At 58.0% G+C, this 114,725-nt stretch carries 103 protein-coding genes, 4 tRNA genes, 2 other RNA genes, 1 pseudogene and 1 riboswitch (2 of these 111 running past the window's edge); of the genes and pseudogenes, 79 read left to right on the forward strand and 31 right to left on the reverse strand.

Translation table 11 applies throughout. The features are described from left to right. The 3 genes from atpG to atpC all read left to right on the forward strand — a co-directional run. Nucleotides 1-494, forward strand: the 3' portion of a protein-coding gene (gene atpG, locus WMO44_RS00835) for an ATP synthase F1 subunit gamma (RefSeq protein WP_015538222.1). It extends 385 nt beyond the left edge of the window; only the last 494 of its 879 coding nucleotides appear in the window; its start codon lies beyond the left edge, outside the window; it ends in the stop codon at nt 492-494. 130 nt (nt 495-624) lie between these two features. Continuing rightward, nucleotides 625-2,037 (forward strand): F0F1 ATP synthase subunit beta, encoded by a 1,413-nt coding sequence (gene atpD, locus WMO44_RS00840; RefSeq protein ID WP_005922238.1) that lies wholly within the window; start codon nt 625-627, stop codon nt 2,035-2,037. Continuing rightward, nucleotides 2,037-2,444: an ATP synthase F1 subunit epsilon gene (gene atpC, locus WMO44_RS00845; RefSeq protein WP_005922235.1), complete on the forward strand. Its 408-nt coding sequence runs from the start codon at nt 2,037-2,039 to the stop codon at nt 2,442-2,444. The genes atpD and atpC overlap by 1 nt, the downstream gene beginning before the upstream one ends. 137 nt (nt 2,445-2,581) lie before the next feature. Here atpC and WMO44_RS00850 read toward each other — a convergent pair whose 3' ends face one another. Genes WMO44_RS00850 through WMO44_RS00860 form a run of 3 tightly spaced genes read right to left on the reverse strand, consistent with a single transcriptional unit; the run spans nt 2,582 to nt 4,986 of the window. Next, nucleotides 2,582-3,304 (reverse strand): ABC transporter permease, encoded by a 723-nt coding sequence (locus WMO44_RS00850; protein ID WP_349151442.1) that lies wholly within the window; start codon nt 3,302-3,304, stop codon nt 2,582-2,584. A 4-nt stretch (nt 3,305-3,308) separates the two neighbouring features. Next, nucleotides 3,309-4,058 carry an ABC transporter permease gene (locus WMO44_RS00855; RefSeq protein ID WP_349151443.1) on the reverse strand — a complete coding sequence of 250 codons (750 nt, stop codon included), beginning with the start codon at nt 4,056-4,058 and terminating at the stop codon, nt 3,309-3,311. 1 nt (nt 4,059) lies between these two features. Further along, a complete protein-coding gene (locus WMO44_RS00860) occupies nt 4,060-4,986 on the reverse strand; it encodes an ABC transporter ATP-binding protein (RefSeq protein ID WP_349151444.1) in 927 nt (308 codons plus the stop codon). Nucleotides 4,987-5,151: 165 nt separating this feature from the next. Here WMO44_RS00860 and WMO44_RS00865 point away from each other — a divergent pair, with 165 nt between their 5' ends. Together WMO44_RS00865 and WMO44_RS00870 are read left to right on the forward strand one after the other, a co-directional pair. Then, nucleotides 5,152-5,871 (forward strand): response regulator transcription factor, encoded by a 720-nt coding sequence (locus WMO44_RS00865; protein ID WP_349151445.1) that lies wholly within the window; start codon nt 5,152-5,154, stop codon nt 5,869-5,871. Beyond that, nucleotides 5,868-7,235 (forward strand): sensor histidine kinase, encoded by a 1,368-nt coding sequence (locus WMO44_RS00870; RefSeq protein ID WP_349151446.1) that lies wholly within the window; start codon nt 5,868-5,870, stop codon nt 7,233-7,235. Before WMO44_RS00865 ends, WMO44_RS00870 begins: the two co-directional genes overlap by 4 nt. A 71-nt stretch (nt 7,236-7,306) precedes the next feature. Here WMO44_RS00870 and WMO44_RS00875 read toward each other — a convergent pair whose 3' ends face one another. Next, nucleotides 7,307-8,296, reverse strand: coding sequence for an RluA family pseudouridine synthase (locus tag WMO44_RS00875; protein WP_349151447.1), 990 nt, complete (start codon nt 8,294-8,296; stop codon nt 7,307-7,309). 171 nt (nt 8,297-8,467) lie between these two features. Between WMO44_RS00875 and WMO44_RS00880 the strand changes: the two genes are divergently transcribed. From WMO44_RS00880 to WMO44_RS00920, 9 genes are all read left to right on the forward strand, one after another. After that, a complete protein-coding gene (locus WMO44_RS00880) occupies nt 8,468-9,187 on the forward strand; it encodes a JAB domain-containing protein (protein WP_055186335.1) in 720 nt (239 codons plus the stop codon). 94 nt (nt 9,188-9,281) lie between these two features. Continuing rightward, a complete protein-coding gene (uvrB, locus tag WMO44_RS00885) occupies nt 9,282-11,339 on the forward strand; it encodes an excinuclease ABC subunit UvrB (RefSeq protein ID WP_349151448.1) in 2,058 nt (685 codons plus the stop codon). Then, nucleotides 11,326-14,193 (forward strand): excinuclease ABC subunit UvrA, encoded by a 2,868-nt coding sequence (uvrA, locus tag WMO44_RS00890; protein WP_349151449.1) that lies wholly within the window; start codon nt 11,326-11,328, stop codon nt 14,191-14,193. The genes uvrB and uvrA overlap by 14 nt, the downstream gene beginning before the upstream one ends. Nucleotides 14,194-14,347: 154 nt before the next feature. Next, nucleotides 14,348-14,425, forward strand: a tRNA-Pro gene (locus tag WMO44_RS00895). Nucleotides 14,426-14,668: 243 nt separating this feature from the next. Continuing rightward, nucleotides 14,669-14,920 (forward strand): DUF6061 family protein, encoded by a 252-nt coding sequence (locus tag WMO44_RS00900; RefSeq protein WP_097779994.1) that lies wholly within the window; start codon nt 14,669-14,671, stop codon nt 14,918-14,920. 164 nt (nt 14,921-15,084) lie between these two features. Further along, nucleotides 15,085-16,422, forward strand: a complete 1,338-nt coding sequence (locus WMO44_RS00905) for a TrkH family potassium uptake protein (protein ID WP_097779995.1) — start codon at nt 15,085-15,087, stop codon at nt 16,420-16,422. Between the two features lie 11 nt (nt 16,423-16,433). After that, the gene (locus WMO44_RS00910) at nt 16,434-17,081 is read left to right on the forward strand and encodes a potassium channel family protein (RefSeq protein ID WP_005926948.1); all 648 of its coding nucleotides are present in this window, start codon (nt 16,434-16,436) and stop codon (nt 17,079-17,081) included. A gap of 384 nt (nt 17,082-17,465) precedes the next feature. Continuing rightward, nucleotides 17,466-19,244: an ATP-binding protein gene (locus tag WMO44_RS00915; RefSeq protein ID WP_349151450.1), complete on the forward strand. Its 1,779-nt coding sequence runs from the start codon at nt 17,466-17,468 to the stop codon at nt 19,242-19,244. Then, nucleotides 19,237-19,947 carry a response regulator gene (locus WMO44_RS00920; RefSeq protein ID WP_005926942.1) on the forward strand — a complete coding sequence of 237 codons (711 nt, stop codon included), beginning with the start codon at nt 19,237-19,239 and terminating at the stop codon, nt 19,945-19,947. The genes WMO44_RS00915 and WMO44_RS00920 overlap by 8 nt, the downstream gene beginning before the upstream one ends. Before the next feature lie 142 nt (nt 19,948-20,089). On the opposite strand, the gene WMO44_RS00925 is transcribed toward WMO44_RS00920, so the two are convergent. Next, nucleotides 20,090-21,199: a phosphotransferase enzyme family protein gene (locus tag WMO44_RS00925; RefSeq protein ID WP_349151600.1), complete on the reverse strand. Its 1,110-nt coding sequence runs from the start codon at nt 21,197-21,199 to the stop codon at nt 20,090-20,092. Nucleotides 21,200-21,218: 19 nt separating this feature from the next. Further along, nucleotides 21,219-22,085: a helix-turn-helix domain-containing protein gene (locus tag WMO44_RS00930; RefSeq protein ID WP_349151451.1), complete on the reverse strand. Its 867-nt coding sequence runs from the start codon at nt 22,083-22,085 to the stop codon at nt 21,219-21,221. Between the two features lie 415 nt (nt 22,086-22,500). Here WMO44_RS00930 and WMO44_RS00935 point away from each other — a divergent pair, with 415 nt between their 5' ends. The 5 genes from WMO44_RS00935 (at nt 22,501) to gnpA (ending at nt 28,154) form a co-directional block, all read left to right on the forward strand. Then, nucleotides 22,501-23,874 (forward strand): carbohydrate ABC transporter substrate-binding protein, encoded by a 1,374-nt coding sequence (locus WMO44_RS00935; protein ID WP_349151452.1) that lies wholly within the window; start codon nt 22,501-22,503, stop codon nt 23,872-23,874. Between the two features lie 87 nt (nt 23,875-23,961). Continuing rightward, complete coding sequence (locus WMO44_RS00940) at nt 23,962-24,846, forward strand: carbohydrate ABC transporter permease (RefSeq protein ID WP_349151453.1); 885 nt, start codon at nt 23,962-23,964, stop codon at nt 24,844-24,846. 12 nt (nt 24,847-24,858) lie between these two features. Next, entirely contained in the window at nt 24,859-25,755 is an 897-nt protein-coding gene (locus WMO44_RS00945) for a carbohydrate ABC transporter permease (protein ID WP_005926924.1), read from the forward strand. A gap of 11 nt (nt 25,756-25,766) precedes the next feature. Then, entirely contained in the window at nt 25,767-25,955 is a 189-nt protein-coding gene (locus tag WMO44_RS00950) for a DUF6903 family protein (protein ID WP_005926920.1), read from the forward strand. 39 nt (nt 25,956-25,994) lie between these two features. Next, on the forward strand, nt 25,995-28,154 hold the full coding sequence (gene gnpA, locus WMO44_RS00955; RefSeq protein WP_349151454.1) for a 1,3-beta-galactosyl-N-acetylhexosamine phosphorylase: 2,160 nt from the start codon (nt 25,995-25,997) through the stop codon (nt 28,152-28,154). A 556-nt stretch (nt 28,155-28,710) separates the two neighbouring features. Here gnpA and lacZ read toward each other — a convergent pair. Further along, nucleotides 28,711-31,794 carry a beta-galactosidase, LacZ type gene (lacZ, locus tag WMO44_RS00960; RefSeq protein ID WP_349151455.1) on the reverse strand — a complete coding sequence of 1,028 codons (3,084 nt, stop codon included), beginning with the start codon at nt 31,792-31,794 and terminating at the stop codon, nt 28,711-28,713. A gap of 114 nt (nt 31,795-31,908) precedes the next feature. Continuing rightward, nucleotides 31,909-33,279, reverse strand: a complete 1,371-nt coding sequence (locus tag WMO44_RS00965) for an MFS transporter (RefSeq protein WP_349151456.1) — start codon at nt 33,277-33,279, stop codon at nt 31,909-31,911. Nucleotides 33,280-33,529: 250 nt separating this feature from the next. Between WMO44_RS00965 and WMO44_RS00970 the strand changes: the two genes are divergently transcribed. Genes WMO44_RS00970 through WMO44_RS00980 form a run of 4 tightly spaced genes read left to right on the forward strand, consistent with a single transcriptional unit; the run spans nt 33,530 to nt 35,142 of the window. Next, entirely contained in the window at nt 33,530-34,393 is an 864-nt protein-coding gene (locus WMO44_RS00970; RefSeq protein WP_349151457.1) for a helix-turn-helix domain-containing protein, read from the forward strand. Between the two features lie 33 nt (nt 34,394-34,426). Continuing rightward, complete coding sequence (locus WMO44_RS15100) at nt 34,427-34,615, forward strand: maltose acetyltransferase domain-containing protein (protein ID WP_353963851.1); 189 nt, start codon at nt 34,427-34,429, stop codon at nt 34,613-34,615. Next, nucleotides 34,615-34,812 (forward strand): hypothetical protein, encoded by a 198-nt coding sequence (locus WMO44_RS00975; RefSeq protein ID WP_128117200.1) that lies wholly within the window; start codon nt 34,615-34,617, stop codon nt 34,810-34,812. Before WMO44_RS15100 ends, WMO44_RS00975 begins: the two co-directional genes overlap by 1 nt. A 21-nt stretch (nt 34,813-34,833) precedes the next feature. Next, on the forward strand, nt 34,834-35,142 hold the full coding sequence (locus tag WMO44_RS00980) for a hypothetical protein (protein WP_097783784.1): 309 nt from the start codon (nt 34,834-34,836) through the stop codon (nt 35,140-35,142). Between the two features lie 44 nt (nt 35,143-35,186). Here WMO44_RS00980 and WMO44_RS00985 read toward each other — a convergent pair. Next, nucleotides 35,187-35,294, reverse strand: a pseudogene (locus WMO44_RS00985) (DUF6061 family protein); the annotation flags it as partial. Nucleotides 35,295-35,340: 46 nt separating this feature from the next. Between WMO44_RS00985 and WMO44_RS00990 the strand changes: the two are divergent. Beyond that, complete coding sequence (locus WMO44_RS00990) at nt 35,341-35,589, forward strand: putative signal transducing protein (protein ID WP_055192190.1); 249 nt, start codon at nt 35,341-35,343, stop codon at nt 35,587-35,589. Nucleotides 35,590-35,723: 134 nt separating this feature from the next. On the opposite strand, the gene WMO44_RS00995 is transcribed toward WMO44_RS00990, so the two are convergent. Beyond that, entirely contained in the window at nt 35,724-36,632 is a 909-nt protein-coding gene (locus WMO44_RS00995; RefSeq protein ID WP_349151458.1) for a DUF4300 family protein, read from the reverse strand. Nucleotides 36,633-37,202: 570 nt separating this feature from the next. Between WMO44_RS00995 and WMO44_RS01000 the strand changes: the two genes are divergently transcribed. Continuing rightward, entirely contained in the window at nt 37,203-37,454 is a 252-nt protein-coding gene (locus tag WMO44_RS01000) for a DUF6061 family protein (RefSeq protein WP_349151459.1), read from the forward strand. A gap of 38 nt (nt 37,455-37,492) precedes the next feature. On the opposite strand, the gene WMO44_RS01005 is transcribed toward WMO44_RS01000, so the two are convergent. Next, on the reverse strand, nt 37,493-37,960 hold the full coding sequence (locus WMO44_RS01005) for a MerR family transcriptional regulator (RefSeq protein ID WP_349151460.1): 468 nt from the start codon (nt 37,958-37,960) through the stop codon (nt 37,493-37,495). A 119-nt stretch (nt 37,961-38,079) separates the two neighbouring features. Between WMO44_RS01005 and WMO44_RS01010 the strand changes: the two genes are divergently transcribed. The 3 genes from WMO44_RS01010 to WMO44_RS01020 are packed head-to-tail and all read left to right on the forward strand — an operon-like array spanning nt 38,080 to nt 40,294. Further along, nucleotides 38,080-38,619 carry a flavodoxin family protein gene (locus tag WMO44_RS01010; RefSeq protein WP_349151461.1) on the forward strand — a complete coding sequence of 180 codons (540 nt, stop codon included), beginning with the start codon at nt 38,080-38,082 and terminating at the stop codon, nt 38,617-38,619. Then, nucleotides 38,619-39,371 carry a carboxymuconolactone decarboxylase family protein gene (locus WMO44_RS01015; protein ID WP_349151462.1) on the forward strand — a complete coding sequence of 251 codons (753 nt, stop codon included), beginning with the start codon at nt 38,619-38,621 and terminating at the stop codon, nt 39,369-39,371. Before WMO44_RS01010 ends, WMO44_RS01015 begins: the two co-directional genes overlap by 1 nt. 35 nt (nt 39,372-39,406) lie before the next feature. After that, entirely contained in the window at nt 39,407-40,294 is an 888-nt protein-coding gene (locus tag WMO44_RS01020) for an aldo/keto reductase (protein ID WP_298637858.1), read from the forward strand. Nucleotides 40,295-40,709: 415 nt separating this feature from the next. Here the strand turns inward: WMO44_RS01020 and WMO44_RS01025 are convergent, their stop codons facing one another. The 3 genes from WMO44_RS01025 to WMO44_RS01035 all read right to left on the reverse strand — a co-directional run bounded on the left by WMO44_RS01025 (nt 40,710) and on the right by WMO44_RS01035 (nt 44,200). Further along, complete coding sequence (locus WMO44_RS01025) at nt 40,710-41,180, reverse strand: GNAT family N-acetyltransferase (RefSeq protein ID WP_349151463.1); 471 nt, start codon at nt 41,178-41,180, stop codon at nt 40,710-40,712. 153 nt (nt 41,181-41,333) lie between these two features. Beyond that, nucleotides 41,334-42,617, reverse strand: coding sequence for an amidohydrolase family protein (locus WMO44_RS01030; protein ID WP_349151464.1), 1,284 nt, complete (start codon nt 42,615-42,617; stop codon nt 41,334-41,336). Nucleotides 42,618-42,661: 44 nt separating this feature from the next. Continuing rightward, nucleotides 42,662-44,200: a YifB family Mg chelatase-like AAA ATPase gene (locus WMO44_RS01035; RefSeq protein WP_055184843.1), complete on the reverse strand. Its 1,539-nt coding sequence runs from the start codon at nt 44,198-44,200 to the stop codon at nt 42,662-42,664. Between the two features lie 128 nt (nt 44,201-44,328). Between WMO44_RS01035 and WMO44_RS01040 the strand changes: the two genes are divergently transcribed. From WMO44_RS01040 to glmS, 25 genes are all read left to right on the forward strand, one after another. Beyond that, nucleotides 44,329-44,703 carry a hypothetical protein gene (locus tag WMO44_RS01040; protein ID WP_097780013.1) on the forward strand — a complete coding sequence of 125 codons (375 nt, stop codon included), beginning with the start codon at nt 44,329-44,331 and terminating at the stop codon, nt 44,701-44,703. Between the two features lie 125 nt (nt 44,704-44,828). After that, the gene (locus tag WMO44_RS01045) at nt 44,829-46,511 is read left to right on the forward strand and encodes a phospho-sugar mutase (protein ID WP_349151465.1); all 1,683 of its coding nucleotides are present in this window, start codon (nt 44,829-44,831) and stop codon (nt 46,509-46,511) included. A 378-nt stretch (nt 46,512-46,889) separates the two neighbouring features. Beyond that, on the forward strand, nt 46,890-48,056 hold the full coding sequence (ispF, locus tag WMO44_RS01050) for a 2-C-methyl-D-erythritol 2,4-cyclodiphosphate synthase (RefSeq protein ID WP_349151466.1): 1,167 nt from the start codon (nt 46,890-46,892) through the stop codon (nt 48,054-48,056). A gap of 15 nt (nt 48,057-48,071) precedes the next feature. After that, entirely contained in the window at nt 48,072-48,974 is a 903-nt protein-coding gene (gene cdaA, locus WMO44_RS01055) for a diadenylate cyclase CdaA (protein WP_005926885.1), read from the forward strand. Next, entirely contained in the window at nt 48,971-50,275 is a 1,305-nt protein-coding gene (locus tag WMO44_RS01060; RefSeq protein WP_349151467.1) for a CdaR family protein, read from the forward strand. Before cdaA ends, WMO44_RS01060 begins: the two co-directional genes overlap by 4 nt. A 21-nt stretch (nt 50,276-50,296) precedes the next feature. Continuing rightward, on the forward strand, nt 50,297-51,892 hold the full coding sequence (locus WMO44_RS01065; RefSeq protein ID WP_349151468.1) for an NAD(P)/FAD-dependent oxidoreductase: 1,596 nt from the start codon (nt 50,297-50,299) through the stop codon (nt 51,890-51,892). Next, the gene (locus tag WMO44_RS01070) at nt 51,873-53,249 is read left to right on the forward strand and encodes a 5-bromo-4-chloroindolyl phosphate hydrolysis family protein (protein WP_435387723.1); all 1,377 of its coding nucleotides are present in this window, start codon (nt 51,873-51,875) and stop codon (nt 53,247-53,249) included. Before WMO44_RS01065 ends, WMO44_RS01070 begins: the two co-directional genes overlap by 20 nt. Then, entirely contained in the window at nt 53,246-55,378 is a 2,133-nt protein-coding gene (gene recJ, locus WMO44_RS01075; protein ID WP_349151470.1) for a single-stranded-DNA-specific exonuclease RecJ, read from the forward strand. The genes WMO44_RS01070 and recJ overlap by 4 nt, the downstream gene beginning before the upstream one ends. Further along, nucleotides 55,379-57,721 carry a RelA/SpoT family protein gene (locus tag WMO44_RS01080; RefSeq protein WP_349151471.1) on the forward strand — a complete coding sequence of 781 codons (2,343 nt, stop codon included), beginning with the start codon at nt 55,379-55,381 and terminating at the stop codon, nt 57,719-57,721. A gap of 4 nt (nt 57,722-57,725) precedes the next feature. Beyond that, nucleotides 57,726-58,187: a D-aminoacyl-tRNA deacylase gene (dtd, locus tag WMO44_RS01085; RefSeq protein ID WP_055184830.1), complete on the forward strand. Its 462-nt coding sequence runs from the start codon at nt 57,726-57,728 to the stop codon at nt 58,185-58,187. Nucleotides 58,188-58,189: 2 nt separating this feature from the next. Next, the gene (locus WMO44_RS01090; protein WP_349151472.1) at nt 58,190-58,807 is read left to right on the forward strand and encodes an MBL fold metallo-hydrolase; all 618 of its coding nucleotides are present in this window, start codon (nt 58,190-58,192) and stop codon (nt 58,805-58,807) included. Nucleotides 58,808-58,819: 12 nt separating this feature from the next. Beyond that, nucleotides 58,820-60,289 (forward strand): coproporphyrinogen dehydrogenase HemZ, encoded by a 1,470-nt coding sequence (gene hemZ / locus WMO44_RS01095; protein ID WP_349151473.1) that lies wholly within the window; start codon nt 58,820-58,822, stop codon nt 60,287-60,289. Continuing rightward, nucleotides 60,255-61,190, forward strand: a complete 936-nt coding sequence (locus WMO44_RS01100; protein ID WP_249248961.1) for a uridine kinase family protein — start codon at nt 60,255-60,257, stop codon at nt 61,188-61,190. Before hemZ ends, WMO44_RS01100 begins: the two co-directional genes overlap by 35 nt. Nucleotides 61,191-61,362: 172 nt before the next feature. Next, nucleotides 61,363-61,788: a zinc ribbon domain-containing protein gene (locus WMO44_RS01105; RefSeq protein WP_349151474.1), complete on the forward strand. Its 426-nt coding sequence runs from the start codon at nt 61,363-61,365 to the stop codon at nt 61,786-61,788. 165 nt (nt 61,789-61,953) lie between these two features. Further along, complete coding sequence (gene mazG / locus WMO44_RS01110) at nt 61,954-62,679, forward strand: nucleoside triphosphate pyrophosphohydrolase (RefSeq protein ID WP_349151475.1); 726 nt, start codon at nt 61,954-61,956, stop codon at nt 62,677-62,679. A gap of 55 nt (nt 62,680-62,734) precedes the next feature. Continuing rightward, the gene (locus WMO44_RS01115; RefSeq protein WP_055184818.1) at nt 62,735-63,004 is read left to right on the forward strand and encodes an HU family DNA-binding protein; all 270 of its coding nucleotides are present in this window, start codon (nt 62,735-62,737) and stop codon (nt 63,002-63,004) included. A 237-nt stretch (nt 63,005-63,241) separates the two neighbouring features. Next, complete coding sequence (locus WMO44_RS01120) at nt 63,242-63,487, forward strand: RNA-binding S4 domain-containing protein (protein WP_005926856.1); 246 nt, start codon at nt 63,242-63,244, stop codon at nt 63,485-63,487. A gap of 45 nt (nt 63,488-63,532) precedes the next feature. Continuing rightward, nucleotides 63,533-63,811, forward strand: a complete 279-nt coding sequence (locus WMO44_RS01125; RefSeq protein ID WP_349151476.1) for a YabP/YqfC family sporulation protein — start codon at nt 63,533-63,535, stop codon at nt 63,809-63,811. Then, a complete protein-coding gene (locus WMO44_RS01130) occupies nt 63,811-64,284 on the forward strand; it encodes a hypothetical protein (protein WP_349151477.1) in 474 nt (157 codons plus the stop codon). Before WMO44_RS01125 ends, WMO44_RS01130 begins: the two co-directional genes overlap by 1 nt. A 46-nt stretch (nt 64,285-64,330) precedes the next feature. After that, entirely contained in the window at nt 64,331-64,636 is a 306-nt protein-coding gene (locus WMO44_RS01135) for a septum formation initiator family protein (RefSeq protein ID WP_005926847.1), read from the forward strand. 45 nt (nt 64,637-64,681) lie between these two features. Continuing rightward, nucleotides 64,682-65,230: a S1 RNA-binding domain-containing protein gene (locus WMO44_RS01140; protein ID WP_349151478.1), complete on the forward strand. Its 549-nt coding sequence runs from the start codon at nt 64,682-64,684 to the stop codon at nt 65,228-65,230. Nucleotides 65,231-65,324: 94 nt separating this feature from the next. Continuing rightward, complete coding sequence (locus tag WMO44_RS01145) at nt 65,325-66,521, forward strand: THUMP domain-containing class I SAM-dependent RNA methyltransferase (RefSeq protein WP_055184811.1); 1,197 nt, start codon at nt 65,325-65,327, stop codon at nt 66,519-66,521. A 270-nt stretch (nt 66,522-66,791) separates the two neighbouring features. Further along, nucleotides 66,792-67,661, forward strand: coding sequence for a DUF5685 family protein (locus tag WMO44_RS01150; RefSeq protein ID WP_349151479.1), 870 nt, complete (start codon nt 66,792-66,794; stop codon nt 67,659-67,661). Further along, nucleotides 67,658-68,215, forward strand: coding sequence for a hypothetical protein (locus WMO44_RS01155; protein ID WP_349151480.1), 558 nt, complete (start codon nt 67,658-67,660; stop codon nt 68,213-68,215). The genes WMO44_RS01150 and WMO44_RS01155 overlap by 4 nt, the downstream gene beginning before the upstream one ends. 299 nt (nt 68,216-68,514) lie before the next feature. Next, nucleotides 68,515-70,335, forward strand: a complete 1,821-nt coding sequence (glmS, locus tag WMO44_RS01160; protein WP_349151481.1) for a glutamine--fructose-6-phosphate transaminase (isomerizing) — start codon at nt 68,515-68,517, stop codon at nt 70,333-70,335. A 146-nt stretch (nt 70,336-70,481) separates the two neighbouring features. On the opposite strand, the gene WMO44_RS01165 is transcribed toward glmS, so the two are convergent. The 6 genes from WMO44_RS01165 to typA all read right to left on the reverse strand — a co-directional run bounded on the left by WMO44_RS01165 (nt 70,482) and on the right by typA (nt 78,513). Continuing rightward, nucleotides 70,482-72,005, reverse strand: a complete 1,524-nt coding sequence (locus WMO44_RS01165) for an Ig-like domain-containing protein (RefSeq protein ID WP_349151482.1) — start codon at nt 72,003-72,005, stop codon at nt 70,482-70,484. 64 nt (nt 72,006-72,069) lie between these two features. Then, the gene (locus WMO44_RS01170; RefSeq protein ID WP_055184802.1) at nt 72,070-73,182 is read right to left on the reverse strand and encodes an HlyD family secretion protein; all 1,113 of its coding nucleotides are present in this window, start codon (nt 73,180-73,182) and stop codon (nt 72,070-72,072) included. Nucleotides 73,183-73,184: 2 nt separating this feature from the next. Continuing rightward, complete coding sequence (locus WMO44_RS01175; RefSeq protein WP_055184800.1) at nt 73,185-73,640, reverse strand: hypothetical protein; 456 nt, start codon at nt 73,638-73,640, stop codon at nt 73,185-73,187. Nucleotides 73,641-73,799: 159 nt separating this feature from the next. Continuing rightward, entirely contained in the window at nt 73,800-76,136 is a 2,337-nt protein-coding gene (locus tag WMO44_RS01180; protein ID WP_055184797.1) for a peptidase domain-containing ABC transporter, read from the reverse strand. 319 nt (nt 76,137-76,455) lie between these two features. Further along, a tRNA-Asn gene (locus WMO44_RS01185) sits at nt 76,456-76,532 on the reverse strand. A gap of 157 nt (nt 76,533-76,689) precedes the next feature. Beyond that, complete coding sequence (gene typA / locus WMO44_RS01190; RefSeq protein ID WP_055184795.1) at nt 76,690-78,513, reverse strand: translational GTPase TypA; 1,824 nt, start codon at nt 78,511-78,513, stop codon at nt 76,690-76,692. A 214-nt stretch (nt 78,514-78,727) separates the two neighbouring features. Here typA and WMO44_RS01195 point away from each other — a divergent pair, with 214 nt between their 5' ends. The 4 genes from WMO44_RS01195 (at nt 78,728) to WMO44_RS01210 (ending at nt 81,721) form a co-directional block, all read left to right on the forward strand. Beyond that, nucleotides 78,728-80,335 carry an MBL fold metallo-hydrolase RNA specificity domain-containing protein gene (locus tag WMO44_RS01195; protein ID WP_349151483.1) on the forward strand — a complete coding sequence of 536 codons (1,608 nt, stop codon included), beginning with the start codon at nt 78,728-78,730 and terminating at the stop codon, nt 80,333-80,335. Between the two features lie 171 nt (nt 80,336-80,506). Next, nucleotides 80,507-80,582, forward strand: a tRNA-Ala gene (locus WMO44_RS01200). Between the two features lie 569 nt (nt 80,583-81,151). Then, nucleotides 81,152-81,226 (forward strand) — tRNA-Gly (locus WMO44_RS01205). A gap of 117 nt (nt 81,227-81,343) precedes the next feature. Next, entirely contained in the window at nt 81,344-81,721 is a 378-nt protein-coding gene (locus tag WMO44_RS01210) for a PH domain-containing protein (RefSeq protein WP_097780052.1), read from the forward strand. A 101-nt stretch (nt 81,722-81,822) separates the two neighbouring features. On the opposite strand, the gene WMO44_RS01215 is transcribed toward WMO44_RS01210, so the two are convergent. Both WMO44_RS01215 and WMO44_RS01220 read right to left on the reverse strand, forming a co-directional pair. Beyond that, a complete protein-coding gene (locus WMO44_RS01215; RefSeq protein ID WP_349151484.1) occupies nt 81,823-82,983 on the reverse strand; it encodes an MFS transporter in 1,161 nt (386 codons plus the stop codon). A gap of 23 nt (nt 82,984-83,006) precedes the next feature. After that, the gene (locus WMO44_RS01220; protein WP_349151485.1) at nt 83,007-84,092 is read right to left on the reverse strand and encodes a mechanosensitive ion channel family protein; all 1,086 of its coding nucleotides are present in this window, start codon (nt 84,090-84,092) and stop codon (nt 83,007-83,009) included. Nucleotides 84,093-84,254: 162 nt separating this feature from the next. After that, nucleotides 84,255-84,374, forward strand: a riboswitch (FMN riboswitch). Nucleotides 84,375-84,514: 140 nt separating this feature from the next. Here WMO44_RS01220 and WMO44_RS01225 point away from each other — a divergent pair. Then, on the forward strand, nt 84,515-85,114 hold the full coding sequence (locus tag WMO44_RS01225; protein ID WP_055184785.1) for an ECF transporter S component: 600 nt from the start codon (nt 84,515-84,517) through the stop codon (nt 85,112-85,114). Between the two features lie 204 nt (nt 85,115-85,318). Here the strand turns inward: WMO44_RS01225 and WMO44_RS01230 are convergent, their stop codons facing one another. Further along, complete coding sequence (locus WMO44_RS01230) at nt 85,319-86,737, reverse strand: MATE family efflux transporter (RefSeq protein ID WP_349151486.1); 1,419 nt, start codon at nt 86,735-86,737, stop codon at nt 85,319-85,321. A 165-nt stretch (nt 86,738-86,902) separates the two neighbouring features. Here WMO44_RS01230 and WMO44_RS01235 point away from each other — a divergent pair, with 165 nt between their 5' ends. Further along, nucleotides 86,903-87,856 (forward strand): phospho-N-acetylmuramoyl-pentapeptide-transferase, encoded by a 954-nt coding sequence (locus WMO44_RS01235; RefSeq protein ID WP_236131857.1) that lies wholly within the window; start codon nt 86,903-86,905, stop codon nt 87,854-87,856. 63 nt (nt 87,857-87,919) lie between these two features. On the opposite strand, the gene WMO44_RS01240 is transcribed toward WMO44_RS01235, so the two are convergent. From WMO44_RS01240 to WMO44_RS01255, 4 genes are all read right to left on the reverse strand, one after another. After that, the gene (locus tag WMO44_RS01240) at nt 87,920-88,297 is read right to left on the reverse strand and encodes an endonuclease domain-containing protein (protein ID WP_349151487.1); all 378 of its coding nucleotides are present in this window, start codon (nt 88,295-88,297) and stop codon (nt 87,920-87,922) included. A gap of 118 nt (nt 88,298-88,415) precedes the next feature. Further along, nucleotides 88,416-89,288, reverse strand: a complete 873-nt coding sequence (locus tag WMO44_RS01245) for a bifunctional 5,10-methylenetetrahydrofolate dehydrogenase/5,10-methenyltetrahydrofolate cyclohydrolase (RefSeq protein ID WP_349151488.1) — start codon at nt 89,286-89,288, stop codon at nt 88,416-88,418. A 10-nt stretch (nt 89,289-89,298) separates the two neighbouring features. After that, on the reverse strand, nt 89,299-89,946 hold the full coding sequence (locus WMO44_RS01250) for a cyclodeaminase/cyclohydrolase family protein (protein ID WP_349151489.1): 648 nt from the start codon (nt 89,944-89,946) through the stop codon (nt 89,299-89,301). Then, the gene (locus WMO44_RS01255) at nt 89,937-90,509 is read right to left on the reverse strand and encodes a 5-formyltetrahydrofolate cyclo-ligase (RefSeq protein ID WP_349151490.1); all 573 of its coding nucleotides are present in this window, start codon (nt 90,507-90,509) and stop codon (nt 89,937-89,939) included. Before WMO44_RS01255 ends, WMO44_RS01250 begins: the two co-directional genes overlap by 10 nt. Before the next feature lie 230 nt (nt 90,510-90,739). Here WMO44_RS01255 and glyA point away from each other — a divergent pair, with 230 nt between their 5' ends. Next, a complete protein-coding gene (glyA, locus tag WMO44_RS01260; protein ID WP_349151491.1) occupies nt 90,740-91,993 on the forward strand; it encodes a serine hydroxymethyltransferase in 1,254 nt (417 codons plus the stop codon). A 91-nt stretch (nt 91,994-92,084) separates the two neighbouring features. Next, on the forward strand, nt 92,085-92,600 hold the full coding sequence (locus WMO44_RS01265) for a cob(I)yrinic acid a,c-diamide adenosyltransferase (protein ID WP_349151492.1): 516 nt from the start codon (nt 92,085-92,087) through the stop codon (nt 92,598-92,600). Between the two features lie 52 nt (nt 92,601-92,652). Here WMO44_RS01265 and WMO44_RS01270 read toward each other — a convergent pair whose 3' ends face one another. The 3 genes from WMO44_RS01270 to WMO44_RS01280 are packed head-to-tail and all read right to left on the reverse strand — an operon-like array spanning nt 92,653 to nt 96,883. Further along, entirely contained in the window at nt 92,653-95,142 is a 2,490-nt protein-coding gene (locus WMO44_RS01270; RefSeq protein ID WP_349151493.1) for an ATP-dependent DNA helicase, read from the reverse strand. A 23-nt stretch (nt 95,143-95,165) separates the two neighbouring features. Next, complete coding sequence (locus WMO44_RS01275; protein WP_349151494.1) at nt 95,166-96,251, reverse strand: hypothetical protein; 1,086 nt, start codon at nt 96,249-96,251, stop codon at nt 95,166-95,168. A gap of 59 nt (nt 96,252-96,310) precedes the next feature. Next, nucleotides 96,311-96,883, reverse strand: a complete 573-nt coding sequence (locus WMO44_RS01280; protein WP_118657751.1) for a uracil-DNA glycosylase — start codon at nt 96,881-96,883, stop codon at nt 96,311-96,313. A 168-nt stretch (nt 96,884-97,051) separates the two neighbouring features. On the opposite strand from WMO44_RS01280, the gene WMO44_RS01285 reads away from it, so the two are divergent. The 9 genes from WMO44_RS01285 to ssrA all read left to right on the forward strand — a co-directional run bounded on the left by WMO44_RS01285 (nt 97,052) and on the right by ssrA (nt 103,075). Then, nucleotides 97,052-97,318 carry a DUF4160 domain-containing protein gene (locus WMO44_RS01285; RefSeq protein ID WP_349151495.1) on the forward strand — a complete coding sequence of 89 codons (267 nt, stop codon included), beginning with the start codon at nt 97,052-97,054 and terminating at the stop codon, nt 97,316-97,318. An 11-nt stretch (nt 97,319-97,329) separates the two neighbouring features. Then, nucleotides 97,330-97,587, forward strand: coding sequence for a DUF2442 domain-containing protein (locus WMO44_RS01290; RefSeq protein ID WP_349151496.1), 258 nt, complete (start codon nt 97,330-97,332; stop codon nt 97,585-97,587). 251 nt (nt 97,588-97,838) lie between these two features. Continuing rightward, nucleotides 97,839-98,864 carry a phosphate acetyltransferase gene (gene pta / locus WMO44_RS01295; RefSeq protein ID WP_349151497.1) on the forward strand — a complete coding sequence of 342 codons (1,026 nt, stop codon included), beginning with the start codon at nt 97,839-97,841 and terminating at the stop codon, nt 98,862-98,864. A gap of 144 nt (nt 98,865-99,008) precedes the next feature. Further along, nucleotides 99,009-99,107: signal recognition particle sRNA small type (gene ffs, locus WMO44_RS01300), an RNA gene on the forward strand. A gap of 90 nt (nt 99,108-99,197) precedes the next feature. Beyond that, nucleotides 99,198-101,081, forward strand: coding sequence for a DNA polymerase III subunit gamma/tau (gene dnaX, locus WMO44_RS01305; protein WP_349151498.1), 1,884 nt, complete (start codon nt 99,198-99,200; stop codon nt 101,079-101,081). A gap of 30 nt (nt 101,082-101,111) precedes the next feature. Continuing rightward, nucleotides 101,112-101,450, forward strand: a complete 339-nt coding sequence (locus WMO44_RS01310) for a YbaB/EbfC family nucleoid-associated protein (protein WP_117553569.1) — start codon at nt 101,112-101,114, stop codon at nt 101,448-101,450. A gap of 19 nt (nt 101,451-101,469) precedes the next feature. Continuing rightward, the gene (gene recR / locus WMO44_RS01315) at nt 101,470-102,069 is read left to right on the forward strand and encodes a recombination mediator RecR (protein ID WP_349151499.1); all 600 of its coding nucleotides are present in this window, start codon (nt 101,470-101,472) and stop codon (nt 102,067-102,069) included. Nucleotides 102,070-102,170: 101 nt separating this feature from the next. Beyond that, nucleotides 102,171-102,653, forward strand: coding sequence for an SsrA-binding protein SmpB (gene smpB, locus WMO44_RS01320; protein ID WP_005926732.1), 483 nt, complete (start codon nt 102,171-102,173; stop codon nt 102,651-102,653). 72 nt (nt 102,654-102,725) lie between these two features. Further along, nucleotides 102,726-103,075, forward strand: a transfer-messenger RNA (tmRNA) gene (ssrA, locus tag WMO44_RS01325). Between the two features lie 69 nt (nt 103,076-103,144). Here ssrA and WMO44_RS01330 read toward each other — a convergent pair. Continuing rightward, complete coding sequence (locus WMO44_RS01330; protein ID WP_097780078.1) at nt 103,145-103,687, reverse strand: DUF1836 domain-containing protein; 543 nt, start codon at nt 103,685-103,687, stop codon at nt 103,145-103,147. Between the two features lie 258 nt (nt 103,688-103,945). Here WMO44_RS01330 and WMO44_RS01335 point away from each other — a divergent pair, with 258 nt between their 5' ends. From WMO44_RS01335 to WMO44_RS01375, 9 genes are all read left to right on the forward strand, one after another. Then, a complete protein-coding gene (locus tag WMO44_RS01335) occupies nt 103,946-104,794 on the forward strand; it encodes a DegV family protein (RefSeq protein WP_349151500.1) in 849 nt (282 codons plus the stop codon). A gap of 175 nt (nt 104,795-104,969) precedes the next feature. After that, nucleotides 104,970-106,511: a cardiolipin synthase gene (gene cls, locus WMO44_RS01340; protein WP_349151501.1), complete on the forward strand. Its 1,542-nt coding sequence runs from the start codon at nt 104,970-104,972 to the stop codon at nt 106,509-106,511. 92 nt (nt 106,512-106,603) lie between these two features. Continuing rightward, entirely contained in the window at nt 106,604-107,632 is a 1,029-nt protein-coding gene (locus tag WMO44_RS01345) for a hypothetical protein (RefSeq protein WP_349151502.1), read from the forward strand. Between the two features lie 384 nt (nt 107,633-108,016). After that, on the forward strand, nt 108,017-108,859 hold the full coding sequence (locus WMO44_RS01350) for a transporter substrate-binding domain-containing protein (protein WP_349151503.1): 843 nt from the start codon (nt 108,017-108,019) through the stop codon (nt 108,857-108,859). A 44-nt stretch (nt 108,860-108,903) separates the two neighbouring features. Next, complete coding sequence (locus tag WMO44_RS01355) at nt 108,904-109,551, forward strand: amino acid ABC transporter permease (RefSeq protein ID WP_349151601.1); 648 nt, start codon at nt 108,904-108,906, stop codon at nt 109,549-109,551. A gap of 15 nt (nt 109,552-109,566) precedes the next feature. After that, on the forward strand, nt 109,567-110,349 hold the full coding sequence (locus tag WMO44_RS01360; RefSeq protein WP_349151504.1) for an amino acid ABC transporter ATP-binding protein: 783 nt from the start codon (nt 109,567-109,569) through the stop codon (nt 110,347-110,349). 190 nt (nt 110,350-110,539) lie between these two features. Beyond that, a complete protein-coding gene (locus tag WMO44_RS01365) occupies nt 110,540-111,901 on the forward strand; it encodes an MATE family efflux transporter (RefSeq protein WP_349151505.1) in 1,362 nt (453 codons plus the stop codon). 170 nt (nt 111,902-112,071) lie between these two features. Next, nucleotides 112,072-114,339, forward strand: coding sequence for a hydratase (locus tag WMO44_RS01370; protein ID WP_435387724.1), 2,268 nt, complete (start codon nt 112,072-112,074; stop codon nt 114,337-114,339). A 14-nt stretch (nt 114,340-114,353) separates the two neighbouring features. Beyond that, nucleotides 114,354-114,725, forward strand: the 5' portion of a protein-coding gene (locus WMO44_RS01375; protein WP_005926700.1) for a PHP domain-containing protein. 489 nt of this gene lie beyond the right edge of the window; only the first 372 of its 861 coding nucleotides appear in the window; it begins with the start codon at nt 114,354-114,356; its stop codon lies beyond the right edge, outside the window.

The following is a 114,725-nucleotide window of genomic DNA, read 5'->3' on the forward strand; positions in this document are numbered from 1 at the left end:
GCCTTGTGGAGGAGTTCCGTTACAGCGCAACCGCACCCACTTTGCAGCGTGCCCGCGACATCACGGTAGACGCCATTGACGACTTCAAGTCCGGCAAGCTGGACGAGATCTACATCGTCTACACTAAGATCCAGAACGCCCTTACCAGCGAGCCTGTCATGGAGCGTCTGCTGCCGCTGGACCGGCGGTTTTTGCAGCCTGCTCCCAAGGGTCTGGGTGACCCTAAGGGCGAGGTGGAACTGGTGCCGGACGCATGGACGGTGTTCGAGCAGATCGCACCCATCTATATGCACGGCATGATCTTTGGTGCCATGACCGAGAGCTTCTGCGCCGAGCAGAGCGCCCGCATGACCGCCATGGATTCTGCTACTAAGAGCGCCAATGACATGATCCGGGACTTGCAGCTGGAATACAACCGCACCCGTCAGGGCTCCATCACGCAGGAGATCACCGAGATCATCGGCGGCGCAGCTGCCGTGCAGGATCGGACATAATAAAGGAAAACCCTCTCCGTCACGCCTGACGGCGTGCCACCTCCCCCGAAGGGGGGAGGTTTCAGGACAGTTGACGGCGATGACTGAGAGAGTTCGTTGGACAAACAAGATTTGACAAGAGGCAATCCAAATGATACAGGGAACTATTATTCGCGTAGCAGGCCCCGTGGTGGATGTGCAGTTCACCGCCGGCAGGCTGCCTGCCCTGCAGGAGGCGCTTACCGTGACCGCAGAGGGCACCGAGCGCACCATGGAGGTGACGCAGCACGTCAACGAGACCACGGTGCGCTGCATCATGCTTTCTGCCAGCGAGGGTCTGGGCAAGGGGATGCCGGTGGAAGCTACCGGCCACGGCCTGACCGCCCCTGTGGGCGAGGGCACACTGGGCCGTATGTTCGACCCGCTGGGCCGCCCCATTGACGGCAAGGGCGCTGTGGACGAGCTGCCGCACTGGCCCATCCACCGCAAGGCACCCGGCTTTGCAGAGCAGAAGCCCGCAACTGAAATTCTGGAGACCGGCATCAAGGTCATCGACCTGCTGGCTCCTTACGCAAAGGGCGGCAAGATCGGCCTGTTCGGCGGTGCCGGCGTGGGCAAGACCGTGCTGATCCAGGAGCTGATCCATAACGTGGCCACCGAGCACGGCGGCTACTCCATCTTTACCGGCGTGGGCGAGCGCTCCCGCGAGGGCTGCGATCTGTGGGGCGAGATGAACGCCTCCGGCGTGCTGGACAAGACCGCACTGGTCTTTGGCCAGATGAACGAGCCCCCGGGAGCCCGTATGCGCGTGGCCGAGACCGGCCTGACCATGGCAGAGTACTTCCGTGAGGAGACCCACAAGGACGTGCTGCTGTTCATTGATAACATCTTCCGTTTCGTGCAGGCCGGCAGTGAGGTCTCTGCCCTGATGGGCCGTATGCCCTCTGCCGTGGGCTACCAGCCCACGCTGGCCAACGAGCTGGGCGCTCTGCAGGAGCGCATCACCTCCACCAAGGACGGCTCCATCACCTCGGTGCAGGCCGTCTATGTGCCTGCCGATGACCTGACCGACCCCGCCCCTGCCACCACCTTTGCCCATCTGGACGCCACCACCGTGCTGTCCCGTAAGATCGTGGAGCAGGGCATCTACCCGGCTGTGGACCCGCTGGCCTCCACCTCCCGTATTCTGGAAGCGGACATCGTGGGCGAGGAGCACTACCGCGTAGCCCGCAAGGTGCAGTCCATTTTGCAGCGCTATCAGGAGCTGCAGGACATCATTGCCATTCTGGGCATGGACGAGCTGGACGAGAACGATAAGCTGACCGTCATGCGCGCCCGCAAGCTGCAGAAATTCCTGTCCCAGCCCTTTGCCGTGGCCGAGAACTTTACCGGCCTCAAGGGCAAGTATGTGCCCCTGAAGGACACCGTGCGCAGCTTTGCCGCCATCGTGGACGGCAAGGCCGACGATCTGCCGGAGTGGGCATTCTTCAACGTAGGTACGCTGGAAGAAGCGCGCGAAAAAGCAGAAAAGAAGCTGGCTGAGGAAAAGGGCGGTGCCGTCTGATGAACAAGTTCATGCTGAGCATCACAGCGTCCAGCGGCGAGTTCTATCAGGGTGACTGCGAGGATCTGACCCTGCCCATCAGCGATGGCATCTACGGCGTACAGGCCGGGCATAACCCGGTGCTGGTGGCGCTGCACATGGGCATCCTCCACTTTGTAGTGGACGGCAAGGCCCGGGATGTGCTGGTGGGCGATGGCATTGCCGAGGTGACCCCCGCCTATGTGATGGTGCTGGTGGACAGCGCCGAGAACCCGGAGGACATCGACAAGAACCGTGCCGAGGCCGCCCGCATCCGCGCCGAGGAACGCTTGCAGCATAAGCAGAGCATGCACGAATATTACCAGAGCAAGATCGCGCTGGACCGTGCCATGCAGCGTTTGCAGACCGCCGCAAAGTATAAGCGCTAAGGCAGCATCCCTATTCCCATATAACAAAACCTCCCCATGCAGGGCAACTGCATGGGGAGGTTTTTTCTGTCTGTCAGCGATGCGAAAATTATGTCACAGGAACGTTTTTGAGAAACCGTCCTACGTGTTGCCGCGCCTTACGCCCGCACATCCTCCCGGCGCAAAAGCAGCCATGCCAGAAGGAACATCGTCCCCAGCCAGAAGATGCAGCTGAAGGCAAACAGCCCGTAGCTGCCAGCCAGAGCATCCGCACTTCTGTTGGAGTTCATTCCGAGCTGCATCAGGGAATAGGGCCACAACAGCCCATGACCCTTGGAGCTGATAAAGATGCCGGTAATGCCGCCCAGCAGCCCCAGAAAAATGGGCACGGCAAAGCTGCGGAGCACCAGCTGTGCGGCAATGACAGCCAACGCACCCAGCAGTCCCCGCAGTAAAAACAGCGGTAAGGTGACCGGCGGCAGCCCGGGCAGGTGGGCAAATACCTTGCCGCAGAACACGAACAGCGCGAACACAAAACCGTGGGTCAGCAGCGCTAGCTTTGTCACCACCGCAAACTTTGCGGCAAACAGGTCCAGCGGCGGTACGGGGCTTGCCATGATAAGGTTCCAGTTGTGCCCCAGATGTTCCAGCCGCCACAAGTAGGCAGCATAGGTGGCTACCATGGCAGGGAAGAAGAGCATGGAATAAAACAGGGTGTGCTGGGTCCACAGGCTATACCAGCCGTCGGTGAGGATCTCAAGATTTTGCAGATAATTGAAAGTGCCATAGGTGGCCGAAAGAATGGGCAGCACAAAGAACATTGCCCAGATGGGGGATGCGTGGAGTTTGCGGTTCTCCGCAAGAATACAGCGTTTCATCATGGTTTTATACCTCCTCGTTCTGTACCTTGCGCCACGCAAGGGCGAACAGCACAGCGCTCAGCGCAAGGGTGAAGGCCAGCAGCCCCCAGTTGAAGGGGCGGGTGCCGTAGGTGACGGTGTGGGTGGCCTTGTCCCAGTTCGCCACTTCGTAGGCGCTCAGAGGGATGTAGTACCCAAAGGGCACAAAATAACTGGCAAGCGGCGGCATAAAAGCAGAGAACAGCCCCACCAGTGCTCCTACGATGCCCACGCAGAGCGCCGGCAGGGGATTGCCCATCCACAGCATCAGCAGAAATTCTCCAAAGAAGAGCATTGCGTCCACAGCCAGCGTGCAGACGAACAGATAGCATAGCTGCCCAGTGGGAAAGGCTTCGGTATAACCATGGACACGCCCCAGCACCGGAACACAGGCCAGCTCCAGCACCGTGACCAGCAGCACTTCCAGCACCCCAAAGACAGCTTTGCCAGCAAACAGGCTTCGGCGGCTTTGCAGGGTGTAGAGCAGCTTGGCGGTGTTGCCTTTGATCTCCATATCCCACAGCCGGGAGGCCAGAACTGCCATCATCACCGGCATCAGAATGGCTTCAATGACGGGCAGGCTGTAAAGCAGGGCGCTGTAACCGTTGGCAAGCTCCTCCGGGTCTGCCGGAGCAAGGCCGCCCACCCATAGCACGACAATGCCGGGGATGAGCAGGCAGAGAGCAAGGTCGTGCCGACGGTGGGCTTTTTGCAGTTCTGCACGGAAAGCTGCCATCTTACGCCACCTCCCCGCTGGTCTGGGTCAGGCTGAGGAAGATGTCCTCAAGGCTCTTTGTCTGGGCCGTCAGGCCAACCACGCCCACGCCGCTTTCGGCAAGGGTACAGACCAGCGCCGCCAACGCTTCGTCCGGCAGCGGGGGAAGCTGCAGGGTGTCCGGCTGATCTGCCGGTGCGGTGGCTTTTACTCCCTGCTGCTGCAGGACGGCTGCGGCTTTGGGTGCGTCCAGCACCCGCAGCAGAATGCCGCCCCGGCTGTGCTTTTGCAGTTGCTGCAAAGAGCCCTCGAACAGCAGTTTGCCGTGGTTCAGGATGCCCACCTGATCCACCATCTGCTCGATCTCGCCCAGCAGGTGGCTGGAGATCAGCACGGTGGCTCCGGTGGTCTGGGGCATGGAAGCAATCAGACTGCGCATTTCCTGAATACCCGCCGGGTCCAGACCGTTGGTGGGTTCGTCTAAAATCAGCAGTTTGGGGCTGCCCAGCAGCGCCATGGCAATGCCCAGCCGCTGCTTCATGCCAAGGGAATACTGCCCCACCTTCCGGTCAGCGTCTTTGGTCAGGTGCACGATCTCCAGCACCCGGCTGATGTCCTTCCGGTCCACGTCCTTCAGGTCAGCCACGATGGATAGGTTTTCCCGGGCAGTCAGGTGCAGGTAACCGGAGGGGGATTCGATCAGACTGCCGGTCTGCCGCAGCAGGGCAATGCGGTTTGCTTCGCTCAGGGTGTGCCCCAGCAGTTTCACACTGCCGCCGGTGGGGTGTACAAGCCCCAGCAGCATCTTCATAGTGGTGGATTTGCCCGCACCGTTGGGGCCTAAAAAGCCGTAAACACAGCCCTCCGGGACAGTCAGGTTCAAATGATCCACCACCGGACGGCCATGGTAGCTTTTGCAAAGGGCATGGGTCTCGATCACAGGTTTCATAAATGGTCTCCTTTCGCATTCATGGATTTCGGAACGATGCCAGAATACACCCGCTGCCTTAAACTGACCGGAAGCGCAGCTTAATTTACCCTTAAATTTGCAGGTGTTTTCCGCTGCGGCGCGAAAAGTGTGGTATAGTAAAGGCAGGAAAGGAGAACTGCCCTTATGGATACCGTTTATGATGCAAAGTTTCTCATCGTGGATGACAACGCCGAGCTGCTGGCACTGCTGTGTGAGCAGCTGCGGGGCGCAGGATATGGCCATATCAGAACCGCCCAAAGCTGCGCCGCTGCCCGCGCCTGCTTTGCGGCAGAACAGCCGGAGCTGATGATCCTGGATATCAACCTGCCGGATGGGGATGGATTTTCGCTGTTCCGGGCGCTGCGGGCAAAAGCGGATGTCCCGGCATTGTTCCTCTCTGCACGGGACGCGGATGCCGACCGTCTGTTTGGGCTGGGTCTTGGCGCAGACGACTACCTGACCAAGCCTTTTCTGATGCAGGAGCTGCTGCTGCGGGTGCAGCATATTTTGCAGCGGGCGTACCGGGCAGAGCTGTCCCGTACAAAACCGGCACCTTTGCAGCTGGGGGAGCGGTGCGTAGACCTGAATGATGCCATTGTTACCCTGCCAGAGGGCAAAACACTGGCGCTGACTGCTACCGAGCTGGCGCTGCTGCGGAAATTGGCAGAGAACCGGGGACACATCGTTACCTACGATGCCCTTTGTGCGGCGGTCTGGGGCGCAGATTACTATGGCTACGAGCACAGTCTGGGTGTACATATCCGGCATCTGCGGGAGAAGCTGGAAGCCGAACCCGGTGCGCCGCAGTTTCTGCGGACGGTGCGGGGCATTGGCTATAAACTGACAAAGGGGGAAGAAGCATGAAAACCTTTGTGCGCCTGATCCGGCGGTATGTGTTGGCGGCGGTGGGCATTGTTCTGCTGCTGCTGTTTTCCGGTGTTGCAGTGCTGGGCTGGCTGGGTTGGCAGGAGAGCTGCCGCCTGCCGCAGCGGGAGTACTCTTCCAGCGAGATTGCGGATTCTATGGTGGAGACCGTCGAAGGGCTTGCCTTTGGGGCAGAACGTACCCCGCAGGAGTGGATGAACGGCTACGAGTGGGCGATGGTGCTGGACGATGTGGGAAACATCCGCTGGAGCTACGGCCTGCCGCAGGAACTGGACCACGCCTACACGCCCGGCGATATCGCCAAATTTGCCCGCTGGTATCTGGCAGATTACCCGGTGTTCTGCTGGACAGAACCCTACGGACTGTTCGTCATCGGGCTGCCAAAGGGGAGCCTGTGGAAGTACAGTATTTACAGCTCACCGGACTTTGTCCTGAGCATGGTGCGGGTACTCCCGGCAGCAGCGCTGGGAATGCTGCTGCTGGGTCTGGTGCTCTGCTTCTGGCTGAGTTGGCGGGGGGCAAAGCGGCTGGAGACCGTGGCAAACGGTCTGGATGCACTGGCGCAGGGGCAGACCGTCCGGCTGCCTACCGACGGTTTTGCCGGGGAACTGGCAGAAAAGCTGAACCAGACCGGGGCGCAGCTGCAAGCCAAAAATGAGATGCTTTCCCGGCGGGACAACGCCCGCACCCAGTGGATCGCAGGGGTCAGCCATGACGTGCGCACCCCGCTGGCGCTGATCTTAGGCTGGGCGGAGCAGCTGGAACAGGATGCACTTTTGCCGGACAGCTCCCGGCAGAAAGCGGCCGGCATCCGCACCCAGTGCGAAAAGCTGCGCACCCTCATTGATGACCTGAACCTGACCAGTAAGCTGGAATACGGTGCCCAACCCCTGCGCCGGAAAGACCTCCGGGCAGGGCCGCTGTTCCGGCAGCTGGTGGCGCAGTTTTGCGAAAGCCCACTGGCAGAGCACTGCGAGATTACGCTGGAACAGGAAGAACCAGCAGAGCAGACCGTGCTTTCGGTGGATGAGGCGCTGCTGGCACGGCTGCTGGAAAATCTGCTGAACAACAGCGTCCGGCATAACCCAAAGCCGGTGAACATTACCGTGCACACCCGGCAGGTAGGGGAGCGCTTCTGCCTGACCGTGGCAGATGACGGTATCGGCTATCCGGCTGCCGTTCTGGCGGCGCTGAACGCTGCGGAGCCTGCCGAAAATGCGCCTCATATCCTTGGCTTATATGTAGTGCAGCAGATCGCCGCCGCCCATGGCGGCATGGCAGTGTTTGGGCAGAACACCCCCTGCGGGGCAAAAACAACGGTCTGGCTGCCCGGCCGGGCGTGAACGGGGAAAAAAAGAAAATAGCGCAAAAAACAGGCCGCTGCTTGCAGTTGTTGCAAACAGCGGTCTTATTGTTATGCGTTTTTGCTTTTATCCAGTGCATCAAACTGCTGTAAGATCTGCGGGTCTTTCAGCTTGATGACCTTACCGGAAAGGTAGTGCAGGGTGTTTTCTTCCGGTACGTCCAGAAAGCTGATGCGCACCGCGCACAGCGCCTGCGTCTTGGTGCCGGTACGCTCGTTCATCTTGCGGTTGCCGTATTTGATATCGCCCAGCACCGGCTTGCCCAGATAGGCCAGATGGGCGCGGATCTGATGGGTGCGCCCGGTGACAAGGCCAATTTTGCACAGGGCAAAGGGGCCTGCGGTGCGCAGCACGTCCACATCCGTGATGATCTGCTTGCGGCGCTCGTCCTGCGATTGATGGGCGTGGATGCTGACCTTGTTGTTCTTCTCGTCGTGCTCCCACCATGCGGTGAACCGCCCGGACTGGGGAATACCCACCGTGATAGTGTAGTACTCCTTCTTCAGCAGGTCGGTGCGGATGATCTCGTTCATGTCCCGCAGGGCGGCGTAGTTCTTGGCGGCGATCACCAGCCCCTCGGTGCCGCGGTCCAGCCGGTTGCAGATGCCGGGCTTGAAGCGGTTCTCACCGTGGGGGTCGTATTCACCCTTCTGGGTCAGGTACTGGGTAAACGCGTCCACCAGATTGGCGTCGCCGGTGCGGTCGCTGTGGCACAGCAGATGGGTGGGCTTGTACAGCACCGCAAGGTTCTCGTCCTCGTAGATGACGGTCACCTTGGGCTGATTGGGCTGCTTTTTGGGGGCAGCCTTCTGCACCGGCTTTGCACCCTCGGGCGGGAAAAACTCGTCGTTGATGTACAGCTCGATCAGATCCCCCGTCTGCAAACGGTACTCCGGTGCGGCCTTTTTGCCGTTCACCTTCACCCGCTTGTTGCGGAAACTCTTGTACAGCAGGCTGGTGGGAAAATCGCGGGTCACGCTCTGCACAAAGCGCGAAAGACGCACGCCGTCATCGTTGGCGGTGGCAGTAAATTGTTTCATAAAGCTATCCTCATCGTTTTTGTCAGAATCATGCTTTTATAATAATATAGGCGGGACGGGAAGTCAACGCGCATTCCGGTGCAAAATCCGGGTTATTTTTGCAGAACGCTTGTGTTTGCGTCGCAAAATGGGTACTATAAGGAGAGAACATAGAAAAAAAGGAGTACCGCCATGGCAGAGAATAAACGGCACAAGGGACATCGCCAGCGGATGCGGGAGCGGGTGCAGAGCTACGGGCTGGACAGTCTGGCCGAGCACGAGGCGCTGGAATATGTGCTTTACCTGACCAACGCCCAAAAGGATACCAACGGCATCGCCCACGACTTGATCGACCGGTTCGGGGATTTTGCGGCGGTGCTGGAAGCCAGCGAGGAAGAGCTGTGCACTGTAGAGGGCGTAGGCCCCTCTACCGCCCGGATGTTGCATCTGTTGCCCCAGATCAGCCGGTACTATGGGCGCAGCCGCACCAGCACCACCCGCTGCATCAAGACCACCGAGCAGATGGGCAGCTACCTGATGGCAAAGTTTGCGTGGTCGGACTACGAGCGTGCCATGCTGGTCAGTCTTGACAGCCGCAAGCGGGTGCGTGCCGCCGTCTGGCTGCGGGAGGGTACCTCCGACCGGGTCAGTCTGGATATCAAGAACGTGGTGGCTGCCGCCATCAAGGGCGGTACGGATGCCGTGGTGCTCTGCCACAACCACCCCAACGGGGTGGCGCTGCCCTCGCTGGAGGACATGGACGCTACCGGTAGCATTGCCCGGGCACTGGGACTGGTAAATGTGCATCTGCTGGATCACTTCATTCTGACCGACACCGAGTATTTTTCCATGCGGGACGCCAACCGCCTGCCCATCTACGATTTCAAGACCGGTACGCTTTTCTGGCCGTAAAACAAAAAACTGTTTACATTATAAAATATGCGTGCTATAATACAACTCGGAACAACAACTGATTGTGGTTATACGCGCGGAAGGGAGAAAAACGATGGCAGAGGAAAAATTTGAACTGGTGTCGAACTATGCCCCCACCGGCGACCAGCCTCAGGCGATCGCGCAGCTGGTGGAGGGGGTGCAGCGGGGCGACCGCTGCCAGACCCTGCTGGGCGTGACCGGCAGCGGCAAGACCTTTACCATGGCCAACGTCATTGCCCAGTGCAACCGTCCCACGCTGGTGCTGGCGCACAACAAAACGCTGGCGGCGCAGCTGTGTACCGAGTTCCGCTCGTTTTTCCCCAACAACGCGGTGGAGTACTTCGTCAGCTACTACGACTACTACCAGCCGGAGGCCTACATCCCCAGCACCGATACCTATATTGAAAAGGATAGCGCCATCAACGATGAGATCGACCGCCTGCGCCATTCGGCTACGGCGGCGCTTTCCGAGCGGCGGGACGTTATTATTGTGGCATCGGTGTCCTGCATCTACTCGCTGGGCGACCCCATCGACTACCGCAGCATGGTTATCAGCCTGCGCCCCGGGATGCAGATGGAGCGGGACGAGCTGTGCAAAAAGCTGGTCACCCTGCAATATGAGCGCAACGATGTGAATTTTGTGCGCAATAAGTTCCGGGTGCACGGTGACACGGTGGACATTTATCTGGCTTATATGAGCGAGCTTGCCATCCGGGTGGAGTTTTTCGGGGACGAGATCGACCGCATTACCGAGTTCAACCCCCTGACCGGCTCCAAGCAGAACGTGGTCAAGCACGTTGCCATCTTCCCGGCCAGCCACTATATCGTCAGCGCCGAAAAAAAGGCCGCTGCGCTGGAAAAGATCCGCGCCGAGTGCGACGCACAGGTCAAGCAGTTCACCGCCGAGGGCAAGCTCATCGAAGCACAGCGCATTGCCCAGCGCACCAACTACGATATCGAGATGCTGAACGAGGTGGGCATCTGCAAGGGCATCGAAAACTATTCGGCGGTGCTGTCCGGCCGTGCACCGGGCAGTATGCCCACCACGCTGCTGGATTATTTCCCGGAGGATTTTCTGCTCTTTGTGGACGAGAGCCACGTCACCCTGCCACAGGTGCGTGCCATGTACGGCGGCGACTACGCCCGCAAAAAAACGCTGGTGGAGTACGGTTTCCGCCTGCCGTCCGCCTTCGATAACCGCCCCCTGAAATTTGAGGAGGTGGAGTCCAAGCTCAACCAGATGATCTTTGTCTCCGCCACTCCCGGCGAGTACGAGCGCCGGAACAGCTCACAGGTGGCGCAGCAGGTCATCCGCCCCACGGGTCTGTTGGACCCGGTCATCTCGGTGCGCCCGGTGGAAGGACAGGTGGTGGATCTTTTGGGCGAGATCAACGCCCGCATCCAGCGGCAGGAGCGGGTGCTGGTGACCACCCTGACCAAAAAAATGGCCGAGGATCTCACCGATTACCTCACCGAGCAGGGGATCAAGGTCAAGTATATGCACCACGAGGTGGATACCTTCGAACGCATGGAGATCATCAAGGATCTGCGCTTGGGCAGCATCGACGTGGTGGTGGGCATCAACCTGCTGCGCGAGGGTCTGGATCTGCCGGAGGTGAGCCTTGTGGCCATTCTGGATGCCGACAAGGAAGGCTTTCTGCGCAGTGAGACCAGCCTGATCCAGACCATCGGCCGCGCCGCCCGCAACGCGGAGGGCATGGTCATCATGTATGCCGATGTGGTGACCGACAGCATGGAGCGCGCCATCACCGAGACCGAGCGCCGCCGCGCCATCCAGATGGCCTATAATGAGGAACACGGCATCGTGCCCAAGACCATCGTAAAAGCCATTGCGGACAGCATCGAGATCAGCGATAAGGCCGAAAACGCCAAGCGCAACACCCGCCGCATGGGCAAGCTGGAGCGGGAAGCTGCCATTGAGCGCCTGACCCGGGAGATGAAGGAAGCCGCGAAGCTGCTGGAATTTGAGCACGCAGCCTTCCTGCGGGATCAGATCGATCGTCTGCGCCGGGGCGAAAACCCCACCGTGGACTCCGCCGCCGAGACCGAGCGCAAGCAGAACCATGCACAGACACAACGAAAAGGGAGAAAATACCTTGGCAAACGATAAAATTATTATCAAAGGTGCCCGCGAGCACAACCTGAAAAATATCAACCTGACCCTCCCGCGGGAAAAGCTGATCGTCATGACCGGCCTTTCCGGTTCGGGCAAGTCCAGTCTGGCCTTCGATACCATCTACGCCGACGGTCAGCGCCGCTATGTGGAAAGCCTTTCCAGCTATGCCCGGATGTTTCTGGGCCGGATGGATAAGCCGGACGTGGACGAGATCACCGGTCTTTCACCGGCTATCTCCATCGACCAAAAGACCACCAGCCATAACCCTCGCTCTACCGTGGGCACTGTGACTGAAATTTACGATTATCTGCGCCTGCTGTACGCCCGCATCGGCGTGCCGCACTGCCCGGTGTGCGGACGGGTCATCAGCCAGCAGACCGTGGACGAGATGGTGGATGCCGTCCTCAAGCTGGAAGAGGGCACCAAGTTCCAGATCTTAGCCCCGGTGGTACGACAGCGCAAGGGCACTCAGCAAAAGGAGCTGGACGCCGCCCGCCGCGCCGGTTATGCCCGCGTGAAAATCGACGGCAACCTGTATGATCTGGACGAGGAGATCAGTCTGGAAAAGAACATCAAGCATACGGTGGAGATCGTGGTGGATCGTCTTGCCTTGCGCAAGGGCATCCGCAGCCGTCTGGCGGATTCGCTGGAAACGGCGCTGGCGCTCACCGGCGGCGTAGCCGAGGTGGACGTCATCGGCGGCGAGTGCATGACCTTCAGTCAGAACTTTGCCTGCCCGGAGCACGGCATTTCCATCAGCGACCTGTCGCCCAGGCTCTTCTCCTTCAATAACCCGCTGGGTGCCTGCGAAAAATGCACCGGCCTTGGCACCTTTATGCGGGTGGATGAAGACCGCATCCTGCCCAACCGCAGCCTTTCCATCCGCGAGGGCGCCATCAAGGCCAGCGGCTGGTACTACGCCGAAGGCTCGGTGAGCGAGATGTACTACCTTGGTCTTGGCAAAAAATACGGCTTTACGCTGGATACGCCCATCAAGGAGATGAGCACCGAGGCGGTAAACGCCCTGCTCTACGGCACCAACGGTGAAAAGATCGAGATGCACCGCACCAACGAGTTCGGCAGCGGAGTGTACTACAACACCTTCGAGGGCATCGTGGAAAATCTGGAGCGCCGCTTCCGCGAGACGAGCAGCGAGTGGATGAAGGAGGAAATCGGCAGCTTTATGTCCGGCGTGGAGTGTCCGGACTGCCACGGACAGCGCCTGAAGCCGGTGGTGCTTGCCGTGACCATCGGGGACAAGAACATCAGCCAGTTCTGCGAGATGTCCATCCGGGACGAGCTGGAATTTATCCGGCAAAACGAGCCGAACCTCACCAAAAAGCAGCAGCAGATCGGCGGTCAGATCATGAAGGAGATCAAAAACCGCCTGCAATTTTTGCAAAGCGTGGGTCTGGATTACCTCACGCTGGCCCGGGCGGCGGGTACGCTGTCCGGCGGCGAGAGCCAGCGCATCCGCCTGACCACCCAGATCGGCAGCGCCCTGTCCGGTGTGCTCTATGTGCTGGACGAGCCCTCCATCGGCCTGCATCAGCGGGACAACGATAAGCTTATCGCCACCCTGAAAAACCTGCGGGACCTCGGCAACACGGTCATCGTGGTCGAACACGACGAGGACACCATGCGCAGCGCGGATTATATCGTGGACGTAGGCCCCGGTGCCGGTGTGCATGGCGGCGAGATCGTGGCCGCAGGCAGCGTAAAGGATATCTGCAAGGCCAAGCGCAGCATTACCGGCGACTACCTCTCCGGACGCAAGCGCATTGCAGTGCCCCAGACCCGCCGCACCGGCAACGGCCACTGCCTGACCGTAAAGGGCGCACGGGAAAATAACCTGCGCAACATCGATGTCAGCTTCCCGCTGGGGGAGTTCATCTGCGTTACCGGCATTTCCGGCTCTGGCAAGTCCAGCCTTATCAACGAGATCCTGTACAAAACGCTAGCCAGCGAGCTGAACGGTGCCCGCTCCCGTGCCGGCAAGTGCGATGGGGTAGAGGGGCTGGAGTTCGTGGATAAGGTCATTGGCATCGACCAGCAGCCCATCGGCCGCACCCCGCGCTCCAACCCCGCCACCTATACCGGTGTGTTCAACGATATCCGCACCGTGTTCTCCCAGACGCAGGACGCCAAGATGCGCGGCTACGGCCCGGGACGGTTCAGCTTTAACGTCAAGGGCGGCCGCTGCGAAGCCTGCGAGGGCAACGGCATTCTGCAGATCGAAATGCACTTTCTGCCGGACGTCTATGTACCCTGCGAGGTGTGCAAGGGCGCACGCTACAACCGCGAAACGCTGGAAGTAAAGTATAAGGAAAAAACCATTGCGGACGTGCTGAACATGACCGTGGAGGAAGCGGTGGTGTTCTTTGCCAACCAGCCCAAGATCGCCCGCAAGCTGCAAACCCTGCTGGACGTGGGTCTTGGCTATGTCACCTTGGGGCAGAGCGCCACCACCCTGTCCGGCGGCGAGGCGCAGCGCGTAAAACTGGCCAACGAGCTTGCCCGCCGCGGCACCGGCAAAACGGTGTATATTCTGGACGAGCCCACCACCGGTCTGCACATTGCAGACGTGCACCGCCTGATCGAGGTGCTGCAAAAGCTGGTGGACGTAGGAAATACGGTCATCGTCATTGAGCATAATCTGGATCTCATCAAGTGCGCCGACCATATCATCGACCTTGGCCCGGAGGGCGGCAGCGCAGGCGGCGAGATCGTAGCCGAGGGCACCCCGGAACAGGTGGCCACCGTGCCCGGCAGCTTTACCGGCCAGTACCTGCGCCCGCTGCTGGAACGCGACCGCGCGCAGCGCGCCGCAGAAGCGGAAAAACACTGAAAAACAGCAAAAACGAAAAAGCGCGTATCCGTGTAAAAATCAGACTTTTCTCAGAAAAAACCAAAAATAATCAAAAAATCTGTTGACAAAACGGCCTTGCCTGAGTATAATATTCCTTGTCGCCACGCTTCGGTAGGGAAGCGGCGGTCGATATCCGGGTGTAGCGCAGTTTTGGTAGCGCGCTTGAATGGGGTTCAAGAGGCCGTGAGTTCGATTCTCGCCACTCGGACCAAACAAAAATAATCCGAACTTGTTTCCGATAGGAGACGGGTTCGGATTATTTGTTTTCTTCAGAAAATTAGCGTTTGCGAAGCAATGAAAGCCCCAGTGGGGCTTTTAAGCGACGGAACGGTCTGCGTTAGCAGATGGAGGGGCTTTGCCCCGACAAGTTCCATGCAGGTGTCCGTGGAAGATAAAATCCGAAATCATAGATTGACCGACATAAGCCACAACATGATTTCAGGAGGACATGAACATGAAGTACGATGCAAGAGCTTGCCATTTCAACATGGACACCGGATGCGTGGAACTGCTGCTCCGGGATGGGAGAATGATCTCCATCAACTGCACCGGGGTTGAGGAGGCGCTGGACATGACCATGGCGCAGAGGACGGAACTGGACTACCTCATCTACAACGATCCGTTGGGCTATGCGGATTTGATTCTGAACGGTGACCCAGAGGAATATTTGAAGAATATGGCTGGAAGCCATGGACTAGAAAGCTAAATGAATGCTGGACATTACCGCTTTTTTGAGCTGGTGATGTCCGGCATTTTTTAGTGTTGCCCGATCAATTTTAATGGAATCTTTATACTTCTGCAATTTTCTTTACGGCTCCTTTATCTATTCCATGCTAATCTTTATGCACACGGATAGGTAAAGGAGCTTTTATGATTCAATATCCTCGTTACAGACAGCACTGTTTTTCTTCTTTTCAGGTCATTATTGCAGGGTTTGCGGCAGTTGATCTGGTGGGCGCATTGCTTCTGATGCTCCCGATCGCTGCACAGCAGCGGTGCGTTACACCGTTCCATGAGGCGCTGTTTACTTCCACCTCTGCCCTTTGCGTGACCGGACTTGTGGTACAGGATACCGGCAGCTACTGGTCGGCATTCGGGCAGAGTGTGATCCTTCTTCTGATCCAGATCGGAGGATTGGGCGTCATTACGGTAGGCGCTGCCTTTGCGCTGCTTTCCGGGCGAAAGATCTCCCTCAAACAGCGCAGCACGATGCAGGAAGCCACCGCTGCCCCGCAGATGGGCGGCATCGTGCGGCTGACAGGCTTTATTCTGCGGATCACCGCCCTGTTTGAATTGGCCGGTGCTGCACTGCTGCTGCCGACATTTTGCGCCGATTATGGATTGCGCGGGATCTGGTATGCACTGTTTCATTCCATTTCGGCGTTCTGCAATGCCGGCTTTGATCTGCTGGGAACAAAGGGTGCAAAATTTGTTTCGCTGACACGGTATGCAGGGGACCCATTGCTTACCACAGTGATCGCGGCCCTGATCGTCTTTGGCGGCCTTGGCTTTCTGACATGGGAGGACATTTGTACATATCGCCTTGACTTTCACCGTTATCGGATGCAGAGCAAAGTGATCCTTGTCACAACGGCGTTTCTTCTGGTGTTGCCGTCGCTGTACTTTTATTGCTTCGAGTTCACGGCAGGCTCTGCCCGGCAGCGCATTTTATTGTCGATGTTCCAATCCGTTACCCCCCGTACTGCCGGCTTTAACACCGCCGATCTTGCTGCGATGGGCAGCACTTCACAGGCATTGATGGTGGTTCTGATGCTGTTGGGCGGTTCGCCCGGCTCCACGGCAGGCGGCATGAAAACCACAACATTTGCCGTTCTGCTGGCCAATATGTGGGCGACCTTCCGCCGCAGAGAAGATGCGGAATTTTTCGGGCGGCGCATAGATAGTTCTGCGGTCAAGAATGCTGCCACGATTGCAGGGATGTATTTGACGCTGTTCTTCCTCGGAGCCTTTGTCATTGCTACGGCAGAGCAGCTGCCGATGTCGGTCTGTTTGTATGAGACTGCTTCGGCTGTGGCAACGGTGGGTCTGACATTGGGTATCACACCGCAACTTGGGATCCTTTCGCAAGGGGTGCTGATCGCACTGATGTTTTTGGGACGTGTTGGCGGATTGACGTTGATCTATGCGGCATTTGGCAGCAGCCCTGCCCACTCTCGTCTGCCGCAGGAGAAAATCGCAATCGGATAAAGGAGACAGGCATGAAATCGATTCTTTTGATTGGACTTGGCCGTTTTGGCCGCCATATTGCGCAGGAACTGAATGAGCTGGGTCATCAGGTCATGGCCATCGACAGCAATGAGGACCGTGTGAACGCTGTGCTTTCCTATGTGACGAATGCACAGATCGGTGACAGCACCAGCGAATACTTTCTGCGTTCCCTTGGCGTTGGCAATTTTGATGTGTGTATCGTAACCATCGGCGGCAATTTTCAGAGTTCGTTGGAAACAACATCACTGCTCAAGGAGCTGGGCGCAAAGCTTGTGGTCTCGCGTGCAGAGCGGGATGTACAAGCCAAGTTTCTGCTGCGCAACGGTGCGGATGAAGTGGTCTACCCGGAAAAGCAGCTGGCAAAGTGGGCAGCGATTCGATACAGCTCCGAACACATTCTGGATTATATCGAGCTGCAGGACGACCACGCCATCATGGAAGTGACGATTCCGCCGGAATGGATGAATCGCACGATCGGCGAGATCAATATTCGAAAAAAGTATAACATCAACATTCTTGCACTGAAAAAAGACGGAAAGCTCGATATGAGCATTACGCCGGATACGCAACTGTGCCGGGATGAAAGTATGCTGGTTTTGGGGAAATATGCATCGATCCAGAAGTGTTTCCGGCTCTAAAAAGATAGGACGGATCGTATGGATGTCGCTTTGTTATTGATGGTTCTTGGAGTCATGTTGAGTGGTTTCCGGGCAGCAGATGCGCTGGATCACATGCGGAAGGAAATCCTTCGACAGGAAGGAAAAAGACGTGGCTGGTGGTCGTGACCATCAAATTGTGCTATACTGTGGGCAAGGCAGGTGATCTTTATGAATCAGAACGACCCACCCACTGAACATATTCTGGCGTGTCTGTCGTCCTCTCCCTCCAATGCAAAGATCGTGCGGACGGCAGCAACGATGGCAAAGGCGTTTGGAGGGACCTTTACAGCTCTGTATGTCCGGACGCCTGACTCGGATCAGATGGGAAAAGAAGACTGTCGGCGCTTGCAGCAGCACATTCGTATGGCAGAGCAGGCAGGTGCCGACATTTCTACGATCTACGGGGATGACATTCCGCAGCAGATCGCAGAGTTTGCCCGCATCTCCGGCATTACAAAAATCGTACTGGGGCGCTCCAGCGTACATCGCCGCCATTTCTGGAGTGGACCATCACTGACTGAAAAATTGACGCTGACTGCGCCTAATCTGGATATTTACATCATCCCGGATGCTTCTGCAGAGAACGGCTACGGTTCAGGACGGAAGCTGTTCACCCGTCCGCTTCTGCCGTCTGTCCGTGATCTGCTGATCACCGCAGGCATCCTGAGCTGCATCACGCTCATCGGCTTCTTTTTCTTACAACTGGACTTTGCACGCTATAATATTATTATGCTCTATATGCTGGGGGTGCTGTTCACCGCATTGTGTACCAGCGGCTACACCTGCGGTGTGCTGGGGTCCGTTGCCAGTGTAGCATTGTACAATTTCTTCATGACCGAGCCATACCTGACATTCCATGCGTATGATCCCGGTTATCAGGTCACATTTGCCCTGATGCTGACCTCTGCAATCATTACCTGCGCCCTGACAACGCGGCTGAAGGATCATGCAAAAATGTCTGCGCAGGCAGCGTTCCGTACAAAAATACTGTTTGATACAAATCAGCTTTTACAGAGAGCAAAAAGCGAGGAAGAAATCCTCTCTCAGACAGCGTCCCAGTTGATGAAGCTGCTGAACCGGAGTCTGATCGTTTACCCGGAACAAAACGGAGATCTTGGGTCAGAACAGGTTTTTGAGATTGATGGGGAAGTGCCGTGTAACATTTTTTCTGCACCGGAAGAACGTGATGCAGCAAACTGGACGTTTGCCAACAAAAAGCGTTCCGGCGCAGGAACGGATAGCTACCCGGATGCAAAGGGGCTTTATCTTGCGCTTCGGACCGGAGGCGGCGTGTTTGGAGTGATCGGGATCGATCTGTCCGAAAAACCGCTGGATGCCTTTGAAAACAGTGTGCTGCTTTCCATTCTGGGCGAAGGTGCGCTGGCCATCGAAAACCGCAGAAACGCGCTGGAAAAAGAGCAAGCTGCATTGCAGGCAAGGAATGAAGAGCTGCGGGCAAACCTGCTGCGCACGATCTCCCATGACCTGCGCACCCCGCTGACCTCCATTTCCGGCAATGCCAGCAATTTGCTTTCCAACGGAGAAACGCTGGATACAGAGACCCGGAACAAGATCTGCACCGATATTTTTGACGATGCGCAATGGCTGATCGGTCTGGTGGAAAATCTGCTTTCCATCACCCGCATTGAGGATGGGCGGATGAATCTGCAGATCTCGCCGCAGCTGATGGACGAAATGATCGAAGAAGCACTGCATCATGTCAACCGGAAAAGCTGCGAACACACCATCACAACACAGTATGGGGACGAGATCCTCCTGGTCAATGTGGATGCACGGCTGATCATGCAGGTCGTTGTCAATCTGGTGGATAACGCCATCAAATACACCCCCGTGGGCTCGGTTATTCAGATTTCGGCTTACCGGAAAGACCATCAGGTCGTAGTGGAAGTTGCAGATAACGGTCCCGGCATTCCGGATCGCGCAAAAGCACAGGTGTTCGAGATGTTTTATACCGGGCAGAGCCGCATCGCAGACAGCCACCGCAGCCTTGGACTGGGCTTGCCCCTCTGCCGTGCAATCCTGACGGCTCACGGCGGAACATTGACCCTGCGTGACAACATTCCAAATGGCAGTGTCTTTTCCTTTGCATTGCCGCAAAGCGAGGTGAACATTCATGAATAAGCCGTCCATTCTGGTCGTAGAGGATGATGTTCCTGTACGGTGTCTGATCACAACGACCCTGAAAACCCACGGCTATAAATATCTGACTGCTTCCAATGGGGAAACGGCGATCATGATGACGACCAGCCACAATCCGGACATCATGCTGCTGGATCTTGGGCTGCCCGATATAGACGGCATCGAGGTCATCCGCAGCGTCCGAACATGGTCGAACCTGCCCATCATCGTCCTGAGTGCCCGGAGCGAAGATTCTGATAAGATCGAGGCACTGGACAACGGCGCAGACGATTATCTGACAAAGCCGTTTTCCGTGGATGAGCTGCTGGCAAGACTGCGTGTAACGCAGCGCCGATTGAATCTGCTGGCTTCTGACGGCATAAACAGTCCGGTTTTTGTCAATGGTCCTTTGAAGATCGACTTCTCGGCAGGCTGCGTCTGGCTGAGCGAGAATGAATTGCATTTGACCCCCATCGAGTACAAGCTGCTGTGTGTGCTGGCGCATAATGTGGGCAAAGTGCTGACGCATACCTCCCTCACGCAGAAAGTATGGGGCAGTACGCAGGAAAATGACATTGCTTCTTTGCGAGTTTACATGGCATCCCTGCGCAAAAAATTGGAACGATACCCGGATGCGCCGCATCTGATCCAGACCCATGTTGGTGTCGGATACCGGATGCTGCGCGCAGAAAATGATGAAGCATAGTAAAAAACAGGGCGCGCCCACCCGGACGCACCCTGCCAAAAGCCACAGACAATAGCGATAAGCTGTAAAAAGAAGCATGGACGCCCCCGAAAAGGAGAGCGTCCATGCTTCTTGCTGTATCCGAATGGAGGAGATTGCGAAATCAGTGATTGTCCGGGCAGACGATTTCCAGCATCTGATCGAAAACCTCTTCCATCTGCCGCACCAGTGTGAACTGGGTGCGGGCGCGGTCGAGGTTGTGATCCGGGCGAGCAATATGGAAATAATGGTCGCCCTCCAGATAGTCAGTCAGAAAACGGATGCCGCATTCCAGCGTCATGAGCCTTGCACCCCATGCAAGGCTCTTTTTTTCTGCCATGCTCATGGATGCCCCGGCAGTGGAGAGATACCCTTTGGCGAACACTTCGTACAGATGCAGGTCAAAATGGACTTTGCTCTGGTCAGGTTCGTCCTCAGCGCAGTCGTTGGCACCGGTGCGGATGGAATCGCCGAAGTCGTAGGCCGAAAGTCCCGGCATCACGGTGTCGAGGTCAATGACACAGATGCCTTTTCCGGTAGCGGCATCGATGAGGACATTGTTGATCTTGGTGTCATTGTGGGTGACGCGCAGAGGAATTTCGCCAGCTGCCAGCTGATTCAGCAGGACATGGCAGTCCTGCTCCCTCGCATGGATAAATTCGATTTCCGACGTGATATTTTTTGCCCGGCCCAGTGCATCGGCGGCGAGGGCTTTTTCAAAATTGGCATAGCGGTTGGGCGTGTCGTGGAAGCGGGCGATGGTTTCGTGGAGGGTGGAGGCCGGGTAATCCTCCAGCTGGTTCTGGAATTTGCCCAGTGTCTCGGCCACGGTGCGGAAGTCGGTTTCGCTGCCGACCTGCTGCAAACAGATGGTATCTTCTACAAAGTCGTAGGCACGCCATGCGCCGCCGTCTGCATCCAGATAGCAAGTCGACCCCGACAAAGTTGGGATGACATTCAGCGTTTCCCGTGCTGGGTCGCCGCCCTCGGCAAGAATTTTCGCCCGCAGATGCCGGGTCACGCCGCAGACATTCTCCATCAGGCCCACCGGGTTAGTAAAGGTATCTGTGTTGATGCGCTGCAAAATAAAGCGTTTGGAATGATCTTCCCGCCAGACCACAAAGGTGTCGTTGATATGCCCCTCACCATAGTGGTGAGCATCGCAGAGCACAGGCCCGCCAAAATCAAAGGCATTTGCAGCAGACTGGAGCAGAGAAAGGGTAACGGATTTCATCATAAATTCCTCGTTTTCGTTATACTTCATGCCGTTTTGTCGGGGCAGGGCGTTTTCCCTGCCGCGTCTGACGGCGGTATTCGTTGGGGGTCATGCCCTCCGCCTTGCGGAAGCACTGGGAGAAATAGCTGGGGGAGGAAAAGCCCATCAGCTCGCTGATCTGCGCCAGACTGTAGCTGGTGTTGCCCAGCATATACTTGCTCTCCTCAATGCGGCGGCGGTTCAGGTAAGTAATGGGGGAAATGCCGTACTCCCGCTGGAAGGTGTGGGCCAGATAGTATTTGTTCAGGTGGGCAAGCTCTGCCAGCAGGTCCAGCGAGATATCCTCGCGGTAGTTGGTGTCCAGATACCGCCTGATCTCCACACACTCCCGGCTGTCGGAGCGGGGCGTTTCCTCTACCTGCAAAGAAAGCGTGGAACACCGCACCAGCCAGATGAGCAGCACTTCCAGCAGGTCCTGACAAACGGTCTCACAGCCGTCTAAGCTGCGGTCGGCCTCGGCCAGCAGCATGTGCAGCAACGTGACCATCCGCTCCCGGTTCTCCCGGCAATTGAAGATGGCGTAGTTCGTATCCGCCTTGCTGAACAAAAACTCCATGCTGGCAACGCCCAGCACGATATACTCCAAGGGCGAGGCGTTCAGGCTAAGCTCGGTATGCTCCACCTGAGGGTTCACAATGACCATATCGTCCGGCTTTACCGGGAACAGCTGCCCGGCAAGGTAGAACTGTCCCTCGCCGCTGAGGCAGTAGAACAGCTCTGTGCAGGAATGGGTGTGGGCAGTGCTGTTCCAATCACCGCCAAATTTGCTTTTGCTGATGTACAGCAGACGGAAGGATTCCCGCGGGGCGGGCGCGTGGCGGATATCAAAGCGCTGGGTACTCATAGATGATCGGCTCCTCCGGGAAACGCAAATTTTCTAAAAACAAACGCAACATTCTGAAAACATTGCCCAAAATTGGTGCGTTGCTTCGTGCACTTTACCCTCATTATAGAGGGAACACACAAAAAAAGCAAGCCCTGATTTTAGGCTAATTTTTATATTTTTGTTTCTCAAGTCCCTTCGGAATATGTCAAAATAGTTACAGGTTGGGGATTGTGCTGAAACTTTTAAAATATTTTTAGCACTTTTGCTGAAAGAATTTTTCAGAAAGCAATATCTATAAAAAATGAAACAACAAACCTCTTGAGCAAGGAAGCGAAAGAATTTATATTGGAGGCAGAAAAACACACAGTCCTTCGGGCAAAGCCTGTTTGCCCGGCTGTGTTTGAACGGAACAAAATGATGGAGGCAACACAGTATGAATCGTATTTCTCGTCGTAATTTCCTGAAGGCGGCCGGCGTTGGCGCCGCTGCACTGGGTCTGGCTGCCTGCGGCGGCTCTTCCAGCTCCACCGCATCCAGCGTGGCATCCTCCACCGCCGCTTCTTCCGCAGCGGCGGCTGCAGACGTTACCATCAAGGTAGCCGCCATCGAGACCGGCTACGGCGCTGATATGTGGAAGAAGGTCGCCGAGGCCTTTACCGCACAGACCGGCATCAAGGTGGACCTGACCACCGACAAAAAGCTGGAGGACGTCATCGGCCCCTCCATGCAGGGCGGCGACTACCCCGACGTGGTCCATCTGGCTACCGGCCGTGAAGCTGCCCTGACCGAGCAGTTCATCAAGGGCAACCTGATCGCCGACATCACCGATGTGCTGAGCATGACCGTGCCCGGCGAGAGCAAGAAGGTGAGCGAGAAGATCGCCGGCGGCTTTACCGACACCTCCCTGACCAACCCCTACGGCGACGGCAAAACCTATCTGGCTCCCATGTTCTACAGCCCCTGCGGCCTGTTCTACAACGCAGGTTTCCTGAAGGAAAAGGGCTGGGACGTGCCCAAGACCTGGGACGAGATGTGGGCACTGGGCGACAAGGCTGCCGCTGAGGGCACCTACCTGTTCACCTACCCCACCACCGGCTACTTCGATGCCTTCTTCTATGCGCTGATGTACGCTGCCGGCGGCCCGGAGTTCTTCAACAAGGCTACCCACTACGAAGAAGGCATCTGGGACACCCCCGAGGCAAAGACCTGCTTTGATATCGTGGCAAAGCTGGCTTCCTACACCAACCCCATCACCCCCGCACAGGCCAACGATCAGGACTTTACCCAGAACCAGCAGCTGGTGCTGGACAACAAGGCCCTGTTCATGCCCAACGGCACCTGGATCGTGGGCGAGATGGCCGAGGCTCCCCGTGCAGACGGCTTTGAGTGGGGCATGACCGCCCTGCCCGCTGTCAAGGCCGGCGGCGATGGTTACAGCTACACCTGGTTCGAGCAGGCATGGATCCCCGCCGGTGCTGAGCATCAGGATGCCGCCAAGCAGTTCGTGGCTTACCTGTACAGCGACGAAGCCTGCAAGCTGTTTGCCGAGAGCGGCGCTATCCAGCCTGTGCTGGGCATCGCCGACAGTCTGGAAGGCGACAACAAGATGTTCTACTCCATCTACGACAACGGCGCAAAGGCCGCCATGGGCAACTTTGCAGCCTTCAGTGCCATCCCCGGCGTGGAAGTGCGCACTGTGTTCTTCGACCCTGTCAACTCTCTGGTGTCCGGCAGCATGACCGAGCAGCAGTGGATCAACGGCATCAAGTCCGCCAGCGACCAGATGCGCGCCAACATCATCGAGTAATTAAGCCCTGCCCAGCGGGGGCGGTTTTTACCGCCTCCGCTTTTTTGGGCTGTACAGTACCATCAAGAAAGGAGCGGTCAATCCCCTATGAGAACGGATAAAAGCCGCAAACGGTTCATATTCCTCTGTGTGGCACCGGCTACCATCCTGTTTTTCCTCTTTATGATCCTGCCCACCCTCAACGTGTTCCGCATGAGTTTGTATGAGCGGGGTGCCTATTCTCCCAACGAGACCTTTGTGGGGCTTAAAAACTTCCAGCATCTGCTGCGGGACGCCCAGTTCATCCGCTCCATGCAGAATATGATCCTGCTGGTGGTGACCGTTACCCTGATCACCTTTGCCTTTGCACTGGTGTTTGCGGCCATCCTCACCCGGGAGAAGATCAAAGGCCAGAACTTTTTCCGCATCATCTTCTACATCCCCAACATCCTGTCGGTGGTCGTCATCTCCGGCATCTTCTCGGCCATCTATAAGCCGGAAAACGGTATGCTGAACAGCATCATCGGCCTGTTCCGCACGATGAGCGATCCCATCCTGTGGAAGGGCGAAAAACTGGTCATCCCCTCCATCATCATTGCCATGGTGTGGCAGGCCATCGGCTACTACATGGTCATGTACATGGCCTCCATGTCTGCCGTGCCCATCAGCCTGTACGAGAGCGCCAATCTGGACGGTGCCGGGCGGCTGACCCAGTTCTTCCAGATCACCATCCCCCTCATCTGGACGAATATCCGCACCACCCTCACCTTCTTTATCATCTCCACCATCAACATGGCCTTCCTCTTCGTCAAGGCCATGACCAGCGGCGGGCCCAACGGCGCATCGGATGTGGCGCTGAGCTATATGTACAGCCAGAAAGACGCTGGCCTGTATGGTTACAGTATGGCCATCGGCGTGGTCATCTTCCTGTTCTCGTTTGCCCTGTCCGCCTGTGTCAACAAGGTTACCAACCGCGATACGCTGGAATTTTAAGGAGGGAAGAAGATGCAGAATACCACCGAAAAATCTTCCCGCTCTGCGGAAGGTCTGTACAAGTTTTTCATCTATTTTGTGCTGGTTCTGCTGGCCGTTACCATCATCGTGCCGGTGGCATGGGTGTTCATGGCCTCCATCAAGCAGAATGCAGAGTTCTACGGCAACCCCTGGGCACTGCCCGCCGGGTTCTACTGGCAGAACTTCGTCAACGCATGGAACGGCGCGAAAATGGGCGAATATATGCTCAACTCGGTCATCGTCACCGCGCTGGCGCTGGCACTGCTGCTGGTCGTTGCCCTGCCCGCCGCCTACTGCCTGTCCCGCTTCCACTTCAAGGGGTGCAAGGTGCTGAACACCCTGTTCATGGCGGGCTTGTTCATCAACGTGAACTACATCGTGGTGCCCATCTTTTTGATGCTGCGGGACAGCGATGTGTGGCTGAAAGGCCATTTCGGCAGCGGCTTTCTGCTGAACAATCTGGTGGTGCTGGCGGTGGTATACGCCGCCACCGCGCTGCCCTTTACCATCTACCTGCTGTCGGGCTACTTTGCCACCCTGCCCCACGATTTTGAGGAGGCCGCCTATATCGACGGTGCAAGCTATTTTTCCACCATGACCCGCATCATCTTCCCCATGGCAAAGCCCTCCATCATCACCATTATCCTGTTCAACTTCCTGTCCTTCTGGAACGAGTATATCATCTCCATGACCCTGATGAGCTCCACCAAGGCACCCCGCACCCTGCCGGTAGGTCTTTTGAACCTGATGCAGGCGCAGCAGAGCGCCGCCCAGTACGGTACCATGTACGCAGGCCTTGTGCTGGTGATGCTGCCCACCCTGATTTTGTACATCTGCGTGCAGCGACAGCTGACGCAGGGCATGACCGTGGGCGGCCTGAAAGGTTAAGGTGACAGACGATGAAAGCATATTGGAAAAACCATCCCGCCCTGCGCATGATCCTGATGCTGGTGCTGTTCGTACTGGCGCTGGTGCTGGTGGTGTCCGGCTGGAAAATGACCGGGCAGCTGGCAGGGCTTGGCATCATGCTGGTGGGCGTAGCGCTGCTGCTGGCTGTGCTGGCGCTGTATAACGCCGCCTACGATTGACCCCCTACGATTCAAAAAGAGGCAAAAGGAGAGTTTCCCATGGATGAAATAAGAAAGACCGGGCGCGTGACCATTCCCACAGACCTGGACGTTGTGCCCGAAACGCTGGAGATCTTAAAAAAGTGGGGTGCCGATGCCATCCGCGACTGCGACGGCACCGACTTTCCGCAGCAGCTCAAGGATGCGGACGCCAAGATCTACTCCACCTACTATACCACCCGCAAGGACAACGCATGGGCAAAGGCAAACCCGGACGAGGTACAGCAGTGCTACATCATGACCGGCTTTTACACCGCCCCCGGCGATACCGTGACCATCCCGCTGATGAAGGGCATCAGCCCGGAGTTGATGCAGGTGAACACGAACGACGACATCACCCGCTGGTGGGAGGTTATGGATCGCACCACCGGGCAGCCCGTGCCGCCGGAGCAGTGGAGCTACGCCGACGGCAGTGTGACCGTACAGGCCGTACCGTTCCATGAATATACCGTCAGTTTTCTGGCTTACCTCATCTGGGACCCGGTGCACATGTACAACGCTACCACCAACGGCTGGACGAACTTTGAGCACCAGATCACTTTTGATGTGCGTCAGCCCAAGACCCACAAGTATTCCATGGAGCGCCTGCGCAAGTTCATTGCAGAGCACCCCTATGTAAACGTCATCCGCTACACCACCTTCTTCCACCAGTTCACCCTGATCTTCGACGAGCTGAAGCGGGAGAAGTTCGTGGACTGGTATGGATACTCTGCTTCGGTCAGCCCTTATATCCTCAACCAGTTTGAGCAGGAGGTGGGCTACAAGTTCCGCCCGGAGTACATCATCGATCAGGGCTACTATAACAACCAGTACCGGGTGCCCAGCAAGGAATTCCGGGATTTTCAGGCCTTCCAGCGCCGCGAGGTGGCAAAGCTTGCCAAGGAGATGGTGGACATCACCCACGCGTGCGGGTGCGAAGCCATGATGTTCCTCGGCGACCACTGGATCGGCACCGAACCTTTCATGCCGGAGTTCAAGACCATCGGACTGGATGCCGTAGTGGGCAGCGTGGGCAACGGCTCCACCCTGCGCCTGATCTCTGACATTGAGGGCGTGAAGTACACCGAGGGCCGTTTCCTGCCGTACTTCTTCCCCGACACCTTCCACGAGGGCGGCGACCCGGTGCGGGAAGCCAAGGAGAACTGGGTTACAGCCCGCCGCGCTATCCTGCGCAAGCCCATCGACCGCATCGGCTATGGCGGCTATCTGAAACTGGCCTTGCAGTTCCCGGAGTTCGTGGACTACGTGGAGAGCGTCTGCAACGAGTTCCGCGAACTGTACGAGAACATCAAGGGCACCACACCCTACTGTGTCAAGCGAGTGGCCGTGCTGAACTGTTGGGGTAAAATGCGGGCTTGGGGCTGTCACATGGTGCATCACGCCCTCTATTACAAGCAGAACTATAGCTATGCCGGTGTCATTGAGATGCTGTCCGGTGCGCCCTTTGATGTGAAGTTTATCAGCTTTGAGGATATCAAGAACGACCCGCATCTGCTGGATTCGTTGGATGTCATTATCAATGTCGGCGATGCCGACACCGCACACACCGGCGGCATCTGGTGGGAAGACCCGGAGATCTCCTCCGCTATCCGCAAGTTCGTCTGGAACGGCGGCGGCTTTATCGGCGTGGGTGAGCCTTCCGGTCACCCGTATCAGGGCCACATTCTCCAGCTTGCCAGCGTGCTGGGCGTGGAGGAAGAAAACGGCTTCACCCTCAACTACGACAAGTACAACTGGGAGGAGCACCCCGACCACTTTATCTTGCAGGACGCCGACCAACCCGTGGACTTTGGCGAGGGCAAAAAGAACATCTACGCCCTTGAGGGCACCGAGGTGCTGGTGCAGCGGAACAAGGAAGTGCAGATGGCCGCCCACGACTTCGGCAAGGGTCGTGCCGTGTACATCAGCGGTGTGCCTTACAGTTTTGCCAACAGCCGCACCCTGTACCGCGCTATCCTGTGGAGTGCCCACAGCGAGGAGGAACTGCATACATGGTTCAGCTCCAATTATAATGTAGAAGTTCACGCCTACGTCAAGAACGGCAAGTATTGTGTGGTGAACAACACGTACGAGCCGCAGGATACCACCGTTTACACCACAGACGGCAGCAGCTTTGCTCTGCATCTGGATGCCAACGAGATCAAGTGGTATGAGATCTAAGTTCTCCTTTTCATAAACGAACACAAGGGGCAGCTCTGTTACCAGAGCTGCCCCTTGTGTATATGGGAAGAATGCCTGCGAATATCAGAATTTCATCGGAAGTGCGTCTTTTCTGCGCTTGCCGTTGTAGGCGGTGTATCATCAGCCGATGGACCTGTGCAAAGGGGTGCGGATGAGCGCAACCAGCGACTTTGCAGCCTGCAGGTTTTGCTAATAAAAACCTTGAACCGAAACAACTCATGTGTGTACGCCTCCTATCAAATTTTTGTGTAATTTTATATAGCTTTTGGGGAATGTGCTGATTATATCCTAAAAATTTGTATACTTCAATACGTTAAAGAAAGTTTGGAGAACCATTCAAAGAAATGCTCTGAACAAAAGCGGAATACGGTTATTTTGACATAGCAACGCTACTTATATAGAGTGAAGCACTACTTATAAATAGTGGTGTCAGGAATTGAGATTTTGTGATACCAAAAAAGACACCCTCGCTTTTGATAGGAATCTCATGCAGGGATGTCCTTATCTCAACGCGAAGGTGTCTTAATAACGAGGGTCAGATGCCACGGAAGGTAAAGGTGAACTCCACAGGCTTAGTCACATCAGGAATATACTCCGGGTGGACATTGGCACCCCAGCTGTCATCACCGCCGACGCCCATCTGCTCGCCGATGGCACGAATCACCGTGTAATGGACCGGGGGCAGCTCGTAGGGATGCTTGGCACTCTCCATTTCATGGGGAGTGTAGGGCAGCGCAGAGAAGAACATGGGCTTTGCGGCATCTGCGGTAAACAGCAGCCCGCGACCCTTGCGGTCCACTACCTTTGCCCAGCGCACAGCGGTCTTTGCACCGCACTCCTGCGGCACAAGGTACTGCGCCATGTTGTCTGCGACCTTGTTCTGGTAAATGCCCAGCTTTGCACCATGCTGACGATCCCAGTAGGTCTCCGCAGGGCCGTTTCCGTACCACTCCACCGTGTCGTAGTCAGCATCGATCTTGAACAGTACGCCGAACTCCGGCATTGCTGCAAGTCCTTCCACCGGGTCATAGTGCAGGGTGGTCTGGATGCGGCCATCACCGAACACACGGTACTGCAGGCTGCACTCTGCTGCGGGGCTGGTCTGGAGGTTATAGAGATAGGTCACGACCACGCTGTCGGCTTCCACCTCGCAGGTGGGGTTCTGGAGGATGGTGCCGCCATGAACAGACGGGATCTCCTTGCCGATGCCCTTGGCGGTAGCGTACAGGCTTGCCAGCTTCCACTGACCGCGAACGCCGCCCATGTTGTTGCCGCAGTCGTTGTCGGTGGGAGCGCGCCAGAAGTTGGGACGGGGAATCTCCTGAATCATCTCCTTGCCGGCATAGCGGTAGGAAGTCAGACCGCCGTTCAGATCGGAGAACAAAACATCGAAATTCTCACCCCGGACACCGATGTTGTGTGTACCGTGCGTAACGGTAAACGGCGTGACCTTCTTGCTGGGAATGGAACGAACCACAGCGATCACACCCTGTCCAAAGGCGACTTCGTGACCCTTCTTTGCCCAGCTGGTGTCCTCCTTCAAACGGAAGCTGATGGTCACTGCATATTCACCAGGGAGCGCAGGAACCATAAACGGCAGTGGGAAGCTGGAACGCTCTTCGGGAGCAACATCAATATTGGTCAGTTCCTGCTGCTGATACAGCTTTCCATCACGGTGCAGCAGAGCAACGCAGTCGAAAGCATCCGTAGAGGTGAACAGGTTCTTGTTCCAGACTTCAAAGCCAGAATTGTCGATGGAAACAGCGATATTCTGATAGCAGAACTTGACCTCCTGCATCTTGGGAGAAGGAGCACGATCACCACCGTAGGCAATGCCGTTTCCGCTGAAATTATAGTCGGTAGGACGCTCACCGAAGTCGCCGCCGTAGGCTTGGAACCACTTGCCGTATCGGTCTTTTTTCCAGATGGACTGGTCGATGTAATCCCAGATAAAGCCGCCCTGATAGCCGCAGTCCTTCTGGTCGGCAAGTTCCGTGTACTTGTGCAAAGCACCGTTGGAGTTGCCCATAGCATGAGAATATTCGCACTCGATATAAGGCCGCTTATCGCCCTGTGCCAGATACTCTTTAATGTCCTTCACAGTGCTGTACATATGGCTCTCGATATCGGTGGTTTCGAGGAAGCGGGGATCATTGACCACACCTTCGTAATGCACCAGACGGGTGTCATCAAAGCGGCGGACCATCTCGGCCATCTGGAGCAGAGTCTCGCCGCCAAACGATTCGTTGCCCAGAGACCAGATCAGAACAGCAGGATGGTTTTTGTCACGCTGGTAAGTGGAATTCATGCGGTCAAACAAGACAGCTTTCCACTCCGGCTTATCATTGGGCAAAACGCCCTCGATGCCGCGAATGCCCGCCTGATGGATGTCCCATGTGCCATGGGATTCCAGATTGTTCTCTGCGATCATATACAGACCATACTCGTCGCACAGGTCGTACAGTGCATCCTGATTCTGGTAATGGCTGGTACGGATGGCATTGATGTTGTTCTGCTTCATGGTGATGATGTCCCGAAGCAGTTCCTCATGGGTGTGTACGCCCACAGCACGACCCGTAATGGAGCTGAACTCATGACGGTTGGCACCCTTGAACACGATGCGCTTGCCGTTGAGCAGCATCCGATTGTTCTTCAGCTCGAACTTGCGGAAACCGACTTTCTGCCCAGTCACCTCTACCAGATGGCCTGCATCGTCCAGCAGCTCAATTTCCAGTTCATACAGAGCCGGGTCCTCTGCACTCCACAGGTGGGGGTTCTCCACCGCATGGCTGAACAGAGCAGAACCGCCGTTCAGTGCAATTTTTTCGGAGAACACTTCCAGCTCACTGCGGCGCAGGGTCAGACGGGCTGCGCCCTTACCCTCCACCTGCAATGCAACTTCCAGCGTGGAATGAGTAAAATCAGCCCCGGCAAACAGCGTTTTGACGGATATATCTTCCAGATGCACGGTGGGGATGGCGTACAGCCACACGCTGCGGAAGATGCCGGAGAAGCGGAAGAAGTCCTGATCTTCGCACCAGCTGGAGGAAGTCCACTTGAACACCTGCACAGCAAGTTTGTTCACGCCCGACTGGAGATAGGGAGTCAGATCGAATGCGTGTGCGGAGAAGCTGTCCTCGGTGTAACCCACATAAGACCCGTTCAGCCAAAGAGCCATGCCGCTTTCCACACCCTCGAACTCGATGTGGACGGGCTTGCCCTGCATGGATTCCGGCAGCTCGAAGTATTTTACATAGCTTGCCACCGGATTGAACCACTGCGGGATCTCACCCGGCTGTACTTCTTCACGGCCATCCCACGGATACTGAACATTCGCGTACTGGGGAATGTCGTAGCCCTCCATCTGGATGTGTGCCGGAACATGAATGTCATCCCAGCCGCTGCAATCGTAATCTGTCTTTTCAAAGCCGGGGATGGCACTGGTGTAGTTCTTTGCGTAGGCGAATTTCCAGATACCGTCCAGCTTCAGCGCCAAAGAAGAGGAGCCTGTCCGATATTCTTCGCGGGAAGCGTAAGTACGGAAACTTGCATGAGCATTCAGCACGTTTTCCTTGAAAAAGGTGGGGTCTTTTACTTTTGCAAAATCAAATGCAGCCATAGTATTTCCTCATTTACCTTTTATAATTTTATAATATTTCTCCAGCCTCCCCGGAGGAATCGCTGGATTCCTCCGGGGAACAGCAGATGAAGGAGAAATGATAATGGCTTGTTATCAGACTGCTGCACGCAGTTTTTCATTTGCTTCTTCGACCTTCATACGAGAGAGAAGGAAGGTGATGATAGCATCCAGAGCAAACGGAATCACCAGATACATGATCTTCAGCATATTGATGCAGGAACCCGGCTGAACTGTCAGAGCGCTGTCAAAATGGCTTGCTGCCAGCAGCCAGCCGGTGATGGCAGTACCCAGACCGCCGCCCAGCTTCACACCGAGAGAAGTGCAGGAGTACATCGTGCCATCCACGCGCTTATGCTTCGTCAGCCAAGTATATTCAGAGCAAGCAGCAATCGCAGCGTTCATATCGCCCTGCCAAGGACCCTGACCAAGAGCTGCGATTGCAGTAAAGAGCAGCATCAAGGTCACATTGCCGCTGCCCATGTAACCAGCTACAGCAACCAGTGCACGAGAAATCGTTGCCAGAGTATAGCTCATTACATTCAGCTTATACATTCCATTCCACTTTGCAACCAAGGTCGGGGTGAACACCAGTGCGATGATCAGAGGAATGTTGATTGCCCAAGAGAATACACCGAACAGATTCTGGTTGCCAAGGATGTAGGTTGCATAGTAGGTGCCCATGCTGATCATGGCACCGTAGATCTGCTGCAAAATGTAGGTGACGCAAATCATCATATAATATTTGTTACCAGCAAGCAGCTTTGCAGCCTGAACCAGATTATACTTTTCGTCCTGCTCGATTTCCTTTTTGTCGGTGGTATCCACCAATTCGCCTTCCGGCAGTTCCTTCACGGAGAAAACGGAGAGGGTGTTGACAAGCAGACCGATGATGGCGTAGATGATTGCAACAGTGCGCCAACCGGCAGCACCACCGCCCAATGCCGTAACAGCACCCAGCGTAATGGACTGGATGAGCAGGCTGGTGGCAAAGGCGAACATGAAACGCCAAGAACCCATCTCGACCTGTTCGGCACTGTTCTTTGTGATGAGAGCAGTCAGTGCAGAGTAAGCAATGTTGTTGGCAGTGTAGAATACAGCGTTCAGCAGAGTATACGCGATCAGGAACCATGCGTACTGTGCAAACTGTCCCAGATTGGTCGGGATGGCGAAAATTGCCACCAGCGTAATGGCACAGCCAATGTAGCCGTACAGCATCCAAGGACGGGCTTTGCCCATCTTAGAATGCGTTTTGTCAATCAAAGAACCAAAGAAAATGTCCGTCACACCGTCCAGCAGTTTGGAAACTGCAATCAGAGTGCCGACAATACCGGGATTCAGGCCAACGGTGTTGGTCAGATAGATCATGACGAAGGAGGACAGGAATGCATACACCACGTTGCCTGCAATATCGCCTGAACCATAGCCGACTTTATTATACCACTTTAGATAACGTTTCTCGGTCATTGTGCTTTCTCCCATCTTGCTTGTTTTGTGTGGGCGCAACCAATCTGCTGCGCACTTCAGACTGGAATTCTCATTACGCAAGTTGCCCAAATCTCTTGCGTTTCGTCTGAAAATATTATAGAATCTAATGGAACGAAAAGATATAGACAAGATGGAACAAAATATGCACAAAATCAAAGAGTTTGTAATTTTTTGATAGAACATTTCTCAAATCACTGTAAAATCATCTGAAGATGAGGAGGACGCAGGAATGTATTTCAACTCAGGATATTTGAACAACTCCCGTTTGGATTTCAAAGACTACTCAAAGCCGCTGGTCGTAGGCAGTTGCGGCACTTATCGCTTGAAAAAACGCCCTAAGCTGCCTACTTTTTGGGCAAAGGGTCGCAGAGACTATCAAATCCTCTATGTGGCATCTGGTAAAGCACACTTCTGGTTCGATGGTGTTGAGGAAGTGGTGACTTCTGGACACATGGTGCTTTATCAGCCGAAAGAAATCCAGAAGTATGTCTACTATGTAGAAGATCATCCAGAGGTGTTCTGGATTCACTTTACAGGATATGATGTCAAAAACATCCTGGACTATCACGGAATCCCCTTGGACAAGCACGTTTTTTACAGCGGCACACTGCCGGATTACAAAATGCTGTTCCGAAAGATCATCCGGGAGCTGCAACAATGTGAATATGGCTATGAAGACTATATTGCTTCTCTCTTCAACATCATTCTGCTTTTAGTAAGCAGGCAACAGCAGGAAAGCGAGAAAACAACTACAAGCATGCCCGAAGAGATCGAAGCCGCCGCTGCCTACTTTAACGAGAATTATAACACAAAGGTCAGTGTGGACGATTACGCAGAATCGCTGCATATCAGTACGAACTGGTTTATCCGTAATTTTAAGCAGTACATGAAAATAAGCCCTGCACAATACATCCTGTCCCTTCGGATGGTAAATGCACAAAGCTTATTGGAGAACACCGAATACAATATTGGAGAAATTGCAGAGATCGTAGGGTATGATAACCCACTCTATTTTAGCCGGGTATTCAAGAAAGAGTATGGTGTCAGTCCGGCACAGTACCGAAAGAATCTGGAAGAATCTACTGAAAAATGAGAAAGATTCCTTATAAATAAGGAGAGCAGAACCATGCCGATAAAAAATGCAATCCACAGCCAACAAGTCTACGACCCAACGGATGAATCCATCATGGCAGAGCAGGAACTTTGCATGGAGCGGCTGTATGATTACAACCATAAAAACAGAAAATCTTGCAACAAACCAGTGATTTGCTGCGTTATCTGGATAAAAGGGTTTATAGAAAGGAGCCGAAGATAGTGAAAAAACTGGTAGTAGACGTTGGTAGTATGCTAGTTGTACAGTATTTGATATTTTTCTTTGTTGAAATAAGATTAGGGGAACAAGCGACCTTTACAAAGTTTATAACTAACAATTATATCCTTACTTTTTGGATAATTTATCTTGCAAGTCGGATTGTGAATTACAAAATTAAAAAGCCCCGAAATGAGAAATAAATCTAAAAAGGAGCGTTTCGGATGAGAGCAAGAAAAATTGTGTTAATGTTTGCGGTAATAGCGGTGCTACTAATTATAATATTGGGCAGGCCAATAACGACTGATGCTCCACAAATTATGGGCAGTAAAGAAATTGAAGATGCACTTAATGCAGCATCCGAATTAGATGAGCAAAATGTTGTTCGTGTTGATATTCCAGACGGAAATGGCGGGTATAAAACGTTACAAGGAGAGGAAGCTAGAGAACATTATAGCAAAGCAGTAGAGCAAACACAAAAAGAGCTTTTAGATGATTTATACAAAGAAAACTCAAAGGAATCGATTAAATGAATGATAGAGGACTGTTGTTTTGCCTTGGATATTTTAATTAAAGGTCAATTTTCTACTCTGCCATGGTTGAAGCCGAGCGAGAGATGATGCTCAATCTCACTACCCAGCACAAGCTGGGCATACTCCAAAGGCTTATCACATAATAGCCAGTCCCCAGCTCCAAAACTACTTTTAGAGGGTATACAAGGAGGTCTCTTTATGTTAGAACATTTTTTCAAATCGCTAGTCGCAACAGTTTCTGACCCTTACCAATGCAATCGCATTACAGATGCGTTGGCGGCAGCTGGAATTAAATTCTATTGTAAATCCAAAGATGTCAATCGGCATAACACATTTGATCAAGCGAGAATTGGAACTCTCGGCATAAAACCGAGGTATGTCACAGAGGTGTTTGTGGACAAAGAAAATGCTGATATGGCTCTGCACATTATACATACCCTGTCATAAGCCCGGAGTTTCCCTGCAAACATTCCGATATAAAAAGGACGCTGCCGCCTCTGGGTGAGAGGTTGCAGCGTCCTTTTGGTATCAGAGGGCAAATGGTCTGTCAGACCGAACGGCTCTCAGCGAATTGGATACTTTTAGCTTGCGTCTTTCTGTTCGTCAAGAATGCGCCAGCCGTCCATCAGGTCTGAATTTTCCATAATAAAGGTGTGGGCAGTATCCTGTCCCCACGAGTTGTCGTATTTCAGCATCAGATAATCGCTCAACTCGGTTCGATTTTTGAACTTCAACAAGCGATACGGCTCCTGAAAAGCAACCTTTTCGACAAAATATACCGCATCCGATGTGGGAAGCATAACGCCGACATGACCGATCATAAGAGAATTGTCCGTTTCAGAGAATTGGTCGTGCAGGACTACGGAGACAAGACGAATCTTATCATCTTCCGCGAAAGAGAGACCGCGTTTCTTCCATTCCTGCTGAATCGTTTTCAAATGGGTAGGAATATCGGTCGTACTGGTGGTTTTAACTGGGGCGAACAGCGCATCAAACTTTTGCCGTTCGTCGCCGCAAAGGGACTCCGGGTCAGAATCCAGCGTTTCATAGTCCATAAACAGGGTGTCCTCGGCTGAGTCAAGGTCTGCCTTGCCCGTGACAGTGATAAAATCACCGAACAGCCCACAAGCGGTGATTCGACAGTTCCAGCCGGGGAAGGTGTCATATTTTTCCGTCCATGCGTCCTGCATGGAGTAAGGATCGTATTTCAGATCCAAAGGCTTGGCGTTTTCAAAACCTGTGGTGAGCCATGCCGGGTCCACAGCATTGTTGAACTTTTGCACATGATCAAAGAAGGTCTGTATCCGCAGGTCGGATACGCCGGCATCCTGCAAAAGCTTGGAAAGAAGAGCTTGTGTATCCGAATCTGCCAAATTGGAGTATTCGATTTGCTGAAGGACAGGCTGAGAAGTTTTTTGAGTGCAGCCTCCTGCCAGAAGCGCACCGCAAAAAAGTGCAGCGGTGCAGACAAGAAAAGTTCGACGTTTCAAAAATGGTCACCTCGTTGTGTTTTTCGGAAAGTTTCTTTGAGTGCCGGAGTCTCAACCATAAGCGAAGAGAGCAACGCCGTTGGTCTCGTAACGAATGGTATCACAGATAAACAAAGAAAATCAATGACTTCTGTCGTATTTGACCATATATAATGTTGCAGTAGCCATATCCCATACGGCTAACGTCCATTTGGGGAAAGACAATGCGGCAGTTTTCTGAACGATTTTCTTCATGTCGGACACAACAGGAGTATACCCAAGTTGGAATAAGAATTTTCCGTTTTTTCAGAATGGAAGGTTCAAATCGCTTTCCAGATAGACGGACCAAACAGAAATAATCCGAACTTGTTTCCGATAGGAGATGGGTTCGGATTATTTATTTTCTTCGGAAAATTAGCGTTTGGGAAGCAATGAAAGCCCCAGTGGGGCTTTTAAGCGACGGAACGGTCTGCGTTAGCAGATGGAGGAGCTTTGCCCCGACAAGTTCCATGCAGGTGTCCGTGGAAGATGAAATCCGAAATCATAGATTGGTCGATATAAGCTACAACATGATTTCAGGAGGACATGAACATGAAGTACGATGCAAGAGCTTGTCATTTCAATATGGACACCGGGTGCGTGGAACTGCTGCTCCGGGATGGGAGAATGATCTCCATCGACTGTACCGGGGTCGAGGATGCGTTGGATGTGACCATGGCGCAGAGATCGGAGTTAGACTATCTCATCTACAATGACCCACTTGGCTATGCGGATTTGATTCTGAATGGCAATCCAGAAGAATACTTAAAAAACGTAACCGGGAGCCATGGGTTAGAAGATTAAGAAAAATGCCGTTCCAAAAGCAACTGGAACGGCATTTCTTATTTTTCGCTATTCGGAAGCTTCTGTCCTCGCAACTCCTGCCGGATGGCACGGAACTGCTCCGGCACATCCGCATCGGTCATCGCACTGGGGACATCCACTGTCCCAGCGGCTTTGGCGGCTTCATAGAACCAGCATTTATACTCCACGGTTTCCAGCGTGTGCTGTAACTGCTGGATCTGCTGGGTGAGCACCTCCCGCTGATGCCGGAACATTTCCAGCCGGGTGTCAATGGTGTCGTCTCCCTGCATGGAAAGCTCAATATACTGCCGGATATCCTTGATGGACATTCCGGCTTTTTTCATGCAGCGGATGACCTGCAGCCACTCGAAGTCGTTTTCCCGGAACATCCGAATGCCGCCGGAGGAACGCTCCACAAAGGGAAGTAACCCTTCTTTGTCGTAGTAGCGCAGGGTGGAGGCAGGTACGCCCAGCTTTTGTGCCATTTCGCCTACGGTATAAATCATCTGAAACCTCCGTTTTTTTTCAAAAAGCCCTTGACTTAAAGCGTGCTTTAAGTTGTATGATAAAATCAAACTTCAACAACATCATAATGCGGATGCACTCCGCTGTCAAGGAGGTTCCTATGATCAAGAAGGTATTGATTTTGTCTGGCAGTCCCCGGAAGGGCGGTAACTCTGATATTCTATGCGATGAATTTCTGCGTGGAGCGCAGGATGCCGGGCACAAAGCAGAAAAGATCCGAGTCGCTGAGAAAAAGGTGGCTCCCTGTTCCGGCTGCTACTACTGCAGCACCCACGGCGGAGCCTGCGTCCACAAGGATGATATGGCAGACATCCTGCAAAAGATGATCGATGCCGATGTCATTGTGCTGGCAAGCCCGGTATACTTCTACTCCATCAGTGCCCAATTGAAGGCAGTGATTGACCGTACCGTGGCACGGTGGCTTGAGGTCAAAGACAAGGAATTTTACTACATCACCACCATGGCAGACGAGGAAAAAGCCTCTGCGGACACTACGCTGGCCTGCTTCCGGGGCTATGCAGACTGTGTGGAAGGTGCCGCGGAAAAGGGAGTCCTTGTAGCATGTGGCGTTTACGAGCCGGGTGCGGTGCGAAACACCTCTGCAATGGCACAGGCTTACGAGATGGGGAGGAACGTATAATGGCAGTGAAACAGACCGCAGGGCGTGATGCTCTGGGCGAATTTGCACCAAAATTTGCAGAACTTAACGATGAGGTACTATTCGGGCAGGTGTGGAGCCGAGAGGATAAACTCTCCCTCCGGGACCGCAGCCTTGTGACGGTGGTGGCACTGATGGCGCAGGGACTGACGGACTCCTCGTTTCGGTATCACCTGACGGCAGCAAAAAACAACGGCATTACCCGGCGTGAGATTGCAGAGATCCTGACCCATGCGGCATTTTATGCAGGCTGGCCCAAGGCGTGGGCGGCTTTCCGCATGGCAAAGGAAGTCTGGGCAGAGGACGCTGCAGAGGATGCCAAGGCAAAGCACCAGAGTGAAATGGTGTTCCCCATCGGTGCATCCAACGACGGTTTTGCGCAGTATTTCAGCGGAAAAAGCTATCTGGCACCCTTGTCCACCGCACAGGTTGGCATTTACAACGTCACCTTTGAGCCGGGCTGCCGGAACAACTGGCACATCCACCATGCCGCAAAGGGTGGCGGGCAGATCCTTCTCTGCGTGGCAGGCCGGGGCTACTATCAGGAATGGGGCAAAGAGCCGCAGGAGCTGCATCCGGGCGATGTGGTGAACATTCCACCGGAGGTCAAGCACTGGCACGGTGCTGCACCCGATTGCTGGTTCTCTCATCTGGCAGTGGAAGTACCCGGCGAAGGCACCTCTAACGAGTGGTGCGAGCCGGTGCCGGAAGAAACCTATAAGGAGTTGCGGTGATAAACACAGGATCATCTCAGCAGGGAGGCTTTTATATGAACTATATCACATTGAATAACGGCGTAAAAATGCCCCAGCTTGGCTATGGGGTCTATCAGGTCTCGCAGGAGGAATGCGAGCGCTGTGTACTGGATGCTTTGCAGGTGGGCTACCGCTCCATCGACACGGCACAATCCTACTTCAACGAAGAGCAGGTGGGCACAGCGATCGAAAAATCCCGTGTGGATCGCAAAGATATTTTTCTGACCACCAAGGTCTGGGTTGAGCATTACGGTTATAAGGAGGCCAAGGCATCTGTGCTGGAATCCCTGCGTAAGCTGCGAACGGATTATCTGGACCTTTGTTTGTTGCACCAGCCGTTTGCTGATTACTACGGCGCATGGCACGCCTTGGAGGAGCTATATGAGGCGGGCAAGATTCGGGCCATTGGCGTGTCCAATTTTTATCCTGACCGCCTCGTTGATCTGTGCAGCTTTGCTCGTATCAAACCCATGGTGAATCAGGTAGAGGTGCATCCGCTGCACCAGCAGGGCAAGGCAAAGGAATGGATGGAAAAATACGGCGTTCAGATGGAGGCATGGGCTCCCTTTGGCGAAGGTCGGAGTCAGATGTTCACAAACCCTGTGCTGGCCGAAATCGGCGCAAAATACGGCAAAACCGTGGCACAGGTCATTCTCCGCTGGCATTTGCAGCGGGGCGTGGTGGTCATCCCAAAATCCACCCACAGGGAGCGGATGCAGGAAAATCTGGAAGTGTTCGACTTTACGCTGTCCTCTGAGGACATGGAAAGGATCGCCGCACTGGATACCAAAACCAGTGCCTTCTTTGCTCACGACGACCCTGCAATGGTGGAATGGTTCGCCCAGATGGTGGAACAGCGCAAAACCAACCACGATGCAGCCAAGGAGAAAAAGAACCGGTAAATGCGTTTTGACGTACACCCAACCACGATGAAACAAAAATAGGGTGCGCCCTGAATAGGACGCACTCTGTCTCGCAATTCACGATTTGATTCGTTGGCAACAACCGTGAATTGCATATCGCAAACAGGGCGTTCCCCATCGGGAACGCTCTGTTTCTCTTTGTTTGTGGGCTGGCCTCATTTGATTTTGACCACAATGCGGGTGGCTTTATATTGCGACAAAAAGCGGACAGCCGTTTTGTGGCTGCCCGCCGGGGATATGAAATGGTTTATCTGTCATGCGATCTTATAATTTATATTGCATAAAATTGCCATTGTGAACAAACCCAAAATTGGAATATACCTATTTTATATACGCTCCAGTCCTCCGTAAACTGCGCTTTATCGCGCCTAAAGAGACAGCGCTTTCGCCTGAATTACAGAATATACTCCATCTGCCGTTCCTTGGTTTTCATGCCCATTTTTTCGTAAAAGTGTTCTGCCGAAGTGTTCCCCGCCCAGACGTTCAGGGTTACCTCATAGCACCCTAGCACTTTTGCTTGCTGCTTTACATATTCAAACAGGCTTTCCCCGATGTGTTGCCCGCGCGCCTGCTTGTCAATGCAAAGGTCATCAATGAACAGCGACTTGAAGGGCACCATGTTGGTGGAGAAAGGCTGCTCCTTCAGCTGACAGAAGACATAACCCATGCACACATCATCCTCGTTCACGGCAACATAGATGGGCTTATCCTCCTGCTTCAGAAGCTCTGCTAACTCACAGACAGTGTATTTTGTGGTGCCGGGAATAAAAATATCCGGGCGGATCTCTGCATGAATTTGCAGCACCTGCCCCAGCAGCGCAAGCAGTCTGGGAATGTCTTTTTCCTCGGCTTTACGAATGTTCATTTTTTTGCTCCTTCCATTTTTTGGATTTTACATTTCCAGTATACCACATCGGGCGGCGCAGGAAAAGAGAAAATGCAAACCGTCCGAGGGGCGCAAACAAAAACGCGAGCGGCCAAAGCGGTCGTTCGCGTTTTTATGTGTTGGGCAGATCGCTTAAACCAGATACGGGTCCAGCAGAGCGTCCACCTCTTTTCTGCGCTTGGGGGAGGGCTTTTTCACGGCACGGCCGCGGCAGACCACCACTTCCAGATGTTGCAAAGCCCGCAGATCCTCCAGCGGGTTTTCGCGGGTCACGATAAAGTCTGCACTCTTGCCGGGTGCGATAGAGCCGGTCACATCGCCGATGCCCGCCAGCTGCGCGTTGCGCAGGGTGGCCGTGTAGAGGGCGAAACGGTTGCTCACGCCGCAGTATTTGTGGAAGTAGCACAGCTCCCGCCAGAAATCGTACTGGGTAATATAGGGGCAACCCACATCGTTACCCAAGCCCACCGGGATGCCGTTTGCCAGCGCAGTCTTGGCACTCTCGACCACACCGTCAAAGACGATCTTTCCGTTATACTGGTCTTTTTCCGATGCGCCCGAAACGGCAGTGTCAAACAGTGCGTAGGGCAGCGCAGGGGAGATGGTCGTGCACAAAAATGCGCCCCGCTCCTTGTACAGACGCACCGTCTCCTCGTCCATTTTTGCGCCGTGCTCGATGGAATCCACGCCGTTTTCCAGCGCAGCCTTCACGCCCGCAGGGGATTCGGTGTGGGCGGCAACAGTGTAGCCCAGCTTGTGGGCTGCATCGCAGACGGCTTTGATCATCTCCGGCGGCATCTTCATCTCGCCGGGGGTGCCCTTTTCGGTGGCGTCCAGCACGCCGCCGGTGATCATCAGTTTGACAAGGTCTACCTTCTGTTCACTGGCCTTTTTCAGCTGTGCCAGCGCTTCGGCGTTGTTGTGTGCCGCCACTGCTACTGAGCCTGCCATGTGCCCGCCCGGCACCGAGATGCCCTCGTTAGCGGCCAGAATGCGGGGTGCCAGCACCTTCCCGGCGGCGCTGTCGTCCCGGCAGCGGGTGTCAAAGTCCGCAATGCCGCCCACAGTGCGCACGGTGGTCACGCCGCCCAGCAGTTCCAGCTTAGCATAGCTGCATACCAGCCGGTAGGCGATGGCGCGGGTCAGTCTGTTGCTCAGGATCTTACGCACCAGCGCCGCATTGTCCCGGGGCTTTGCGCTGGGCTTGCCGTTGCCCGCCAGATGGACGTGCAGGTTGATGAGCCCCGGGCAAAGATACCCGCCGCGCAGATCGATGACCTCGTAGCCGTCAAGGTTTGCACCCGCATCTGCGATAGCGGTGATCTTGTCGTTCTCGGTCAGCAGCACCTTGCCCCGTACCGGTTCCATCTGCTCGGTGCCGTCCAGAAGGATGCCGTTTGTGTATGCGCGCTTCATGTGTTCCATCCTCTTTCCGTTGTATTTTTAGAGTGCAGACTGCCTTATCCGTCCAATTTCTCCTGTGCCCGGTATTGCAGCGCTTCCAGCAGGGAGTCCTCGTCCAGCAGGGTCTTGCCGGCAAGGTCGGCCACGGTGCGGGCTACCCGCAAAATGCGGTCGTGTGCCCGGGCAGAAAGCCCCAGTGCATCGTAGGAGCTGCGCAGCAGCTGCTCGGCACCGGGGGTCATACGGCAGATACGCCGCACCTGTCCGGCGTTCAGCTGGGCGTTGCAGTGCACTCCCTTAAAGCCTGGCGCAGCGTAGCGTTTGGCCTGAATGGCGCGGGCAGCCAGCACCTGTTTGCGCAGCTCCGCGCTGCTCTCGGAGGGGGCAGCGGTGTGCAGCTCGTCAAAGGCGATGGGGTCCATCTCCACGCACAGGTCGATGCGGTCCAAAAGCGGGCCGGACACCCGGCTGCGGTACTGCCGCACCGCGCTGGGCGAGCAGGTGCAGGCGCGGGTGGGGTGGCCGTAGTAGCCGCATTTGCAGGGATTCATGGCGGCTACCAGCTGAAAGTGGCTGGGGTAGGTGGCACTTCCGGCGGCGCGGCTCACGGTGATCTGACCGTCCTCCAGCGGCTGGCGCAGCACCTCTAAGCTCTCGCGGGAAAACTCCGGCAGCTCGTCCAGAAACAGCACTCCGCAGTTGGCCAGACTGCACTCGCCCGGACGGAACTGTGCCCCGCCGCCGGCAAGGGCGGCAGAGCTTGCCGAGTGATGCGGGCTGCGGAAGGGGCGGGCAGAGATCAGCCCGCGTCCCTGCGGCAGCTGCCCGGCGATGGAGTAGATTTTGGTCGTCTCCACCGCTTCCTCCCGGGTCAGGGGCGGCAGGATGCCCGGCAGGCGCTTTGCAAGCATGGATTTGCCAGTGCCGGGCGCACCCGTTAAAAGCACGTTGTGCCCGCCTGCGGCTGCAATGACCATGGCGCGCCGTGCCAGCGATTGCCCCATTACGTCCGCGAAATCCGGCACCTGCTGCCATGCGTCCTCCGGGTCAAAGGGGATGACAGCGGCAGGGGAGAGGGGGCGGATACCCTTCAGTGCCTCTACCACCTCCCGGGCGGTATGGGCGGGGTAGACGGTCATGGTGTCGGCGCAGGCTTCGGCTGCCTCGGCGGCGTTCTCTGCCGGGACGTACAGCGCCCGGATGCCGTGCTCAGCGGCAGCCAGCGCCATGGGCAGCACGCCGGACACCGGACGCAGACTGCCGTCCAGTGCAAGCTCGCCCAGAAAGGCAGCGTCGGCGGGCACCTCTTCCAACTGTCCGCTGGCGGTCAGCAGCGCCAAAAGCAGCGGCAGGTCGTACACCGGGCCGGTCTTGCGCACATCGGCGGGGGCAAGGTTGATGGTGATGCGCCGGTCCGGGAAACGGAATCCAAGGTTTTTAATGGCGGCGCGCACCCGGTCGGCGCTTTCCCGCACGGCAGAGTCCGGCAGACCGACAATGGAAAATGCGGGCAGCCCGCCGGAAACATCGGCCTCCACTGCAACGGCAAAGCCGCGCAGTCCGTTCAGGCCAAAGCTGTTGGTCACAGAATACATGGTGTCCCTCCCTGCATGGCGCATGGTTTGTCAAAAATGCCAAAAGTGGAAAATAATGGATATATCTGCTATGCTTCGACAGTTTTTTCTGTTTGAAATCATTATAGTAAAGCACAGGAAAGTTGTCAATGCAGCAGAAAGGAGAACGAGAGATCATGACAAATGGGGAATGTTGCCGGTATATCCGTACCTATTCAGAGCTGGAGGGCTTGCAGCACGCCTGTACGCTGGTATACTGTGCCGCTTCCACCCCACAGGGGGTGCTGGCACAGCTGCGCCGGGAGCAGGGCGGCAGGGTGCGCAGCAGCACAGTACTTGCTCCGGCAGATAGCTTTGGCCGGATAATGCGGCTGCTGCGCTACCTGTGCGAAAACGGCGTGGGGCCGGAGCAGTGGCTGGAGGTGCTGGAGGATGTGCACCAGCCCTACCAGCTGCTGGATACATCAAAAAACGCAATGAATATGGCAGAAGAACCGGTTTTTTGTGGTATTTGTCGGTTTTAAGGGCACAAACTTCGGCCATTTTACGCAATTGACATAAGCGGAGCAAGAGTTTATAGTATAAGTAGGTTTACACAAACCGTTTCGATCCGGGGAAAAAGATTTTAAACAAAGGTAAGGTGTACAAGATGTATCTGGATGAATACAAGCGCTGGCTGGCAGCGGATCTGGAAGATGCAGACCTGAAGCCGGAACTGGTAAAGGTCGAAGGCAATGACGATGAGATCAAGGATCGCTTTGCTGTGGCGCTGAAGTTTGGTACCGCAGGTCTGCGCGGCGTGCTGGGTGCCGGTACCAACCGCATGAACATCTACGTTGTCCGTCAGGCAACGCAGGGTCTGGCAAACTGGGTGCTGACCCAGGGCGGTACCCAGACCGTGGCCATCAGCTACGACAGCCGCCTGAAGAGCGATGTCTTTGCCAAGACCGCCGCAGGCGTTCTGGCAGCCAACGGCATCAAGGTGCGCATCTATGATGCCCTGATGCCTGTGCCCGCGCTGAGCTTTGCTACCCGTTACTATAACTGCAACGCCGGTATCATGGTCACCGCCTCCCACAACCCGGCCAAGTACAATGGCTACAAGGCCTACGGCCCGGACGGCTGCCAGATGACCGATGACGCCGCCGCCATCGTCTACGACGAGATCCAAAAGACCGATGTGCTCACCGGTGCAAAGTATATCTCCTTTGCCGAGGGCGTGGAGAACGGCATGATCCGCTTTGTGGGCGATGACTGCAAAAAGGCCCTGTACGATGCCATTGAAGCACGTCAGGTGCGCCCGGGTCTGTGCAAGACTGCCGGTCTGAAGCTGGTGTACAGCCCGCTGAACGGCTCCGGCCTTGTACCCGTGACCCATGTGCTCAATGATATGGGCATCACCGATATCACCATCGTGCCCGAACAGGAGTACCCCAACGGCTACTTCACCACCTGCTCCTACCCCAACCCCGAGATCTTCGAGGCTTTGAAGCTGGGTCTGGAGCTGGCCACCAAGACTGGTGCCGACCTGATGCTGGCTACCGACCCCGACGCCGACCGCGTGGGCATTGCCATGAAGTGCCCGGACGGCAGCTACGAGCTGGTGTCCGGCAACGAGATGGGCGTTCTGCTGCTGGACTACATCTGCGCTGGCCGCATTGAGAAGGGCACTATGCCCAAGAACCCCGTGGCAGTCAAGTCCATCGTGTCCACCCCGCTGGCAGACGCTGTGGCAAAGCACTACGGCGTGGAGATGCGCAATGTGCTGACCGGCTTCAAGTGGATCGGCGATCAGATCGCCAACCTCGAGGCTGCTGGTGAGGTCGATCGTTTCATCTTCGGCTTTGAGGAGAGCTACGGCTATCTGGCTGGCCCCTACGTCCGCGATAAGGACGCTGTCATCGGCTCCATGCTCATCTGCGAGATGGCCGCTTACTACCGCAGCATCGGTTCCTCCATCAAGCAGCGTCTGGAAGAGATCTACGCTCAGTACGGCCGCTACCTGAACAAGGTGGACAGCTTCGAGTTCCCCGGCCTGACCGGCATGGAGAAGATGGCTTCCATCATGCAGAAGCTGCGTGACCAGCCCCCGGTGGAGCTGGCTGGCCATAAGGTGGTCAAGGTGACCGACTACAAGAAGCCGGAAGAGACCGGCCTGCCCGCTGCCAACGTGCTGATCTACACGCTGGAAAACGGCGCTACCGTGGTGGTGCGTCCCTCCGGCACCGAGCCGAAGATCAAGACCTACTTCACCACGCTGGGCAAGGATCTGGCAGAAGCACAGGCACAGAAGGACGCTCTGGCCGCTGCCATTGAGCCTATCCTGAAGTAAAACTATCCCAAAGCATCTGCGGGGCTGCTGCACGTTTTTGTGCAGCAGCCCTTTTTGCGTTCAGCAGACAGTTGACCGGAGCAAAAGCCTTATGGAGGTGCCGCAAAGTTTACCGCCACCGCGAAAAGCCGTCCCCTTGGGGAAGGTGGCTGCGAACGTAGTGAGCAGACGGAAGGGGTCAGCGCCTGAGAGGGCGAAAGCGCGCACTCTGGGTGATTGCTCTTTCAGGACAGACCGCAGGGCTTTATGCAGCACGGATGCACTTTTGCTGTGTAAAATCGGTTGAAGTTTGCGCTGTGATACGCTATAATAAAACATGGTTTATTATAAGCAGCTGTGGGCGTGCAGCGCGGCACAGCGGCAGGGTAGGTGGAAGAGATGGAAAAAACTGTATCGGCAGTATTGGTGGCGGCGGGCAGCTCGACCCGCATGGGTTTTGATAAGCTCAGTTTTGATCTGGGAGGCGAAACGGTGCTGCACCGCAGTATCCGCGCCTTTGCCCAGTGCCCGCAGGTCACCGAGCTTGTGCTGGTGGCAGGCAAAAACCGGGATTTTGTGGCGCAGCAGGCGGCGGATTGCCCAAAGCCTGTGCAGATCGTAGCGGGCGGGGCTACCCGCGCCGAGAGCGCAAAAAACGGTGTGCTGGCTGCGCACGGAGAACTGGTGGCAGTGCACGATGCCGCCCGCCCCTTTGTGAGTGCAGTGGTCATTACAGCGGCGCTGGAAGCTGCCGCCCGGTGCGGCGCAGCAGCCTCGGCGGTGCCGGTGAAGGATACCATCAAGGCCGCCGCCCGGGGCGATGGCAAAACCATGCCCCCGGACTGCGCGGTATGCGCCACCCCGGACCGCAGCACCCTGTATGCGGTGCAGACCCCCCAGTGTTTTGACCGTGCAGCGTACCTTGCGGCGCTGGAAGAACTGGATGAGACCCGCGCCCGCCTTGTTACCGATGACTGCAGCCTGTTTGAGCTGACCGGACGCCCGGTGCAGCTGACGCAGGGCGACTATGCAAACCTGAAGATCACCACCCGGGAGGATCTGCCCTGCCCGGCACAGAGGAAGGAAACGGAAATGCGTATTGGACACGGCTATGATGTACATCGTTTGGTAGAGCAGCGCAAGCTGATCCTTGGCGGGGTGGAGATCCCCTTTGAAAAAGGCCTGCTGGGCCATTCGGATGCAGACGTGCTGACCCATGCGGTGATGGATGCCGTGCTGGGCGCAGCGGCGCTGGGGGATATCGGCCAGCATTTCCCGGACAATGACCCGGAGTACGCTGGTGCCGACAGCCTGAAGCTGGCCTGCCGCGTGGCGCAGATCCTTAAGGAGCATGGCTGGCGCATTGAGAACATTGACGCCACGCTGCTGTGCCAGCGCCCCAAGCTTGCACCCCATATCCCGGCCATGCGTGCCAATCTGGCGGCGGCCTTCGGCCTGCCGGTAGAGGCGGTAAGCGTAAAGGCCACCACGGAGGAGCATCTGGGCTTTACCGGCGAGGGACTGGGCATTGCTGCCCACGCCGTCGCTCTGATCGAAGCTGTGTAAGGGGGGCACACACGCATGACACTGAATGCGATCATCGCAAATTTTCAGACCTTTAAAATTGTCGATCTGCTGGATATCATCATCATCGCGTTCCTGATCTACCAGCTGCTGGGCATCATCAACCGCACCCGTGCCGGGCAGCTGGCCAAGGGCGCGCTGCTGGTCATGGTCGTGTATCTGGTGGCCAACACCCTGAATATGCGCACCGTTACATGGCTGCTCAACTCGCTGCTGCAAGTTGGTCTGCTCACCCTTGTGGTGCTGTTTCAGCCCGAGATCCGCCGTGCATTGGAGCGCATGGGTCAGACCGACCAGTGGGCGTCCAAGCTGTTCAACGTAAAGGGGCGCTACAATGACCCCAGTCTGAAGGGTGCGTGGCGCAGCGCCATCATTGCCATCTGCGATGCAGCCGAGCGCTTTTCTGAGACCAAGACCGGCGCGCTCATCGTGCTGGAACGCCACACCAACCTTTCCGAGATCGTGCGCACCGGCACCCCGGTGAACAGCGCGGTCAATCTGGAGGTGCTGGGCACCATCTTTTACGAGGGCACTCCGCTGCATGACGGTGCCGCCATCATCGAAAACGGCCGCATCAAGGCGGCAGGCTGCGTGCTGCCCCTTTCCAACAATCTGGATCTGGGCAAGGATATGGGCACCCGCCACCGCGCCTGCCTTGGCATTGCGGAAAACTCCGACGCCATTGCCATCGTGGTCAGCGAGGAGACCGGCATCATCTCCATGGCAAAAAATGGTGTGCTGATCCGTCATTTTGACCGCCAGAGCCTGTATACCCGGCTCATTGATGAGATGATCCCCAAGGAGTCTACGGTGGAAAAGAACACCGCCGACAGCTGGGTGGAGCAGGCGAAAAAGCTGTGGAACTGGATCAGCCAGAAGGGGGAGGACGAGCAGCAATGAGCAACCAGCCGAACAAGACGAATGGCGCAAAGCCTGCCGTCCGCAAAAAGAAAAATCTTCTGGATGACCGCCGCATCCGGCTGGCACTGTCCGTGCTGGGGGCCATCGTTGCGTGGATGGTGGTCACCATCATCGTCCAGCCCGGCACCACCAACACCATCTATAATGTGCCGGTGGATTACACCTACGATTCCGCCGCCTATACCTCCCGGGGCCTGAGCATCGTCAGCGCCGAGGATAAGACCGTGAACCTGAAGCTCTCCGGCGATGGCTACACCATCGGCGGGCTCAGCGCTTCGGATTTTGTGGTCTACCCGGATTGGTCCAGCGTGCGCGACAGCGGCGAAAAGACCCTGCGGCTGCTGGTGCGCGGCGCAAATGGTCTGCTCAATGGCGTGACCGTGACCATGGAAGGCAGTGACAACACGGTGGACGTGGTGTTTGACGTGGTGGAGGAAAAGACCCTGCCCGTTACCGCTACCACCAACTATCTGCGCGTTGCAGACGGCTATATCCTTTACAGTACCGAGGTCTCTAAGGAGACTGTTACCCTGTCCGGCCCCAGCAGTGAGCTGAGCAAGGTAGCTACCTGCACTGCCGAGGCATCCTATGACAGCGAGCTGACCGAGTCGGTCACGCTGGACACCCCCCTGCGCTTTTACACCAGCGGCGGCAAGGAGGTCAAGTTCCAGTACACCACGCTGGAAGAGAGCAACGTGGACGTGACGCTGCAAGTGTACAAGATGGCGACCCTGCCGGTGAAGGTAAACTTTATCAACGCGCCGCGCGGGTTCGATAACTCGGTGCTGAGCTATGCCCTCAGCTGCAAGCAGCTCAAGGTGGCGGGCCCGGCAGAAAAGATCGATGCGCTGTCCACCTTGTCCATCGGCACCATCGACCTTTCCACCTTCAGCCTGAACAAGGTGTACGAGATGCCCATTGAGCTGCCGACAGATATCTATCTGCTGGATAATATCTCCACGATCACGGTCAGCTTTGACTGCTCCGGGCTGGAGACCAAGACCATGAACCTGCCCGCCAGCTGTGTGCAGGTGGTCAATCTGCCCTCTACCTATCAGCTGACGGTGGAGACCGAGCGGCTGATGAACGTGATCCTCTGCGGCCCCAAGGGCGCTATGGAAACTTTGACCCCCGAGCAGGTGGTCATTGAGATCGACGCCGAGGACTTTGCCGTGGCTACCGGCCAACAGAACATTGCCTGTCGGCTGTATGTGCCCTCCAACGGCAAGATCTTTGCACTGGGCAGCTATGTGCTGCAGTGCCGCATTGAAAGCAACTAAATTTAAAGGAAAACACAACAAATGATTCTGGTTCGCAACATCCGTCTGCCCCTCTCTGCCGCAGAGCCGCAGGCATTTGAAAAGGCACTGCACACCCTGCGGGTGCCCCGCAGCAAGGTAGAGCACACCGGCGTGGCAAAGCTTTCGGTGGATGCTCGCCATGGCCAGCCCAAGCTGGTGTATACCGTGGCGGTCACCCTCAAGCAGCCCGGGGAGGAAGCTGCGTTTGCGGCCCGCTGTCCGGACGCTGCCCTGCACCGCCGCGCAGACTTTACCCTGCACGCGGGTACGCAGTCGCTTGCGCACCGCCCTGTGGTGTGCGGACTGGGCCCGGCAGGGCTGTTTGCGGCCTTGCTGCTGGCACGGCAGGGGTACCGCCCCATCGTGCTGGAGCGCGGCCCTGCGCTGGATGCCCGTGTGCAGGCGGTGGAGCACTTTTCCGCCACCGGCCAGCTGGACCCCAACGCCAACATCCAGTTCGGCGAGGGCGGCGCAGGCACTTTCTCGGATGGCAAGCTGACCACCCGCATCGGGGATGAACTGTGTGATTTTGTCACTGAGGTGTTTTTGCAGCACGGTGCCCCGGCAGAGATCGCGTGGAAGCAGAAGCCCCATGTGGGAACCGACCTGCTGCGCGGCGTGATCACCTCCATCCGCAAAGAGATCGAGTCTCTGGGCGGAGAGGTGCACTTCAACACCGCCCTTACCGGGCTGGAACGCAAAAACGGTCAGCTTGTGGGCATTGCTACTACAAATGGCAGCTTTGCCTGCGAGGCGCTGGTGTTTGCGGTGGGGCACTCGGCACGGGATACCTTCAGCATGCTGATGGACAGCGGCCTTGTGCTGGAATGCAAGCCCTTCAGTGTGGGCTTCCGCGCCGAGCACCTGCAAAGCGAGATCGAAAAAAGCCTGTACCACGAGGCTGCCGGGCATCCGGCGCTGCCCCGGGGCGAATACCAGCTCTCCCAGCACGTCGGCGAGAGGTGCGTGTATACCTTCTGTATGTGCCCCGGCGGTCAGGTAGTGGCTTCGGCCAGTGAGGAAAAACGTGTTGTGACCAACGGCATGAGCTACCACGCCCGCAGCGGTAAAAACGCCAATGCAGCGGTGGTGGTCAGCGTAGGCGGGGCAGATTTTGCAAACGACCCCCGCCGCGCCATCGCCTTCCAGCGGGAGCTGGAAGCAAAAGCCTACGCCGCCGGTCGTGCCGCCGGAGCCTACGCCGCCCCGGCAGAGAACGTGCAAAGCTTTCTGGAAGGGCGCGGGCAGCTGCATATCGGCAGCGTACAGCCCACCTACGACCGCGGCGTGACCGCCGCAGACTTAGGCGCACTGCTGCCCGGGGAACTGGCGGATACCCTGCGGGCGGGTCTGCGCGCCTACGAGCGCAAGATCGCGGGCTACACTGCGCCGGACGCCATTCTGACCGGCCTTGAGACCCGCACCAGCAGCCCGGTACGGCTCAAGCGGGAAGAGGACTTTGTGTGCACCCAGCTGGCAGGGCTTTACCCCTGCGGCGAGGGTGCGGGATATGCGGGCGGTATTATGAGCGCCGCCGTAGATGGCCTGCGGGTGGCCCGCGCCATCATCAGCCGGTATGCACCGGCAGAAGGGTGAGAAAATTTTGATGTACGATCGTGAAAACGATAACCGAAATAGCGAAGGCCGGCAGGTACAGCAGGAGCTGGAGGACCAGCTGCGCGCCTTTGGCGACACCATGACCGATGCCTTTGCCCACGGCTTTGAGGGCAGGGGTATGGACATCGGTGACCGCGCCTTTGATGTGGGTAGGGCAGCCGTTCATGCAGCCAACTACGGTATCGGAGAGGCCGCAAAGGCCTTCCGGCAGGGGCGCAGAGGTTATCCCTATGGGGACACAAAGCAGCCCTTCCGCGAAGGTGCTGCGGATGCCGACCCCACCGGGATGCCCGACTGGTTCCGGCAGATCTTTGCAAAGCCGGAACCGACCCCGGTGGAAAGTATCCGCATCAGCGCCAAAAAACGCCATAGCGCAGGCTACACTTTGCTGGCGGTGGGCATCACCTTTGCAGTGATCTTCGGGCTGGGGACGCTGGGCTGCCTCATCGGGCTGGGCACTATTTCGCCGGCTGCTTTGGGTGACGTTGTGGTGTCGGCTACTGAGGGCGGCGGCATCCTGATGACGGGCACGGACTACGTTATGAACACCGCCTACAACGTGCTGGGCATCGTCAGCAGCGTGCTGGGCCTTGCCACGGCGGGCTTTGGCTGGATGACGGCCTGTGGTGCAGCCCGGATGAAGGCGGGCAGACAGATGGGCCAGTTTGCCGACTACGCCGACAGCGTGGACTACCATAAGGGCCTGCCTGTTTCGATGCTGGCCGACCTGACCCACCAGACCAAGAAAAAAGCGCTGAAAAAGCTGCGCAGCTACATTCATAAGGGCTGGCTGAACGCATGGCTGGACGATGAGACTGAAACGCTCTACCTGACGGCAGAGGACTACCGCGCCGCCAAGGAGAAAGCCGCCGCAGCCGCCGCGCAGCCGCAGCCGGAAAAGGCGGAAACCGGCGATACTCCGCTCAGTCTGGATACCGCCCGCCGCTTTGCTGCCGTGCTGGAAAAAGAGCAGCAGCTCATGCAGGATGCACAGGCGCGGGAGGAGCTGGCGGCGATGCACAAGACCACCACCGCCATCTGCGACTGGCTGGAGGCACACCCGGAAAGCCAGCCCAAGACCCGCCGTTTTGCGGAATATTATATCCCCACCACCCTCAAGCTGCTGCACACCTATAACGACGTGCAGGGACAGCAGGGCGAAAACGCCGAGACCATCCGCCGGGATATCGCAGGCATCCTGCATACCTTGAATCAGGCGTATGAGAACCTGTACAATAATCTGCTTTCGGACGTAGCCATGGATATTTCTTCCGAGATCGCCGCTTTGCAGGGAATGCTGGCCAACGACGGCCTGACCGGGAGGGAATTTGAATGACCTACCGTGCTTGGGAACAAAAAACGTTGGACCGCGCCGCTGTGCGGGAGCTGACCGCCGCCATTGCCGAGCAGGCAGCGGCACAGCTGGAAGAGCAGGCCATAGACGAAGCGCCGTGGTCAGACGAAAAATATAAGGCCGTGTTGGCTGCGCAGCAAAAGGAAAACGCCCTGCTGGCGGGTATCCTTGCCGCCCGGGGCATCACCGACCCCGCCGAAGCGCTGACCTTGCTGGCAGGGGAGGAGGAACTTTCCGACCCCGCGCTGTTGACGGATATGGACGCCGCCTGTCAGCGCATCTGGCAGGCCATCGACAACGGCGAGACCATCGCCGTGTTCGGCGATTACGATGTGGACGGTGTGACCGCTACCGCCCTGCTGTACCAGCACCTCAAGGGCATGGGCGCGACCGTCAAGTGTATGCTGCCCAGCCGCGAGGGGGACGGCTACGGCCTGTCCAAAAACGCCATCCAGTCCATGCACAACAAGGGCTGCACCCTCATCGTGACAGTGGACAACGGCATCTCTGCCGTGGAAGAAGCCGACTTTGCGGCTTCGCTGGGCATGGATCTGATCATCACTGACCACCATCTGCCGCCGGAGACTTTGCCCAAGGCGGTGGCTGTGGTGGACCCCCGCCGGGAGGACGACCACAGCCCCTTCAAGGGTCTGTGCGGCGCGGGCGTAGCGTTCAAGCTTTGCGCCGCGCTGGACGGCTGTCCGCCGGAGGAAATGCTGGATTACTGCGGCGACCTTGCCGCTGTGGGCACGGTGGCGGACGTGATGCCGCTGGTAGGGGAGAACCGCACCCTTGTCAAGGCCGGGCTGCGGCAGCTGCAGCAGACTGACCGCCCCGGCTTTGGGGCACTTTTGGAGGAAGTCGGCCTTGCGGGCAAGCCCATCACCGCCGAGAACATCAGCTACGCCATTGCACCCCGCATCAACGCGGCAGGCCGCATGGATAACGCCGTCACCGCTTTGCAGCTGGTGCTCTGCGAGGACCCGGACAGGGCTGAGGAACTGGCGCACAAGCTGAACGAGATCAACGCCCACCGGCAGGAGACCGAGCAGCAGATCTTCAAAGCCGCTGAGGAATTGCTGGAACAGCAGCCCGAGCGGTTGGATGACCGCATCATGCTGCTGTGGGGACGGGACTGGCATCCCGGCGTCATTGGCATCGTGGCTTCCCGGCTGGTGGAGCGCACCGGACGCCCGGTCATCGTGGTCACCATTGATGAGCACGGCGAGGGCAAGGGCAGCGGACGCAGCGTGCAGGGCTTTAACCTGCACACCTGCATCGGCTCCTGTGCCGACCTTCTGGTGCGCTACGGTGGCCACGCCATGGCGGCGGGACTTTCTGTCCGGGAAGAAAATCTGCCCGAGCTGCGCCGCCGCCTGAACGACTGGGCTGCCCGGGAGTGCCCGGTACTGCACACACCGCCCCTTACCTGTGACGTGACCATCCATCTGGATCGTATCACAGTGGAGAGCGTGCGCCATCTGGATCAGCTGGCACCCTACGGAGCGGAGAACCCTACCCCGGTGTTCCTGCTGCAAAGTGCCGTGGTGGACGGCGTATACCCGGTATCGGAGGGGCGGCACAGCCGCCTGCGGCTGCGGCAGGGCAATAGCTGCCTGTACGCCGTCTGGTTCGGGATGCCCGCTGAGCAGCTGCCCTACGCACTGGGCGATGTGGTGGACGTGGCGCTGAATCTTTCGGTCTACGAGTCCGCCCGGGGGGCACAGCTCTCCGGCCGCATCATCGACCTGCACCCGGCAGGGCTGGGCGCAGAGCTGGCGCGGCAGGCTGCGCTGGTGCAGGCGCTGCGCCGGGGCACCCCCCTGACCGAAGAACAAAAGAAACAGATCGCCCCCGCCCGCACGGATATCATTGCCGTGTACCGGGAGCTGCAGTCCCGCCGCTGGCACGCCGAGGATCTGCAGCCTTTGTGCGCAAAGCTGGGCGAGGAGCAGACCGGCAAAACGCTGGTGGCAGTTGCCGCTTTGGAGCAGGTGGGGCTGATCACCGCAGCGGAAAAAGGCGGGGCAAAGTTCTGGGAACTGGTGCCGACAGCAGGCAAAAAGAACCTTGCCGATGCCCCCATCCTGAAATGTCTGGAGGAACTATAAATGCCTGAGGGAAAGAAAAATACTGCCCCAATCCCGGCTCCGGTACGGGACGAGGACGGCTACTCTGCCAAGACCCATCTGCACCAGCCGGTGCAGGAGACCGCCACCGTAGCTGCTACGGCACTGCTGGCAGACGCACCGGAGGGGGCGCTGCCCTCTGAGGTGCGCCCGGAAATCGTAACGTGGGAAAAGCTGTGCGAGGCCATTCAGGCCAGCGGCAAAGCCTACAATATGGAGATGATCCAAAAGGCTTATGAGCTGGCAAATAACGCCCATAACGGCGTGTGCCGCCGCAGCGGCGAGCCCTATATCTGCCACCCGCTGGCGGTCGCCCGGCTGGTGCTGGATCTGGGCATGGACTCCGAGAGCATCGCCGCCGCCCTGCTGCATGACGTAGTGGAGGACACCCCCACCACGCTGGACGACCTGAAGGCCGCCTTTGGCGAGGAAGTGGCACTGCTGGTGGACGGCGTGACCAAGCTGACCAAGATCCAGTTCTCCAATATTGAAGAATTGCAGGCCGAGAACCTGCGCAAGATGCTGCTGGCTATGAGCCGGGACGTGCGTGTGATGATCATCAAGCTGTGCGACCGGCTGCATAATATGCGCACCGGCGACGCTTGGCCGGAGCAGAAGCGTCGCGATAAGGCCCGCGAAACCATGGAGGTGTACGCCCCCATCGCCAACCGCCTTGGCATCCTGAACGTCAAGGAAGAGCTGGAGGATCGCAGCCTGCATTATCTGGACCCCGTGGGCTATTCCGAAATCAGCCGGATGCTTAGCGAGCGCTCCGGTGAGGAGTTTTTGATCAAGGTTTCCGGCGTCATTGAGCGCCGTCTGGTGGAAAGCGGCATCGAGGGTGCCACCATCAAGCGCCGGGTCAAGAGCATCTACGGCATCTACCGCAAGACCATCATGCAGAATAAGTCCTTCGACGAGATCTACGATATCTATGCGGTCCGTGTCATTCTGGATTCTCTGGCTGAGTGTTACAGCACCCTTGGCCTCATCCATGATATGTACCACCCGCTGCCCAACCGCTTTAAGGATTATATCTCCACCCCCAAGCCCAACGGCTACCAGAGCCTGCACACCACCGTCATCGGGCACGAGGGCATCCCCTTTGAGGTGCAGATCCGCACCCGCAAAATGGACGAGCAGGCAGAGTACGGCGTTGCCGCTCACTGGAAGTACAAGGAGGGCCGCGAAGGCCACGATAAGCTGGACGACCGTCTGGCATGGGTCAGCCAGCTGCTGGAAAACCAGCGCCTGAGCGAGGATTCCGGTAACCTGCTCCACGATCTGAAGAGCGACCTACTGCCGGAAGAGGTGTTCGCCTTTACCCCAAAGGGCGATGTCATCAACCTGCCCACCGGCGCTACCTGCATCGATTTTGCCTACGCCATCCATTCGGCGGTGGGCAACCGCATGGTGGGCTGCAAGGTGAACAACCGCATGGTGCCCATTGACCATGTGGTGTCTACCGGCGAGATCATTGAGGTGCTGCTGGGCCCGGCAGATAAGGGCCCCAGCCGCGACTGGCTCAAGATCGTGCGCACCAGCGAAGCCAAGAGCAAGATCCGCAACTGGTTCAAGAAGATGCGCCGGGAGGAGAATATCCAGCAGGGACGGGACGCCTTGTCCAAGGAGTTGCGCCGGGAGATGATCATCATCCCGGACGACCAGCTGGATGCCTTTATCGACGGCTGCTCCCGCCGGATGCGCCAGAACAACGCCGAGGAGCTGTACGCTGCCATCGGCTACGGCGGCATGACCATTGCCAACTGCCTGCCCAAACTCAAAGAAGAGTGGCAGAAGCTCAAGGCTGCCGAGGCCGAGGAGAATAAGTCGGTGGAGGATCTGCCCAAGGTAGACCTGAGCCGCGTGCACGCCACCGACGGCGTGGTGGTGGAGGGCTTCGATAACACCCCCATCAAGTTTGCCAAGTGCTGCAGCCCGCTGCCCGGCGACCCCATCGTGGGCTTTATCACCCGCGGCTTCGGCGTTTCCATCCACAAGCAGACCTGTGCCAACGCCGTTGCCAGCATGAAGGACCCCTCCAACGCTCCCCGCTGGGTCAAGGCCTACTGGGCAGACAGCGTCAAGGACAGCTACAAGGCCGGGCTGGAGATCATTGCCCTGAACCGCAACGAGCTGCTGCAGGACGTGCTCAGCGCTCTGGCCGACATCCGGGTGCCCATCTATGCCATGAACGCCCGTCAGGTAGAAAACAACTGCGCCATGGTCAGCCTGACCATCGGCATCAACAATACCGAGCACCTCAACCGTGTGGTGGCGCGCCTTTCCAAGGTGCGGGACGTGCTCAAGGTGACAAGGAGTTAACGCAATGCGAGCAGTTATTCAGGCCGTATCCTCCGCCAGTGTGCGGGTGGAAGGCGGCGAGCCCCGCGCCATTGGGCCGGGAATCATGATCCTGCTGGGGGTCAGGGATACCGACACGCTGGACATCGTGCCAAAACTTGCCGATAAATGCGCGGGTCTGCGCATTTTCCCGGATGCCGAGGGCAAGCTGAACCTGAGCGCCCGGGATCTGGGCTATTCCGCGCTGGTGGTCAGCCAGTTCACCCTTTACGGCGATACCAAAAAGGGCTACCGCCCCAGCTTTATTAAGGCCGCAAAGCCGCCCCTCTCGGTGGATGCCTACGAGCTGTTCCTTGCCGAGATGGCTAAGCACGGCCTCAAGGACGTGCAGCACGGCGAGTTCGGCGCGCACATGCAGGTGTCGCTGGTGAACGAGGGCCCCTGCACCATCATCATTGATACCGACGAGTGGAAGAAGAAGGAGTAACGATGCAAGGCTTTCACATTCCTGCGGCACCGCCGCTGTATACCAACACCTTTCTGCTCATTTCCGACGCAGGCCATGCCGTGGTCATCGACCCGGCGGCAGAGGTGGACAGCTACGATGAAATTTTAAAGCAGCACAACGCCACCCTTACCACCATTCTGTGCACCCACGGCCACTACGACCATGTGGGCAGTGCGGCTGCGCTGAAAGCCGAGTGGAACGCCACCCTCTACTGTGAAAAGGCAGACCTTGCCGGCGACCGGATGTACCCGCTTTCTGCTGCGGACTGCGACTACACGGAAGGGGAGCAGATCGCGGTGGACGAGCTGCGTTTTACCGCGTGGCACACCCCCGGCCACACCCCCGGCAGCGTGGTGCTGCTGTGCGGTGAGCATCTGTTCTGCGGCGATACGCTGTTTGCGGGCAGCATCGGCCGCACCGATCTGGAGGGCGGCAGCAGCGCGCAGATGGCAGACAGCCTGCGCAAGCTGGCGCAGCTGCCCATCCCCCGCGAAACACAGGTGTTGCCCGGCCACGGCGAATTTTCCACTTTTGGCGCGGAGCTGGACAACAACTACTATATCCGCAGCGCCCTGCGCGGCGGCAACGACATTTTTTAAAGAGAGAACGACATGAAGATCTATATCACTGGGCTGCCCTCCGGGTACGAGGTGGAGCACCTTGCCCGCCTGTTTTACCCCATGGCACCCCTGACCCTGACCCCGCCGGAGCCTGCCGAGGACTGCTTGTGGGCTGAAAAGACCGATACCGGTCTGCGGGTGCTGGTGCGGCAGGGCGAAAAGAGCAAAACGCTGGAAGCTCCGCTGCCGCTGCCGGTGGAGCAGGGCGGCGAAACGCCGGAGTTTGCCCTTGCCAGCCTGACTTATGACCTGCTGCGCCAGTGGACGGGCATCCGCCCGCCTTGGGGCAAGATGACCGGTGTGCGCCCGGTGCGGCTTATCCACGATAAGCGCGCCGCCGGGTGGAGCGCAGAGCAGATCGACCGCTTCTTTTTGCAGCGGTTTGACTGCTCGGAGCAAAAATACGAAATGGCGAAGGAAATCGCCGATCTGCAGGAGCCAATCTTGCAGCTGGGCAGCGCCCCCAAGACGTACAGTTTGTATATCGGCATCCCGTTCTGCCCCTCCCGGTGCAGCTACTGCAGCTTTGTCAGCTGTAATCTGGACCGCGACCGTAAGATGGTGCAGCCCTATGTGGACTGCCTGTGCAAGGAGGTTGCAGAGATCCGGGCGCAGGCTGAGCGTGCAGGGCTGACCTTGTGCAGCATCTACATCGGCGGCGGTACGCCCACCAGCCTTTCCGCTGCCCAGCTGCGGCAGCTCATGGGCACCGTGCGGGAGAATTTTGACCTGACTAAGGTCGTAGAATATACCGTAGAAGCTGGTCGCCCGGACTGCACCGACGCTGAAAAGCTGGCGGTCATCAAGGAATACGGCGCTACCCGCATCTCCATCAACCCGCAGACCTTCTCGGACGAAGTGCTGGCAAATATCGGTCGCAAGCATTCGGCACAGGACATTCTGGATTGTTATGCCGATGCCCGCCGTGCCGGGCACGAGGACATCAACATGGACCTGATTGCCGGGCTGCCCGGGGATACGGTGGAGGGCTTTGAGCACAGCCTGCGGCAGGCCATTGCCTTGCAGCCAGAGAATATCACCGTCCATACCCTTACCCTCAAGCGGGCGTCCCGCATCGTCATTGAGGATCAGAAGGAGAACGACTACGCGGACGTAGCCGCCATGCTGGAAAAATGCCATTTGCTGGCCGAAGCGGGTTACCGCCCCTATTACCTCTACCGGCAGAAGAATACGCTGCAAAATCTGGAAAACGTGGGCTGGTGCAAGCCGGGTCACGAGGGTTACTATAATATCTATATCATGGAGGAAGTCCAGACTATCCTTTCAGCGGGTGCAGGCGGCAGCACAAAACTGGTAGCCGATGGGGGCAAACGGATGCAGCGCATCTTCAATTTTAAGTATCCGAACGAGTATATCCAGCGCTTTGCGGAGGTACTGGAACGGAAAAAAGGAGTGGCTGAGTTTTATGATCACGATCTGGGTACCGAAACGACTGGTTGAAATAGATCTTTATAACGTAGCAGCCCGCAGCCCGCAGGCGCTGGCCGAGCTGAGCGAGAACAGCTACGCCCGGCGGGTGCAGTATGCCGCCCAGAAGGTACGCGGCTCCGGGGCAAAGATCGTTATGCTGACCGGCCCTTCCGCCAGCGGAAAGACCACCAGCGCCCACTGTCTGGCAAAGGCCTTGGTACAGCAGGGCACCCCGGCACAGGTGGTCAGTCTGGACAATTTTTTTAAAGGCGCTGCCTACTACCCCAAAATGCCGGACGGCACGCTGGACTACGAAAACCTTGAAACGCTGGATCTGCCCCTCATCAAGCAGTGTCTGCGCCAGCTCAGCGAGACCGGCAAGACCGAGCTGCCCATCTACGATTTTGCCACCGAGCAGCGCTCTGCCGAGGTGGAGCCCATCGATCTGCAGGGCGGTGTGTGCATCGTGGAGGGTATCCATGCTTTGAACCCGGAGCTGACCGGCCTTGTGCCGGATGACCAGATCTACCGCATCTACGCCGGTCTGCGGGAGGAGTACTGCATTGACGGCCGCCGGGTCATCAATACGCAGGATATCCGCCTGTGCCGCCGCACCCTGCGGGACGCCGCAGCCCGCGGCCGCAGCCCCGCCAAGACCCTTTCCATGTGGGACAGGGTGCTGGACGGTGAAACACGCTATATCAAGGGCTTCAAGACCACCGCAGACTTTCTGCTGGACACCTCCTTTACCTACGAGCTGGGACTGATCTCCCGGCTGCTGGGCGAGGTGCGCCGTCAGTTCACGCTGGAGGGCCACAACGCCGAGCTGTGGGACGAGACCGCCCGCCGCTTTGAGCAGGTGGACCCGCTGCCGCTGGAGCTGCTGCCCGCCGACAGCATGCTGCGCGAGTTCTACGGCAGCCGCACCTAACCGGTGAAAAATGCGTAAAATTTGTTTCCAAACCGGCACCAAACTGTAAAAATTGCGGTGCATTCGTTGCAATTGCCATAACGCTGCGCTATAATGGGAATACGACTCCGGTATGGCGCACTGTGCGCCGCAGTCTGCAGAGAATACTGCCAGAATAAGAGAGGTGTCTTTTATGGATTTTAACAAGATCAAAGCAATGGGTTTGGAATATGCCGAAAAGGGCAAGAACGCCGCCATGGATCTGGCCGAAAAGGGCAAGACGCAGGCGCTGCTGGTCAACGAGCAGGGCAAGCTGCTCAAGGCACAGCGTCAGCTGGGCGCACTGGTGTACAGCCTTGCCAAGGGCAAGGAGGAGAACCAGCCGCTAGTGGATAAATATATCGAGATGATCGATACCATTGAGCAGGAGATCACCCGCCTGAAGGCTACCCTGACCCCGGCCGAAGCCACCGAGGTGGACTACGAAGCCCCCATGGAGGAGGCAGAAGAAACTGCCCCGGAACAGCCCGCTCAGCCTGCCCGCAAGACCTGCCCGCAGTGCGGCGCGCCCGTCTCGGACGATGCACTGTTCTGCAATAAGTGCGGTGCACAGCTGTAAGCCCGTAACCGGAAAAGTTTGCAACAGGGCGGTATCCCCCACAGGACGCCGTCCTGTTTTTGTGAAAAGCGCAGAAAACCATGAACAAAGCGGGAAAATTGCGGCTTTTTGCTTGAAAAACCGCAGCGACTGCGGTAGAATCTACAATATCTTTTCAAAAAGGAGATGGAACGTGTGCTGGACTGGAACCCACAGCCGCCCTATACGGCGGAGCAGCTGTTGCAGGTGATCCGCATCCTGCGGGACCCGGAAAACGGCTGTCCGTGGGATAAGGTGCAGACCCATGCGTCCATCCGCAAAAATTTTCTGGAAGAGACTTGCGAGGCGCTGGAAGCCATTGATGCAGACGATGCCGTGCTGCTCCGGGAGGAGCTGGGAGATGTGCTGATGCAGGTGGTGTTCCACGCCGCCATGGAGGAAGAGCGGGGACGCTTTACCTTTGAGGATGTGTGCCGCAACGTCTGCGAAAAGCTGGTGTTCCGGCACCCCAACATTTTTACATCCTCTGCAGCGGAAAACGCCGGTATAAATGGCTGGGATGCGCTCAAAAATAAGGAAAAGGGGCGCACCACCCTTGCCGACGAACTGGCCACCGTGCCCGCTACGCTGCCCGCGCTCATGCGGGCGCAAAAGCTGCAAAAGCGCGCCGCCGGGCATGGCCTTGGGCAGCAGGACGCAGCCGCAGCGCAGCATCAGCTGGAAGCCGCCGCGCAGGCCTTTGCGAAGGCAGATGCCGCCGCAAAGCAGGAAGCCGCAGGCCAGCTGCTGTTTGCAGCGGTGAACGCCGCCCGGCTTGCGGGGGTGGATGCAGAGGAAGCGCTGACCTTTGCGTCCAAGCGCTTTACACAGCAGTGTCTGGAACAGGAACAAAGCGGTATTCAGGTCGAATGACCTGCTCCGATAGAACGAGAGAATTTAAGACAAAAATCAGATGGAGGCAAATAATATGACCAAGACCGACTTGATCGCACAGGTTGCGGCAAACACCGAAATGAGCAAGAAGAGCGCTGAGCAGGCTGTCAACGCCGTTTTTGAAGCACTGGGCAAGGCTATGACCGAGGGCGAAAAGATCAGCATCTCCGGCTTCGGCACCTTTGAAGTGCGCGAGCGCGCCGAGCGTCAGGGCATCAACCCCCGCACCCGCGAGCCCATCACCATCGCTGCTTCCCGCAGCATCGTGTTCAAGCCCGGCAAGTCCCTGAAGGACACCCTGTAATCGGTTCTGTTACGCCGCCGCTGCCTGCACAAGGTTCGGCGGCTTTTTTGCTAAGGTGTATCTGAAAACAAAGAAAATGACGAATATTTCGCAAGCACAAGCGGGATTTAAGGCAAATAGCCGCAGGAATCCTTTGTGGATTTCAAGGCTGTTTAACGCAAAATCCAGCTGTGCTTGTAGAAATAGACTAAATTTTCGACTTTTCAGATACACCCTAAGAAGAAAGGAACGACCCAAATGCGTCTGGATAAATATCTCAAGGTCTCCCGCCTCATCAAGCGCCGCACCGTGGCAAACGAGGTGGCGGATGCAGGCCGCATCCTCATCAACGGAAAGGTGGCAAAGGCCAGTCAGGCCGTCAACGCCGGGGATATCATCGAGGTCACCTTTGGCAACCGGCCCATCAAGGTGCGGGTGCTTTCGGATGTAGAGCCCCGCACAAAGGATGTTGCCCGCGAGATGTACGAGGTGATCGCGGAATAACCGCCCTGCCTGCCCGCATACAATGCTGGCAGAGGGGGACTGCCTATGGAAAAAGCTGCAGCAAAGCCGCCGCTGCCCCATGACCTGATCTTAGAAAGCCGCAGCAGGCTGACTGTTACCGGGGTGCAAAGGGTGCTGCATTGCAGCGCCGAAAGCGCCGCGCTGGAGACCGGCAAAGGCATTCTGCACCTGTCCGGTGCGCAGATCAGTATGCAGACGCTGGACTTGGAATCAGGGGAAGCGAAGCTGACCGGGCGGTTCGATGGGCTGGAATATACCGCCGCCCGCGCAGCCGGGGGCTTCTGGCACCGGCTGCTGCGCTGATGGTGCAGGTATTGCTGCCCGCCCGGCTTTTGCAGGAAGCCGCCGCCTGTGCTGCGCTGGGTGCTGCCCTTGGCGTGGTGCGGGCGTTTTTGCCGGTGCGGGGCAGGACGGCTTTTGTGCCGGATATGCTGCTTTCCGGCGCGGTGTTGCTGACTTGCCAGAGCTACGCCGCCGGGTACAGCAAAGCAGGCGTGCTGCGGTGGTACATGGTGGCTACGGCCTTTGCTGCCGCCCTTTGCGTTGCCGGGGTGCTGGGTGTCCCGTTGCGGGCGCTGGGGCGGGGGATACGGGCTGTTTTGCGCCTGCCCGGCCGTATTTTGCATCGTTTTGCGGTGCAGCCTGTGCGCCGCCGCCGCGCTGCGTGCAAAACCACCCGCAAATTACGCCGGAACGCAGAAAGAACCGCAAAAAAATCCAAAAAGAACTTGCCAAACCAGCGGGCATTGTTGTATAATTCAAACGTATCAAAGTAAGAGAACAGACGCAGAAGGTCTGCTGTTCAGACAGGAGCGTAAGGCAATGACGAATACGGGACGCAAAAAGCGCAGAAAGAATGCAGTGGTCACCATGGCGTTCCGCCTGTTTTTCGTGCTGCTTTTGCTGAGTATGCTGGCGGCTTATATCTCCAATCAGGTCACCATCAGCTCCAAGCGGGCAGAACTGGAAACACTGAACGAACAGGTGGCGCAGCAACAGACGGAAAATCAGGAACTGCAGCGCGTACTGAGCGGCGATGCCGACCAGATCACCGAATGGGTCGCACGCGACTCTTACAACTACGCCGCACCCAACGAGCGCATCTTTGTGGATGTGACCGGTAACTGACCACGCGGCAGGTCAAGAGTTTTGGAAAACAAGGAGTATTGAGTTTTGGCAATTGAGGTAGGGAACGTATTCGAAGGCCGCGTGACCGGTGTAAAGCCCTTTGGCGCATTTGTTGCGCTGCCGGAGGGACGTGTCGGCATGGTCCACATTTCCGAGGTATCCAACGAGTTCGTGCAGGATATTAACACCGTGCTGCACGATGGCGATGCAGTAAAGGTGCAGGTCATCAACATTGCACCGGACGGCAAGATCGCACTGTCCATCAAGCGGCTGCTGCCCCCGGCTCCGCGTCAGCCCCGGGATGGCCGCCCCGCAGGCCCCCGTCCGGGCGGCTTCCGCAATGGGCAGGAGGGCGGACGCTCCGGCGGTCGCGGCGCAGGCCGTGCCCCCCGTGAAGGCGGCCGTGGCCCTGCCCGGGAGGCTGCTCCCCGCGTGTGGCAGCCCAAGGCACCCGCCCGCTCCGACAACCTGAGCTTTGAGGACATGATGAGCCGCTTCAAGAGCCAGAGCGAGGAGAAAATGGCAGATCTCGATCACGAGACCAACAACCGCCGGGGCGGCGGTTATGCCCCCCGCAGCCGCCGTGGCCGCTGAGCCATTGCATCAGCTGGGATCACAAGGAACACAGGCAGGCCTGTCCCCGGTCGGACAGGTCTGTTTTTTCGGTACAGAACAGAAAGGAACTACCATGCCCGCAAAATTTGAACTGATCGCTCCCTGCTTTTTCGGGTGCGAATCCACCGCTAAATTTGAGCTGACCCGCATTGGCGCAGAGAACATCCGGGTGGAGGATGGCCGTCTGAGCTTCTGCGGCGGGGCAGAGATGATCGCCGCTGCAAACCTTAACCTGCGCACCGTGGAGCGTGTGATGCTGCTGCTGGCGCGCTACAAGGCCACCACCTTTGACGAGCTGTTCGACGGCGTGTATTCCATCCCGTGGGAGGAGTTTCTGCCCGCGGACGCTGCTTTCCCGGTCACCGGCTCTTCCCTGAACAGCCAGCTGACCAGCATCCCCGCCTGCCAGAGCGTCATTAAAAAGGCGGTGGTCAAGCGCCTGATGAAGGGTCACCGCACCACTGTGCTGCCCGAGAGCGGCGTGGAGTACAAAGTACGCTTTATGCTGCGCAAAAATGTGTGCGAGATCATGCTGGACACCACCGGCGAGGGTCTGCACAAGCGCGGCTACCGCCGCAACGCCATGGAAGCCCCCCTGCGTGAGACGCTGGCGGCTACCATTGCCGACCTTGGCCGTGTGCGCCGCGACAGCCTGGTGGAGGATCCTTTCTGCGGCAGCGGCACCCTGCTGATTGAAGCCGCACAGAAGGCCATGAACATCGCCCCGGGTCTGAAGCGCCGCTTTGCTGCCGAGCGTTACAGTTTTGTGCCCGCTGCCCTGTGGGCAGAGCAGCGCCAGAAGGCGCTGGCAGAGTCCAAACTGGACGTGGGCTTTGAAGCCTTCGGCTACGATATCGACCCCGCCGCCGTGGCACAGGCCAACGTCAACGCCAAGCTGGCGGGTGTGGAGAACCGCTGTCACTTTGAGGTGGCGGATGTTGCCACCTTTGCCGCAAAGCCGGAAGCCATCGTGCTGACCAACCCTCCCTATGGTGAGCGTCTGGGCACCATTGAGGGCGCTGCCAAACTGGCGCGCACGCTGGGACAGCAGATGGAAGCAAACCCCTGCGCCGGTCTGTACGCCATTACCGCCGATATGGACTTTGAAGTGCACTACGGCAAGCGCGCCAACAAGCGCCGCAAAATGTACAACGGCATGATCCCCTGCCAGCTGTATATGTACTATAACGCCCCCAAGACCGAAAAGATGGCAAAGCCCATGCCCAAATCCGGCTTTGACGGCAAGCGCACCCATTTTGAAAAGAAGTAAGGTCATTTGACTGCCCGCCCGGCAGACATTGCACTGAAAAAGTGTGTCTTTTTCCGGGAAAATCCGGCACAAACACCCGCAGATCATCTTTTGCTGAAAAGAGACGGTCTGCGGGTATTTTTAATAGAAAAATAGATTTCACAAAATTCGGCATAATGACAAATTACAGCAGTTTTTGCATCCGGTAGTTGCGTTGCCGAACAAAAAGGATTATACTAACCTTATTGACCGCAGGATACAAAAACTGTACAGAAAGGATGGCTGGCTCTTATGAAGGGACGGATGCGGCCCTACCTGCCGGAACTGACGATCCGGGATTACAACACCTATATGCGTTACCTCCGCGGGGTGCGGCGGCAGATGTACAAGTCTTACGGCTTCTATGCCTGCCATCTGCTGCGCACCAACGGGGTGCTGTTTGCCATCCTGTCCGACAGTCTGGCGGGGCGTATGCCCACCTGCAAACGGCAGCGGGTGCCCGGTACGCCGTTCCAGCGCAGTATGATGTGCCAGACGCTGGGCATCCGGCAGGCGGCGCAGACGGAGATCCTGATGGGCTGGCATAATTTGCAGGACCGCAAGTACAGCGAGCTGCGCCCGGCGAAGCGTCTGCGCCGCGCAGTGGACAAGCTGTTGCTGCGCCGCGCCTACGACAAAGCCCGGCAGGAGAACCCGGCACTGGAGCGGCTGTTTGCGCAGGAGCGGGAGCAGGCGGTGGTGCAGATGAACCTGAGCGCCAAAAACTACGCCCTTGCGGCTGAGCCCATGAGCAATGTCTACGGCGCTTTGTACTCCACGCTGGCTACGGATGACCCCAACCAGCGCAAGAGTATGCGGTATATCGGCAGCTGCATCGGCCGCATCTTCTATCTGCTGGACAAGGCCGAGCGCTTTGAAGCCGACCGCCGCAACGGCCAGTACAACGTGTTCGTGGTCAACGAGCTCAACGGGCAGGCTGCCGCTATAGAGAACGCCCGGCGGCAGGCACTGGCTGCGGTCAACGACCTGATGCGGGCATACAAGATGCTGGATCTCAAACTGAACGATACCCTGCTGAACAATATCATGATTTTGGGCCTGCAACACGCGGTCTACCCGCTGGAACAGGATGTAGATACCGAAAAATGGGAGATCCCATGAAGAAGCGAAAAAGCAAAAGCTGGTCCATGGCCTATTGCGGCATGGCGGCGGCACTGTGCGTGGCACTGATGCTGTTGGGCACCATCATCCCCATTGCCATGTTCATTGCACCGGCGGTGGCCAGCTTTCTCATCGCAACGGTGTGCATGGAGTGCGGCATCACCATGGCATGGACGGCGTACGCAGCCGTCAGCCTGCTGGGGCTGCTCTTTGTGCCGGATAAGGAAATCGCTCTGATCTTCACCGTGCTGCTGGGCTATTACCCGCTGGTAAAGCCCCGGTTTGACCGCATCCGTCCCCGGGCGTTGCAGCTGGTGTGTAAGCTGCTGCTGTGCAACGCGGCGGTGCTTGCCATGTATGGTCTGCTGCTGGTGATAGTACCGGCGGGCAGCGTTTCGCAGGAGCTGCGCACCACCGCGCTGGCAATGACCCTGCTCACGCTGGCTATGGGTAACGTGGCCTTTGCCCTGTACGACCGTGCACTGTGCAATATGCTGCTGCTGTATAAGCTGAAGTGGCAGCCCAAGCTGCATAAAATGCTGGGAATGCACTGAGCGCCCCAAAACCATTGCCAAAAACATTGAAAGAAGGAATGTGTACCACAAGCTGACACAAAGCGCCGGGCCACACGGGTGACAGCCGTGAGGGTGACGAGGAGAGGAATCATCGAAAGATTCGGCGGATGTTTCTTCGGCTGAGGGCTATACCAGCCGCAGAACAGGGCAAAAACCGGCAGCAATACCGAAACAGAACCCTGCAAAGAAAGCCATACAAGAACATAGACTTTGATAGAGGAAACTGACTGTGCAGTAGCGCATTTCGGCGCGCCGCAGTCGGTCTGGAGGTATTTTGTATGTGTGGCATTGTAGGTTATGTTGGCATGCGCAGCGCCCAGCAGGTGCTGCTGGACGGCTTGGAAAAGCTGGAGTACCGCGGGTACGATTCTGCCGGTGTGGCGCTTACCCAGCGGGACGGCATCCGCGTGGTCAAAAGCAAGGGGCGGCTCTCCACCCTGCGCAGCAAACTGGAAGAGCTGGCGCTGCCCCAGAGCGGCTGCGGCATCGGTCATACCCGCTGGGCGACCCACGGCGAGCCCAGCGATGTGAACAGCCACCCGCACTCCACGCCCCGGGTCAGCATCGTGCACAACGGCATTATTGAAAACTACGGCGCTTTGAAGGAGCGCCTTGTCGCCAAAGGCTACACCTTTACCAGCGAGACCGACACCGAGGTGCTGGTAAAGCTCATCGACAGCTGCTATCAGGGCGAGCCGCTGCAGGCTTTGCAGGCTGCGCTTGCCAAGGTGCGGGGCAGCTACGCGCTGGCGGTTCTGTTCAAGGACTACCTGGACACCATCTTTGCGGTCAAGCGGGAAAGCCCGCTCATCGTGGGCTGGGGCGAGGGCGAAAACTTTGTGGCATCGGATATCCCGGCGCTGCTCAAGTACACCCGCAGCTACAGCGTGCTGGAAGAAGGGGACATGGCGGTGTGCACGGCACAGGGCATCCGCTTCTATAACGAGTTCGGCGAGGCGGTGGAGCGCGAAAAGCTGACCGCAGACTGGGACATGGAAGCAGCCGAAAAGGGCGGCTACCCCCACTTTATGCTCAAGGAGATCAACGAGGAGCCCGCTGCCATCACGGCAACGGTCAGCCCCCGGGTGGAGAACGGTCTGCCGGAGCTGCGCATCCCGGAACTGACGGACGAAAAGCTGCGCAGCATCGGCACAGTGCATCTGGTGGGCTGCGGCACAGCCATGCACGCCGGTATGGTGGGCAAGACCGCCATCGAAGCGCTGGCGAGGGTGCCTGCAGAGGTGGATATCGCCAGCGAGTTCCGCTACCGCGACCCCATCCTGAAGCCGGAGGATCTGGTCATCATCATCAGCCAGTCCGGCGAGACCAGCGATACGCTGGCTGCCCTCAAGCTGGCTAAGAGCCGGGGCGTGCCGGTGCTTGCCATCGTGAACGTGGTGGGCAGCAGCATCGCCCGGGCGGCGGATTACGTCATGTACACCTACGCCGGGCCCGAGATCGCGGTGGCGTCCACCAAGGCCTATATGGTGCAGCTGTGCGTGCTGTACCTGTTTGCCCTGCGCTTGGCCTACGCGCGCGGGCAGCTGACCGAGGAAAAGACCAAATACTACACCGCCCAGCTGCTGCACGCATCCGAGGTCATCAAGCCCCGCCTTGCGGACTGCGAGCAGATCAAGTACCTTGCCAGCCGCTATGTGAACACCCAGAGCTGCTTTTTCATCGGGCGTGGGTTCGACTACGCCCTTTCGCTGGAGGGCAGCCTGAAGCTGAAGGAGATCAGCTATGTGCACTCGGATGCCTACGCCGCAGGCGAGCTGAAGCACGGCACCATCAGCCTGATCACGGACGGCGTGCCGGTCATCGCACTGGCGACCCAGAAAAACGTCTACGAAAAGACCATCTCCAACGCCAAGGAGACCCGCAGCCGCGGGGCGCGGGTGCTGTTGTTCACCACTAAGGACGCGGAAGTGCCGGAGGGCGTTGCCACCGAGGTCATCCGCTTGGACGAGTACGACGACATCCTGATGCCGTTGCAGCTCATCGTGCCGCTGCAATTGTTCGCCTACTATATGGCGGTGCTGCGCGGCTGCGACGTGGATAAGCCCCGCAATCTGGCCAAGAGCGTAACGGTGGAGTGACCGGAAAGAGAAAATAGCGCTTTATCTGTGGTTCCGAGACGCCCGTAGGCGTTTCGAAACCACTTTTTCACAAGTAAACACAAAACCGCCCGCTGCACAGAAGCTTGTGCAGCGGGCGGTTTGTTTTATGCAGAATAGCGGAGGAATTACCAGAACCAGTAGCGCTTTTTGAATGCGATGTAGGCAATGGCAATGATAACGATCACCACGCCGCCGGCGATGAAGAAGGTCCAGTCGATATTGCTGAACCGCAGGTTGTGGTTGGTCAGCAGGTAGCGACCGGCCGTGTCAGCGGTGATCACGCCGTCCTTGTAGCTGTTCAGGTACTGCCACTTGTTGCTGATGGTGTTGTACAGGTACAGGTGGGAGTAAGTGCTCACGTCCAGCTCCAGCTGCACCGCACAGGGAAGGGTGCGGCCGTTGTCCAGCTCAAACTCCAGCCCCTCTTCGCTCTCGGTGAAGGTAATAGCGGTGTCGATCTCGCTGGTGGTGCTCTTTATGTTTTTGCCGGAAACGTTCAGGGTATAGCCGTCGCCCACCACGCACAGGGTCTTACCGGTGGTGCGCAGGGCGTTCAGGATATCGCCGGTCACGGTAGGCACCTCGGACTGGGCGAACACTACCTGATCCTCCGTGCTGTCCTGAATGGTCTGTACCACGGGGTCCAGCGGGATGGAAGTGCTATCGTCCGGGGTGTTCGTGCTATCATCGCTGCTGTTGCTGCCGGAGGAAGCCTCTGCCGAGCGGTTCACGATGACCGTGACCATGGCAGTGGCCTTGCCGTTGGAGATGGTAATGGAGGTAGAACCGGTGCCTACCGCCGTGACCACGCCCGTGGGGCTGACCGTGGCAATGCTACTGTTGCCGGACTTGAAGGTGAAGGACTGGGATGCACTCGCGGGGGTAGCCTTGGCCGTGATGGTGCGGGTGGCACCGGGCTTGAGCACGATATAGTTGGTGTTGGGGGTGATCACCTGCCCGCTGTTGCTGGATGGAGTGCCGCTTGTGCCGGTAGAGGAATCCGTGGGCAGGGCAAGCACCGTAACGGTGGTGGTGGCTACCACAGAGCCACAGGTGGCGGTAATGGTGGCTTTGCCGGGGGCTACGCCGGTCACGCGGCCAAAGCTGTTCACCGTGGCGATCTTCTCGTTAGAGGAGGTCAGCGTAACGGTGGCGTAGTTGGAGGCAGAGCTGGGGCGCACCTGCAGCGAAGCCGACACCGAGTTGCCCACATAGATGGTATTGGAGGAGAGGGCAAGATCCATCTCGGTCACGATCATGGTGGAATCCATGGAAACCACGATGGTGTAGGCGCAGATCTGGTTGCCGGCGGCTGCCGTAACGGTGGCGGTGCCAACGCCCACAGCCTGTACCACGCCGCTGCTGCTTACGGTCAGCACGCTGCTGTTATCGGTCAGAAAGACCACAGAGTCGGTGCTGTAACTGGGCTTGACCACGGGGGACAGCTGTTGGGAAGCGCCCAGCAGCATATTGGCAGAATAGCTGCCGGTGGCAATGCTCTCGGCGGGCACATCCTTGAGCCATGGCAGCGAAACGCCGTTCTGCTCTTCAACAGGCAGGCTGGCGGCGGCAGCGCTCAGCGCGGTGCCGCATAGCAGCACACCCAGCATCAGCACACAGGCGGCCAGTTTCTTTGCGGTTTGAATCATGTTGTTTGTACCTCTTTGGGGTGGGTGTAAAAGGGGGACATCCTGCCGTGCTGTGCAGTCCGTTTTAGCGGAACAGCACGCCCAGAGCCTCCATGGCATACTCAAAATAGGTGACCTGATCGTATTCCACGCGGGCGGTCACGCTCATACCGTTGGAAAGATCCACCTTGTCGCCGCTGCGGCTCACCACATAGGTGGCGTCGGGCTTGATGGTCATCTTGTAGTAGGAGGCGTTGCTGCTGGCGGTCACATCGCTGTCAATGGAGGTAACGGTGCCGGTCAGCGTGCCGTAGGAGTACTCCGACAGACCGGTGATGGCGATCTTGCAGGGGTCGCCGACGTGCAGTAGGGGACGGTCATTTACCGTCACCATGGCCATGATCTCCAGATCATCGTTCTCGCTGGCAACAGTAGCCAGTGCGGAACCAGCGCTCAGCACCATGCCTTCCTTGTAGGGGGTGTCCATGTGGATCACGCCGGAGGTGGGCGCGTAGATGAAGTAATCGTTGGCGCCGGTGTTCAAGGAATCCAGCTGCGCCTGCAGGTTATCCACGTTGACCTGTGCACTGGTAATGCTCTGGGAGATGGACTGCATGGTAGAGTAGTACAAAGACTCCAGCTCGCTCTGGTTCTGCTCCATCAAAGCCTTGATCTGGGTGTCGGAGTAACCGGCAGCCTGATAGGTGGTGGCGTCAAAGGTCTTTTGCGCTACCTGACTTTTGTAGGTCTGGTACTGGTAGTAGTAGGGCTGATCCTCGGCGTTGGCTTCGTCAAAATAGTTGGTGTCGTCCTGAATGCACTTGAGCAGCTTGTTGTACTGATCCAGTTGCTTCTGGTAGATATCCAGCTGGCTTTGCAGATTATCCTTCTGCATATCCAGGTCGGTGCTCTTCAGCCGGGCGATCAGGTCGCCCTCATTCACATAGCTGCCCTCAGAGACATACAACTCGGTGATGGAGCCGGAGTAGCTGGACATGATGTAGGTCTTGTTGGCGGCCTGCACCACACCGCTGTTCTGGCTGACATAGATGCGGTTGGTCTGGGTGCTCCAGATCACCAGAAAGATCATGAACAGGCCGGTCAGAATGACAAAGGCGTACCCGTAAGGGGGCAGCTTTTTGTCCATCATGATCCTGCGGTCCTGCAGATCCGAAAGGTTCTGAATGGTTGTTGTCATAATTATTTGGTCTCCATAAATACATCGACCACGGCATCGTCATCGTCCTGATTGACATAGATGGTGTAGCTGCTGCCGGTCATCTTGATGTCGTTCTCAAAAGCATGGATCTGCAACTTGGAGGAGGCCAGCTGGCTTTGGCTCAGCGGGCCGGTGTAGTGGGCATACAGGCAGTTCTTTACCCGCAGCACAGCGTCCATGTGGTAGCCGGGCTCCATGTTGGGGATCATCTGGGTGGCCTGCTGCATCATGTACATCTCCGGCAGCTGATCCGGGCCGGTACCGGGCTTGATCGCCTGCACCAGCGGGCCGATGGGCTGCACGCCGTTGCTCTTCATAAAATTCTGCATCTGGGTCAGGATGACCGGTAGGTTAGCCAGCTCCTCCGGGTGCAGAGTGCGGGAGAGGACATTGGTCAGCTTGAGGGTCTTGTTTTCAGCAACTTTGATTTCATTCATGATAAATTACCCCTAATCCTGTTATTTTTAATGTAAGCCGAAACAAAAAGGTGCCCGGAAGCGTCTGCCTCCGGGCACACCATAACGAGGCATTCTTTGGTTTCCCCAGCGGGAAAAAGCTTATGCAGCATCCGGGCAAAGGCTGCGGATGCGGTGCGGTCAGTAGGTGATGGACTCGCCGTCGTCGTCCTCTTCCACCACAGCGGAAGGCATTTGCGGAGCGGGCTCGGGCTTGTGCTTGCGGAAGATGCCCTGCTGCATGTTCCACAGCTCGGCATAGCGACCATCCTTTGCCATCAGTTCCTCATGGTTGCCGCGCTCCACGATCTTACCGTGATCCATCACAAGGATCAGGTCACAGTCACGGATGGTGGAAAGGCGGTGTGCCACGATCAGCATGGAGCGGTCCGCCAGCTGCTCGTAGATCATGTTGAAGATCAGCGTCTCGGTGGCAAAGTCCAGATTACTGGTGGACTCGTCCAGAATGTAGAGGTTGGAGTCCTTCAGGAAGGCACGCGCCAGTGCGATACGCTGCTTCTCACCACCGGACAGGCCGTTGCCGGCTTCCTCCAGATAGGTGTTGTACTGCAGCGGCAGGTGACGGATAAACTCGTGAGCGTCGGCCTTTTTGGCTGCTTCCTTCACCTCGTCCAGCGTGGCGTCCATGCGGGAGATGCGGATGTTGTCGTAGATGGTCTTGCTGAACAGCTCGATGTTCTGTGGCACATAAGCAATGGCACGGCGCACCGAACTGTTGGTGTACTCGGCCAGATTCACGCCGTTCACATCGATCTCGCCGTCCTCGGGGTCGTAGTATTTCAGCAGCAGCTTGGTAATGGTGGATTTGCCGCTGCCGCTGCCGCCCACCAGCGCCACCTTTTTACCGGCGGGGATGGTAAAGCTGACATGATCCAGTGCAGGGGCGCGGTTGCCGTAGCGGAAGGTAACGTCCTTGAACTCAATGTCACCTTCCACCTTGCTCATCTCGCTCTGCTCCACGCCGTCTGCGGTCTCGTACTCGGCGGGGTAGTCCATGATCTCGGTCAGACGCTTCATGGAGATGCTGGCTTCCTGAATCTCCATCTGCAAGCCGATCAGGTTGCTCAGGGGGGAGGTGAAGTAGCCGGACAGGGTGCTGAACGCCATAAAGCCGCCCAGCGTCATTTCGCCGTTCAGCACCTGCGTGATGCCCACATAGGTGGTCAGCATACTGAAGCCGGTGGAGATGAAGGAGGAGATCAGACCCTGCGTGGTGCTGATGCGGCTGGAACGCAGGCTGATCTTCAAGCTCTTCATGTACTCGCGTTCCAGATTATCCAGCTCGGTCTGCTCGTTGGCGTTGCACTTGACGGTCTCGATGCCGCGCAGGCTCTCGATCATCTGGCTGTTCAGCGCGGCAGACTGTGCCATGCTCTCTTCGTTGATCTTTTTATAGGGCTGCTTGTACACCAGCACCAGCAGGATGCTGACCAGCGCCATGAACAGCGAGATGGAGAACAGCATGGCGTTCATGCGGAACAGGATGATGCCGGTGATGACAGCCATGGAGATATCCATCACAAGGCTCAGCGCAATGCTGGTAAAGATGGATTTGATGGTGTTTGCGTCCGAGTAACGGGTGGTGATATCACCGGTCTTGCGGGTGGCAAAGAACTTCATGGGCAGGTTGAAGATGTGCCCGAAGTACCCCAGCATCAGCGGGATATCGATCTTGATGGACAGATGGATCAGCACCCATTGGCGCACAAAGCCAATCAGGGTACTGGTAATGCTGACCACGCTGAACACCAAGATCAAGGTGACCAGCAGGTTGTTCAGCCCGTAGGGCAGCACCTCGTCCATCAGGATCTTATTGAACATGGAGGACGCGATGCCCAGTATGGTGGTGATCACCGAGCTGAGGATGGCGTAGAAGAACAGTTTCTTCTGGGGCAGCAGCAGGTTGATATACCGCTTCATCATGCCGCCCTTTTCGATCTTACCGCCCTTGAACTCCGAGGTGGGGTTCATCAGCAGCAGCACGCCGGTGAAGTTCTTGTAGAACTCGTCCAGACTGATCTTTTTCAGCTCCGTGCCGGGGTCGCCGATGATGACGTAATCCTTGCACTTATGCTTTTTGCCTTTTTCCTCTTCTTCCTTGCGGGCTTCGGCGTCCTGCAGCATGTGCTTGCGGCGCGCGCCCTCGTCCTTGATGGTGGTCTTTTTGAACACCACAACAAAGTGCGCCAAGCCCTGATCTGTAATGACCTGCGCAATACAGGGAAGTGAGAAATCACTCAGAAAGTTTTCGCGGTCCACACGGACTGCGGCGGTGGTAAAACCAAGTTCATTGGCGGCTTTTTGCAGGCCGACAAGGTTGGTGCCTTTCAGGTCGGTGCCCATCATATCCCGCAGACGGGTGATGGTAACTTCCTTTTTGTAGTGCAGGCACACCATGGCCAGACAGGCAGCCGCACAGTCGGTGGTATCGTGCTGCCGGACGTAGGTATAACGCATAGATGTTTCCTTTTACTCTCAAGATTTATTCAAACGACACCAAGCTGCCCTGCCGCCCCGTGTTTGCCGCACAAAGCTACCGGCCGGCCTGCTGATTTGACCAACGAAAAAACTGCGCTCCTACACGGCAGCCTTCTGACCGGGGGAGCGCCTGTCTGCGGATGTGAGAAAGCCATGCAGCTTTTCTACATCTATAAACTTATAAAAGTATACCACATCCACTAGGGTTCTTCAAGGCACTATTTTTTAAGAACCGTTAAGAATAAGTGAAAAAGATACAGATAAACAAAAAAAGCGATGGAAAATATCCATCGCTTGCTGGCGCCTCTTGCCTGACTCGAACAGGCGACACCCTGATTAACAGTCAGGTGCTCTAACCGACTGAGCTAAAGAGGCATATCAGTGACTGCGAGAAATATTATACCGCAGTCACCGCACTTTTGCAAGCCCTTTTTGCAAAAAAAGCACGAGGAAATTCGCTGGATACAAAAAAGCAGCGCAGAAACGCCCGTAGGTGCTTCTGCGCCGCTAGAATAAGGATGCTTTTGTAAAATTACTTCAGCTTGCTCTTAGCCTTCATGCGCTGCTCATGGTTCAGAATCTGCTTGCGGATGCGCAGATTCTCCGGGGTGACCTCCAGCAGCTCGTCCTGTGCCAGGAACTCCAGGCAGCCCTCCAGGCTCAGCTTGCTGATGGGGATCAGGCGCAGAGCGTCGTCGGAGCCGGAAGAACGGGTGTTGGTCAGGTGCTTGGTCTTGCAGACGTTCACGTCCACATCCTCGCCGGAAGCGGTGTAGCCGATGACCATGCCCTCGTACACCTTCTCGCCGGGGCCCACCAGCAGGGTGCCGCGCTGCTGAGCGTTGAACAGGCCGTAGGTGACGGCCTCGCCGGTCTCAAAGCTGACCAGAGAACCGGTGGAGCGGTTGGCGATCATGCCAGCCCAGACGTCGTAGCCGTCAAAGATCTGGTTGATGATGCCCTCGCCGTGGGTATCGGTCAGGAACTGGTTGCGGTAGCCGAACAGGCCGCGGCTGGGCATCCGGAACTCCAGACGCACACGGTCAGAGCCCAGAGACTCCATCTGCTGCAGGATGGCCTTGCGCTGACCCAGACCGGTCATGACGGCACCCTGATACTGGGTGGGCACGTCGATGACGACATGCTCCATGGGCTCGTAAGTCTTGCCGTCGATCACCTTGGTCAGAACGTGCGGGGGAGAGACCTGCAGCTCATAGCCTTCACGGCGCATGGTCTCGATGAGGATGGACAGGTGCATCTCACCACGGCCCATGACACGGAAGGAATCAGTGGTGGCGGAGTCCTCTACCTTCAGGGCCACGTCCTTCAGCAGTTCCTTCTGCAGACGGTCGCGGATCTGACGGCTGGTGACGAACTTGCCCTCACGGCCGGCCAGCGGGCTGTCGTTGACCGAGAAGGTCATCTCCACGGTGGGGTCGTTGATCTTGACGAAAGGCAGCGGCTCCACGTTGGAGGGGCTGCACAGGGTGTTGCCGATGGTCACGTCCGGCAGACCGGAGAATGCCACGATATCACCTGCGGTGATGTTGTCGCACGGCTGACGGCCGTTGGCCTGGAAGTCGTACAGCTTGGTCAGACGGCCGCGCATCTTCAGGTCGGGGTTGTGCCAGTCGCACACGACCACTTCCTCGCCTACCTTGGCAACACCGTTCTGGATGCGGCCGATGCCGATGCGGCCCACGAAGTCGTTGTAGTCCACAGAGGACACCAGCATCTGGAAGGGAGCCTCAGGGTCGCCCTCGGGCGGCTTGATGGTGCTCAGCAGGGTGTCGAACAGAGGGATCAGGTCGGTGCCCGGCACATCCGGGTCCAGGCTGGCGGTGCCGTCACGGCCGCAGCAGAACAGGATGGGGCAGTCCAGCTGTTCGTCGGTGGCACCCAGATCCATCAGCAGGTACAGCACCTCATCGATGACTTCCTTGATGCGGGCATCGGGACGGTCGATCTTGTTGATAGCCACCACCAGGCTCAGGTTCTGCTGCAAAGCCTTCTGCAGCACAAAGCGGGTCTGGGGCATGCAGCCCTCGGCAGCGTCCACCAGCAGCAGCACGCCGTTGACCATCTTCAGCACGCGCTCCACCTCGCCGCCAAAGTCGGCGTGGCCCGGGGTGTCGACGATGTTGATCTTAACGCCCTTGTAGGTGCAGGAGCAGTTCTTGGCCAGAATGGTGATGCCGCGCTCACGCTCGATATCGCCGCTGTCCATCACGCGCTCGGCCACGGCCTGATTGTCGCGGAAAGCGCCGCTCTGACGCAGCAGGGCATCCACCAGGGTGGTCTTGCCGTGGTCAACGTGAGCGATAATGGCAACGTTGCGCAAATCGTTACGAACCATAAATTTCTACCTCTCTATTTAAAAAGACTTATAAAATACGAACGAACGTCATACAAACCTAAGTTTATAACAGAACAGGGTGGTTTGTCAAGATTGTATAAAAATTTTTTCTGCAATTCAGCATTATGCCCGTAAACTTTCCGCAGATTTGTGCGGCGTGTACCTTAAAAATATGCTATACTAAAGCCATAAAACGAACCGGAGGTGTTTTGCATTGAAGCTGACATTTTTAGGCGCGAACCATGAGGTGACCGGCAGCTGCACCATGCTGGAAGCGGCAGGGCAGCGGTTTCTCATCGACTACGGCATGGAGCAGGGTAAAAATGTGTACGAAAACCAGCCCCTGCCCGTAGCCCCCGGCGAGATCGACTTTGTGCTCATCACCCATGCCCATATCGACCATACCGGCCTTTTGCCGCTGCTGGCGCACAACGGCTTCCGGGGCAGGATCTACGCCACCATCCCTACGGTGGAGCTGTGCGGCATTATGCTGCGGGACTCGGCGCATATTCAGGAGTTTGAAGCCGAGTGGAAAAACCGCAAGGGCAAGCGCTCCGGCGCAGAGCCGGTGGAGCCCATGTACACCGTGCAGGATGCCGAGGCCGCCTGCCGCCTGTTTTTGGGTGTGGAGTACGGCAAGCGTATCGAGCTTGCTCCGGGCATCGAAGCGCGGTTCGTGGACGTGGGGCACCTGCTGGGCTCTGCCAGCATTGAGCTATGGATCACCGAGGGCAGCACCACCACAAAGCTGGTGTTCTCCGGCGATATCGGCAATCTGAATCAGCCCATCATAAAAGATCCTACCTATATCCAACAGGCGGACTATGTATTCATGGAGTCCACCTACGGCGACCGCAACCACGACCCCCGGCCGGACTATGTGGCAGAGCTGGCAAAAATTTTGCAGCGCACCTTTGATCGGGGCGGCAACGTGGTGGTGCCCAGCTTTGCGGTGGGCCGCACGCAGGAAATGCTGTATTTTTTGCGGGAGATCAAGGAAAAAGGCCTTGTCAAAGGACACGGCAACTTCCCGGTCTACATCGACAGTCCGCTGGCCACCGAAGCCACCCGCATCTTCCGGGATACAGACCCCGACTGCTTTGACGCCCAGACCCGCGCTCTGCTGGAAAAGGGCATCGACCCCATCAATGTGCCGGGGCTGCGCATCAGCGTGACCAGCGATGATTCCCGCATGATCAACACCGACCGCACGCCCAAGGTCATTCTGTCTGCCAGCGGCATGTGCGAGGCCGGACGTATCCGCCACCACCTCAAGCACAACCTGTGGCGGCCGGAATGCACCATCCTCTTCGTGGGCTTTCAGGCGGTGGGCACCTTGGGACGCACTCTCATTGAAGGAACGGATTTGGTCAAGCTGTTCGGTGAGCCCATCGAGGTAAAGGCCGAGATCTGCCAGCTGACCGGCATGTCCGGCCACGCCGACAAGGACGGTCTGCTGCGCTGGGTGAACGCCTTTACGGAAAAGCCCCGGCGGGTGTTTGTGATCCACGGCGAGGACGAGGTGGAAAACCGCTTTGTGGACACCCTGACCGAACAGGGCTTTACCGCCTGTGCACCCTACAATGGCGCGCAGTGGGCCATTGGTGCCGAGGGCGCAGTCTGCCTGCAGGAGGGCACGAAGATCCGCGTGGAGCAGAGAACTGGCGAGGGTGCAAACCGCGCCGCTACCGTGTTCCAGCGGCTGCTCAGCGCCGGTAAGCGCCTGCTGCGGGTCATCGAGCACAACGAGGGCGGTGCAAATAAAGATCTGGCAAAATTTGCCGACCAGATCAACGCTCTGTGCGACAAATGGGATAGGTGATGCGGTAGCATTTTGCAGCACAGCGGCCTAAGAAAAACGCAGCTGCGTCAAAAGCGGCGGGGCGAGCAGCGCTGCCGAAAAAAGAGGATAGATTTTTGTAAAAAAACCGTTGACAAGCGCCCCTCCGGCTGGTATAATAACCCATATCGTCAGGCACAAAGCCAAACATCTGGGGGTTTAGCTCAGCTGGGAGAGCGCTTGCATGGCATGCAAGAGGTCACCGGTTCGATCCCGGTAATCTCCACCAGAAAAAAGCATCGCACAGGAATGTGCGGTGCTTTTCTTGTATCTGCCGTGCTGAACTCCCTCCGTCACGGCTTACGCCGTGACAACTCCCTCGGGGAGGGAACCCTTGGCATAGCGGCGATGTTTCCGGCTAAAGTACAAAGTTTGCGGACGCGTCAGTTACGCCCTCTCAGGGCTCCCGCGCCAGCTCCCCCAAGGGGGGAGCCAAGCCGTAAAGCCCATTGCGAAAGCAACAGGTGTAATGAGGAAGCTTCCGGCAGTGCTCTTGGCTCTCCCTTTGGGAGAGCTGGATTTGCGAAGCAAAGACTGAGAGGGCGAGGACGGCAAGATGTGCAAATGCCGCTCCCGGTCGCAGCCCCTCCGGTGAAAAATGCGTTTTGAGCACTCCGCAGAGTGCGACAAACGCAAAATTATAAAGAACCTTTCCGCGGAATATGGTCAGAGCGAAGCAGAGACCATTTCAAATCGTCCCGCTCACAGGGGACAGACTGCAAAGCGTTTACAGATTTGCAACCCCTAAATTCATGCTGGACAATTGCGGAAAGTTATGGTATAATTCTTTCTGCAATTGCGGGTATAGTACATCGGCTAGTATATCAGCCTTCCAAGCTGAGGAGGTGGGTTCGATTCCCATTACCCGCTCCACAAGACCTGAACCTTGAACGGTTCGGGTCTTTTCTTTTTGTCCGGGCAGCCATCTTGCCAACCGGCGGCGGAAATGCTACAATAGAGCCATCAAAACGCTGAAGGAGGAACGCCGCTATGGAATTCCGCGATAAACCGATGGAGAATCTTATTCGCCTGCAGGAGAAGGATATCTGCAAAAATATCAACGCCCTGCTGCTGGAGGGCGAGCAGATCGTGGGCGCTTACAAGACGGTGCGCGATCAGGTGGTGTTCACCAGCCACCGCATCATCATGGTGGATATGCAGGGGGTCACGGGCACGCGGCAGCAGCTTTTTGTGCTGCCCTACCGCAAGGTGCTGCACTACGGCATCCAGACGGCGGGCTTTGGCGACCCGCTGCAGGCGTCCCAGCTGACGGTCTGCTTTGCGGACGGCCACGAGGCCAAGTTTGGATTTATCGGGCAGAAGGACCTGTTTCAGGTGGCAAACGCCATCAGCGCCCGCATTTTGTAAGAGAAACTGAAAACAAAAGTATCTGCAAGAATCGCTGTTATCCTGAAACATTCAGGAGCAGCTATTGCAGATGCTTTTTTGCGTGATGGAACAAAGTTATGTTATGCGTGCGCCGTTTTGCGCACCAGCTGCCGGTGCATCAGCGCCATCAGCACCAGAAATACCAGCAGATAGAAGGGAAATAGCGCCGGGGTGATGTTGTTGGCCAGCAGACCGAACAGCGGCGGCATGGCAAGATTGCCCACATAGGCGCTGCTCATCTGGATGCCGATGACGGCCTGTGAATTCTGTGCGCCGAAGTGCGCCGGGGTGGAGTGGATGACGCTGGGGTAGATGGGCGCACAGCCCAGCCCTACCAGCACAAGCCCTGCCAGCGCAAAGACCTGCGCCCCGGGCAGCAGCAGGGCGGCAATGCCCACGCCCAGCACTGCAAACCCCAGACGGATCATCTGGTCATCGCTCAGTTTTAAGGTCAAAAAGCCGCAGACGCCCCGTCCCACCGTGATGCCGATATAGAACAGACTGGCAAAGCTGGCAGCCGTCTGGGCGGGCACCTGCCGCACAAGGGTCAGGTAGCTGCTTGCCCAGAGCCCGGCGGTGGTCTCCAGCGCACAGTAGCAGAAGAAGCAAAGCATCACTTCCTTCGCGCCCGGCAGCGCGAACACCTGCGGCAGGGTCAGCGCCTTGGGCGCGGTGCCGTCCGGGGCAGCATCGGGGCGTTTATGCCACAGGGGCAGGCTGCAAAAAAGCACGGCAGAAAGCGCGATCTGGAACAGGGCGATGCACCGGTAGCCGCTGCTCCAGCTCAGCCCGCCGGAAAGCGCCGCGCCCATCACCACAGGGCCGATGGTAGTGCCCACGCCCCACATACAGTGCAGCCAGCTCATGTGGCGGCTTTCGTAATGCAGGGCAACGTAGTTGTTCAGGGCGGCATCCACGCTGCCCGCACCCAGACCGTAGGGGACAGCCCACAGACAGAGCATCCAGAACTGGCCGGAGACCGAGAAACCGAACAGGGCCGCAGCGGTCATGCCCACACTGAGGGCGGTCACCTTGCCCGTGCCCAGCGCCCGGGTGAGCCGGTCGCTGTTCAGGCTGGAAACGATGGTGCCCAGCGAGATGATCATGGACAGGATGCCCGCGTAGGAAAAGGGGATGCCCAGCTGGGGGTACATGGTGGGCCATGCAGACCCCAGCAGGGAATCTGGCAGGCCAAGGCTGATAAAGGCTAAGTAAATAATAGGCAGCAAAAGCTGTGTCATAGGAAGAGTTCCTCCACAGAAGTTCAGTTGTTCTTTTCCAGATACACGGTGGTGGAGGGGAAGGCGAAGTCCACGCCGCTTTTCTGCATCACGTCCATCAGGTCGAGATTCAAATCGTTCTGCATCTGCAAAAAGCGGGTCATGTCGGCGGTGCGCAGATAGGCAGACACCAGCAGGTCGATGCTGGAAGCTCCAAAGCCGCTCAGCTTGACCAGCACCGAGTCCTCGTAGGTGTAGGGGCTAGCCTTGAGCATAGCGGTCAGGTCGGTCATCAGCTGTTCCAGCTGGGGACGGGTGGTATCGTAGGTGACTCCGAGGGTGAAGCGGTACAGCCGCTTGTTACGCAAAGTACCGTTGTTGATGGTGGCAGAGCTGACCGTGCTGTTGGTCAGGATGTACACCGAGTTATCCAGTGCGCGGACTTTGGTGGAGCGGAAATTGATGTCCACCACCTCGCCGGAAACGTCACCCACGGTGATCCAGTCACCGATGGAAAAGGGACGATCCAGCAGGATGACCAGCCCGCTGAACAGGTTTTTGGCGCTGTCCTGTGCCGCCAGAGAGATAGTCAGACCGACAAGACCCGCACTGGCTACGATGCTGCCCACCGGCAGGCCGGTCTCCTGCGCCATGGTCATAATGCCCAGAACCACGATGAGAACTTTGTACACCTTGTTCAGCAGGGTGGTCAGGGTGCGGTTGGCGCGCACCTCCTCGCCGCAGTTTGTCAGCAAAAGGTCGGTAAGGTCGGCGGCGGCGTACAGTCCCTGACACACAAAAAAGGTGGCGGCCAGCTCAAAGACTGTGAGCAGAAATTTACTTACGCCGGGAATGGCCCACGGCAGGCTGGCCGCTGCGGCATAGATGAACGCCGCAAGGGTGAGCCGCTGCACCGGCACGGCAAAGCTGCGCAGCAGAATGGGCGTACCCGCCAGCCGCCAGCTGCGGCGCAGCAGGGCAGGGCACACCTTGCGGGACAACAGCTGCCGCGCCAACCAGCCAAGTACCAGCAGCAGTGCCGCGCACACCACGCGGGCGGCAAAGGCTGCCCAGCCCTCCAGCAGCAGCGAGCCAAGCTCGAAGCCAAGGTTACGGATCGAGAAAATCATGGAAAACCTCCTGTGTTTTTTCACAACGCATATTATGATAGCATACTCTGCCGCCCGGGGCAAGGAAAGAAAGGTGAAAACACACTTTGATAAAAAATGCACAAACTTTTCGAAAAGGGGACTTGACAGCACCGCAGTACCGCGCTATACTCTAGGCCAGAAAGTTCGTTTCAGGGCGGGGTGCAATTCCCCACTGGCGGTAAAGTCCGCGACCACCCGCAAGGGTGCTGACCCGGTGCAACTCCGGGACCAACGGTATAGTCCGGATGCAAGAAACGGCAGGCAAATTGCGTCTGTGCGCCCTGTTGCAGTCTTTATTGCAGCAGGGCGCTTTTTGGTTTGTCTTTCCGGTTCGATCCAGCGCGAAAAGGGCTTTCCGAACAAATTTGAACGGGGCGTACACCCCGGGGAGGACAACTACCATGAAAAAGAATACCACCCACAACCTGACCGTTGCCGCCATGCTCAGCGCGGTCGCCTTTATCCTGATGTTCATCGAGTTCCCGCTGCCGATGCTCATCCCGTCCTTCGTCAAGATGGACTTCTCCGACCTGCCCGCCCTGCTGGGTGCCTTTGCACTGGGCCCGGTGTACGGCGTGGTCATCAGCTTTATGAAGAACCTGCTGCACATCATCATCAAGGGCACCTCCACCGCCTGCGTGGGCGAGCTGTGCAACTTTATGCTGGGCGCGGTGTTCTCCGCTGTGGCGGGCTTTGTCTACAAGCGCCATAAGAGCCGCAAGACCGCCATTCTGGGTGCCATCGCCGGTGCAGCCGCTATGGCGGTGTTCAGCGTGCCTTCCAACTACTTCATCACCTACCCGGCCTATGTGCAGTTCTACCACATGCCGCTGGAAGCCATTCTGGGGATGTATCAGGCTATCCTGCCCTCTGCCGACAGCCTGATCAAGTGCCTTGTGATCTTTAATATGCCTTTTACGCTGGTCAAGGGTCTGCTGGACGCCGTGTTGTGCCTGCTGATCTATAAGCCCCTGTCTCCCATCCTGCACGGCCGCAAGTGATTTTTCTTAGTTCTTTAGGCATAGAAAAAGCCGAAGCAACTGCAAGGTTGTTTCGGCTTTTTTGATTGTATAGACAGCCGTTAGGCGGGAAGTTTCTCCGAGGACCGTCCGCTGGGGTGGGCCCCTGCCGCCGCAGGCGGTAGGGCGGGCGATGGAATGGCCCGAGTCGTGTCCGAGGAGGAAGCTTCCCGCCCGACGGTTGATTTACGCCAGCGCGCCCTTATCCAGCCATTTGCCCCGCGCCATGCGCAGCAAAAACAGTACGCCGCGGGTGCAAAGCTCGGCGCACATGGCCACCCATACGCCCACCAGCCCAAAGTGGGGAGCCAACAGGACTGCCAAAGTCAGCCGCACGCCCCACATGCTGACAAGGTTCAGGATAAAGCAGCCGGTGCTGTCGCCCGCGCCCTGCATGGAGCCGCTGGCCACGATGCTTGCCCCGAACATCGGTTCGGCAAAGGCTTCGATGCGCAGCACCCGTGCGCCCAGCGCAATGACAGCGGCGTCGGCGGTAAAAATGCCCATCAGCTGCGGGGCAAACACATACAGTCCCACGCCGGTCAGTGCCATGATGCCCATGCCCATGGCGGTGCACAGCCATGCAAAGCGCCTTGCCATGTCCCGGCGGTTCGCGCCCACAGCCTGTCCCACCAGCGCAAGGGCGGCGTCCTGAATGCCGTAGCCCGCCATGTAGCACAGGCTCTCGGCGCTGACGCCCAGACTGTTGGCGGCAATGGCGGTAGTGCCCAGCCCGGACACGATGCGCACCAGCAGCACCTGTGCCGAGGACAGGGCAGCGCGCTCTGCCGCCAGCGGCGCGCCCACCTTCCACACGTTATGCAGGCAGGCGCGGGTAATGTGCCAAGAGCCGGGCTTGCGGATGCACAGTGGGCCGTCCCGCAGCAGCAGAACGCCCAGCGCCAGCGTGCCGCCCACGGCGTTGGCAAGCGCCGTGCCCAGTGCTGCGCCCGGCACGCCCCAGCCCAGACCCCAGACCGTGAGGTTTTGACCGAACACCGTCATTTCCCGGGTGGGGTTGATGAGGAAAAAGTTGAAGATGATGTCCAGCACGCAGGTGAAGATGCTGATGAGACCCGGGGTAAGCGCATCACCGGTGGAGCGCAGCATGGCGGCGTAGGTGCCCATGGCCATGATGAAGGGCAGGGAAGCCGACCAGATGGCAAAATAGGCCGAGGCGTTTGTCTGCAATGCCGTGTCTGCGCCCAGCCACCCGGGCAGGAACCGGCTGATGCCAACACCAAGGGTCGCTGCGGCAAGACCCACCGCCAGATTGAACAGCATGGACTGCCGCAAAACGCCCCGGGCGTCCTGCTGGCGGTCTGCGCCCAGATATTGCGCCACCTGAATGGAAAACGCCATGCACAGCCCGGCCAGCATCCCGTGCAGCAGCCATGTGCTGGAACTGACGATGCCAATGGAAGCGGTGGCGGCGGCACCGATATGCCCCACCATGGCTGCATCGATGTACTCCATGGCGGTGACTACGATCTGCTGCAAAATGGAAGGGATGCTCAGCGTCAGCGCCACCTGTGCGGTGTGGCGCAGCGGCACCTGCTCGCCCTGCCGCATCCGGGCAGAGAGCTGCTCAAGTGTAATGGACATGGAACCTCCTGCGTTGTGAGTGAAAACTACAGACTAATACATTATTATAAAGAGCCGCAGGAGAAAAGTCAATCCGCAGCGAATTTTGCCGCCGGGATTGATTTTTGGGCAAGGGCGTGATACACTCACAACGTACTATACAGAAAGAAAGAGGAATGTTATATTATGATCCAAATGCTTACCTCTGTCATCGGGCAGCGGGGCGTGGATGCCATGGCGTTTTTACTGGCATTTGTCCTGACCGCCCTGACAGATTCCATTTTCCGCGATAAACTGCCCCACGACCATGGCCGCGCCTTTGCGGTGAACGGCGAGCTTTCCAAGGGCAAGGCGCGAGGCTCCGGACTGATCTTTGTACTGTGCATCGCGCTGGTGTCGCTGGCGTTTCTGCCCTTCAACACAGAGTATGTGGTGTACAATGTGCTGCTGATCGCTTCCATGCTCTCTGGCTATCTGGACGATGCCGCCGAGACCGCTTGGAACGAGTACAAAAAGGGCATCATTGATTTTGTCATTGCGGTGCTGGCGGGCGTCACCTACCTGAACTTCAACGGCTGCGGCGTACACTTTTTGCAGTGGAGCTTCACCCTGCCCTATGCGGTGTACCTGCTGCTCATAGTCATCCTTATCTGGGCAAGCATCAACGTGGTCAACTGTACCGACGGTGTGGACGGCCTTTCCGCCAGTCTGGCAGTGGTGACCATTGGCACCTACCTGCTGGCCTATAAGACCGAACTGGGCGCCTACGCCACCGCCGGCGTGGTGTTCATCGGTGCGCTGCTGGCCTACCTGTGGCTCAACGCCAAGCCCTCCAGCCTGCTGATGGGCGATGCCGGCAGCCGCGCCATGGGCTTTTTCATCGCCATGCTGTCGCTGAAGTGCGGTCATCCGTTTGCCTTTTTGCTTGCCGCCATTGTGTTCATCGCAGACGGCAGCTTGGGCATTCTGAAGATCAGCCTGAAGCGTTTTCTGCACATCTGGATTTTGAAAAACACCCTGACCCCCCTCCACGACCATGTGCGCAAGCGCAAGGGCTGGAGCGATGAGCAGGTGGTAGCCCGCTGGCTCATTCTGCAGTGTGTGGCCTCGGCTCTGCTGCTGCTCCTTGTGCGGGGCTAAGCGGCACGCTATAAACCTAAAGAGAAACACCCTCAGACCTTTGCGCCTGAGGGTGTTGTTTTGTTATTCGCTTGTGGAAAGCTGTTCCATCCGTTCTTTGACGACTAAATCAATTGCCGTACAAACGCCCTGAAAATTGCGCTCGACCTCCAAGTTTGAAAAGCGCAGAACCTTTACACCATACTGCTCCAGAATAGCCGCACGCTCTTTATCGTAGATAAGCCCCTGTTCATCGTAGTGCTGAGAGCCGTCCAGCTCTACCACCAGTCTGGCGGCATGGCAGTAGAAGTCGGCAATGAAACTGCTGATGGGCTTTTGCCTTTTAAAACGAATGGGATAATCCTTCAAATAGTCATACCAGAGATGGTTTTCCTGTTTTGTTGCTTTTTTTCGTAATTCTCTGGCACGGGGAGTCAGTTTTTCTTGATACGGTAATGGCATGATGGTGCTCCTTAAAACCCCCTCAGGCGCTAACGCGCCAGCTCCCCCAAGGGGACGCCTTATGGAGGTGTGGCAAAGTTTCCGGCTGGCGCGAAAAGCCGTCCCCTTGGGGAAGGTGTCACGGCGCAGCCGTGACGGAAGGGGTAACTCCTTTGCACGCCGCCTGCACCACATGACCTACCAGTACCGAGGTGGTCACGGTGCCCACGCCGCCGGGCACGGGAGTAATGGCGTCCACCACCGGCTCTGCGGCGGCAAACTGCACGTCACCGCAGAGTTTGCCTTCCTCGTTTACATGGATGCCCACGTCCACGACCGTCTGACCTTCCCGCAGGCAGTCCGCGCCCACAGCGCCCATTTTGCCCATGGCGACCACCACGATGTCCGCCTGCCGGCACACTTCCGGCAGGTTCCGGGTGCGGGAGTTGCACAGGGTCACGGTGGCGTTTTCCCGGTCCAGCATCATGGCGGCGGGCTTGCCCACCACAAGGCTGCGCCCCACCACCACGGCACGCTTGCCGGAAAGGGGGACGCTATAATACTTCAAAATTTCCATGCAGGCCTGCGCGGTGCAGGGGGCATAGCCCAAATCGGTGTTCGTGAATACCCCGGCCAGAGAACCGTCCGTGATGCCGTCAATGTCCTTTTCCGGGCGCAGAGCGGCGCGGATGGTGCAGTCGTCGAACTGCTTGGGCAGCGGGCGGAACAGCAGACAGCCGTGGATGCCATCGTCCGTGTTCACCTCGTCCAGTACCCGGAGCAGCTGCTCCTGCGTGGCGTCGGCGGGCAGCACAAACTGCTTGACTGCGACGCCCACCTTGCCGCAGCGGGTCATTACGCCCCGCTCGTAGGAGAGGTCGTCCTCCCGCTCGCCCACCCGCACCACGGCCAGCGTGGGGGTGATGCCCTTGGCTTTCAGCTGTTCGCAGAGCGCCGCGTTGCGCTCGTTCATGGCGGCCACGACCGGCGCACCCTTTAAAATCATTGCCATATACTTCCCCTCATTTGTGATATTCTTTATTGCGGAGTTTCCCGCTGACGGCGGTGAATATTTCGTCTGCCCGGGGCACAAACTCTGTCAGCAATGCGTCTGCCCGGGCGTCCAGTGCGGCGGCGCGGGCGTGGTCTGCCATCAGTTTCGTGTTAATAAACACATTCAGGCTTGCGGCTTGCAGGGCGGCCTTGCACAGCACGGCGGCGCAGCCTGCGTCCGACACCGCCAGCACGCTGCCTTTGGCGGCATACTGCTCAGCCAGCGCGATGCCCTCGGCGCACTTTTCCATGATCTGCAGCGGCACGGCGCTTGCACCGTCCAGTGCGGCTTCCAGCACAGCGGCCTTGTGCGCGGCCTGCTCCGGGGTATCCTTGGGCAGGCCGTAGGCCGCAGCCAGCGGCGCAAAAGCATCGGCATCGGCCTGTACCAGCGCTTCCAGATCCAGCCGCAGGGCTTCAGCCCGGGCGTTCAGTGCCTGGATCTCCGCTTCCACGGCGGCGTACTTCTTTTTGCCGGTGGTCAGGCAACCCACCATGTTGCCCAGTGCCACACCGGCAGCGCCTACCAGCGCGGCAGTGCCGCCGCCGCCCGGCGTGGGCGCTTTGCTGGCAAGCTGTGCCAGAAACTGTGCGCAGCTTAAATCGTTCATTTCCATGTGTAGATACCCCTCTCTGTTACAAAGGCGTCCAGCCGCTGGTCGTGGGCGTCCACAGCGGCGCGGGGGACGCGCTGAGCTTCCAATGCGATGCCGATCTTCACCGCCCGGGTGCAGTAGGGCAGGTAGCGGTCGTAGTAGCCCTTGCCCATGCCCACCCGGCGGCAGTCTGCGTCAAAGGCGGTGCAGGGCACCAGCACCAGATCCAGCTGCTCCGGCTGCAAAAGGGTAGAGCGCTCCGGTACCGGCGTGCGGATGCCGTACTGTCCCACCGCCCAGCCGTCCGCGCTAGGCACGGCTGCGGTAAGGGCAAAGCCCTCGCCGCACACCGGATAGGCCACCGTCTTGCCCTGCCGTGCGGCCTCGGCAGCCACGGCGGCAAGGTCGGCTTCGCCCCCAAAGGCTGCGTAGAGCAAAAGGGTATGGGCGGTGCGGTAGGCGTCCAGTTCCAGCACCCGGCGGCACAGCGCCGCATTGGCGGCGGCGCGCTGCGGTGCATCCAGCGCTTTGCGGGCGGTACGGCCTGCGGCGCGCTGCGCCTGCTTTTCCTCGGCAATGGTCATACAAAACACCTCGCTTCACTTGTGGAAGAGGATACTTGAAAAATATACAAAATCGACAGCGCATTTTTATACAAACATAATAAACACTTCAGACAAAAAAAGCAAGCCTTTTGGCGAAAAGAGGATTGAAGCTGCCGCCGCTTTCTGCTATGATTATGTTACAGCAGCAAGCGCCGCGCGGGCGCTGCGCTGAGAGGACCTGCAACATTTTGTGGAGAGGGGCAAGTAAAATGTACAAGGATATGATGGACACCATCGGCATGGTCAATGCAGCCGACCCGGAACTGGGCGCAGCCATGGAGCGGGAGCTGACTCGTCAGCGCGAGAACATTGAGCTGATCGCCAGCGAGAACATCGTCTCGCCCGCCGTGATGGCAGCCATGGGCAGCGTGCTGACCAACAAGTACGCCGAGGGTCTGCCCGGCAAGCGCTACTACGGCGGCTGCGTCTATGTGGACGAGGTGGAGAATATTGCCATCCAGCGTGCCTGCCAGCTGTTCGGGGCAAAGTACGCCAACGTCCAGCCCCATTCCGGCGCACAGGCCAACCTTGCCGTGTATTTTGCCCTGCTGGAGCTGGGCGATACCGTCATGGGCATGGACCTTTCGCAGGGTGGTCACCTGACCCACGGTTCTCCGGTGAATATGTCCGGTAAAAACTACCACTTCATCTCCTACGGCGTCGGCGCAGACGGCGTGATCGACTACGTCGAACTGGAAAAGCAGGTGCGCAAGGTGCGCCCCAAGATGCTGGTGGCGGGCGCTTCTGCCTACCCCCGCGCCATCGACTTTGAAAAGCTGGCCGAGATCGCCCACGGCTACGGCGCATATCTGATGGTGGATATGGCGCACATTGCCGGTCTGGTGGCGGGCGGTCAGCACCAGAGCCCCGTACCCTACGCCGATGTGGTGACCACCACCACCCACAAGACCCTGCGCGGACCCCGCGGCGGCCTGATTCTGACCAACAATCCCATCATTGCCAAGCGCATCAACTCGGCCGTGTTCCCCGGCACGCAGGGCGGCCCGCTGGAGCACGTGATTGCAGCAAAAGCTGTCTGCTTTGGCGAGGCACTGAAGCCGGAGTTCAAGGAATATGCCCGCAAGATCGTGGAAAATGCACAGGCGCTGGCTACGGCTTTGCAGCAGCGCGGGGTCAAGCTGGTATCCGGCGGCACCGACAACCACCTGATGCTCATTGACCTGCGGGACGAGGAGTGCACCGGCAAGGACTTGGAGCAGCGTCTGGACAGCGTGCACATCACCGCCAACAAGAACACCGTCCCCGGCGAGACCCGCAGCCCCTTTGTGACCTCCGGCGTGCGTCTGGGCACCCCGGCTGTCACCACCCGCGGCATGGGCGCAGCTGAGATGCAGGTGATCGCGGACTGCATTGCAGACTGCATCTGGCACTATGCGGAAAAGAAAGACGAGATCAGCGAGCGCGTTCTGCGCCTGACACGGGAGTTCCCGCTGTACCAGTAAAAGCAACGTGTAAATAACAAGGCATCCGCAGCCGTTCTGCTGTGGGTGCCTTTTGTTACCAAAACGGGAGAGCCAAAAAAGGAGAAGAACGATGGAAAGCTTAGGCCTTTTGCATCTGTATTACGGCGACGGTAAGGGCAAGACCACAGCCGCCATGGGGCTTGCCCTGCGGGCGCTGGGCAGCGGAAAACGTGTGGTCATCGTGCAGTTTTTAAAGGGCGGGCAGAGCGGGGAGATTCCGCTGCTGGAGCAGATGGGTGCCACCGTTTACCGGGGCAAGGTCGGGCAGAAATTTGTCTTTCAGATGAACGAAGCCGAAAAGGCTGCTACCCGCGCTTTGCAAAACAAAAACCTTGCGGCGGCGCTGGCACAGCCCTGTGATCTGTTGGTGCTGGACGAAGCCGGCAGCGCGTGGGAACTGGACATGGTGGATAAAGCCCTGTTGCAGCAGGCGGTGCTGCACCGCCCCGCCGGGCAGGAGTGCGTCCTGACCGCCCACGCAGCCCCCGGGTGGATGCTGGACGCCGCAGATTACCTTACTGAGATGTGCTGCCGCCGCCACCCCTACCAGAAGGGCATCACCGCACGGAAGGGCGTGGAGTATTAAGGTTATAGCAAAAGGAGTTGTTGCGCGTAATGCAACAACTCCTTTTGCGGTTTTATGAATCCCAGAACCCTTTCAGTGCCGTTTCCAGCGCGGCGGTGCCGGGCAGATATTGGATGTGCTGCCAGTGCGGCGGGAACAGGCGGGCGGTGTCGGGCTGCGCAAAGCGGTCGTCCAAAAGCAGCACCACGCCTTTGTCCTGTGGGGTGCGCACCACCCGCCCGGAGGCTTGCAGCACCTTGTTCATGCCCGGGTAGCGGTAGGCGTAGTCGAAGCCGCAGCCGGACTGCTCCTCGTAATACCGGCGCAGCATCTCCTGCCGGGGGTTCACCTGCGGCAGCCCCACCCCTACGATGGCGCAGCCAATGAGCCGGTCGCCCACAAGGTCTACGCCCTCACCGAAGATGCCGCCCATCACGGCAAAGCCCAGCAGCGTTTTGGCGGGGCGGGGCACAAACTGCGCCAGAAACTCTGCGCGCCCGGCATCGTCCAAGCTGTGCTGCTGCACAAGGGTGGAGATGTCCGGCCAGCGGGCGGCAAAAGCCTCGTACACCTGCTGCAAATAGGCGTAGCTGGGGAAAAACGCCAGATAATTGCCGGTTTTGCCCTTTGCCAGCGCCGCCAGCGCATCGGCTACGGCGGGCACACTGGCTTCCCGCTGGCGGTAGCGGGTGGAGATGCCCGGCAGACAGAACAGCCCCAGATTTTCCGGCGGGAAGGGGCTTGGCAGCGCCACCGCCCGGGCATCGGCGCAGCCCAGCACGCTGCGGTAAAAGGCAGGCGGGGTCAATGTGGCACTGAACAGCGCCGCGCTGCGCCCTGCCGCCAGACTGGCGTCCACAAAGGGCGCGGGGTCTAAGCAGAGCAGATGCAGCTCCAGCTCGCTGCCCCGGGCGGTAAGCTGGGTGACAAAATGGCTGTCGTACCGGTCGGCGGCGCGGGCGATATCCTGCAAGGCAAAGTAGAGCTCCAGCAGCTGCGCATGGGCGGGGTCGTCAGGGTTCTGTTCCAGCCAGTCCTGCAAGGGCGTGTGCACCGACCGCAGAGCGGCGGGCAGGGCAGCAGGCAGCTGCTGCAAAAACACGGTGCCGTCCCGGGCATACAGTGGCTGCGGTAAGGCGAAATCCGGGGCGGTCTCTGCGGGCAGCAGGCTCACCTGCGTAGGCTCGGTCTCCCCGGCGGGCTCTGCACCTGTGCGGGGCGCAGCCTGTGCGCAGGCTCTGCGCGCCGCCAGAAAGACCTTATCTGCCTTGGTCAGTGCGGTTTTCAGGCTGCTTTTGCCCTTGCCCAGCGCCCGCTTTGCCTCGGTCAGGCTGCTTTTGGCAAACTGTGCCGAGTACATGGCGCGGGCTCTGTCCGGTAGGTTGTGCGCTTCGTCAATGAGGAACAGCCAGTCCCCGGCGGCATCGAAAAAGCGCTTGAGGTGTACCACCGGGTCAAACAGATAGTTGTAGTCTCCGATGACCACATCGCACCACTCGCTCAAGTCCAGCCCCAACTCAAAGGGGCACACCGAGAACTGCCGGGCGGTGTCCGCCAGCGCAGCGCGGCTGAAACTGCCGCTGCCGTCCAGCAGAGCCGCCAGCGCATCCTTGCGGCGGTCGTAGTAGCCGTTGGCAAAGGGGCACACCTCCGGCAGACAGGCGGGGTGCCCCTCGGCGTCCGGGTGCAGACAGGCCTTTTCCTTGGCGGTCAGGGTCACGCTGCGCAGGGCAAGACCGGGCTGTGCGGCACGCAGCCGCGCCACCGCGTCCTCGGCGGCAGCTTGGGTGGTGTTGCGGGCGGTCAGGTAGAACAGCTTTGCGCCGCAGCCCTCGCCCATGGCCTTTAGGGCAGGGAAGAGGGCGCTCATAGTCTTGCCGATGCCGGTGGGCGCCTGACAAAAAACGCGGGTGCCGCCCTTGCGGTCGGCGCTTTTCCCGGCGCGGCAGGCGCGGTACACCTCGCCCGCCAGCGCCCGCTGCCCGGGGCGGTACTCCGCAAAGGGAAATTGCAGCGCCGCAAGGCTCTGGCTGCGCCGGATGTCCCAGTCCAGCTGCCGCTGCGCCCACGGGGCATACTGCGTTAGGAGCTGCTGCAAAAACTGTTCCAATTGCTGCCGGGTGAACTGCCGGGTAAAGCGCAAAAGCTGGTCGGTGTCAACTTGGTAATAGGTCAGCCGCACCGCCAGCGCTTCCAGCCCCTGCTGGCTGCTGTAAATAGCGGCATACACCATGCCCTGCGCCCAGTGGCAGGGGTTCAGCTCCTCGGTGATCTCCTCATAGGGGACGGTAGTGGTCTTGATCTCGTCGATGGTCACAGTGCCGGTTTCGTTGGTGAAAATGCCGTCTGCCCGGCCCTCCAGCGTAAAGGCAATGCCGCAGGCTTCCCGCTCCGCGCTGAGGAATACCTCGGCCTGATAGCCCTCCCCGGCGGCCTTTTGCAGCTTGCGGTGGATGCGTGCGCCCTCGTTGGCGCGGTCGAAGCCGGCAAAGCGGCTGTCGATGCTGCCGGTGCGCAGCAAAAACTCCACCAGCTGCCGGATGGGCAGATGGATGCTTGCCAAGGCGTTTCACCTCCGTTTTTTCGTTATCCTACCCCGAACAACTCCATGCACTGGGCGGCTGCGGCATCCACCTGTGCAAAGTCTACGGCGGTGCGGTAGTAGGTCTCCAGTTCATCGTGGCAGCTTTTTGCCTGTGCCATCAGGGCACAGGCCTGTTCCAGCAGTTCGGCGGCGGCGCGCTCGTTGAAACGCAGCCGTGCACGGCAGGCAGAAAGGTTCTCCCGGTCCACAAAACGGCTGCACCGCACGGTCTGCGCCGCAGACAGCCGCACCGGATGCCAGCGGTTGTCGGTCAGAAATGCCAGCCGCAGGGAGGGAATGATAATGTGGTCAATTTTATCCTCCGGGTGCATGGCGCAGGGGCAGGTGATGATGTGGTAGCCCCGCGCCAGCGCCTCGGCGCGGATGAGCTCCAGCAGCAGGCGGGAGACTGCCCCGTAGTCGTCCCGGAAGAGGATGCATTTGTCTGCCAGCGCCTGCACTGTGCCCTGATAGAACACCTCGCCCTTGGGCGTGGTGGCAGAGAGCAGCCGCAGCTCTTCAGAGCCCATCTCCTCGGTGCGGGGCAACAGGCGGGTGCACAGCCGCTTGACGTAGCGGCGCACTTTTTCAAAGTTTGCACTGCACGCTTCGGCGCGGCGGCTGTCCAGCAGCAGGCTGCCCGCCGAAGCCACATACCGCGCCGCCCGGCTGCGCAGCAGCTGGTTTCGGGCGAACAGGGCGGTCACCTCGTCCTTGTGGGAGTGCAGGGCATCGGCGTCGATGGTGTGGTACAAACTCAGCACCCACTCGTCTGCGCCGGGGGCTTCCGGTTCCACCACATGGGGCGCGGTGGCGTCGATGATGGCGCGTTTCTGCCGCAGGAACACCACGCCATCCAGACTGTCGGGGTCACTGGCGCAGTGGATGCGCTGGATGGGTTCGCCTTTGTCCTGTGCGGCGCGCGCCAGCCGCTTCATCAAAGTAGACTTGCCGCAGCCCGGCCCGCTTTTGAGCAGCACCAGCTGCATCCCGGGTTCCCGGCGCAGCGGCGCAAAGTAACCCTTGAACCCGGCGGGCGTTGTAGCGCCCAAAAAGAAATCCACAGAAGGATGCACGGAACTTTCCATACAAAAACACCTCGCTTTTGCTTTACAGTATGCAAAAGCGGCGCGGTTGGTTCCTGTCCTTATTTATGATAGGTATGCTCGCACACGGCAGCAATGGTGTCCCGCAGCACGGTAAAATCCGCAAAGGCTTCAGGCTTGTTCTGAGGTTGGCGCAGCAGGGCGGCGGGGTGGAAGGTACCCATAAACAAGATGCCGCTTTTTTCAATGATCTGCCCGTGCTCCCGGGTGACGGAAAAATCCTGCCGGATCATCCGCTGGGCGGCAATGCGCCCAAGGCAGACCACGATCTTGGGCTGCAGCAGCCGGAACTGCTCCCGCAGCCACGGCATACAGGCTTCGCTCTCGGCGGGCAGCGGGTCGCGGTTCTGGGGCGGGCGGCACTTGACGATGTTGGCAATATAGCAGTTTTTGCTGCGGTCAAGGTCGATGGCAAACAGGTATTTGTCCAGCAGCTGGCCGCTGCGCCCCACAAAGGGCAGACCCTGCTCGTCCTCGCTCTGGCCGGGGCCCTCGCCCACAAACAACACCTCGGCGTCCGGCACGCCCTGCCCGAACACTACGTTCGTCCGGGTGGCGCACAGCTCGCATCGGGTGCAGGCAAGGCATTCGGCCTTTAAAGTATCCATATCCATGGAGAACATCTCCTTTAAAATCAGATTGGCGGTTTATTTGCAAATTACAACATTGTAAACTATAACACAGATTCAAGAGCACGGCAAATACCCAAAAGAGATTATCTTAGTTTCTTGAAAAAAACACCTGTGTATGATAAAATGAGCTTGAAGAAGGGAGTGGGTAAAATGCCGGTATTAAGCATATTTTATGGCATCATCGTCAGAATGTACCGAGAGCAGGGTGGAAAACACAATATGCCGCATATCCATGCGGAATATTCCGGGGAAGAGATCGTGATGACGCTGGATGGGACGATCTTGGAAGGCGGCCTTCCGAAAAACAAGCTGAAGCTGCTGGAAGCGTGGGTGGTAATACACCACGATGATCTGGAAGCGAATTGGAAGCTGTTGAGCAATGGTGAGCAGTTCTTCCGTATTGACCCTTTGAAATAAGGAGTGATCTTATGTTGCAGCCAAAATTGACCAAGGTGGAGACCGTAAGCCCCTTGAAACTACGCCTGTTCTACGAAACGGGTGAGGTGAAGCTCTTTGATGTTGCACCCTATGCAACGGGTCCATGGTACGGACAGCTGAAAGACGAAAGCTATTTCAATGCGGTGCAGCTGCTGCCCGGCGGCGTGGGTATCGAATGGCCGGAGGGGCAGGACGTTGCGCCCCACGAGCTGTATGAGAACAGCATCCTCGTAAAGAAAACTGCATGATGGAGCATCTGCCTATAGAGCCTGTGAACGACACGGGTTCTTTTTTATATTTGCAGGGGAAAATATCCCTTAAAACCAGTATGATATTTTATTCACAAATCAAATGGCGGTTTCTCCCCTAAAATATAGCACAAAAACACAATTTTGTCTTGAACTTTTTGCCGTCTGTGCTAGAATAAAGAAGAAAGGCATCCTTGTGTCCAACAGACACGGGATGCAAATTTTGGAAAGCATTTTCGGAGGTAATCACAATGGCTGATATGTTTGCACCGCTGGTAGCACAGCTGAAGGCAAATCCCAAGACGATCGTGTTCACCGAGGGCAATGACCCCCGCATTCTGGAGGCCGCAAGCAAGCTGCTGGCCGAGGGCGTGCTGAAGGTCGTTATGGTGGGCAACGAGGCAGAGTGCAAGGCTGCTGCCGCCGCCGGTAACTTTGATATTTCCGCTGCCGAGATCATCGACCCGGAGAACTACACCGGTTTCGATGAGATGGTCAGCACCATGGTGGAGCTGCGCAAGGGCAAGCAGTCCGCAGAGGAGTGCACCGCACTGCTGAAGAAGTCCAACTACTTCGGCACCATGCTGGTGAAGATGGGCAAGGCAGACTGCCTGCTGGGCGGCGCTACCTACTCCACCGCCGACACCATCCGTCCCGCTCTGCAGCTGGTCAAGACCAAGAAGGGCGCACATCTGGTGAGCTCCTGCTTTATTCTGGACCGCGACTGCGGCGAAGAGGGTCTGAAGCGCATTGCCATGGGCGACTGCGCTGTCAACATTGATTACACCGATACCGTCGATAAGGCTACCGGCGAGGTCAAGATCTCTGCTGCTTCCAAGCTGGCAGAGGTGGCTGTGGAGACTGCCCGCACCGCAAAGCTGTTCGGCATCGACCCGAAGGTGGCTGTGCTGAGCTTCTCCACCAAGGGCTCCGGCAAGGGCGGCACTGTGGCACTGAGCCACGACGCTACCATCAAGGCACAGGAGATGGATCCCGAGCTGGCAGTGGACGGCGAACTGCAGTTTGACGCAGCCGTTGCTCCCGAGGTGGCACAGGTCAAGTGCAAGGGCAGCAAGGTGGCTGGTCAGGCCAACACCTTCATCTTCCCCTGCATCGAGGCCGGCAACATCGGCTATAAGATTGCACAGCGTCTGGGCGGCTACGCTGCCTACGGCCCCATCCTGCAGGGTCTGAACGCGCCCATCAACGACCTGTCCCGCGGCTGCAATGCAGACGAGGTGTACAAGATGAGCCTGATCACCGCTTGCCAGTCTTAAACAATTTCGGCACAAACGAGGAGAAGCTTTCGGGCTTCTCCTTTTTGTTTTGCCCCTCTTGCAATCCGGCGGGGTTTATGGTACAATATCTTAGCATCCACAAGGATGTGTCGGACAGCGCCTGCTGCGTGGTTCGGCATACGGATGCGGGTCCTGTACGATGGGCTCGCTGTGAACCAGGTCAGGTGGGGAACCAAGCAGCCTTAAGCAGTGCGTTCGTGCGTTTCAGTAAGCCTGCATCCGTATGCCGAGTTACGCAAGGCGGGGACAAAACCCCGTCGAGCGCTGTCCTTTTATTTTTGCCGCAAAGGCCGGGAAAGGGGAGAAATCGCCATGTATCGTGCGCTTTATCGCAAATGGAGACCCCAGCGGTTTGAGGATGTGGTGGGGCAGCGTGCTATCGTGACCGCCCTGAAAAACCAGATTACCGCAGGGCGTGTAGGCCATGCGTATCTGTTTACCGGCGTGCGCGGCACCGGCAAGACCACCTGCGCCAAGATCTTTGCCAAGGCGGTCAACTGTCTGCACCCGGAGGGTGGCGACCCCTGCGGGAAATGCGAGATCTGCAAGGGCATCGACAACGGCAGTCTGCTGGACGTGGTGGAGATGGACGCAGCCTCCAACAACGGCGTGGACGATATCCGCGACCTGCGGGACGAGACCGCCTACACCCCCAGCGCCTGCCAGTATAAGGTGTATATCATCGACGAGGTGCACATGCTGTCCACAGCGGCCTTTAATGCGCTGCTGAAAACGCTGGAAGAGCCCCCCGCACATGTCATCTTCATTCTGGCGACCACCGAGATCCAGAAAGTGCCCGCCACCATCCTCTCCCGCTGCCAGCGGTACGATTTTACCCGCATCGGGCCGGAGGATATCGCACGGCGGGTGGAGTATATCGCCGGTGAGGAAAAGCTGGAGCTGACCTCCGACGGCGCGGAGCTGATCGCCCGTTTGGCCGATGGTGCGCTGCGCGATGCACTGTCCATTCTGGACACCTGCGCCGGCGTTACCGCCAAAATTGACGCGGACGTAGTGCGCCGCATGGCCGGTGTGACCGACCGCAGCTACCTGTTCCATATTTCGGACGCGCTGGAAGCACAGGACGCTGCCGCCGCGCTGGCACAGCTGGCGCAGCTGCGGCAGCAGTCGGTGGACGTGAAACGCCTGACCGAGGAATTGATCGCCCACTACCGCGCCCTGATGCTGGCGGCACTGCCCGGCGGGCAGGCGCTGCTGTCCGGTGTTTCGCCGGAGGAAGAGACACTGTACCTGCAAAAAGGTCCGGAGATGGGCCAGCGGGAGGCCATCCGCGCCATCCGTACTTTAGGCACGGCGCTGGAACACATGACCCGCGGCAGCGACCAGCGCATTGAGCTGGAACTGGCACTGTTCAGCCTGTCCGAGCCGCCCCAGCAGATGCAGGCGGTAACGGTGCAACCCGTCCCTGCCCGCACGGCACAGCCGGAAGCACCCCGTCCCTTTGCGGCAGCGGTGCAGCCCTTTGCCAGCGCCCCGGTGCAGCCCGCACCGGCAGCAACAGCACCACAGACCCCGGCAGCAGTAGCAGAACCTGCCCCTGCTGTGCAGGAAACACCCCCGCCCGCCGCGCCGGAAGCTCCGCCCGCCCCGGCGGAGGAGCTGCCGCCTATGCCGGAGGAACCGCCGGTACAGCAGGGCGAAGCGGCTTTGCCTTGGGACGAGCCTGCCCCGCAGGCACCGCCGCCGGAGCAGTCGGAGCCGGTCAGTCAGTCGGATCAGTCCGTCCCCGCAGAACCCGCACAGCCTGCCCCGGCAGCAGAGGAACCGCCAGCCCCGGCACAGGAGCACCCCGCCGACCCGGTGCTGACCAAGCCCCGCAGCGTGGCGCAGCAGGGCACGAACCCTTTTCCGTACTGGGGACAGATCGTGCAGAAGCTGGAAGGCATCGACCCCATGCTGTATATGTATCTGCGCAAGTCCAAGGCTTACTTTGACGGCACCCGTGTGCTGATCGACGGCGGCAAGACCTTCCGAGATTTTATCCGGGTGAACAAGGACAGCCAGAAGCTGATCAAAAAGCTGATCGCCGAGGTATCCGGCGTGCCGGTGCCCATCGGCCCCTACGAGCCCAAGGCTGCCGAAAAGACCGCCTCCAACGCAGAGCAGTCCCTTTTAGCGCTGGAAAAACTGGGGCTAGAGGTCAGCATTGAGGATACCGCCCGCAAAAAGCGATAAAAATTGTTTATAATAAAGGAGAATGCCATTATGAAAGCAAGAATGCCCGCAGGCTACGGCCGCCCCGATATGAACGCCCTGATGCGTCAGGCTCAGAAGATGCAGGAGGACATGAAGAACAAGCAGGCCGAGCTGGAAGCCGCCGAGTACACCGGCAGCGCCGCCGGTGAGATGGTGACCGTGAAGATGAACGGCAAGCATGAGGTGCTGTCCATCACCATCAAGCCCGAGGCCGTGGACCCGGACGACATCGAGATGCTGGAAGACATGGTGGCTGCTGCCATCAACGCCACCGTGAAGCAGGTGGACGAGACCGCTGAAGCCGAGATGGGCAAGCTGACCGGCGGCCTGAACATTCCGGGTCTCTGAGCCGGGAAGGGGAGATACCATGGACTACACTGCCGCACCGCTGGAAAAGCTGATCGAGGAGTTCGGCAAGTTTCAGGGCGTGGGCCGCAAGGGCGCTACCCGCATGGCCTATCAGGTGCTGAGTATGTCAGATAAGGATGCTACGGCGCTGGCGGACGCCATCCGCGGTGCGCACACCCGGCTGCACCGGTGCCGCATCTGCCAGAACTACACGGACGCCGATCTGTGCCCGGTGTGCGCCAGCGCCAAGCGGGACACCTCGGTGATCTGCGTGGTGGAAAAGCCCCGGGACGTGCAGGCCTTTGAGCGCACCCGGGAGTATAACGGCCTGTATCATGTGCTGCACGGCCTGCTGGACCCGCTGGCCGGTGTGGGTGCAGAGCAGTTGACCGTCAAGGAGCTGCTGGCGCGGCTGAAGGACGACACGGTGAAGGAGGTCATCATGGCCATGAACCCCACCGTGGAGGGCGAAGCTACCGCCATGTATCTGGCAAAGCTCATTAAACCGCTGGGCATCCGGGTCACCCGGCTTGCCTCCGGTCTGCCGGTAGGCGCCAGTCTGGAATACGCCGACGAGACCACCCTGTACCGGGCACTTTCCGGCCGGGGAGAGCTGTGAGTTTGTAAAAATTTACAATTCTGTCAGAAACAGCCCTTGCATTACCGCAAAAAAATGGTATACTGAAACAACAAACGGAACGGAGAAAGGAGGCGCGCAGCATGGCACCCACAAAGGAGCGCCCGGCGACCAAGAGCATCGCCACCAACCGCGAAGCGCGCCACGAGTATTTTGTTCTGGAAGCGCTGGAGACCGGTGTGGAGCTCAAAGGCACCGAGGTGAAAAGCCTGCGGGCCGGCGGGGTCAACCTGAAGGACAGCTGGGTAGATATTGAAAACGGCGAGCTGCTGGTAAAGGGGATGCATATCAGCCCCTACGACCACGGCAATCTGTTCAATCAGGACCCCATGCGTGTCCGGCGGCTTCTGGCGCACAAAAGTGAGATCCGGCGTCTGCACCAGCAGTGCAAGCTGCAGGGCTATACGCTGGTACCGCTCTCGCTTTACTTCAAGCATGGCCGCGTAAAGATGGAAGTGGGTCTGTGCAAGGGCAAAAAGCTGTACGACAAGCGTGCCGATGCCGCCCAGCGCGATGCAAAGCGCTCCATTGACCGGGCTGTGAAGTCCAACGGCAAGTATTACTAAGCATTCCAATTGCAGACTGCGGCCCACCGCAGAAAACCAAGCTTTCCGCACATCGCAAGATGTGCTTTATAAGGGGGCGTAAAGGTTTCGACGGGGGGAGCAAGGTCTGGGCAGCGGGTAGCAGCGGGGGAACTGCTCTATAACTCCTCCAAAAAATTAACTGACAACAATAATTATCAGTTGCTCGTAGCCTGAGTGCTGCGCGTTCCGCCCACTCTTGTGTCGTGTGGGGTCGGGGCGTCCTTTAGACACAGCACCTGAACGGACCTAAGCTTTGCGGACCGGCAGGAACTCATGAAGCTACCAAAGCGCTAGCCTGACGATCGGCGTGGCGCGGCGGGAATGTTGTAGATCGCCTGCACCCGGAGATACCTACACTGAGCTCTTTTCGGACATGGGTTCGACTCCCATCGCCTCCACCAGAAAAAAGCCACCTGAAAACGTAAGTTTTCGGGTGGCTTTTGCTATATCTGCTATTCCGTGCTGTACGGTTACGCCAGATCCGGCAGGATATCCGACCACAGTGCCTGCTCCTGCCGCAAGGCATCGAAGCAGCAGTCCAGATATATTTTGTTGACCGCGGCAAAAATGGTGCTGCGCAGCAGCAGACGCTCGTCGTTGAGCGTAGTCTCCGGCTGGGCTGCCTTGCTGCCGAACACCACAGAAAGACTGGCCTCCAGTTCCTCGCAGAAGATATCGTAGGCTGTCCCGGCGGAGCAGTGCTCCCGCTGCATTTTGAACAGAGTGTCGATGTTTTCAATCGAGAGCACGGTCTTGGAGACTGCAATGTACATCAGGGATGCGATCTGATCCCGGGTGTATTTTTTGCGGATGGGGTGGTCTATCACCCCTTTTTTGACGTAGTTACTCACCATAGACGGGGTCAGCTCCACGCCGCAGAAGCTGCGGAAGTAGCCGTTGACAAACTGCACCGTCTGGTCCAGATACAGCCCTACCGAGGGGAGATCGTTGTACCGGGGCAGGGCAAAGCCCGCAGCACATGCCGCAACGCGGAGTTTGGTTTCAGCTTTCATAGTATCTTGTTCCGTTCATGCTCCTGCACTTTTTGCAAGCAGGAACGTTGTTTTTGTGCAAAGGCAGGGCGATTGCTTTCCGCAAAAGTGCTTCTGCCTGTGAAATAGTATACCGCATTTTGGAAAATTGGTCAACGGTCTGCGAAAACTTTGTAAAAGAATTTGAGAAAACAGTTGACAGGTTTTTGAAAAACTGCTATGATGGTCACGGACAAAGGAATGACCGCGGCATTGCGCCGCTTGAAAGTGGAGAAAAATATGAAAAGCAAAATCGTTGTAGATTCCTCTGCAAATGTGTACGAGCTCCCCGATGTAGGGTTTGCCTGTGTGCCGCTGAAGATCCTGACCGACGAGCAGGAGTATGTGGACACCGCAGAGGTGGATGCCCCCGCGCTGGCTCAGATGATGCGCACCTATAAGGGCCGCACCAGCACCTCCTGCCCCAATATCTCGGACTGGCTCACTGCCTACGAGGGCGCAGATGAGGTGTACGTTGTGACCATTACCGGTACGCTGTCCGGTGCGTATAATGCCGCACTGCTGGCGGGCGAGGAATACGAGCAGAACCACGAGGGCGCGCGGGTCTTTGTGCTGGACAGCCTGTCCACCGGTGCGGAGTCCCGGCTGCTGGTAGAGCGTCTGGCGGCGCTGATCAAGGCAGGCAAGCCCTTTGATACCGTGTGCGAGGAGATCCGGGCGTATCACGAGCACACCCATCTGCTGTTTGCGCTGGAATCTCTGGCAAACCTTGCCCGCAATGGCCGCGTAAAGCCGGCTGTGGCTGCTGTGGCGCGGATGCTGGGCATCCGGGTCATCGGGCAGGCCAGCGATGCCGGTGATCTGGAGGTTCTGTGCAAGACCCGTGGTGAGCACGGCGCACTGGAGCGCATGGTGCTGGAGATGAAGGCGCACGGCCTGACCAACGGCCGGGTGCACATCGACCACTGCTGCAATGCTGCCGCTGCGGAGCGGCTGAAGCACATGGTCCATGCCGTGTTCCCGGAGGCCAAAGTGGAGGTAGGCAGCTGCGGCGCTCTGTGCAGCTACTATGCGGAGTACGGCGGCCTGATGGTGGGCTACGAGGATAACGAAGCACCCACCGTCTGAGTGGAAAATATGATACTATGATTTCGATTCACCGGGGCATCTGCGGACGCTCCGGTGAACTTTTTTATGCGGAATAATTCCGGTGCACCCGACACCAAAAACTTGCAAAGGGCGAAAAACCGCGTTATACTTACTTGTATTATAGAGGTAAGGAAACACGGGAAGGGGAGATGGTATGCTGTTCCGGTTGCCGATCGTCAAGTTTTTCAACCGCATCCTCAACCGCATTACGGTCACGGTGGTGCTGGTGGCGCTGCAGCTTGCATGGCTGGCGTGGGTGTTTTTTGCCCTCACCACCGGTACGGCGCGGGTGTGGGTCACAGGGGTGCTCAACGGGTTAAGCCTACTTATCGTTTTGTATCTGGTGCGCAAGGACGAAAACAGCGCCTATAAGGTGGGCTGGATCGCCCTCATCGGGCTGCTGCCGCTGCTGGGCGGGGCACTGTATCTGGCCTTTGGCAACAAGCGCCCCTCCCGCCGCCTGCGCAGCAAAATGCAGGCAGTAGAGCAGGCACACCGAGCAGACCGCGCCCAGCAGCCCGGGCAGACTGCCGGTCTGTACGATGAAAACCGGGGCGTGAGCCGCTACCTGACCCAATACGGCTGCTATCCCGCATGGCAGAACACCACCGCCCGGTATTTCTCCTGCGGAGAGGCCATGTATCCGGTATTGCTGGCCGACCTTGAAAAGGCGGAAAAGAGCATCTTTCTGGAGTTTTTCATCGTCAGTCAGGGCAAGATGTGGCAGGGCGTGGAGGATATTCTGCGGCGCAAGGCGGCACAAGGGGTGGACGTGCGGCTGATCTACGACGACTTCGGCAGCCTGCTGGGTCTGCCCAAGGACTTTGTGGTGCGCATGGAGCGGGCGCATATCCGCTGCATCCCCTTTAACCCGGTGGTGCCGCTGCTCTCGTTGGTGATGAACCACCGCGACCACCGCAAGATCGTGGTGATAGACGGAAAAGTGGCCTACACCGGCGGCATCAATCTGGCAGATGAATATATCAACGCGATTACCCGCTTCGGCTACTGGAAGGATGCGGGCTTGCGTATCGAGGGCGCTGCGGCGTGGAACTTTACCGTGATGTTTCTGGATTTCTGGAACGCCTTCCGTCCCTTTGAGCAGGATTACAGCGCCTTCCGTCCGCAGCTTGCGGTGCTGCCCGCCAGCGATGGGGTGGTGCAGCCCTACGCGGATAGCCCGCTGGACGAAGAGCCGGTGGCAGAAACGGTCTATCTGGATATTCTGGCACAATCACAGCAATACGTTTATTTTTATACGCCTTATCTCGCCATCGGCGAGGAAATGCTGGACGCGCTGCGCAACGCCGCCAAGCGCGGGGTGGATGTGCGGCTGGTGCTGCCGGGCATTCCGGACAAAAAGCTGGTGTTCCGGCTGAGCCGCTCGTACTATCTGCCACTGCTGCGGGCGGGGGTGCGCATCTACGAGTACACCCCGGGCTTCCTCCACGCCAAGTGCTGCGTCAGCGATGACCGCGTGGCGGTGGTGGGCAGCATCAATATGGACTACCGCAGTATGTTCCTGCACTTCGAGTGCGGGGTGCTGCTGCTGCAAAACAGTCAGGTGCTGGCTTTGCGGGACGATGTGCGCCGCACCCTGCCCCAGTGCCGGGAGGTGCAGTGCGCGGACTGCCGCACCGGGCTGGCCGGTACGGTGCTGGACAGCGTGCTGCGGCTGCTTAGCCCGCTGATGTAAACACCTGCTCATAAAATCCCGCACGGCGGGGTACACTAGCTCCAAAGCCTGCGTTAGCAATGCAGGCACGGAAAGGGAGCGTATGTGACGATATGAAACAGGCATCGCGATGGTTTTTGTGCTGCACGCTGGCGGCAGCACTGGCATTGACCGGCTGCGGCGGGGGAAGCTCCGGCAGCAGTTCCGGTTCTATGAGCGGCAGTACCTCAGCGGGCAGCAGCGCGGCGGAAAGCGCGGCGTGGCGTACCGGGCTGGGGGTTCTGACCGAAACGGCCGGCACAGACCGTGCGGGCAGCATCCACACCGTGGCGGCTGCCGTGCTGCTGGATGCGGACGGCAAGCTGGCCGAGGTGACGTTGGACGAACTGGAGCTTTCGGTCAGCGCGGATAGCACCGGAAAGGTGACCACCCCCACCGACACCCGCACCAAGCGCCAGAAGGGCAAGGACTACCCGCTGGCAGAGGTGTCTGGCCTGAAAAAAGGCTGGGCGGAGCAGGCCGATGCCTTTGGTGACTGGCTTGAGGGCAAGACCCCGGACGAGGTAAAAAAACTGAAAACGGATGCGGACGGCAAGCCCACGGACGCAGACCTTCTCTCTGGCTGCACCATTGCGGTGGATGGCTACCGGGATGCTGTTGTCCGTGCCTGCGAGAATGCGCAGGTGCTGGGCGCTGCCCGGGGTGATACGGTCAGGCTGGGCGTAGAGGTGGCCGAAATGCCGCAGGGGCTTGTGGGCACCGACGACAAGGACGCACAGGTGCAGGCTAAAATCACGCTGGCAGTGGTGACCATAGACGAGAATGCCCGGGTGACCAGCGCCATCGGGGATATGACCGAGCCGGAGCTGACCGTCAGCGCGGACGGCACGGTGTCTGCCCCGCGTGAGCCGGTGTACACCAAAAACGAGTTGGGCGACCGCTACGGAATGCGCAGCGCAAGCGCCCTAGGCAAGGAGTGGTATGAGCACAGCGCAGGCTGGTGCGGCTACCTGAAGGGTAAAAACGCCGTGGAGATTGGCAAACTTTCCGCAGACGGCACGGATGCCGACCTGAAAGCGCTGTGCACCATCTCGGTCACCGACCTGCAAAAGGCAACGCTGAAGGCCATGGCGGAGCAGTAATCATAAAAACAGGGATGTCCCTCTGCACAAAAAAAGTGCGGGGGGATTTTTTATGGATACCCCCTCAGGCGCTAACGCGCCAACTCCCCCAAGGGGACGCCTTATGGAGGTACCGCAAAGTTTCTCGCTACCGCGAAAAGCCGTCCCCTTGGGGAAGGTGGCTGCGAACGCAGTGAGCAGACGGAAGGGGTATGCACACTTTCCCACAAAAAGCGGGCTTACGGGCGGGGCAAAGCAGTGCATTGTGCAAAAAATAAAGGTTTCCTCTTGCAAAACGGCGGCAAACGCGCTATTCTATAACCACAGTTTACCGCTTTAGCACGGTAAAATGGTAAATCGAGAGGGGAGCGGGACGCAGAACGTCCCCTATGGGAGGAAAAAGATATGAAACTCAAGCGTATTGCAAGTGCATTTCTGGCCGGTGCTCTGGCACTGAGCCTTGCAGCCTGCGGCGGCAGTGCATCCACCTCTGCGGCGGCATCTGCTTCCGGCAGCGCAGCCGGTTCGACTTCTGCCGCAGCGGGCAGCGATCTGGACTACATCAAGGGCAAGGGCAAAATGGTCATCGGCTACACCGTGTACGAGCCCATGAACTACACCGATGCCGACGGCAACTTTACCGGCTTTGATACCGAGCTTGCCACCGCTGTGTGCGCAAAGCTGGGCGTAGAGCCGGAGTTCGTGGAGATCAACTGGGACACCAAGGTGGTGGAGCTGGACGCCAAGAGCATCGACTGCATCTGGAACGGCATGACCCTGACCGAGGATATCATGGCCAACACCGCTACCACCAAGGCCTACGCCAAGAATGCGCAGGTCGTGGTGGTTAAGGAGGGCACCGCCTACACCTCCACCGCCGACCTTGCCGGTAAGACCGTGGTGGCCGAGGCTGGTTCTGCCGGTGAAGCCGCCATTCAGGGTGATGAAAACCTTGCCAAGGCCGATTATGTTTCCAAGAGCGTGCAGACCGACTGCCTGATGGAGGTTGCTGCCGGTACGGCAGATGCCGCTGTGCTGGATCTGACCCTTGCCAACGCCATGATCGGGGAAGGCACCGACTACGCCGGTCTGAAGATCGTGGACGAACTGAATGCCGAGGAGTACGGCGTGGCTTTCCGCAAGGGCAGCGATGCCGCCGCCGCAGTGGATGCCGCCTTTGACGCGTTGAAGGCTGACGGCACCATGCAGGCACTGGCCGAGAAGTACGAGCTGACGCTGGCCGACTGAGCCGGGCGTAAAACAAAACGATAGATGGGTGTGTTTTTGTGTCTGTGATCCTTGGGCGCCTTTCCGGCGCATTCCTGCTCAACTGTGAGCTGTTTGCCCTTACGCTGCTGTTTGCGCTGCCGTTGGGGCTGGTGGTGGCCTTTGGCTCCATGAGTCGGTGCAGGCTGCTGTCCGGCGCGGTAAAGACCTTTGTCTGGGTCATCCGCGGTACGCCGCTGATGCTGCAGATCATCGTCATTTATCTTGGCCCCGGTCTGCTGGGCATGAATAACCCGTGGCCCTCCGGCTCCGGCGGGCGCATGGTGGCGGCGGTGGTGGCCTTTGCCATCAACTACGCCTGCTATTTTTCCGAGATCTACCGCGGCGGCATCGAGGCTGTGCCCAAAGGCCAGACCGAGGCCGGGCAGGTGCTGGGCATGACCCGGACGCAGATCTTTTTCAAGGTCACCCTTTTGCAGGTGGTCAAGCGCATTCTGCCGCCCATGGGCAACGAGATCATCACCCTTGTCAAGGATACCTCGCTGGCAAACACTATCGCCAACAAGGAGATCATCATGATGGCCAAGGAGTACAGCGCAAAGGGCTTGATCTGGCCGCTGTTCTCCACGGCGCTGTTCTTCCTTGTGTTCGTGGGCGCGCTCACCCTGCTGTTTGGCTGGGCTGAAAAGAAACTGGATTATTTCCGCTGCTGAGGAGGTCTTTAAAATATGGCATTACTGGAAGCCTCCGGCATTGGCAAAAATTTCGGAGATACAAAGGTCTTAAAGGATATTTCTCTTACCTTAGAGCAGGGCGAGGCGCTGGCCATCATCGGCTCGTCCGGCTCCGGCAAGACCACCCTGCTGCGCTGCCTGAACTTTCTGGAGCGGCCGGACACCGGCTGCATCCGGGTGAACGGCGAGACCATGTGGGACGCCGCCGACCCCGCCACCCAGCGGGAAAGCGAGATCCGCAAAAAGCGGCTGCACTTCGGGCTGGTGTTCCAGAACTTCAACCTCTTCCCGCAGTATACCGCCTTGCAGGACGTGATGCTGGCAGGGGAGCTGCTGGCAAAGGAGCGCCCGGACTACCGCGCCAACAAAAAGGCGGTGCACGCCCAGCTGGAACAGCAGGCGCGGGAACTGCTGGCGCAGATGGGGCTTTCGGAGCGGGCAGACCACTACCCGCACCAGCTTTCCGGCGGGCAGCAGCAGCGGGTAGCCATTGCCCGGGCGTTGGCACTGCACCCGGACATCCTCTGCTTTGACGAGCCCACCAGCGCCCTTGACCCGGAACTGACCGGCGAAGTGCTGCGGGTGCTGCGGGAACTGGCCGACCGCAAGACCACCATGATCATCGTGACCCACGAGATGCACTTTGCCCGGGATGTGGCCGACCGCATCCTGTTTATGGACGGCGGCGTGGTGGTGGAAGAAGGCCCTGCAAAGCAGCTGATCGACCACCCACGCGAACAGCGCACCCGGCAGTTCTTGGCACACTACGCGGAATGAGCAAAATCACCAATTCTTTACGCAAAAAAATGGAAATGTTGATGCAAACCAAGTCTTGTAAAACCGGCGCTGCTCCGCTATAATACCATTCATGAATCCTTACAACGTCCTGCCGCTTTTCCGGCAGGGCGTTTTTCACGGCAAAAATGCGAACATCCATCTTTTTTGTGTGGGCAGGAGGTATATTTCCATGACCAAAGATATGACGCAGGGCAGCCCGCTGAAGCTGCTGCTTGCCTTTGCTGTGCCGCTGATGCTGGGCAGTCTGTTCCAGCAGTTCTACAATCTGGCCGATACCATCATTGTGGGCCGGTTTGTGGGCGTGGAAGCGCTGGCGGCGGTAGGCAGCGTGGGTGGCCTGAACTATCTGGTGCTGGGCTTTGTCAACGGCATTGCCTGCGGTTTTTCCATTCCCATCTCATGGACCTTCGGTGCTCACGACCACCACGAGATGCGCCGCTACACCGCCAATACCGTGTGGCTGTCCATCGCCTTTGCCACGGTGCTCACCATTGTTACGGTGGCTATGACCCGGCTGGTGCTGGTGTGGACGAACACCCCGACCGATATCATCGACCTTGCGGATATCTATATCCGCACCATTTTTGCAGGCATCCCCTTCACTCTACTTTATAATGTGACCAGCGCCCTGATGCGTGCACTGGGCGACAGCAAGCGCCCGCTGTATTTCCTGCTGGTGGCCAGCGTGCTGAACATCGGGCTGGATCTTGCCTGCATCATCCTGTTCAACATGGGCGTGTTCGGCGCCGCCTTTGCCACCGTGTTTAGTCAGGCTGTGGCGGGCATTGGCAGCCTTATTTACATCATGCGCCACTACCCGGAGCTGCGCTGGAATAAGGAAGAAGGGCGCATCAGCGCTCCGCACTGCGCAAAGCTTTGCGCCATGGGTCTCCCCATGGGCCTGCAGTGCAGCATTACCGCCATTGGCAGCGTGGTGCTGCAGGGCGCGGTGAACGGTCTGGGCAGCGACATCGTGGCGGCGCAGACCGCCGGCGGCAAGGCTGCGCAGTTCCTCAGCGTGCCGCTGGAGAGCATCGGCACCGCCATGACCACCTACACCAGCCAGAATATGGGCGCAAAAGACCTTGGCCGCGTGAACCGCGGCGTGAACACCGCACTGGGCATCGGCTGCGTGTACAGCGTGGCCTCCTTCCTCATCCTGCGCGTGCTGGACAAGCCCCTGATCGGCCTGTTTTTGGACGCAGGCGAGACCGCCATTATGGCCAATGCGCAGGACTTCATCTTCTGGAACAGTGTGTTCTACATCCCGCTGGCCGTGCTTATCATCTACCGCTACACCATTCAGGGTCTGGGGCACTCCGGTCTTGCCATGTTTGCCGGTGTGGCTGAAATGATCGCCCGCGCCATGGTAGGCTTCTGGTTCGTGCCGCTGTGGGGCTACTTTGCCGCCTGCATCGCAAGCCCGGTGGCATGGTTCTTTGCCTGCTTCTTCCTGATCCCGGCCTATTTTGTGGTGTTCCGTAAACTGCAAAAGGAAAAGCAACAGGAAGCCGCCGCAAAGGCGCAGTAAGGGTTCATAAAAAGTGCTTTTTCTTTTCGCCCTTTCATGCTATAATAACAAGTAAATACGGCTTTGCCGTAACAGGGCAGGGCAGGGGTGACCCCCGCACTGCCGGGGCAATGCCCGCAATTGCGGCGGGCGGGAAAATACAAAAAGAGAGGCGAATCGAGATGTTGGATATGATCAAATGCAGCACCGGCGGTGCGTACTATGCGCGCGGAGAGTGGGTGCCCGCAGATGGCAATGCACCCGCAGCACTGGCAGCAAAGGGCTTTGATGCCGCTGCCGTTGCCAAGGCTAAGACCGGTACTATGGCCTACAATATTATGCAGGCACACAACACCAGCGGCGATGCCGAGAACCTGAAGATCAAGTTTGATGCCATGGCAAGCCATGACATCACCTTTGTGGGCATTATCCAGACCGCCCGTGCTTCCGGGCTGGAAAAGTTCCCCATCCCTTATGTGCTTACCAACTGCCACAACAGCCTGTGCGCTGTGGGCGGCACTATCAACGAGGACGACCACCGCTTTGGCCTGTCCGCTGCCAAAAAGTACGGCGGCATCTTTGTGCCCCCGCACATGGCAGTCATCCACCAGTATATGCGCGAGCGTTTTGCCGGCTGCGGCAAAATGATCCTTGGCTCGGACTCCCACACCCGCTACGGCGCATTGGGCACCATGGCCATCGGCGAGGGCGGCGGCGAGCTGGCAAAGCAGCTGCTGGGCCGCACCTACGATGTTGCCCGCCCGGGCGTGGTGGCCATCTACCTGACCGGCAGTCTGCCGGCGGGCTGCGGCCCCCACGATGTAGCCATTGCCCTTGTGGGCAAGCTGTTCAAGAGCGGCTACGTCAAAAACAAGGTCATGGAGTTTGTTGGCCCCGGCATTGCATCCCTGCGGCAGGATACCCGCAACGCCATTGATGCCATGACCACCGAGACCACCTGTCTGTCCTCCATCTGGGAGACCGATGAAGTCACCCAGCGTTTTCTGGCAGTGCACGGCCGTGCAGCAGACTATAAAAAGCTGGCACCGGCTGACCTTGCCTACTACGATGGCGTGGTGGAGGTAGATCTTTCTGCCATCCGTCCCATGATCGCCCTGCCCATGCACCCCTCCAACGCCTTTACTATCGAGGAGCTGAACGCAAACCTGGAGGACATCCTCCACGCCTGCGAGCAGGATGTGCAGAAGCTGATCGGCCGCAAGGATGTGCGGCTGGATCTGTGCAGCAAGATCGAAAACGGCAAGCTGCGTGTGGATCAGGGCGTCATTGCAGGCTGCGCAGGCGGTCTGTACGACAGCATCTACGAGGCTGCTTCCATCCTCAAGGGTCATACCGGCGGCTGCGGCGACTACGCCCTGAGCGTTTACCCCGGCAGCCAGCCCATCATGATGGAACTGGTGCGCACCGGCGTCATCGGCGAGTTGATGGCCAGCGGCGCAACCATCCGCACCGCCTTCTGCGGCCCCTGCTTCGGCGCAGGCGATGTGCCCGCCAACGGCGCTCTGTCCATCCGTCACACCACCCGCAACTTCCCCAGCCGCGAGGGCTCCAAGCCCGGCAGCGGCCAGCTGGCCGGTGTGGCACTGATGGATGCCCGCAGCATTGCAGCCACCACCGCCAACGGCGGCATCCTGACCCCTGCCACCGACATTGATTACGATCCCACCGTGCCGGAGTACCAGTACGATGCTTCCAGCTACGACACCCGCGTGTATCAGGGCTTTGGCAAGGGCGATTACGACGCCCTGCTCAAGTTTGGCCCCAACATCAAGGATTGGCCGGAGATCGCACCGCTGGGCGACAATCTGCTGCTGAAGGTGGCATCCTATATCACCGACCCCGTCACCACCACTGACGAACTGATCCCCTCCGGCGAGACCTCCTCTTACCGTTCCAACCCCTTGGGTCTGGCTGAGTTCACCCTCAGCCGCAAGGACCCGGAGTATGTGAGTCGCGCCAAGGCTGTGCAGGCTGAAGAGAATGCCCGCCGCGCCGGTGCAGGGGACGCCGCCCTGCTGGCAAAGGTGAACGCCGTGCCCGGCTGCGAGCAGCTGAGCTGGAACGATATCCAGATCGCTTCTACCATCTTTGCAGTCAAGCCCGGTGACGGCTCTGCCCGCGAGCAGGCCGCCAGCTGCCAGCGTGTGCTGGGTGCCGGTGCCAATATCGTTACCGAGTACGCCACCAAGCGTTACCGCTCCAACCTGATCAACTGGGGCATGCTGCCCCTGCAGCTGGCAGGTGCCACCCCCTTTGGTCTGGGGGACTATGTGCTCATCCCCAATGTGCGGGAAGCACTCAAGGGCGACCTGCAGAACATCAAAGCCTACGTTCTGGGCGATACCGTCAAGGAGTTTGAGCTGTACATGGCTCCGCTCACCACCGATGAGCGCCAGATTCTGGCTGATGGCTGCCTGATCAATTTCTATAAGCACTAAGGAAGTAACCCGCTATGTCCTGTGACCTGCATATCCATTCCACCTGCTCCGACGGTGCTGTGCCCATTGAGCGGCTGGCACCCATCGCTGCCCGCACCGGGCTGCACGCCATCGCCCTTTCGGACCACGACACCCTGCTCAGCGCCCAGTACGCCTATGCCCACACCGGGCAGGACGGGGTAGAGCTGATTCCCGCCGTGGAGCTGACCGGCTACGACTTTGAGCGTCAGCACCGGGTGCACCTGCTGTGCTACTACCCGGACGTGGACTGCCCGGCGCTGCGCGAGCACTGCGCCATCATGAAGGAGCGCCGCAACGCCTGCGCTTTGCAGAGCGCAAAGGAGCTGGAGCAGCTGTACCCGCAGTTTACCACCGACCTTGCATGG

The sequence above is a fragment of the Faecalibacterium tardum genome (assembly GCF_040096515.1).
Lineage (GTDB): Bacteria > Bacillota > Clostridia > Oscillospirales > Ruminococcaceae > Faecalibacterium > Faecalibacterium tardum.

Excerpts from the sequence above, each read along its gene's own strand:
- atpD (WP_005922238.1), top strand. The coding sequence starts at position 625 with ATGATACAGGGAACTATTATTCGCGTAGCAGGCCCCGTGGTGGATGTG.
- atpC (WP_005922235.1), top strand. The coding sequence starts at position 2,037 with ATGAACAAGTTCATGCTGAGCATCACAGCGTCCAGCGGCGAGTTCTAT.
- WMO44_RS00850 (WP_349151442.1), bottom strand. The coding sequence starts at position 3,304 with ATGATGAAACGCTGTATTCTTGCGGAGAACCGCAAACTCCACGCATCC.
- WMO44_RS00855 (WP_349151443.1), bottom strand. The coding sequence starts at position 4,058 with ATGGCAGCTTTCCGTGCAGAACTGCAAAAAGCCCACCGTCGGCACGAC.
- WMO44_RS00860 (WP_349151444.1), bottom strand. The coding sequence starts at position 4,986 with ATGAAACCTGTGATCGAGACCCATGCCCTTTGCAAAAGCTACCATGGC.
- WMO44_RS00865 (WP_349151445.1), top strand. The coding sequence starts at position 5,152 with ATGGATACCGTTTATGATGCAAAGTTTCTCATCGTGGATGACAACGCC.
- WMO44_RS00870 (WP_349151446.1), top strand. The coding sequence starts at position 5,868 with ATGAAAACCTTTGTGCGCCTGATCCGGCGGTATGTGTTGGCGGCGGTG.
- WMO44_RS00875 (WP_349151447.1), bottom strand. The coding sequence starts at position 8,296 with ATGAAACAATTTACTGCCACCGCCAACGATGACGGCGTGCGTCTTTCG.
- WMO44_RS00880 (WP_055186335.1), top strand. The coding sequence starts at position 8,468 with ATGGCAGAGAATAAACGGCACAAGGGACATCGCCAGCGGATGCGGGAG.
- uvrB (WP_349151448.1), top strand. The coding sequence starts at position 9,282 with ATGGCAGAGGAAAAATTTGAACTGGTGTCGAACTATGCCCCCACCGGC.
- WMO44_RS00900 (WP_097779994.1), top strand. The coding sequence starts at position 14,669 with ATGAAGTACGATGCAAGAGCTTGCCATTTCAACATGGACACCGGATGC.
- WMO44_RS00905 (WP_097779995.1), top strand. The coding sequence starts at position 15,085 with ATGATTCAATATCCTCGTTACAGACAGCACTGTTTTTCTTCTTTTCAG.
- WMO44_RS00910 (WP_005926948.1), top strand. The coding sequence starts at position 16,434 with ATGAAATCGATTCTTTTGATTGGACTTGGCCGTTTTGGCCGCCATATT.
- WMO44_RS00915 (WP_349151450.1), top strand. The coding sequence starts at position 17,466 with ATGGCAGAGCAGGCAGGTGCCGACATTTCTACGATCTACGGGGATGAC.
- WMO44_RS00920 (WP_005926942.1), top strand. The coding sequence starts at position 19,237 with ATGAATAAGCCGTCCATTCTGGTCGTAGAGGATGATGTTCCTGTACGG.
- WMO44_RS00925 (WP_349151600.1), bottom strand. The coding sequence starts at position 21,199 with ATGAAATCCGTTACCCTTTCTCTGCTCCAGTCTGCTGCAAATGCCTTT.
- WMO44_RS00930 (WP_349151451.1), bottom strand. The coding sequence starts at position 22,085 with ATGAGTACCCAGCGCTTTGATATCCGCCACGCGCCCGCCCCGCGGGAA.
- WMO44_RS00935 (WP_349151452.1), top strand. The coding sequence starts at position 22,501 with ATGAATCGTATTTCTCGTCGTAATTTCCTGAAGGCGGCCGGCGTTGGC.
- WMO44_RS00940 (WP_349151453.1), top strand. The coding sequence starts at position 23,962 with ATGAGAACGGATAAAAGCCGCAAACGGTTCATATTCCTCTGTGTGGCA.
- WMO44_RS00945 (WP_005926924.1), top strand. The coding sequence starts at position 24,859 with ATGCAGAATACCACCGAAAAATCTTCCCGCTCTGCGGAAGGTCTGTAC.
- WMO44_RS00950 (WP_005926920.1), top strand. The coding sequence starts at position 25,767 with ATGAAAGCATATTGGAAAAACCATCCCGCCCTGCGCATGATCCTGATG.
- gnpA (WP_349151454.1), top strand. The coding sequence starts at position 25,995 with ATGGATGAAATAAGAAAGACCGGGCGCGTGACCATTCCCACAGACCTG.
- lacZ (WP_349151455.1), bottom strand. The coding sequence starts at position 31,794 with ATGGCTGCATTTGATTTTGCAAAAGTAAAAGACCCCACCTTTTTCAAG.
- WMO44_RS00965 (WP_349151456.1), bottom strand. The coding sequence starts at position 33,279 with ATGACCGAGAAACGTTATCTAAAGTGGTATAATAAAGTCGGCTATGGT.
- WMO44_RS00970 (WP_349151457.1), top strand. The coding sequence starts at position 33,530 with ATGTATTTCAACTCAGGATATTTGAACAACTCCCGTTTGGATTTCAAA.
- WMO44_RS15100 (WP_353963851.1), top strand. The coding sequence starts at position 34,427 with ATGCCGATAAAAAATGCAATCCACAGCCAACAAGTCTACGACCCAACG.
- WMO44_RS00980 (WP_097783784.1), top strand. The coding sequence starts at position 34,834 with ATGAGAGCAAGAAAAATTGTGTTAATGTTTGCGGTAATAGCGGTGCTA.
- WMO44_RS00990 (WP_055192190.1), top strand. The coding sequence starts at position 35,341 with ATGTTAGAACATTTTTTCAAATCGCTAGTCGCAACAGTTTCTGACCCT.
- WMO44_RS01000 (WP_349151459.1), top strand. The coding sequence starts at position 37,203 with ATGAAGTACGATGCAAGAGCTTGTCATTTCAATATGGACACCGGGTGC.
- WMO44_RS01005 (WP_349151460.1), bottom strand. The coding sequence starts at position 37,960 with ATGATTTATACCGTAGGCGAAATGGCACAAAAGCTGGGCGTACCTGCC.
- WMO44_RS01010 (WP_349151461.1), top strand. The coding sequence starts at position 38,080 with ATGATCAAGAAGGTATTGATTTTGTCTGGCAGTCCCCGGAAGGGCGGT.
- WMO44_RS01015 (WP_349151462.1), top strand. The coding sequence starts at position 38,619 with ATGGCAGTGAAACAGACCGCAGGGCGTGATGCTCTGGGCGAATTTGCA.
- WMO44_RS01020 (WP_298637858.1), top strand. The coding sequence starts at position 39,407 with ATGAACTATATCACATTGAATAACGGCGTAAAAATGCCCCAGCTTGGC.
- WMO44_RS01025 (WP_349151463.1), bottom strand. The coding sequence starts at position 41,180 with ATGAACATTCGTAAAGCCGAGGAAAAAGACATTCCCAGACTGCTTGCG.
- WMO44_RS01030 (WP_349151464.1), bottom strand. The coding sequence starts at position 42,617 with ATGAAGCGCGCATACACAAACGGCATCCTTCTGGACGGCACCGAGCAG.
- WMO44_RS01035 (WP_055184843.1), bottom strand. The coding sequence starts at position 44,200 with ATGTATTCTGTGACCAACAGCTTTGGCCTGAACGGACTGCGCGGCTTT.
- WMO44_RS01040 (WP_097780013.1), top strand. The coding sequence starts at position 44,329 with ATGCAGCAGAAAGGAGAACGAGAGATCATGACAAATGGGGAATGTTGC.
- WMO44_RS01045 (WP_349151465.1), top strand. The coding sequence starts at position 44,829 with ATGTATCTGGATGAATACAAGCGCTGGCTGGCAGCGGATCTGGAAGAT.
- ispF (WP_349151466.1), top strand. The coding sequence starts at position 46,890 with ATGGAAAAAACTGTATCGGCAGTATTGGTGGCGGCGGGCAGCTCGACC.
- cdaA (WP_005926885.1), top strand. The coding sequence starts at position 48,072 with ATGACACTGAATGCGATCATCGCAAATTTTCAGACCTTTAAAATTGTC.
- WMO44_RS01060 (WP_349151467.1), top strand. The coding sequence starts at position 48,971 with ATGAGCAACCAGCCGAACAAGACGAATGGCGCAAAGCCTGCCGTCCGC.
- WMO44_RS01065 (WP_349151468.1), top strand. The coding sequence starts at position 50,297 with ATGATTCTGGTTCGCAACATCCGTCTGCCCCTCTCTGCCGCAGAGCCG.
- WMO44_RS01070 (WP_435387723.1), top strand. The coding sequence starts at position 51,873 with ATGCACCGGCAGAAGGGTGAGAAAATTTTGATGTACGATCGTGAAAAC.
- recJ (WP_349151470.1), top strand. The coding sequence starts at position 53,246 with ATGACCTACCGTGCTTGGGAACAAAAAACGTTGGACCGCGCCGCTGTG.
- WMO44_RS01080 (WP_349151471.1), top strand. The coding sequence starts at position 55,379 with ATGCCTGAGGGAAAGAAAAATACTGCCCCAATCCCGGCTCCGGTACGG.
- dtd (WP_055184830.1), top strand. The coding sequence starts at position 57,726 with ATGCGAGCAGTTATTCAGGCCGTATCCTCCGCCAGTGTGCGGGTGGAA.
- WMO44_RS01090 (WP_349151472.1), top strand. The coding sequence starts at position 58,190 with ATGCAAGGCTTTCACATTCCTGCGGCACCGCCGCTGTATACCAACACC.
- hemZ (WP_349151473.1), top strand. The coding sequence starts at position 58,820 with ATGAAGATCTATATCACTGGGCTGCCCTCCGGGTACGAGGTGGAGCAC.
- WMO44_RS01100 (WP_249248961.1), top strand. The coding sequence starts at position 60,255 with ATGATCACGATCTGGGTACCGAAACGACTGGTTGAAATAGATCTTTAT.
- WMO44_RS01105 (WP_349151474.1), top strand. The coding sequence starts at position 61,363 with ATGGATTTTAACAAGATCAAAGCAATGGGTTTGGAATATGCCGAAAAG.
- mazG (WP_349151475.1), top strand. The coding sequence starts at position 61,954 with ATGGAACGTGTGCTGGACTGGAACCCACAGCCGCCCTATACGGCGGAG.
- WMO44_RS01115 (WP_055184818.1), top strand. The coding sequence starts at position 62,735 with ATGACCAAGACCGACTTGATCGCACAGGTTGCGGCAAACACCGAAATG.
- WMO44_RS01120 (WP_005926856.1), top strand. The coding sequence starts at position 63,242 with ATGCGTCTGGATAAATATCTCAAGGTCTCCCGCCTCATCAAGCGCCGC.
- WMO44_RS01125 (WP_349151476.1), top strand. The coding sequence starts at position 63,533 with ATGGAAAAAGCTGCAGCAAAGCCGCCGCTGCCCCATGACCTGATCTTA.
- WMO44_RS01130 (WP_349151477.1), top strand. The coding sequence starts at position 63,811 with ATGGTGCAGGTATTGCTGCCCGCCCGGCTTTTGCAGGAAGCCGCCGCC.
- WMO44_RS01135 (WP_005926847.1), top strand. The coding sequence starts at position 64,331 with ATGACGAATACGGGACGCAAAAAGCGCAGAAAGAATGCAGTGGTCACC.
- WMO44_RS01145 (WP_055184811.1), top strand. The coding sequence starts at position 65,325 with ATGCCCGCAAAATTTGAACTGATCGCTCCCTGCTTTTTCGGGTGCGAA.
- WMO44_RS01150 (WP_349151479.1), top strand. The coding sequence starts at position 66,792 with ATGAAGGGACGGATGCGGCCCTACCTGCCGGAACTGACGATCCGGGAT.
- WMO44_RS01155 (WP_349151480.1), top strand. The coding sequence starts at position 67,658 with ATGAAGAAGCGAAAAAGCAAAAGCTGGTCCATGGCCTATTGCGGCATG.
- glmS (WP_349151481.1), top strand. The coding sequence starts at position 68,515 with ATGTGTGGCATTGTAGGTTATGTTGGCATGCGCAGCGCCCAGCAGGTG.
- WMO44_RS01165 (WP_349151482.1), bottom strand. The coding sequence starts at position 72,005 with ATGATTCAAACCGCAAAGAAACTGGCCGCCTGTGTGCTGATGCTGGGT.
- WMO44_RS01170 (WP_055184802.1), bottom strand. The coding sequence starts at position 73,182 with ATGACAACAACCATTCAGAACCTTTCGGATCTGCAGGACCGCAGGATC.
- WMO44_RS01175 (WP_055184800.1), bottom strand. The coding sequence starts at position 73,640 with ATGAATGAAATCAAAGTTGCTGAAAACAAGACCCTCAAGCTGACCAAT.
- WMO44_RS01180 (WP_055184797.1), bottom strand. The coding sequence starts at position 76,136 with ATGCGTTATACCTACGTCCGGCAGCACGATACCACCGACTGTGCGGCT.
- typA (WP_055184795.1), bottom strand. The coding sequence starts at position 78,513 with ATGGTTCGTAACGATTTGCGCAACGTTGCCATTATCGCTCACGTTGAC.
- WMO44_RS01210 (WP_097780052.1), top strand. The coding sequence starts at position 81,344 with ATGGAATTCCGCGATAAACCGATGGAGAATCTTATTCGCCTGCAGGAG.
- WMO44_RS01215 (WP_349151484.1), bottom strand. The coding sequence starts at position 82,983 with ATGACACAGCTTTTGCTGCCTATTATTTACTTAGCCTTTATCAGCCTT.
- WMO44_RS01220 (WP_349151485.1), bottom strand. The coding sequence starts at position 84,092 with ATGATTTTCTCGATCCGTAACCTTGGCTTCGAGCTTGGCTCGCTGCTG.
- WMO44_RS01225 (WP_055184785.1), top strand. The coding sequence starts at position 84,515 with ATGAAAAAGAATACCACCCACAACCTGACCGTTGCCGCCATGCTCAGC.
- WMO44_RS01230 (WP_349151486.1), bottom strand. The coding sequence starts at position 86,737 with ATGTCCATTACACTTGAGCAGCTCTCTGCCCGGATGCGGCAGGGCGAG.
- WMO44_RS01235 (WP_236131857.1), top strand. The coding sequence starts at position 86,903 with ATGATCCAAATGCTTACCTCTGTCATCGGGCAGCGGGGCGTGGATGCC.
- WMO44_RS01240 (WP_349151487.1), bottom strand. The coding sequence starts at position 88,297 with ATGCCATTACCGTATCAAGAAAAACTGACTCCCCGTGCCAGAGAATTA.
- WMO44_RS01245 (WP_349151488.1), bottom strand. The coding sequence starts at position 89,288 with ATGGCAATGATTTTAAAGGGTGCGCCGGTCGTGGCCGCCATGAACGAG.
- WMO44_RS01250 (WP_349151489.1), bottom strand. The coding sequence starts at position 89,946 with ATGGAAATGAACGATTTAAGCTGCGCACAGTTTCTGGCACAGCTTGCC.
- WMO44_RS01255 (WP_349151490.1), bottom strand. The coding sequence starts at position 90,509 with ATGACCATTGCCGAGGAAAAGCAGGCGCAGCGCGCCGCAGGCCGTACC.
- glyA (WP_349151491.1), top strand. The coding sequence starts at position 90,740 with ATGTACAAGGATATGATGGACACCATCGGCATGGTCAATGCAGCCGAC.
- WMO44_RS01265 (WP_349151492.1), top strand. The coding sequence starts at position 92,085 with ATGGAAAGCTTAGGCCTTTTGCATCTGTATTACGGCGACGGTAAGGGC.
- WMO44_RS01275 (WP_349151494.1), bottom strand. The coding sequence starts at position 96,251 with ATGGAAAGTTCCGTGCATCCTTCTGTGGATTTCTTTTTGGGCGCTACA.
- WMO44_RS01280 (WP_118657751.1), bottom strand. The coding sequence starts at position 96,883 with ATGGATATGGATACTTTAAAGGCCGAATGCCTTGCCTGCACCCGATGC.
- WMO44_RS01285 (WP_349151495.1), top strand. The coding sequence starts at position 97,052 with ATGCCGGTATTAAGCATATTTTATGGCATCATCGTCAGAATGTACCGA.
- WMO44_RS01290 (WP_349151496.1), top strand. The coding sequence starts at position 97,330 with ATGTTGCAGCCAAAATTGACCAAGGTGGAGACCGTAAGCCCCTTGAAA.
- pta (WP_349151497.1), top strand. The coding sequence starts at position 97,839 with ATGGCTGATATGTTTGCACCGCTGGTAGCACAGCTGAAGGCAAATCCC.
- dnaX (WP_349151498.1), top strand. The coding sequence starts at position 99,198 with ATGTATCGTGCGCTTTATCGCAAATGGAGACCCCAGCGGTTTGAGGAT.
- WMO44_RS01310 (WP_117553569.1), top strand. The coding sequence starts at position 101,112 with ATGAAAGCAAGAATGCCCGCAGGCTACGGCCGCCCCGATATGAACGCC.
- recR (WP_349151499.1), top strand. The coding sequence starts at position 101,470 with ATGGACTACACTGCCGCACCGCTGGAAAAGCTGATCGAGGAGTTCGGC.
- smpB (WP_005926732.1), top strand. The coding sequence starts at position 102,171 with ATGGCACCCACAAAGGAGCGCCCGGCGACCAAGAGCATCGCCACCAAC.
- WMO44_RS01330 (WP_097780078.1), bottom strand. The coding sequence starts at position 103,687 with ATGAAAGCTGAAACCAAACTCCGCGTTGCGGCATGTGCTGCGGGCTTT.
- WMO44_RS01335 (WP_349151500.1), top strand. The coding sequence starts at position 103,946 with ATGAAAAGCAAAATCGTTGTAGATTCCTCTGCAAATGTGTACGAGCTC.
- cls (WP_349151501.1), top strand. The coding sequence starts at position 104,970 with ATGCTGTTCCGGTTGCCGATCGTCAAGTTTTTCAACCGCATCCTCAAC.
- WMO44_RS01345 (WP_349151502.1), top strand. The coding sequence starts at position 106,604 with ATGAAACAGGCATCGCGATGGTTTTTGTGCTGCACGCTGGCGGCAGCA.
- WMO44_RS01350 (WP_349151503.1), top strand. The coding sequence starts at position 108,017 with ATGAAACTCAAGCGTATTGCAAGTGCATTTCTGGCCGGTGCTCTGGCA.
- WMO44_RS01360 (WP_349151504.1), top strand. The coding sequence starts at position 109,567 with ATGGCATTACTGGAAGCCTCCGGCATTGGCAAAAATTTCGGAGATACA.
- WMO44_RS01365 (WP_349151505.1), top strand. The coding sequence starts at position 110,540 with ATGACCAAAGATATGACGCAGGGCAGCCCGCTGAAGCTGCTGCTTGCC.
- WMO44_RS01370 (WP_435387724.1), top strand. The coding sequence starts at position 112,072 with ATGATCAAATGCAGCACCGGCGGTGCGTACTATGCGCGCGGAGAGTGG.